The following is a 115343-nucleotide window of genomic DNA, read 5'->3' on the forward strand; positions in this document are numbered from 1 at the left end:
ATTGCGTTAGCTTCTTCAATGTCTTTGATACCGTTTTCATTCAAAGCAGCCAAAATCTGCTTGATACGACGGTCCTGACTTTCAAACTGTACTGGTCTAATCATAATCTGTATCCTCCTTATTATTCTTTACGTGGGTCAATATATTTAACTGCGCCTTGTTCGGGTTTGAAGCGTCCGTAAGTTCCGGTAACAGCTTTCAATGCTTCGTTTGCATCTACACCCTTCTTGATCTGTTCCATGAATTTACCCATGTGAACAAATTCGTAACCGATTACCTGGTTGTCTTTGTCCAAAGCCATACGAGTGATGTAACCCTCAGTCAATTCCAAGTAACGAGTACCTTTTGCTTTTGTACCATACAGAGTACCAGTCTGGCTGCGGAGTCCTTTACCCAAGTCTTCCAAGCCTGCACCAATCATCAAACCGCCTTCAGAGAAAGCTGACTGAGTACGACCGTAAACAATCTGCAGGAACAATTCACGCATTGCGGTGTTGATGGCATCGCAAACCAAGTCTGTATTCAGTGCTTCCAGAATTGTCTTACCCGGCAGAATTTCAGAAGCCATAGCGGCTGAGTGAGTCATACCTGAGCAACCGATTGTTTCTACCAGACATTCTTCGATTACACCTTCTTTGACGTTCAAAGTCAGTTTACAAGCACCCTGCTGTGGAGCACACCATCCCACACCATGAGTTAAACCTGAAATGTCTTTGATTTCTTTTGCTTGAATCCATTTTCCTTCTTCAGGAATTGGGGCCGGACCGTGGTTAGGTCCTTTAGCAACACAACACATGTGTTCAACTTCATGTGAATAAATCATATTCTTTACGTTTTATTGGTAATAAAAAATAAGTATTTCGTAAACCACGAATTATGGAATTTCTTCCTTAATCCGAACGCAAAGTTAGTCGTTTTATTTCGTTCTGCAACGTGCGAAACCAAACTTTTTCTTACATTTTAATGATATTTTTTCCAGTTTGGCCTGTTTTGTAAACTCTGCTTGCCAAAATGTTTTTACTCTTCTGAAAGAATCTTGTATCTTTGCCGCAGATACGATGTGCAAGCCCTGTCGTAGTATATAAATAAAGATAGGTAACAATTATTAGGTATATAAATGGAAGCGAATCAGATTACGGTGTCCGATGCGGATTTGCGCAAAGGAGCGGAAGAGGGAATGGATGCATTCTTGAAAGTGTTTATCGATAAATACCTGGAGGTGACGGGTGGGGTGATTAATGAGAAGACCATGCCGTTGCTGAACGGTTATCAGCATACGCTGCTGGGATATCACTTTTTCCGTGAGGAAGTGATGGAAGGCGGTTTCATACAGCTTATCCAGAATGGATACGGCCCGTATATCTTTGACAATCCGTTTGCTAAGGCGATGCGTCTGTTCGGAGCGAAGGATTTTTCAAAATTGATTTATGAGGCCAAGAAAATTTACGATGCGAACCGGGCCGATTTGGAGAGAGACTGTACCGAAGATGAGTTCATGGCCATGTATGAGCAGTATGAGGCGTTCGACGATCTGGAAGAAAAGTATATGGAAGAGGAAGAGCTGATTACGGCGCAGATTGCTGCTTATGTGGACGAGCATTTGGATTCTTTTGCGGCGGTAAAATAGAATTAGTTTATTTGTGTTAAATTTTATTGGCATCTGTGCAGTTTTTCCTACATTTTTGCATTCATTTGTTGGGTTTGAAAATTGGGAACATAATATATTAAAGAAAAAGAGAATAAAGTATGAAAAAACAAAAATGGGCAGTAGTTTTTGCTGCATTATTGGCAATGGTAGGGTTTAGTTCTTGTTTGAGCTCTGAAGATGATGGCGTGAGAACGTTAGAGGATTATGCTGAAGTGAATTCAAGCAGTTTTGGGGGATTGTCTTTTACTTCTATGTATGGTTGGGTGTGTGTACCCAATAAGACGGTAACATCTACTCCTGAGTCAAAATTGGCTTATATTGCTTATCAGTATAACAATGCAGATATGCAGGCTCTCACTTCTACTTCTACTAATTTACCTGTGACTTTGTTGTATGATCCGGTTTATTTGAAAGATTTGAGTTATCCATCTTCTAATTTACCTTTGAACACTGAGACGGTTTCTATTTATTCATTGGGGGAGAATGCCGGATTTGTGTGGGGAAAAAACAAGTATTTGGTTTTGGCTCCTACTTATCTGTTGAAGACAGGTACAACTACGGACAATTTGAAGACGGAATTGGCCAATCATAGCCTAAGTGTATATTACTTGGCTGAGGATGACGATGTGCAAGCTAAAACTTTGACCTTGCACCTGCGTTATAAGATTGCGGGAGTAGGATATTCTTCTGTAGAAGAAAATTCTGATACGGATGAAAGCTGGGCTGCTGATTATAGCGTACAATACCGATATACAGATGTTTCTTATGTAAGTTTGGATTATTTGCTTTCTCAATATAAGGCGGTTCATGGATCCGATCCTGAAAAGATAGCTGTGGAGTATGAATGCAGCAATAGAAGTACGGCTGTGCCTACAATTGCTAATAAACAACTGAAGACAGTCACTTTCTCTTTGTATAAGGATACGGCTAATCAATAAAATAATAAAAATATATAGTAGACTGCATGGCAGGAAGTCGATAAGAGACAGATTGCCATGCAGTTTTTTTATGTGTCTTGCAAAGCCTTTACGTTCGTTCCAAAACGTCCTTGCGTTTGGATGAAAACGTCAAAGAGTTTTGGATAAAACGTAAGTGCGTTTTGCCTGAAACGCAAGGACGTTTTGGAACGGTCTTCAAAAGTCTTTGAAAATCTTCTTATTTCTTCGTATCTCCTCACCGGAAAAGCTTTTACTTTTTAAGAGTGTCAGACTTTTAAATAGGTTGAAAAGATAACCTCCGCTTTACTTAATCTCATACTTTTTTGTAAATTTGCAATTCGTTTCATCACATAATGAAAGAATTGGGAATGAATTATAAAGAATTGTTCAATAAAATGGCATTTTTGCTTTCCTCCCCCGGTCGTTTCTGGGAGAAAGAAGCCTCCGAAGGGCAAGGAAACCGGATGATGTCGGAATATGTCTATCCGCTGATTGGGTTGTGCGGATTGGCCGAATTTATAGGGACATTCATCGGTCGGGATGTTAGCTCGGAGTTCTTTCAATGGGCGCTGACACGTTGCTGTGCCGTGGCCGTGGCTTTGTTTGGAGGATTTTTCCTGGCTTCCTATCTGCTGGATAAAATTACCTGGAGATGGTTCGACAAGTATGTCCCCAAGGAGAAAATGCAGGTGTTTGTGGGATATTCCATGACGGTCTTGTTTGTGCTCGATGTGGTCAACGGGTTGATTTCCATCGAGATTCTACATTGGATTCTGCAATTGTACACTGTGGTGGTGGTGTTTGAAGGGGCACGTCGTTTTCTGGATATTCCCGAGAGCAGGTTGACTTCTTACACTGTGGTAGCTTCCATTTTGGTATTACTTTCTCCGGTGATGATTGAATTTGTATTTAATAAATTGTCTGTAATTTTGAATTGATGAGACCAGTTGCGAATAATATTAATATCAAGAACAAGCGGGCATCGTTCGATTATGAATTCATCGATACGTACACCGCAGGAATCGTGCTGACCGGTACGGAAATCAAGTCCATCCGGCAAGGGAAGGCGAGTCTGGTAGATACGTTTTGCTTCTTCTCCCGTGGGGAACTGTGGGTGAAGAACATGCACATTGCCGAGTATTTTTACGGTTCGTACAATAACCATACGGCGCGGCGCGACCGTAAGCTGCTGCTGACCAAGAAGGAGCTGCGCAAGTTGCAGCGCACTTCCGAGGAACCGGGTTTTACCATTGTGCCCACCCGCATGTATATCAACGAGCGTGGACTGGCCAAGGTAGTCATTGCGCTGGCCAAGGGTAAGAAACAGTATGACAAACGTCAGACACTGAAAGAGAAAGAAGACCGGCGGATGATGGACCGCATGTTCAAACGCTAAATTAAACGATTAAAGGGTAGACATGCCTATGCAGACAAAGACAATACAACAACTGATACGGGAACGTATCCTGGTGCTCGATGGGGCGATGGGTACGATGATACAGCAATATAATCTCTCGGAAGCGGATTTCCGTGGGGAACGTTTCAAGGAGGCAAAGGGACAGCTGAAAGGAAACAACGACCTGTTGTGCCTCACGCGTCCGGAGGTGATAGAAGACATTCACCGGAAATACCTGGAAGCGGGAGCCGACATAATCGAAACCAATACGTTTAATGCCACTTCGGTGTCGATGGCCGACTATCACGTGGAGGCCTATTGCCGGGAAATCAATCTGGCAGCTGCCCGTCTGGCCCGTCGGATGGCCGATGAGTTTACGGCGATGAATCCGGAGAAGCCTCGTTTTGTGGCGGGTTCTGTGGGGCCGACCAACAAGACGTGTTCCATGAGTCCGGATGTGAACAATCCGGCTTTCCGGGCATTGACCTTCGACGAATTGCAGGAGGCTTATTGCGAGCAGATGGAAGCCTTGCTGGAAGGCGGGGTGGATGCCTTGCTCATTGAAACCATTTTCGATACGCTGAATGCCAAGGCGGCGATTCGGGCGGCGGAACTTTCGATGGAGAAAACGGGTCGGAAGGTGCCTTTGATGCTGTCGGTTACCGTATCGGATGTGGGTGGACGTACCTTGTCAGGGCAGACACTGGATGCGTTTCTGGCTTCAGTGGAACATGCGGATATTTTCTCTATCGGACTGAATTGTTCCTTCGGGGCCCGTCAGTTGAAGCCTTTCCTGGAAAGACTGGCTGCCCGTGCACCTTATTATGTCAGTGCGTATCCGAATGCCGGACTGCCGAACACGCTGGGACAGTATGACCAGACGCCGGAAGACATGGCGGCCGAAGTGAAGGAATATATCGACGAAGGACTGGTCAACATCATTGGTGGATGTTGTGGTACCACGGAAAAATATATAGCCAAATATCAGGATTTGATTCGGGGGGTGCAGCCTCGTGTGCCGGTGCAGCCGCACAAGTATATGTGGCTGTCGGGACTGGAACTGCTGGAAGTGTCACCCGAAATCAATTTCGTGAATGTGGGGGAACGCTGCAACGTGGCAGGTTCGCGGAAATTTCTCCGGCTCATCAACGAGAAGAAATACGAGGAGGCTTTGTCCATCGCCCGCAAGCAGGTGGAAGATGGGGCATTGATTCTCGATGTCAATATGGACGACGGACTGCTGGATGCGGCAGAAGAGATGACTACCTTCCTGAACCTGGTGGCTTCGGAACCGGAAATTGCCCGTGTACCTCTTATGATTGACTCTTCCAAATGGGAAGTGATTCGTGCGGGGCTGAAGTGTGTGCAGGGTAAATGCATTGTCAACTCCATCTCCTTGAAGGAAGGGGAGGATGTGTTTGTGGCACATGCCCGCGAGGTGAAGCAGCTCGGGGCGGCTGTCATTGTCATGGCTTTCGACGAGAAGGGACAGGCTGATACCTTCAGCCGCAAGATTGAGGTCTGCGAACGGGCTTACCGTATTCTGGTGGACAAGGTAGGGTTTAATCCACACGATATTATCTTCGACCCCAACGTGCTGGCCGTGGCCACGGGTATCGAAGAACACAACAATTACGCGGTCGATTTCATTCAGGCTACCGGATGGATACGCAAGCATCTGCCGGGAGCACATGTGAGCGGGGGAGTGAGCAACTTGTCGTTCTCATTCCGCGGCAACAATTATATCCGTGAGGCCATGCATGCGGTGTTCCTCTATCATGCCATTCAGCAGGGTATGGACATGGGCATTGTGAATCCGGCCACTTCCGTGCTTTATACGGACATTCCGCAGGATATTCTGGAACGGATTGAGGATGTGGTGCTGAACCGCCGGCCCGATGCGGCGGAACGGCTGATTGAAACGGCGGAACAATTGAAACGGGAAAAGGAAGGAACGGCTTCGCAGGAAGGACATGAGGCTCAGTTGCTGTGGCGTAAAGATACCACGGTGGAAGAACGGTTGCAGTATGCACTGGTGAAAGGGCTTTCGGACTACCTGGAAGAGGATTTGCAGGAAGCGCTTTCCCGTTATCCGAATGCGGTGAGCATCATTGAAGGTCCGCTGATGGCAGGCATGAACCATGTGGGCGATTTGTTCGGCTCGGGTAAGATGTTCTTGCCGCAGGTGGTCAAGACGGCGCGGACCATGAAGAAGGCCGTAGCCATTCTCCAGCCTTACATCGAGGCGGAAAAGGAAGAAGGGGCCCGAAGCGCCGGAAAGGTACTGGTGGCCACGGTGAAGGGCGACGTACACGATATTGGGAAGAACATTGTGTCGGTGGTCATGGCGTGCAACAACTATGAGATTATCGACTTGGGCGTGATGGTACCGGCAGAAAAAATTGTGGAGACGGCCATCCGGGAAAAAGTGGATATCGTAGGGTTGAGCGGACTGATTACGCCTTCATTGGAGGAAATGGTGCATGTGGTGACGGAACTGCAGCGTGCGGGAGTGGATGTGCCGGTGATGATTGGAGGGGCAACGACCTCGAAATTGCACACGGCTTTGAAGATTGCCCCCGTATATCACGCGCCGGTGGTGTACATGAAGGATGCTTCGCAGAATGCGCTGGTAGCTGCCAGACTGCTGAATCCGGAACAGCGTCCGGCTTTTGTGGAGGCGTTGAACGAGGAGTATCAGGCTTTGCGCGACAAGAACAAGCAGAAAGTGGTGAAGACGGTGTCATTGGAAGAAGCGAAGAGAAACAAGTTGAATCTTTGGGATTAATCATTTAATCAGGATAGTATGAATGTACAGATAGAAGAAGGATGGAAAAAGGCGTTGGCCTCAGAGTTTGAAAAGGATTATTTTGTCCGGCTGACGGATTTTGTCCGCCAGGAATACAAGCAGACCACGGTATATCCTCCCGGACGGCTGATTTTCAATGCGTTCAATCTTTGCCCTTTTGATAAGGTGAAGGTGGTGATTATCGGGCAGGACCCGTATCACGGACCGGGACAGGCGCATGGGCTGTGCTTTTCGGTGAATGATGGCGTACCGTTTCCGCCTTCTTTGCAGAATATATTCAAGGAGATTCATGACGATTTGGGCACTCCGATGCCTGCGAGCGGGAATCTGACCCGGTGGGCAGAGCAGGGGGTACTGCTGTTGAACGCTACCTTGACGGTACGGGCACATCAGGCGGGTTCCCATCAGCGGAAAGGGTGGGAAGAGTTTACGGATGCGGCCATTCGGGTACTGGCCGAGCAAAAAGAACATCTGGTGTTCATCTTGTGGGGTTCTTATGCCCAGAAGAAGGGGGCTTTTATTGACCGTAACAAGCATCTGGTGTTGACTTCCGTACATCCTTCGCCTTTGTCGGCCTACAATGGATTTTTTGGCAACAAGCATTTCAGCCGTACCAACGAGTATCTGGTGGCTCATGGTGAGACGCCCATCAACTGGTAGGGATTGTCCGTACGGCTTTTCCCGAAAAATGAATCCCCTTGCTTCTACTCTCCGTGGAGTGGAAACAAGGGGATGGTTATAATAATGTGTGTTTGTTTCAGATGAGCTGCATGCCCAGTTCCGCGCATTCTTTGCGCATCTCTTCCGGCCAGATGCTGGCTTGGATTTCTCCGATATGGCCTTTCTTCAGGTAGAGCATGCACAGACGTGACTGTCCGATACCTCCTCCGATGGTGAGCGGCAATGTGTCGTTCAGCAAGCGCTGGTGGAAATAAAGTTTGGTGCGTTCCTCTTTTCCGGCCAGTTCCAGCTGCTTAAGCATGGCGGCTTTGTCCACACGGATACCCATGGAAGAAATTTCGAAAGCGCGTTGCAGTACGTCGTTCCATACCAGCAAGTCTCCGTTCAGTCCCGGCAGTCCGGTCTTCGGGTCGATGGTGGTGTAGTCGTCGTAGTCGGGGGCACGCAGGTCGTGCGGTTGTCCGTTGCTCAGCTTGTTGCCGATGCCGATGATGAATACGGCCCCGAAACGTTCGGTAATCAGGTTCTCACGTTCCTTGGCGGTCTTGTCAGGATACATCTGCAGCAAATCTTCCGAGTGGATGAAATGTACGTCGTGTGGCAGGAAGGATTTGATTTGCGGATACATCTCACAAATCATGTATTCCGTGCGTCGCATGGCCGCATAGATGCGGGTCACGATGCTTTTCAGGAAATCTACCGTCCGCTGTTCCGGCGTGATGACCCGTTCCCAGTCCCACTGGTCCACATACAGGGAGTGGATGTTGCCCAGTTCCTCGTCGGCACGAATCGCGTTCATATCGGTATAGATACCGTAACCCGGTTCAATCTGGTAGTCGGCCAGGGTCAGTCGTTTCCATTTGGCCAGTGAATGAACCACTTCCGCCTGCTGGTCGCCCAGGTCCTTTATCGGGAAGGTGACCGGACGTTCCGTACCGTTCAAGTCGTCGTTGATACCCATTCCTTTCAGGACGAACAATGGAGCGGTTACGCGCCGCAAGCGAAGTTCGGAAGAAAGGTTCTGCTGGAAAAATTCTTTAATCTGCTTGATACCCAGTTCGGTTTGCTTCATGTCAAGCAACGGCTTGTAGCCGACAGGTTTTATAAGGTAACTCATTTGTTTATTTCTTTAATTGTTTGTTTTGCTTGCAAAGATAGGTGTATTTCGTAAATATGCAAGCGAAATGTGAAATAACTTATCAAAATGATTTTATTTTATTTGTATGGATAGATAAAATGAAAACAAATGAGTGAAAATAAAAAATGTCATTCTGGAAATTGCTTTCCGGAATGACATTCTATGAAGTGATAGAGAATTTGCTTTTCAGCGATTCTTGTACATGTTGTCGTAGTAATTCTGGTACTCCCCACTGGTGACGTTCTTTACCCATGCCTGGTGGTCGAGATACCATTTGATGGTTTTGACGATACCGTCTTCAAACTTGGTTTCGGGCGCCCATCCCAGTTCGCGGGTAATCTTGGTAGGGTCGATGGCGTAGCGCTGGTCGTGTCCCAACCGGTCCTTGACAAAGGTAATCAGTGAATCGTTGATCCAGTCAATGCTGATTTGTCCGTCGGCAGTCATTTCTTTCTTTTTGAGCACGTTCCGATACTCAGGTTGCTCGGTCATTATCCGATGAATGGTGGCGATGGTCAGTTTGACAATTTCAATGTTCTGCTTCTCGTTGTGTCCGCCTACATTGTAGATTTCTCCGTCCTTACCCTTGTTGATAATCATGTCGATAGCCTTGCAGTGGTCTTCCACGTACAGCCAGTCGCGCACGTTGGTTCCGTTGCCATATACGGGAAGTCTTTTTCCTTCCAGAATGTTTTTGATGATGAGCGGAATCAGTTTCTCCGGGAAGTGATACGGACCATAGTTATTGGAACAGCGGCTGATGGTCACCGGCATCTTGTAGGTATCCCGATATGCCATGACGATTAGGTCGGCACTGGTCTTGGAAGCGCTGTACGGACTGTGCGGGCAAAGAGGCGTTTCTTCGGTGAAATAACCTTCTGCTCCCAAAGAACCATACACCTCATCGGTAGATACCTGGTGGAAGCGGACTCCTTTTCTCCACGTAGGATAGCCGTTTTCGTCTTTCCCGGTCACCCATGCACGGCGGGCGGCATCCAGCAGGTTTTGTGTGCCCAGAATGTTCGTCTGCAGGAAAAGTTGCGGATTTTCGATGCTGCGGTCCACATGGCTCTCGGCGGCGAAGTTCACGATGTAGTCAAATTTGTACTCAGCAAACAGCCGGTCGGCCAGATCGCGGTCACAGATGTTTCCTTTTACGAAGAAGCAGCGTTCGTTGTCGATGTCGGATGAAATGGTTTCCAGGTTTCCAGCGTATGTCAAAGCATCCAGAATGATTACCTTGATGTCATCATGCTTGGCCAGGATATATTTGATATAATTGGCACCGATGAATCCGGCAGCTCCAGTAACTAGATAAGTTTTCATATCGTTTTTCTATTTTGAGTGCAAATTTCGGAAAGATTTTTGAATGCGACAAGACTTTTCAAACTTTAATCATTCAGTTCGATAACCTCCAAATCGGAGAAATTACCGTCGGTTATGGAGAAGCGTACCAAGGTGCGCACCTTATGGAAACCATATTTTCCGGCGGCCCCCGGATTGATGTGCAGCAGGTGCAGGCGAGGGTCATATTTTACCTTCAGGATATGGGAGTGCCCGCTGATAAACAGCTGCGGGGGCTGCGTGGCGAGAATTTGCCGGACGGAAGGGTCATATTTTCCCGGATATCCTCCGATGTGTTTCATCAGTACGTCGGCTCCTTCCAGCTGGAAACGGTTGATTTCCGGAAAACGGAGGCGCATGTCCTGACCGTCGATATTTCCATATACGGCCCGCAGGGGGCGGAAGGCAGCCAGTCGGTCGGCCACTTCTTGTGAGCCGATGTCTCCGGCATGCCATATCTCGTCGCAGGTGTCAAAATATTTCAGATAACGTTCGTCCCAATAACCATGGGTATCGGACAGAAGTCCTATTCTTTTCATTTTTCTGTTGTTTTTCTCCGGCAAAGATAGTACATTTGAGCAAACCTTGAAGGATTCTATGTATGGAAAGCCACTATAAATATTTTAACCGCGACATCAGCTGGCTCGCGTTCAACTATCGTGTATTGCTGGAAGCTGACGATGACAGCCTCCCTTTATATGAAAGAATCAATTTCATTTCGATTTATTCGTCTAATCTGGAAGAGTTTTACCAGGTGCGTGTGGCGGAACACAAGGCGGTAGCCTCCGGAGGAAAGAGTGAAGACATGACGGTAGAAGAGGCGCATGCCCTGATTCGGCGCATCACGGAGGTGGTGAACCGCCAGCTGGAGGACCGTGTGCGCATTTATGAGCAGAAGATACTTCCTGAGTTGCGGAAGAACCATGTCGTCTTTTATCAGAGCAAGAGTGAGGTAGAGGACTTCCACAAGGAGTTTGTGCACCGTTTTTTCATGGAGGAAGTCTTCCCTTATCTTCAGCCGATGAAGATGGAACCGGAAAACGTACGTTTCTTTTTGCGCGACAAGCGGCTGTATCTGGCGGTGAAAGTCCGGAAACTAGGAGCGGAGAAGTCGGACTACTACCTCATCAAGATGCCGTATAGCAAAGTGCCCCGTTTTGTGGAATTGCCTTTCCATGACGGAAATTATTATCTGATGTTTCTGGAGGATATCATCAAGGCGAATTTGCCGGAAATGTTTGTAGGCTATGAGGTGGAGTGTAGCTATTGTTGCAAGATTTCGCGGGATGCCGATGTGTTTGTGGATGATGTACCGGCAGAAAGCATGGTGGAAAAACTGAAGGAGAAAGTGAAGAAACGGAAGATTGGGGCCATCTGTCGCTTTGTGTACGACCGGAAGATGCCGGCGGAGTTTCTGGATGCGCTGGTGGAAGCGCTGGGCATCAACCGGGAGGAACTCGTGCCGGGCGACAAGCATTTGAATCTGGAAAATCTGTCTTTCCTGCCAAACCCGAATCCGGATATTCCACAGATGGTCAAGCCGCAACCGATGTGTTTGCCGGGGATGAACGAAAAGCATTTCATGTATCGGCGGATAGCCAAACGCGACATGCTGCTCTATTACCCGTATCACAGTTTTGAGCATTTCATCCGTTTTCTGTATGAAGCCGTACGTGACCCGTTCTGTCGGGAAATTATGATTACGCAGTATCGGGTGGCAGAACATTCGGAGGTAATCAATGCCTTGATTGCGGCCGCCCGGAACGGGAAGCATGTCACGGTGTTCGTGGAACTGAAGGCCCGTTTTGATGAAGAGAATAATCTGGCGACTGCAGAGCTGATGCGGAAGGCTGGGATTGACATCATTTTCAGTATTCCGGGGTTGAAAGTTCACGCGAAGGTGGCGTTGGTGCTTCGGGAGAACGACAAGGGGGAGCGTTTGCGAAGCTATGCGTATGTCAGTACAGGGAACTTCAACGAGAAGACCGCGAAAATTTATGCGGATATTGCCTTGTACACGTGCAACAAGCAGATTGTGGAAGACATGTATACCTTGTTCCGTGTGTTGAGAAAAGAGGTGAAGGAACCACATTTCAAACGTCTGCTGATTGCCCGCTTCAACTTGTTGCCGGAACTCAAGCAATTGATTCAAAAAGAAATCGATTTGGTGCGTAAAGGAAAGCCGGGACGAATCATTCTGAAGATGAATGCCTTGCAGGATACGACCATGATTGACGAACTGTATCGGGCCAGTGAGGCGGGGGTACAGATTGATTTGATTGTGCGAGGAATTTGTTGTCTGGTGCCCGGAGAGTCGTTCAGTCGGAATATTCGGGTCACCCGCATCGTGGATACGTTTCTGGAGCATGCCCGTGTGTGGTATTTCGGCAACGGGGGCGACCCGAAAATATTTATCGGTTCACCCGACTGGATGCGCCGCAATTTGTATCGCCGCATCGAGGCGGTCACTCCCATTCTGGACGGGAAGCTCCGGCAGGAACTGACCGACATGCTGAACCTGCAGCTTTCGGCCAACCGGAAGGCCTGCTGGGTGGACAATCATTTGCAGAATGTCTTTAAGCGGAAACCCGGGAATGACGACGTGCGGGCACAATATGACTTTTATGAATACTTGAAACACAAGCTGGCTGAGGATTAATCAGCCGGCTTGTGTTTGTTTTCAGAGATGAGCAGCAGTTTGTCTCCCGGTTTCAGTTCCATTTGCCCGTTGGGGATGAGAAACTCACTGCCTCGTTTCACCAGCATCACCAAGGTTCCTTTAGGGAGTTGCATGTCGGCCAGTGTATGTTGCGTGGCCAGCATTTCCGGAGTCAAGGTGAGATCGTTCAGGCGGGTGTCGATTTCGTCCGGAAGTTCCACTCCAAATTCATTGCCTTCCTTGGGAGCCGGCAAGTCCAAGTGCAGCAGCTTGGCGGCCTTTGTAATGGTCATTCCTTGAACCACCAATGACAGGAGGGTGATGAAAAAGACAATGTTGAACAGCTGCTGGGAGCCTTCAATCTGGGCCAGTACGGGGTAGGTGGCAAAAATGATGGGAGTAGCCCCTCTCAGCCCGACCCATGAGACAAACAGCTTGCCTTTGGCGGTGATGTTCCGGAAAGGAAGCAAGCAGAGGAATACGCTGAGCGGACGTGCCACAATAATCATGAAGGCACCAATCAGCAAGGCCACTGCGGCCAGGTCGAGCATTTCGTGCGGGTTGACCAGCAATCCCAAGGTGAGGAACATGATAATCTGGAAGAGCCAGGTCAGTCCGCTCATGAAGGTGTTGATTTCTTTCCGGAAAGCCAGTTTGGTGTTTCCCAGAATCACGCCCATGATGTACACGGCCAGGTAGGCATTTCCCTTCAGCTGGTCGGTAATGGTAAAGGTGATGAAGACCAGACTGAGCAGAAGGATGGAGTAGAGAGAGCTGTTCGACAGGTTGATGCGGTTGATGAGCCATACGCTGAAGCGTCCCATGGCATAGCCGATAACCCCTCCGAAAAAGAACTGTACCAGCAAATCTTTCGTGATAAGCAGAAAGTCGGGATGGCTTCCGCTGGAGATGACTTGTATCAGTACGATGGTCAGCATGTAGGCCATCGGGTCATTACTACCACTTTCCAATTCCAGCATCGGGCGAAGATGCTGTTTCAGGTTCATCCGCTGCGAACGGAGCAGATTGAACACAGATGCCGAGTCGGTAGACGACATGGTGGCAGCCAGCAGCAGAGACGTGAGCAAGGTCAGCTCGATGTTGGTCTGGTTCCAGTCGGAGATATAAAAGATGAATACACCAGTCAGCAAGGTGGTGAGCAGGACGCCGGCGGTCGACAGAACAATTCCCGGAGTGAGTACAGGTTTGATGTCGCTGTATTTCGTGTCCATACCTCCGGAAAAAAGGATGATGCTCAATGCCATCATGCCGATGAACTGTGCATCCGAAGCACTGTTGAACTGCAATCCCAGTCCATCGCTTCCGAAAAGCATTCCCACTACAAGAAAGAGTAAGAGGGTAGGGATTCCAAACCGGTATCCGGTCTTGCTGATAAGAATACTGGAAAAAATAAGGATTGACCCAATCATCAAAATGTTTTCTGCCGTAAAAATCATAATGCCTTAGTGATTAAAAAAAGAATAAAAGTAAAGGTTTGTGTAAATATTAAATGCCCGAAGGTAAGAAAATGTTTTGGGGATAAGGGCTTTTCATGAAAATTTTTGTGCATTTTTTATGAAGTTTCATCCGTCGCATTTTGTCAGATATCCTTGCATAAAAGTGAAAGTTGCCTCATGAATTCTCTGTCCCACACTGTGGGATATAAAAACCACAGTGTGGGATATGTATTTCACAGTGTGAAATATAAAAACCAAACCGTGGGACAGAGAATTTGTGGAGATGTTCAGAAGAATACTTGAGGGAGTTTCAAAGAATGGCTGAAGGAAGAAAAGCGTTCGCTCGGCGGAGGTACGGCCATTCCATGTGACAATTTGCCGGGGCGTTGGTAATTCTTGCATATTGGCTGGTATAATAATTTTGTAGAAATTTATTTTTGTTTTTCAAGAAAACCGTATATTTGCAATGTTTTGTTCCGTTGGGATTTCCGTTCGGCGAAATCACGGATGAAAAGGGAATCGGGTGAAAGTCCCGAACAGTCCCGCTGCTGTGAACTCCAGCGTTTCGACGTTTGTCTACCGACTACAAGGCCACTGTCTTTCAATGAAAGATGGGAAGGCAAGACAAACGGGAGTAAGTCAGAAGACCTGCAAAACGAAGTCATGCTTGCATTCTCGAGGAAAGGATGGCAAGAACGTGCGTAATGTAGAATTACAATTAAAGTTTAAATGAAAAAATGGAATGAACCGGCTTTCAGGGTCGGGTATCGCTTTTTTATACTCGTGTGTCTGTGTGTCCTTGCAGGCGTGGGAAGTGTTTTTGCACAGCAGGCCGATTCGGACAGCATTACGGGAAAAGTGCATCAGATTCCGGATGTGACGGTGAGCGTGCGGAGGTCGACGAACAAGATTTCCTCCGTAGTTCCGGTACAACGTCTGGGAAAAGACATGATGGATGATTTGGGAATCCAGAACATGGCTGATGCGGTTCGTCGTTTTGCCGGTACGGATGTGCGTGATTATGGGGGTACGGGAGGATTGAAAACGGTTTCTGTCCGTAACATGGGAGCGGCTCATACGGCCATCAGCTACGATGGGGTGGCTGTCAGTAACTGTCAGGCGGGACAGATAGATATCGGTCGCTTTTCATTGGATAATGTACAGTCTTTGTCGTTGAGCGTAGGGCAGAATGAAGACATGCTTCAGTCGGCCCGGTTGTATGCGTCGGCTGGTGTATTGAACATAGAGACTTCGCGTCCGGAGTTTCTGGGAGACCGGAAATGGCAGTTGCTGTTTCAGGCAAAGGGAGGCTCTTTCGGGCTGGTCAATCCTTATTTTCGCTATGGACAGCAGTTGGGTGAACGGACGGTGTTGTCGGTCGACGGGGATTATTTACGGTCGGACGGACAGTATCCTTTCCTGTTGAAAAACGGGAAATATACGCAGACAGAAAAAAGAAACAATTCGGAAGTGAATTCCTGGCACACGGAATGGATTCTGTTTCATGACTTTCAGGAGAATCAGAAGCTGAGTGTCAAGGCTTATTATTACCAGTCGGAACGAGGGCTTCCGGGAGCTGTGATTCTCTATAATCCGGTTTCGAATGAACGCTTGTGGGACAAGAATGCGTTTGTGCAGGCCAAGTATCAGGATAAGATTTCCGAGAAGTGGTCGTTGCAGGTGCAGGCGAAATACAATTATGCGTGGAACAAATACCAGGATAAGGGAGCACAGTATGAAGGAGGTGTGTCTACCGACCATTACACCCAGCATGAATATTATGCATCGGGAGCCGTTTTGTATCAGCCCTTCACAGGCTTTTCCTTGTCATTGGCGCAGGACTTGGCGGTGAATACCCTCGATAGTAATTTGCCGGATTGTCCGTTTCCTACCCGTCTGACTTCGCTGACAGCCTTGCATGCCCGTTATCAATGGGGGAGCGTGCAGATGGATGCTTCCCTGGTCAATACCTACCTCAATGAGCATGTAGAGAGTGGGGAAAAACCGGCGGATTTGAAAAAGCTGTCTCCTTCTTTTTCGGTGAATTGGAAGCCTTTCAGCGAGCAGGATTTCTTTTTGCGTGCGATGTATAAAAGTACATTCCGTACGCCGACCTTCAATGACTTGTATTATTATCGGCTGGGGAACCGTTCCCTTCGTCCGGAAAAGGCCAAGGAATATAACGTCGGCGTGACATGGGGGGCGAAAAAGAATGGAATCTGGGATTACCTGACGTTTACGGGCGATGTGTATTTCAATCAGGTGACGGATAAGATTGTGGCTTTTCCTTCCACTTATGTATGGAAGATGGCTAATTATGGGAAAGCTCATGTGTGGGGGGCGGATGTCACTCTTTCGATGGGGATTCCGTTAGGGAGAGCATTCAGAGCCTATGTGTCGGGCAGTTATACCTGGCAGAAAGCCATTGATTTGACAGATCCGGCTTCCAAGAGCTACAAAGACCAGTTGCCTTACACGCCGGAACATAACGGTAATGGTTCCGTGATTCTGGAGACTCCTTGGATAAAACTGGGGTATAGTCTGATTGGAGTAGGGAAAAGATATTATTTCTCACAGAATATTCCGGAAAATGAAATAGAAGGTTATGTGGAGCAGACGTTGACGCTTTCCCGGCAATTTTCATTTGCTAAATGCAGGCTGAGATTGCAGGCCGATTTGATTAATTTCATGGATGAGCAATACGAGGTGATAAAGTATTATCCGATGCCGGGACGTTCATGGAAACTGACAGCTACTATTCATTTTTAATTTTAAATAGTTATGCAATTTAGAAAGTTATTTTTCAGTTTATGCTGCATGATGGCATTGGGAGTGTCATTGGTGGCTTGTAGTGAAGATGAGGAGTTATTCGATGACAGCGGTTCCAAAGTGAGCCTTCCTGCACATCGGGCATTTATTTTGAATGAGGGAACCATGGGAGCGAACAATGCGACCTTGTCTTTTTATGCCCCTGACAAGGATGCGGAATTTATTAGTGATATTTTTTATACTCAGAATCAGGCCAAGCTGGGTGATACAGGGCAGTCATTGATTGAGTATAACAATGATCTCTATGCCATCATTGCGGGCTCAAGATATCTGGTCCGGATGAATACGGCTGGAGTGGTAAAAGAACGTTATGCGATTCCGGAATCGGAAGGAGATCCTCGTTACATGACGGCTGAAGATGGCTATATTTATTTGACACAATATGGTGGACGGGTGACAAAACTAGATGCCAATACTTTGAGCGTAGCTGGTACGTTTAATGGAGGAAACAATCTGGAAGGAATTGCGGAATGTGACGGCAAGCTGTATGTGGCCAATTCCTATTTGAAGAATGATAAGGGTTATCAGTATCTGACAGAATTGTTCGTCATCAATGCGGCTACCATGAAGTTGGAAACCACGTTGACGGTAGATATCAATCCGAATCAGGTGCTGGAAGAAGATGGAAAGATTTTCCTGATTTCTTGGGGAAATTATGCCGACAAGGGATATTCTGTCCAGATGATAGACCCTAAGGACAATTATAAATCCACTTCATTGGGCGTGGCTACCAATATGACAGTAGGCGATGATATGGTCTATTTTGTAAATTCGGAAACCGATTATTCGAACTGGCCTAACACAAGTACCACTAATTCTTTCTTCTCTTATAATGTGAAGACAGCTGCTGTCAATCAGTCTTCTTTCTTGAAAAATGCTCCGGAAGAGCTGGCTTCTTCAAGTATTTATATGATGAGCGTGGATGACAAGAATGGAGATATCTACATTGGCGTGACATTCTATTCGAGTGCAAACGGTACGATGTACCGTTTCGACCGTAATGGAAACTTTATCGAAAAGTTTGACTGCGGTGGCCAGAATCCTAAAACAATGGTTTTCATTGACTGATTTTTATGAAACAAATTTTACTATCTGCCCATATAGTAATCATGGTCTTGCTTCTCTCTGCCTGTGGCGGAGGAGGCAAGGCTTCTTCTGTTCAGGAGGGAGGAGATACCCTGAAAATGAAGTATGCCACAAACTTGTCGGTGGTGAAGTTTCCGGATTATACAATGGTTTCTATCCGTAATCCATGGGATACGCTGAAAACACTGCATACCTACTTGCTGACGGATAAGACGCGGCCGGTACCGGAAAATCTGCCGGAGGGCACCGTCGTGCGTGTGCCTTTGGAGCGGGCGGTGGTGTATTCGGTGGTACATGGAAGTGTGCTGAAAGAGCTGGGCTGCGCAGAGAGTATCAAGGGTGTCTGCAACCTGGAATATTTCAAGATGCCGGAAATACAGGACGGATGCCGGAAGGGTACGGTGGTGGACTGTGGAAACAGTATGAATCCGGATATCGAGAAAATCATTGACTTGCGTCCGGATGCCATCCTGCTTTCTCCGTTTGAGAACAGTGGCGGTTACGGACGGGTAGGTAAGCTGGAGGTCCCCGTGATAGAATGTGCGGACTATATGGAGACTTCTCCGTTGGGCCGTGCCGAATGGCTGCGCTTTTATGGCTTGCTGGTGGGGCAGGCGCAGAAAGGTGATTCTCTTTTTGCACAGATAGAAAAGGAATACTTGGCGGTGAAAGCTTTGGCTGCCAAGGCTACCTCTCATCCTACGGTATTGAGTGACTTGAAATACGGTTCCGCCTGGTATATTGCCGGCGGGCAGAGCACGACGGGACGTTTGTACGCGGATGCCGGGGCAACGTATGTCTTTGCTGCATTGCCGAACAGTGGTTCGGTGCCCATGGCTTTTGAAACGGTGTTCGACAAAGGAGAAAATGCGGATTTCTGGCTGATAAAGTACAACCAGCCGCACGACAAAACTTATCGGGAGTTACAAAAAGACTATTCGTTGTATGCCCGCTTCAGGGCATTTCGTGAACATCGGATTTACGGATGCAACACCTACCGGATTCCGTTTTACGAAGAATCGCCCTTTCATCCCGAGGTCTTGTTGAAAGATATGGTAAAAATCTTTCATCCGGAATTGCTGGAGGGATATGAACCGAAATATTTTAGTAAATTAGCGGAATGATAGTTTCGGACAAAAAGAATTACGTGGTGTTTGTCGGTTTGGCTTTCCTGATTCTACTTTTGGTGGCGGCCAATCTGTTTCTCGGTTCGGTGGATATACCGGCGGAAGATGTGGTGCGTATATTGAAAGGAGATGAGGCTGAAAAAGCGAGCTGGACATTCATTGTGTGGGAGTCGCGTTTTCCGCAGTGTGTGACGGCCTTGCTCTGTGGGGCGGCACTCTCGGCTTCCGGGCTGATGTTGCAGACGGTGTTCAGCAACCCGTTGGCCGATTCCTCCATCTTGGGAATCAGTTCAGGAGCCAGTCTGGGAGTCGCTTTGGTGATGCTGGCCGGAGGAGGTACTGTTGCGACGGGCGTGTTTACGCTTTCCGGTTTTTTTTCTGTCATTTTGGGAGCTTTTCTGGGGGCAGTGGCGGTGTTGCTCCTGATTCTGTTTTTGTCCTCTTTGATTAAAAGTAACATCATGTTGCTCATTGCCGGCATCATGATTGGCTATATTACCTCGTCCCTGATTTCACTGTTGAATTTCTTTGCTACGGCAGAAGGGGTGCAATCGTATATGGTGTGGGGGATGGGAAATTTCGGCGGTGTTTCCTTGGAGCAGCTCCCTGCTTTTTCGCTGCTGACCTTGGCCGGGCTGGTGGTGGCGGTTTTGTTGATTAAGCCGTTGAATGCCCTGCTTTTGGGGCCGCGTTATGCCGAGAATCTGGGCGTAAATATCCGTCGGGTGCGTAATTGGCTGTTGCTCGCCACGGGTTTGTTGACTGCCGTAACCACGTCCTTTTGTGGTCCTGTTGCTTTTATCGGGCTGGCCGTTCCGCACTTGGCACGTCTGATGCTGGGAACTTCCAATCATAACTCCTTAATGCCGGTCACCTTGCTTTCCGGTGGGGCTTTGGCTTTGTTGTGCAATTTGATTTGTGTGCTTCCGGGAGAATCGGGAGTCATTCCTTTGAATGCGGTCACTCCGATTCTGGGGGCTCCAGTCATTATTTATGTTATTATAAACCAACGTCGAATCCAATATTTTAACTGATGAGGCAATCGGAAATTGTAGTAGAGGGAGAAAACCTGACCATTGGGTATCAGGTAGGAAAGAAGCGGACAGAAGTGCATGCCGGGTTGAACTTTCAGCTTTTCCGTGGAGAATTGACTTGTCTGTTAGGAGCCAACGGGGCTGGGAAATCAACCTTGCTCCGCACATTGGCTGCCGCCCAGCCTTCCCTTTCGGGTGGTTTGAGGTTGTTAGGGCGTGATTTGTCGGCGTATTCCGAACGGGAACTGTCGAGAACCATCGGAGTGGTATTGACCGACCGCACACAGGCCGGAGGGCTTACAGTTTATGAACTGGTAGCTTTGGGGCGTCAGCCTTATACGGGATTTTTCGGGTGGTTGGATAAAAAGGACAAACAGCTGGTGGAGTATGCGCTTCAGGCGGTGGAGATTGCGCATAAGGCCCGGTGTTACATGGCGGAGCTTTCGGATGGAGAACGGCAGAAAGTGATGATAGCCAAAGCGCTGGTACAGGAATGTCCGTTGATTTTGTTGGATGAGCCGACGGCCTTTCTGGATGTGGTGAGCCGGATTGAAATCATGAATCTCCTGCATCGGCTGGCTGTAGAAGAAAACAGAGCCATTCTTTTGTCCACGCACGACATTGAGCAGGCCCTTGTACTGGCCGATCGTCTGTGGCTTCTTTCCTCTTCGAGTGGACTGGAGTGTAGCGTGACGGAAGACCTGATATTAAGCAACCGGATGGACACCTTGTTTCGTGAACGTCCGCATATTAAGTTTGACTTGATGCATGGAGGTTTTTCTCCCGAAGTGTCGGGGGAGAAATGCATCGTATTGAGGGCCGCAGATGAGATACTGCGGCATTGGGCACAGAATGCGTTGAACCGGCGCCATTATTTCTGTCTGGATGCATCTCCGGCGGAACAGGAACTCCCCCTGTTGGAGGTTTTTGCTCCCAATCGGCTTTCTTACACAGGAATCAATGGACAAATTGTTTGTTATACTTCCTTTAAGGATTTGTTGGAAAATATATAATTCCCCGGGAGAGATTTTCTGGAAGAATTTTCTATTTTTGCTAAAACTTATTTTAAACTAGGCATCTATGTGGAAGGTAAAAAGAATGGCCGGAACGTCTCAGGAACTGTATAAATGTGTGGCTCCGTTGGTGATGAATCCGGAAATTCTCAAATATAATCATAACTATCCGTTTAAAACCAATGAGTCATTTAGCTGGTTTGTGGCATTTCGGCAAGGAAAGGTGGTAGGTTTCTTTCCGGTAGAGGTGCGGAAAAAGGCAATCGTCATCAATAATTATTATGTGGAAAAAGACGATGAATCGGTGTTTAGGAGGTTATTGGAAGCCGTGATAGACGAATTTAAGGATACGGATAAAACGTTGGAAGCCGTGGTGCAGAAGGTTCATGAATCGTTTTTTTCGGTTCAGAAGTTTGAAGTGGAACGTACGTGGAGTACCTATCTTAAAATGAGGAGAAAGAATGAAAAAGACTGAAAACAAGAAAAATGTGTATGAATTGACTCAGGAACGCTTGTCAGTTTTATTTAAGGAGTTTGATAATGTCTATGTATCATTTTCGGGAGGGAAAGACAGCGGTGTGTTGCTGAATCTGTGTATAGACTATATCCGTAAAAATAACCTGCACATCAAGTTGGGAGTTTTTTTTATGGATTATGAAGTACAATATGTGCATACCATTGAATTCGTAGAAAGAATACTGGAACAGAATAAAGATATCCTTGAGGTATATCGGATTTGTGTACCTTTTAAGGTGAGAACCTGTACGTCCATGTATCAGCATTACTGGCGTCCGTGGGATGAAAGGTTGCGGGATATTTGGATTCGTGAGATGCCCGACGGAGTGATGAAAGCCAGTGATTTTTCTTTTTTTCATGACAAGATGTGGGATTATGAATTCCAGTTACGTTTTGCCGCATGGTTGCATGAAAAGAAAAAGGCAGTACGTACGGCCTGTCTGGTAGGTATCCGCACACAAGAAAGTTATAATCGCTGGCGTACGATTTATGGAGGGATGAAGCAGCAACTTTACCATAAATACCAATGGAGCTCCAAGATTGCGAACGATGTGTATAATCTTTATCCCATTTACGATTGGAAGACCACAGACATCTGGACGGCCAATGGGAAATTCGGGTGGGATTATAACCGTCTGTATGATTTGTATTATTATGCAGGCGTCAGTTTGGAGCGGCAGCGTGTGGCCAGTCCGTTTATCAGTGAGGCGATTGAAAGCCTGAGGCTGTATAAAGCCATTGAACCTGACACTTGGGGCAAGATGATAGGGCGTGTGAATGGAGTAAATTTTTCGGGGCTGTATGGTGGAACAAGAGCTATGGGGCATGGAGGTATCAGGCTGCCGGAAGGACATACGTGGAAGTCGTTTATGGAATTCCTGCTTTCCACTCTTCCGGAAGAGACCCGAAGGGGATATCTGTGCAAGCTTCATACCAGCATCAAGTTCTGGAGAACCAAGGGAGGATGCCTGAGCGATGAAACCATAGCCAAGCTGGAAGAGATGAAGATTCCGATTACAGTGAGAGGCAAAAGTAATTACAAAACAACCAAGCATCCGGTGATGATGGAATACCTCGATGACATTGACATTCCGGAATTCCGGGAGATTCCGACTTACAAACGGATGTGCCTGTGCATCCTCCGCAATGACTATGCGTGCAAATACATGGGGTTTGCTGTGAGCAAGGAGGAAAAGAAAATGAAAGATTATATTTTACAACAATATAAAAAAATATGGACATAAGAGAAGAGAAAAGCCCAGTCTACAACGTGAAAGCTGTACCGGTAGAGAAGGTGTGTGCCAATGATTATAACCCGAACGTAGTGGCACCTCCCGAGATGAAGTTATTGGAATTGTCCATTTGGGAGGATGGGTTTACCATGCCTTGCGTGTGTTATTATGACAAGGAAAACGACAAATACATCATTGTGGACGGTTTTCACCGTTATCTGGTGTTGAAAACGTCCAAGCGTATTTATGAGCGGGAGAAAGGGATGCTGCCGGTGGTGGTAATTGACAAGGACTTGTCCCATCGCATGGGGTCTACCATTCGCCACAACCGGGCAAGAGGAACTCATGATATTGGACTGATGACCCACATTGTGGCAGAGCTGACACGGGCCGGCATGTCGGATAAATGGATTATGAAGAACATTGGAATGGACCGGGATGAACTGACCCGATTGAAACAGATTTCCGGACTGGCCGCTTTGTTTGCCGACCATGATTTTTCCATCCCCACTCCCCAGTCTATATTGCCGGAGAATGAGGAGGATTAAGTGCTAGTATAGGAAATATCCTAGTACACCGCTGCAAACAATCAGTAGAATCGGGTTTATCTTATACCGGTGTGAAGCGACGAAGGCCGCGAGGAAGAGCAGGATACTTACCACAATCTGGTAGGTATCTGTTCCGAAGTTCTCACCGTTCATCAGTACCAGTGCGGCGGCGGCCAGCAGTCCGACTACTCCCGGACGAAGGCCTTTGAATACATTTTCCACAGCCGGATGTCGCTGGTATTTCAGAAAGAAACGGCTGATAAAGACCATTAGGATAAATGAAGGAAGCACCACGGAAAGGGTGGCTACGGTCGAGCCCAGGATACCTATGCTGTGTGAATAACCGGCATTGACCATGGCCGTATAGCCCACATAAGTGGCCGAATTGATTCCGATAGGACCAGGAGTCATCTGACTGATGGCGATGATATCGGTGAAGTCAGAGGAACTGAGCCAGCCGTAGCGTGTCACTACCTCTCCCTGTATCATTGAAATCATGGCGTAGCCGCCTCCAAATCCGAACAAGCCTATCTTGAAAAAGGTATAGAATAGTTTCAGTAATAATAAAGCCATATTGTTTTACTCCTATGTGTTAATTATATTTCTTTTGGTAACGTCCATAAAGATATCCTCCCACTCCGCTGAGAATAATGACGTAGATGGGGGAGAAGCCGATAAGCCATATCAGCAGTGCGGAAACCACCGGAATCCAGATGTTGTATCGGTTGATACGGGCCGATTTGGCCATCTTGAAAGTGGGAGCGGCAATCAGGGCTACCACTGCCGGACGGATTCCTTTGAATACACGTTCCACGGCTTCCACATGTTGGAATTGCCGGAAGAAGAGGGCGATGGCCAGGATGATGAGAAAGGAAGGCAGAATGGTGCCCAATGCCATCCAGAAAGCTCCCCAGAATCCTTTTAGTTTGTAGCCGATGAAGATGGCTATATTGACGGCAAAGATACCCGGTACCGTTTGTGCCAGAGCCATTAAGTCTAGAAAGTCTTCTTTGCTGATCCATTTCCGTTTGTCCACCAAGTCGGCTTCAATCAATGGGACCATGGCATACCCTCCACCGATGGTGAAGACGCCGATACGGAAGAAGATGAGAAATGATCTTACATAAAAATTCATATTGTCTGTCTTTTTTAGTTTTTCTTCATGTATATGCTGGGAGGTACTCCGTAAAACTTCTTGAAGGTGTCGGTAAAGTATTTAGGGTCGGCAAAGCCCATCTTGTCGGATACTTCCGCTACGGTATAGCGCTGGCTTTTCAGCATCAGTGCCGCTTCCTGCATCCGGATGTTCCGGATGAATTCTGCCGGAGCGATGCCTGTCAGTGCCTTGATTTTATTGTAAAAGCTGGTACGGCTCATATTGACGGAAGCGCACAATGTGTCCACATTGAAATTCTTGCCCAGTCCTTCTTTGACCAGCTCGGTTACTTTCTGGATGAACTCATTGTCCAGACTGGTAGGTAGTTCAATGGGTGTACCGGCTTCTTCCGGTAAGGCTGTGGCGGCCGAGCGGAAGCGGTTGCGAATCATTTTCCGGTTTTCAACCAGCGTGTGGATGGTGGCTTTCAGGATATGTACATCAAAGGGTTTCACCAGATACTGGTCGGCCTTGGTTTCCAGTCCTTCCAATATATGCTCCTTGTCTCCCAGTGCGGTGAGCAGGATGATAGGAATATGGCTGGTTTCCATGTTTCCTTTCAGCCGCTGGCACATTTCCCTTCCGTCCATGACGGGCATCATAATGTCCGAAAGAATCAGGTCGGGTTGTCTTTTCTGTATGAAGTCGATGGCTTCTTTACCGTTTTCTACCCCCTCTGTCTGATAAGTATCCGACAGACTTTGCTGGATGAAAGAGCGCAGAGGAGTATTGTCTTCCACCACCAGAATCAACGGCCTGTGTTCATCGTTCTGTGTGGAAGATACCTCAAATTGGGAGATTACGCCACTTCCCGCTGCTTGGGAAGGCTTGACGGGAAGTACTTGTTTTTCCGTGTCAGGATGTACTTTTTTGTATTGGTAATTTTTGCTCCGAATCGGGAAACTCAGCTGGAAACAGGTGCCAACATTCTCTGTGCTGTTGAAGGTGATTTTTCCTTCGTGGTTCTCAATCAGCCGATAAGTCAGCAGCATACCAATGCCACAACCGGTATTGGTCTGGTTGGTGGCATTATGTCCTCGGAACAGGTACTTGAACAGTTTTTTCTGCTCTTCTTTGTTCATGCCGATGCCGGTGTCCGAGATGGTCAGCATCCACGTGTTTTTGTTGGCATCCGCCTTCATGGACACCTTACCTCCCTGTGGGGTATATTTCAGGGCATTCGACAACAGGTTGCGCAGGATGGAGTCCATCTTGCTGACGTCAATCCAAACCTGTAGCGTAGGGAATGTGCTTTCGTAGGATAGCTGGATGTCTTTTTGTTGGGCAAAACTTTCAAACTGGTGTAAGTACGTGCTCAAGTAGTGGTTCAGTTCATGCTCCGTGACAATGGTCTGTGAGGAATACAACTCTTCCTTTTGGAAATTAATCAGGTTGTTGGCCAGTTCTGCCAGGTTCTCCGTACTTTCCATGGCTAGTCTGATATTTTTCTGTCCGTTTTCGCTTAGTTTCTCTTTCTCCATGATTTCACCCAAAGGGGCCTTGATCATGGTCAGCGGTGTACGTATATCATGGGCGGCATGGGTAAAGAAGTTGATTTTCTCTTCCGATGTCTTTCGTTCCCGTTTGATAATCTGGTAGCGCAGAAAAGCATAAGCGGCTCCGATAATCAGCAGGGCATAGAACAGGAAAGCCCAGAACGTCAGCCAAAACGGGCGTTCTACCAGAATTTCAATCTCTCTTTCTTCCAGTACCTGCTGGTTGTCGAGCAGGATGGAACGCACCTTCAGGGTATAGTTTCCCGGCGAGAGGTTGGTATAGCGTATGGTACCATTGCTGGTTGGAGGAGTCCATTGGTCATAGAACCCTTCCAGTTTCCAGCTGTAGAGGATACTCGACGGATTGTCGAAGTTAATGGAAGACACCTCCATGGAGAACGTGTTCTGATTGTATTTCAGCTGGATAAAATTGGTTTCATCCAATATTTTTGTCAGGGGTGAGTGGGGGTCCATCGGATGCACCGGATGGTACATGATTTGCAGGTTGGAGAACACCATGTGACTGGAGAAACTCGAGGGTAGTTCCAGACTGTCGGACAAGATAATCACGCCTTCGTTGCTGCCGAAGATAAGATGCCCGTCGCGTGTATGCAATCCGGCTGTCGAATTGAAATTGGCAGCCTGTAGCCCTTGCTCCCGGGTCCAGTTGGTAAACGTATGGTCTTTCCGGTTATAGAAGGACAGTCCATTCTCTGTGCCAAGGAACAGATTCCCATCTCTGTCGGGTACAATACTGTAGATGTTGTTGGTCTGCAGCCCACTGTTATTAGCCCGGCAGTGGGTGATTTCCTGTGTCCGGTTGTCAATGATGAACAGACCGTTTCCGTATGTGGCGATATACGTCTTTCGTAAATCGGACGTATTGTATATGGCATTCACACAGCCAATTTCCTCCTTTCCTTTATACGGAGAGAGTTGTTTTTTCTCTTTGTCGAACACATACAAGCCATGAATCGTGCCTACCCATAATGAATTCGAATCCCTTTCCAGCAGGAAGGTGATGGGGTAGGAAGAACTGTATTCTTGTTTTTCAAACGTTTGGGTGTTGAATCCTTTCAGGCTGTAAAATCCTCCGCTCCAGATGACCCCCTCCTTGTCTACCATGATTCCACGAATGTATTTGTCGGGAGTTTCTCTTATCTGTGATTTACCTTGCTGGTGGAAAGTGACTTTCCCTGTCTTCTTTTCAATGCGGAAGATTCCCGACATATAACCTCCGGCCAAGATGATTCCCGGCTTGATTTCGCATACCGACAAGAAAATATGATTCTCATAGTTCGGCAGTTTTTCGGTCGTACAATAATTTATCCATTTTTTCTCGCGGGGATTGAAGCAGCTGACCCCGTTACAGGTGGCATACCAGATGTCTCCTTCCGAATCTTCCATGATTCCATTGATGCAATCGTTTGGCAGGGTATTCGGATTATTGGGAGCATGCTTGTACCATTGGTATTGAGGATATCTTTCCGAGTAGATGGTAATGCCGATAGGATAAATCACGTTCCATATCCGGTTGGTACGGTCCATGTATAAATCCTTGATGATGCTTCCGTTCATTTTGTTCAGACTCTCATTGTCCTCTTGCAAGAAATGAGAGAGCTGTTTGTGGGTGAGGTTGAGTTTATAGACACCGTCTCCATCGGTAGCGATGAACACCTCTTCCGAATTTTTCCGGTTGGGGATAATGGTATTTACGCCGATGTCTTTCAGGTGGTCACCCAAGTCCGTCAGTTCACCGGTGGTAGCTGTATAAATAAAAAGTTTGTCGAGCAAGGCATTGATGATAAGTTTCCTTGTCGGTTTGTGATAGTAAATATAGTCAATGATATGAATGGGGGCTATATTTATTTTCTGGATGTTTTCCAGATTGCCGTTATGCAAGGTGGCAGAATAAAGATGCTGTTCGTTGGAAATGAAATATTTGTTGCCGTGCGCTTGCGTGATGCAGGTTATTTTTCCCGGAATCTTTTGGCTTATTTTTTCGGCTCCCTTATGGTGACCATTATAGATGTATTGACCGCTTTCCGTGCAGAACCAGATGTTCTTTTCCTCGTCCATGTATGTACATGTGACGGGGAGACCCTGTGTTTCAGGGAACTGTTTGTGCAGGTCGAATACCAGCTGGAAGGAGTCCCGGGCTTCGTCCAGCGTAAAGACCAGTCCGTCTTTACCAATCTCCCACAGTTTCTGTTCTTTGTCTGTTTTAAGTGTGTTCAGGTTGGGGAAACAGCTGACAGCCACTCCGTTCTTTATGAGTGGATAGTGAGTAAACTGTTTGCCGTTGTAACGGTCTATACCTTTGTGCGTAAGAATCCATATATAATCGTGTTCTCCTTGCTGAAGCGAGAGAACTCTCCGGCTGCTGAGCCCGTCCTCTATACCTATGTATTGGAAAATTTGCGCTTTCATCTGCGTGAAGGTGACAGATAGAAGCAGACAGATGATATATAAATATTTATGCATCATATTTTTCTTGAGTGTCCGCAAATTTCGCAAAAAACAATTTCTTATCAAAATAATACAGAGGCTTTCATAGGAGAAAATAAAAAAGGCATGGCCGTACGAGCCATGCCTTTAAATATATTGTTTAGAAAAACAATCTTTATTTGTCACCGCGGATTGCAGCGATACCCGGAAGAACTTTACCTTCGATAGCTTCCAGCAAAGCACCACCACCAGTTGAGATATAAGAAACCTGGTCGGCCATACCGAACTTGTTGATGCAAGCTACAGAGTCACCACCACCAATCAGTGAGAAGGCACCTTCTTTAGTTGCTTCAGCGATAGCTTCAGCGATTGCTTTAGAGCCACCTGCGAAGTTGTCGAATTCGAATACACCGGCAGGACCGTTCCACAGGATAGTCTTAGCACCCTTGATTGCCTGTTTGAATTCTTCGCGAGTCTTAGGACCTGCATCCAGACCCATCCATCCGTCAGGAATGTTCTTGTCGTCGCAAACCTGAGTGTTGGCGTCGTTAGCGAACTTGTCGGCAGCGATGCAGTCGCAACCCAAAACCAAGTTTACACCTTTTGCTTTAGCTTTTGCGATGATGTCCAAAGCCAAATCCAGTTTGTCATCTTCTACCAATGAGTTACCGATATGACCACCCTGAGCTTTAGCGAAAGTGAATGCCATACCACCGCAGAGAATCAGGTTGTCTACCTTATCCATCAGGTTTTCGATGATACCGATTTTAGTAGATACTTTAGAACCACCCATGATGGCAGTGAACGGACGTTTGATGTCTTTCAATACGTTGTCAACAGCTTTTACTTCTTTTTCCATCAGGTAACCCAGCATCTTGTGGTCTGCATCGAAGTAGTCAGCGATAACAGCTGTAGAAGCGTGTTTACGGTGAGCAGTACCGAATGCATCCATTACGTAGCAGTCAGCGTAAGAAGCCAAAGTCTTGGCGAATTCTTTCTGACGGGCTTTCATTTCTTTCTTTGCATCTTCGTATGCAGGATCTTCTTTTTCGATACCTACAGGTTTTCCTTCTTCTTCAGGATAGAAACGCAGGTTTTCCAGCAACAGCACTTCACCCGGTTTCAGCGCAGCAGCAGCGTCTTGAGCTTTTGCGCAGTCCGGAGCAAATTTCACCGGAGTACCCAGTGCGGCAGCTACAGCGTCTACAATCTGGCTCAAAGAATATTTAGCGTTTACTTTGCCTTTGGGTTTACCCATGTGTGACATGATAATCAAAGCGCCACCGTCTGCCAAGATTTTCTTCAAAGTAGGCAGTGCACCACGGATACGAGTATCGTCAGTAATTTTACCTTCTTCGTTCAAAGGTACATTGAAGTCCACACGAACGATTGCCTTTTTACCGGCAAAGTTGAATTTGTCAATAGTCATCATAATCTCTAATATTTTTTGTTTAAAGTGTTTCTGTTGTTACAGACATCCCCTTGAAAGGATGCACCGCAAAGGTAAGAAAAAAAATAAAAAAGAAAGAATAAGGGGTGGATTTTTGCATACTTAAAGGCTGTTTTGTAGGTCGTTAAAAAACGCAAGTACGTCTTGTGAAAAATGTACTTGCGTTTCAAGGCAAACGTAAGTGCGTTTCAGGTAAAACGTCGAAGCGTTTTCGATTAAACGCACTTGCGTTTTGGGCTGAGTTGTAAATTTCTGATTATTAGCATGTTATTCACTTGTTGTCAAGACTTCTTCCGTTTCGAACCGCAGGGAGTCACCCAGTGCCATGTAGATGGAATCGCTGTCGCTGTAATGCGGGAAATAGTCGTTGCAGTCCCATGAGCGGTCCAGTTTTTCCTTAGGTTGCGGGAACTTTGCCACATAAAGCGGAGCCAGCTTGGGGTCGGCCAGCACTTTTTCCATGAAGTAGCCGAACACCGGAAGTGCCGTGCGGCTGCCCTGTCCCAGTTCTCCCGTGCGGAAATGGATGCTGCGGTATTCTCCACCTACCCAGGCACCTCCCACCAGGTTGGGACTGACGCCTACGAACCAGGCATCGGAGTGGTTCGACGAAGTACCGGTCTTCCCGCCGAATTCCGTCCCTTTGTCAAAGATGCGGAAACGCCAGAGGGCCTGTGAGGTACCTCCCGGACAGGTCAGTCCCCCTCTCAGCATCTGTTGCATGAGGTAAGCACTGGCGTAGGGGATGGCTTGTGTCTTTTCCGGTTCTTCTTCGTAAATGACGTGTCCGTCTTTGTCTTCCACCCGCGTGATGAGTATCGGGCAGATGGCTTCTCCATCGTTGACTACCGTACCGTAGGCCGAAACGAGTTCCAGCAAGGACACATCGGAAGCGCCCAGACTCAGGGCCGGAGTTTCTTCCAGTGGGGTACGGATACCCATGTTGCGGGCGGTGCGGGCTATATTGGAGATGCCGACTTCATGCGCCACATTGGCGGCGATGGTGTTGACAGACTGGGCGAATGCCATTTTCAGGGACATGGTGTCGAGGGTGGCACCTCCGTTGGCATTGTGCGGCATCCAGAGTTTTTTCTCTCCGTTTTCTTCCACTTCCCAGGGAATATTCTCGTCTACCCGTAAATCGCAGGGAGAAAGTCCCTGGTTCATGGCCTCTGTATAGACAAACAGTTTGAAAGTAGACCCTGGCTGACGTTTGGACAGTACCTTGTCGTATTTCCACGACTGGAAGTTGATGTCGCCTACCCAGGCTTTCACTTCTCCGGTATGCGGGGCGATGGCCACGAAACCGCAGTGCATGAAGCGTTCCATGTAGCGGATGGAGTCCATGGTGCTGAAGGTCGTATCCTTTTGTCCCAGTTGGTAGTCGAACACTTTACAGCGGTGAGGCAGGTTCAGGTAATAGGCAATGGAGTCGGTCTGACTGCCGTATTTGTGCGACAGATACTGGTAGGCCGGCGTTTTTTCAGCCAAATCTTCGATAAAGTGAGGAATCTCTTCTCCACTTCGGTCTCGCCAGGGAGCTTGTGTACCCCAGTGTGCATCAAATTTTTTCTGTACTTCCCGCATCTGCCGGTCGACGGCCTCTTCCGCATAGCGTTGCATCCGGCTGTCGATGGTGGTATAGATTTTCAGTCCGTCTCCATATAAGTCGATGTCATTCTCCTTGCACCAGCTTTTCAGTTCGTTAGCTACAGCTTCGCGGAAGTAGAGAGCCAGGCCGGTGTTGTAGCTTTCTTGCCGGAATTTCAAGATTGTGGGCAGCTGCCGGATAGAATCGAGCTGGTGTTTGTTCAGGAAATGGTGTTCGTACAGTTTGCCCAACACCACATTCCGTCGCGAAAGACTGTTTTTCGGATTGATACGGGGGTTGTAGTAGGTAGTGGCTTTCAGCAGCCCAATCAGGGTCGCTGCCTGCTCCACGGTGATTTTGTCGGGCGTGGTATTAAAATAGGTATGGCAGGCCGTTTTGATACCGAAGGCGTTGCTGCCGAAGTCTACGGTATTGAAATACATGGTCAGGATGTCTTCCTTGCTGTACAGCATCTCGATTTTGACGGCAGTGACCCATTCCTTGGCTTTCATAATCAGCAGTTTTACACCGGGGATATAGCCCAGCAGACCTGTGGAATACTGCGAGCGGACTTTAAACAGGTTTTTCACCAGCTGCTGGGTGATGGTGCTGGCACCTCGCGCTTCCCCGTGGGCAATATAGTCTTTTGCGGCTGCGAAGACTCCTTCGAAGTCGATGCCGAAATGCTTGTAGAAACGCTCGTCTTCTGTATAGACCAGTGTTTTGACCAGAATGGGAGAGATATCCTTGTATTCCACCGGTGTACGGTTCTCTGAATAGAATTTTCCAATCAGCTTCCCGTCGGCACTGTAGATTTCCGACGCAATGTGCTGTATCGGTTCCTTGATGTTGAACATGCTGGGTGATTTGCCGAACAGCCACAGGAAATTGAGGTCAATCATAATCAGCAGTACAATCAGCGAACAGATACCTGTCAGGATGGCCATGCCGGTACGTCCATACCACGGCAATTTACGGAAAGTACGTGCATACCATTGGATGGCTTGTTTTCCCGCCTTGAGGATACGGCGGACTGTTTTTCCTAAGAATTGAGTAAGGTAAAGGATGTATTTTTTCATATTTCGTTGTTTAACCATGCATCAATCAGTTTTCGGGCAATGCTCAGTTTCTTGGGTATTTCGGGCAGGTGGTCGCGGCTGTAAAAGTCGCCTGCGCTTAATTCTTCATCTTGCAGCTTGATGGTGCCGCTCTCATATTCCGCATAATAGCCTACCATGATGCCGCTGGGGTAAGGCCAGGGCTGGCTGCCGAAATAGGTCAGGTTCTTGATGCGGATGCCTGTTTCTTCCATCACTTCGCGGCGTACACACTCTTCCAGTGTTTCGCCTGGTTCCAGAAAGCCGGCCACCAGTCCTTTGAATGTACCCCGGAAATTACGGGCGTGAACCAGCAATATGCTGTCTCCTTTCTTAATCAGTACGATGACAGCCGGAGAGATGCGCGGATAGATTTCCAGTCCGCAGTGAGGACAGCGTTTGGTGATGGGGCCTGTCTGTTCCGTGGGCGTACCGCAGGCCGGACAGAAACGGCTTTGCTTGTCCCAGGTCAGTATTTGGGAAGCCTTTCCGGCACACTGGTATTCTTCCAGCGGGAGGATGTCGTAAGATGCCCGCAAGTCGGTCGGAATAAAGGAATCTTCCTTTCCGTTCAGTGCGTCGGGAGAGAGGGCGTACGCCTTGGCCGGGTGTCCCTGGATTTCTCCGATGGCATGTATCGTCGTATCGGCAGTGACTCTTATCGGAGGTTCGGTGGCATAAGGAATGTGAAATTGGTCACCTTCCTTTACGACCAGAAGCTGCTGGCCTTGACGGAAGATGAACCAGCCGCACAGTTCTTTTTTATCTTGTTTCATGTTGTTGTGTACTTATTTGTTTAATCCTTTCATGGTGAGCTGGATACGTTTCCGTTCACGGTCGATGCTCAGCACTTTTACCCGTACATGCTGGTGGATGCGAACCACTTCGGTCGGGTCGCTGACAAAGCGGTCGGCCAGTTGGGAAACATGTACCAGTCCGTTTTCCTTGATACCGATATCGACGAAACAACCGAAGTTGGTGATGTTGGTCACGATGCCGGGCAGTTCCATGCCTTCCTGCAAGTCGTCCAGCGTACGTACATTTTTGTCGAATTCAAATACCTGGATTTTCTGGCGTGGGTCCCGGCCGGGCTTGTCCAGTTCCTGAAGAATATCTGTCAGGGTAGGGAGGCCCACGGTATCGGTGATGTATTTCTTCAAGTCAATTTTGCTGCGCAGCTCCTTGTTCTTCATCAGGTCGTTCACACTGCAATGCAAATCCTTTGCCATTTGTTCCACGATGGGGTAGCTTTCTGGATGTACCGCCGAATTGTCCAGTGGGTTGGGAGCCTGTGGAATGCGGAGGAATCCGGCGCACTGTTCGTAGGCCTTTGCTCCCATTCTCGGAACCTTGAGCAGTTGCTTGCGGGATTCGAACGGGCCGTTTGCCGTGCGGTAGTCTACGATGTTCTGTGCCAGTGTCGGGCCTAAGCCGGACACATACGTCAGCAAGTGCTTGCTGGCCGTATTGACATTCACACCTACCAAATTGACACAGCTTTCCACTGTCTGGTCGAGGGCTGCCTTCAGTTTGTTCTGGTCTACGTCGTGCTGGTACTGTCCCACTCCGATGGATTTGGCATCAATCTTGACCAGTTCGGCCAGTGGGTCCATCAGGCGGCGGCCGATGGAGACGGCACCACGGACTGTGACATCGTAGTCCGGAAATTCTTCGCGGGCTGTTTTCGACGCCGAATAAATGGAAGCTCCGTCTTCACTGACCACGAATACCTGTACTTCCCGGTCGTAGCGCTGACTGGTGACAAACTGTTCCGTTTCGCGGCTGGCCGTACCGTTTCCAATGGCGATGGCTTCAATTTTATATTGTTCCACCAGCTTCACGAGCTTGCGTGCAGCCTGTGCATATTCCGATTTGGGAGGGTGGGGATAAATGGCTTCGTTGTGCAGAAGTGTACCTTGGGCATCCAGACAGACCACTTTGCAGCCGGTACGGAATCCGGGGTCGATGCCCATGACCCGTTTTTGTCCCAACGGAGGAGCCAGCAGCAACTGACGGAGATTTTCTGCAAATACACGAATGGCCTCTTCGTCGGCTTTTTCCTTGCTGAGGGCTGCAAATTCAGTCTCGATGGCAGGTTTCAGCAGCCGTTTATAGGCATCGGATACCGCTTCCTCCACTTGACGGGCACATTCATTGTTCGTCCGTACGAACAGCCTTTGCAGTCGGTCGTGGCAGCTTTCTTCGTCTTCCGGGAAGATGGATACCTTCAACACGCCTTCTGCTTCTCCGCGGCGGAGCGCCAGCAGGCGATGGGAAGAGCATCTTTTGAGCGGTTCACTGAAATCAAAATAGTCACGGTATTTGGCGGAGGCTTCTTCCGATTCTTTTCCTTTCACCACTTTGGCTTGGATAATCGCCTGTCGCTGGAACTGGTTGCGCATCAGGTGGCGCGAGCGCTCGTCTTCACTGACTTGTTCGGCCAGGATGTCGCGGGCCCCTTTCAGGGCGTCTTCCTCATCTTTCACGTCGCCTTTCACAAAAGCACGTACTTTGGTTCCGAGGTTGTTTTCTTTCTGCATCATCAGCAGCAGGGCCAGCGGCTCCAGCCCTTTGGCACGTGCGGCCTCTGCCCTGGTTTTCCGTTTAGGCTTGAAGGGAAGGTAAATGTCCTCCAGTTCGGTAGCGTTCCAGCAGGCGGTGATGCGTGCTTTCAATTCCGGCGTCAGTTTCCCTTGTTCCTCAATGGTGGAAAGTACGGTCTCTTTTCGCTTGGACAGTTCACACAGCTTTTCATATCTTGTTTGAATGTCTCCTATCTGTACTTCATCCAACCCTCCGGTAGCTTCTTTCCGGTAGCGGCTGATAAATGGAATGGTAGCTCCTCCCTGGAGCAGCTTGAGTGTGTGGGCGATACGATGTTCCGGCAGTTTAAGTTCGGCGGCAATCATCCGGCTGAAATCTTCCATGTAAAATGTGGTTGAGTTATATTGGTTGCAAAAGTAGTGAAAAAATGGGAAAATCGTAGTGTGGAACAGCCTTTCGTTTTTTAGTATTTTAGGAAGTATTCTGGTGGAATATCGGGAAGTTCTCGTATCTTTGCAGCTGTTATGACCAATGTCAGATAAAATGAAGACTAGACCAATCTATTTTATTATTAGCCTGATTACTTTGTGGGGCATGAGTCACTTGCAGTTGTGTGCAGCCGACAGTCAGACTGTGACACTCAAGTTTATGGAAACCAGTGATGTACATGGTTGTTATTTCCCTTATAATTTTATCCAGAATAAGCAGATGAAGGGCAGTCTGGCCCGTGTATCTTCGTATGTGAAGGAGCAGCGGGAGAAGTATGGGCAGAATGTTATTTTGATGGACAATGGAGACATCCTTCAGGGACAGCCGGTGGCTTATTACTATAATTATATGGATACGACCTCGGTGCATGTGTGTGCCGCCATGTTGAACTATATGCGCTACGATGTGGGCAACATGGGTAATCACGATGTGGAAACCGGACATGCGGTGTACGACCGTTGGGTGAGACAGTGTGAGTTTCCGGTGTTGGGAGCCAACATTATCGATGTCAAGACGGGACGTCCGTACCTGAAACCATACGAGGTGATGGAACGGGACGGGGTGAAGATTGCTATTCTCGGTATGATTACTCCGGCCATACCCTCTTGGCTGCCTGAGCAATTGTGGAGCGGACTGCGGTTTGAAAGTATGACCGCTTGTGCAGAGAAATGGGTGAAAGAAATCCAGGAAAAGGAACATCCGGACATCTTGATTGGTTTGTTTCATGCGGGACCGGAAGGAAACCGCTTGGACAATGCCATTGAAAACGAATCGGCTGAAGTGGCTAAAAACGTGCCGGGATTCGATGTGATATTTATGGGACACGACCATACGCGTTGGAATGAAAGAGTGGCCAATGTGAAAGGCGATTCTGTGCTGCTGATAGACCCCGCCAATACGGCAAAGGTGGTTTCAGAAGTCACTTTCACCGTGAAAAAACAGGATGGGAAAGTGGTCTCCAAGCAGGTGGAAGGTAAGCTGGTCAATATGGATGACTATGCCGTAGACTCGGATTTCATGAATACATTCCAGAAGCAGTATGAGACTACCTTGAATTTTGTTTCGCGGAAAATCGGACGGATGGAACATACCATTTCTTCGAAGGAGGCCTTCTTTGGTCCTTCTGCCTTTATCGACCTGATTCATCAGTTACAATTGGATATTACCGGGGCCGATATTTCTTTCTGTGCCCCGCTGTCGGCTTATGCGGAAATCAAGGAAGGTGACATTTGTGTGAGCGATATGTTCAACTTGTACAAGTTTGAAAATATGCTTTATACTATGCTGCTTTCTGGAAAAGAGGTGAAGAATTTTCTAGAAATGTCGTACGACCTTTGGGTGAACCAGATGAAATCGGCCGATGACCATTTGTTGCTGTTGAACGAGAAAGACAATGGCTTCGGACGTTTCCGCAACCCCAGCTTCAACTTTGATTCTGCGGCAGGCATTATTTATACGGTGGATGTGACCAAGCCCCGTGGCGAAAGAATTACCATTGAACGTCTGGCCGACGGAAAACCCTTTGAATTGGATAAACAATACAAGGTGGCAGTCAATTCTTATCGTGGAAACGGAGGAGGTGATTTGCTGACTAAAGGTGCAGGTATTCCCAAGGCAGAACTTTCCCAGCGCATTATTTTCTCTACCGACAAGGATTTGCGCTATTACTTGATGAAACGGATTGAGGAAGTCAAGGTGCTGGATCCGAAGCCGCTGAACCAGTGGAAGTTCATTCCGGAAGAGTGGACCGTTCCGGCGGCACAGCGTGATTACAAGCTTTTGTTTGGAAATAATAAATAATTATAGAGACTAGAAAGAAAAGGGAAATGTGTAGAGGTTTTCGTAAGCATCTCCGGGTATGGGCATTTTGTCTGGCAACTTTGTTTGCCTCTTATTATGCTGCTACGGCCTTGTTTGCCCATGTACATGTGGTGAACGGGGTGATGCTTGTACACTCGCATCCCTTTACCAAATCCCATTCTCATAACGACGGCCAGACACTGGCCCTTCATTTTCTTTCCAGTTTTCACTCTTTGGAAGCAGGGCAGACAGACTTGGAACTTCCGAATCTGTATGTGCTTTATTCATTGGTGGAAAAACTGGAAATCTCTCCTGTCGTGTCTTCTTATGCGGCAGGAATTTATCTCCGTGCTCCTCCCATACGATAGTTCTATTGGAGATTTGAAGAACTTAGTATGAATATTTTAGGAGCAATTAATGAAAAAATATATCAATTTGTGGATGGGAGTGGTATGCACTCTCGTCAGCTATGCGTATGCTTACGCAGAAGGTCCCGTCAAAGAGGGCAATGCCATTGTGGGGCATGTGATTGAAAAGGGTTCGGAGGCAGGTTTGCCTTATGCGGCCGTGTTGGTAGTGGAAACCGGTGAAGGTACCGTGACAGACGGAGAAGGTTATTTCCGTTTCAAGAAAGTTCCGGAAGGAGAATATTCCGTGAAGGTGCAGATAATGGGTTATGCCACGCAGATAAAGAAGGTAACGGTCAGCAAGGATTTCGTGGTCGACATGCATTTTGTCATGGAAGAGGAATCCATTATGACGGATGAGGTGGTGGTTTCGGCCAACCGGAATGAAACCAGCCGGAAAGTGGCTCCGGTGGTAGTCAATGTGATGAACAATAAACTGTTTGAGATTGTCAACTCGACCAATCTGGCTAAATCATTGAGCTATCAGTCGGGCTTGCGGGTGGAAAACAACTGTCAGAATTGCGGTTTCCCTCAGGTCCGTATCAATGGGCTGGAGGGACCTTATTCACAGATTCTGATTAACAGCCGTCCGGTGATGAGCGCGTTGTCGGGGGTGTATGGACTGGAACAGATACCGACCAACATGATTGAGCGGGTGGAAGTGGTACGTGGCGGAGGTTCTGCCTTGTTCGGGGCTAATGCCGTGGGAGGTACCATCAACATCATTACCAAAGACCCGGTACGCAATTCGTTTCAGGTGGCTTCTACGATGTCGAACCTGAACGGAAAGGTATGGGAGCAATATATGGGAGCCAATGCCTCACTCGTTTCATCCGATAACTCGTACGGTATTGCATTGTATCAGTCCTACCGTAACCGTAATCCGTATGATGCGGATGGAGACGGGTTCTCTGAATTGGGAAAACTTAATATGAATACTTTCGGGTTGCGGGCTTATTATCGTCCTACTCAGTTCAGCCGCATCAGTCTGGAATATCACACGACGAACGAGTTCCGTCGTGGCGGTAATAAGTTCGATTTGCAGCCGCACGAAACGGACATCACGGAGCAGACCAAACACATCATCAACAGTGGAGGTTTGACGTACGATGTGTTTTTCAACGAATACAAGCATAAACTTTCTATCTATGCTTCGGCTCAGCATATCGACCGCAACAGTTATTATGGGGCAGAGGAGGCTTTGAATGCATACGGAAAAACTAAGGACTTGACTGCCGTGGGAGGAGCCATGTATGTGGGCAATATGGATAACTGTCTGTTCTCTCCAGCTACTTTTACGGGAGGAGTGGAATATCAGTATAATTCCTTGCACGATGTGATGACGGGCTATCAGCGTGACCTGCGGCAGAATGTGAAGATTGCCAGTGGATTTGTGCAGAATGAATGGAAACTGGACTATTTCACGATTCTGGCCGGATTCCGGTTGGACAAGCATAATTTGGTAGACAAGGTGATTTTCAGTCCGCGCGTCAATGCGCTTTGGAAACCTTCCGACAAGCTTCAGGGACGTTTGACTTGGTCGACAGGTTTCCGTGCTCCTCAGGCTTACGATGAAGATTTGCACGTGGCAGCCGTGGGAGGTGAAGCGATGGAAGTCCGGTTGGCCAAAGGCCTGAAGCCTGAACATTCCAACAGCTTCAGCGGATCGATTGACTGGACAGCCAATTTTGGACATTTCCAGTCGAACCTGCTTATAGAAGGGTTTTACACGGCTTTGAATGATGTGTTCTATTTGGAAAGTATAGGGACAGATCCTGTTTCAGGTACTTCCGTGCAGGAACGCCGGAATGGAAACGGTGCCCGGGTGTATGGAGCCAATATTGACTATAAGATTGCGCATGGCAAAGAAGCCCAGTTGCAGTTGGGTTTCACCGTACAGCGCAGCCGCTATACAGAAGCCGTGAGATGGAGTGAGGATGAAGATGTGGCAGCCATCAAGCGTATGCCGCGCACACCGGACTATTACGGATATTTCACCTTCAGTTCCGCACCCTGTAAGAATTTTGATTTCTCTCTTTCGGGCGTCTATACAGGCCGGATGATTGTGCCTCACTTTGCAGGGTATATTGAAAAGGACCGCTTGGAGCACACACCCGATTTCATGGACTTCAATCTGAAGTTGAATTATACGTTTGTGTTGAACGACCATCTGAAGTTGCAGTTGAACGGAGGGGTACAGAATATCTTCAATGCGTTCCAGAAAGATTTGGACAAGGGAGGAAAGCGTGATTCGAAGTATTTCTACGGTCCCACTCAGCCTCGTACCTACTTTATTGGCATCAAGTTCTTCAATTGATGAACGGATAAAATAGTCTTTTTAGCGGTGTCTTCTGTCAAGGCACCGCTTTTTTTGTATGGGAGCTCGCTTTCTTGTTACAAGAATTGTGTGAAATAAGGCAAATCGCTATTTTTGTGGGAAAAATTGAAGATATATGAAAAAGACAGTATGGATTCTCACACTTGGATTGTCACTTTGCGGAAATGCTTTCGCACAGAATTTCGATGATTATTTTATTGATAAAACCCTTCGGTTGGATTATATATTTATGGGGAATGCCGACAAGCAGGATATCTGCCTGGATGAGTTGTCTTCGCTTCCTCAGTGGGCAGGCCGGCATACGCATTTGTCGGAGCTTCCATTGGCGGGAAATGGCGAAATCACCATGAAGGACAAGGCCACGGGAAAGGTTATTTACCGGACTTCCTTTTCCAGTCTGTTTCAGGAATGGCTTGGAGAGCAGGAAGCCAAGGTCGTGACTCGCGGATTTGAGAATACGTTCTTGGTGCCTTATCCCAAACAGCCGGCCGAGATTACCGTGACTTTAAAAGATGCGTATCAGAAACCCAGTGCTACATTGACGCACGAGGTCAATCCAAAGGATATTCTGATTCACCAGCGGGGCACAGGTAATTTGACGCCTCACCGTTATTTGTGGAAGGGAGGTTCCCCGGAGAAGTGCATCGATGTGGCCATTATGGCGGAGGGTTATTCGGCAAAGGATGAAGCACTGTTCTATAAGGATGCCGAGATAGCTTGTGAGTCTTTGTTCGAACATGAACCGTTCAAGAAACTGAAAGACCGGTTTAATATTGTGGCTGTTTTCAGTGAGTCGAAAGACAGCGGGGTCAGCATTCCGCGAAATAATGAGTGGAAGACCACGGCGGTTAGCTCGCATTTTGATACCTTCTATTCCGACCGTTACCTGACAACACGGAGTGTAAAGGCCATTCACAACTGGCTGGCGGGTATTCCTTATGAGCATATCATCATCCTGGCCAATACAGATACGTATGGGGGAGGAGGAATCTATAATTCCTATACATTGACTACGGCACATCATTCCATGTTCCGCCCGGTAGTCGTGCATGAGTTTGGACACAGCTTCGGAGGCTTGGCCGACGAATATGCATACGATGAGGCACCGAGTCCGTTGTATCCTTACAGTGTGGAGCCGTGGGAACCGAATATCACTACACTGGTACACTTTGAGGACAAGTGGAAAGACATGGTAGAACCAGGAACTCCCATTCCGACGAAACCACAGACGGACGAGAAGCTGATTTATACCAAAGTCGGTGTGTATGAAGGAGGCGGTTATACGAAAAAAGGAATTTATCGTCCCACTACGGAATGTCGGATGAAAATCAATGAAGCTCCGGTGTTCTGTCCGGTATGCCAGCGTTCCTTGGAACGTACCATTCGTTTTTACACGGAATAGTCATCTTTAAATTTATAGGTATGCTTCAATTTATTCCTCTTCATACGACGGATCAGTCGTATGAGTTTGTAGAGAATCTGTGGCATGAATCTTTCCCTGAATCGGAGCGGAGAGAGGATGAGCCCCAGCGTGACAATGTAGACCGCAACGATGCATTTACTTGTTATCTGATTGCGGAGGATACGCTTCAGATAGGATTTATTACCGTATGGACATTGGAAGGTTTCTCTTATGTGGAACATCTGGCCACTTCGCCATTGGTGCGCAACAAAGGATATGGCCGGAAGATTATGGAAGAACTCCAGAATCAGTTTCCGGGACTCTTGGTTTTAGAGGTAGAGAAGCCGGTGAACGAAATGAGCCGACGGCGTATCGGTTTTTATCAGCGATGCGGGTTCCGGCTGTGTGAAAAAGACTATGTACAGCCTCCTTATAGAAAAGGCGGTGAAAGTCTGCCCATGTTTCTAATGTACGCGGGCACAGATGATATTACAGAGGGTTTTGCATCCATCAGGGATGAGATATATGAGAAAGTATATGGCATAACATCCGTATGAGTAAAGAAAAATGCGGAAGCTGGGGGTGATGATCCAGTTTCCGCATTTTTTATGTGGTATATATGAGGTTTATTCTTTCCAGCCGCCTCCCAAGGCTTTGTAGAGGTTGACCAGCGTAATCTGTTTGTCACGTACGGCGTTGCTCAGGCTGATCTGTGCGTCCAAGTATCCACGTTGAGCATCCAGCAAATCCATGTAGCCGATGACTCCATTGATGTATTGCAGCTGGGCCAGATCCAGTGTGATTTTGGACGACTGTTCCAGGCGCAGACGGGTTTCGTAGATTTCTTTCACCTTGTTATATTCTGCAATGGCATTGTAGGCATCTTTGAAAGCGTTCAATACGGCTTTTTCGTATGCGTATGCAGCCTGTTCGCACGCTGCTCTCTTGGCTTTCAGGATGGCACGGTTCTTGCCCATGGCAAAAAGAGGCTGGAGGATGGTTCCTGCCAACAGGTAGTGAGGCGACTTGAAGATGTGTGAAAGATCTTCATTCTCAGAACCGTGTGTGGCTGTCAAGGTCAGTTTGGGGAACATGTTGGTCAAGGCGATTCCCACTGCGGCATTGGCCGCAATGACGGCCTGTTCAGCTTGGCGTACATCCGGTCGGCGTTCCAGCAAGGAAGAAGGAAGCCCTACGGGAAGTGAAGCGGAATGAACTACATCTTCCGGCAGGGTGGCCCGCTTGATTTCATGAGGATATTCTCCTGCCAGAAACGTAATCTCATTTTGTTTCAACGTGATTTTCCGTTCCAGGTCGGGGACGAGGGTTGCCGTACGGGCCAATTCCACCTGAGCTTGTCGATAAGCTGTTTCGGAAGTCAATCCGCCTTCGTAGCGGATACGTGCCAGATGCAAGCTTTCCCGGCGGGCATCTACGGTCTTTCTCACGATAGAAAGTTCGTTGTCGAGGGCTACCAGTTCAAAATAAGACTGTGCTACCTGTGCTACCAAGCTCATTCGGAGGGCCCGTTGGTTTTCGATAGAACCCATAAATTCGGCCATACTCTTGTCTTTTGCCCAACGCAGGTTACCCCACAGGTCGATTTCCCATGTGATGCCCAGTTTGATATCGTACTGGTTGTCTTTTTTATAGTTGTTTCCCCCATAGTCTTCCCCTTCTTCTTCCGCATAGAGTTTCAGCCCTAACTGTGGGAACAGGTTGGCATAATCAATCCGCTTCATGGCAGCCAGTTCCTTGACTCTGGCAGCCGCAATCAGCATGTCCTTGTTGTAGTCCAGAGTTTTCTGGATAAGTTGTTGGAGGATGGTATCAGTGTACATCTGTTCCCATGGATAGTCACCGATGGAAGTGGAGTCTACACTGGTACTGTCGAGGGTGGACGGCAGCTCCATCTTGGGGCGGGTATATTGTTTCCCGATTTTGCAGCCCCCCATCAGAAGGGCTGCTACGGAAATGAGTAAAAGGCGATATAATTTGTTAGTCGGTTTCATAAGCTACATCTGTAAGTTTACTTTTTCACTTTCATTTTATGAGTGGCTTTGTAAATCATTACAAAGAAGAACGGCACGAGCAAGATACCTACGGTAACTGCCACAATCATTCCAAAGAAGACACCTGTACCGATGGCTTGTCGGCTGGCAGAACCCGGGCCGGTGGCAAGTACCATCGGAAGCATACCGAGGATAAAGGCCAGTGAGGTCATCAGAATCGGACGGAAACGCAGGCTGGCTGCATGGAGGGCCGATTCTACGATGTCGCGTCCCTTGTCCACCTCGTCTTTGGCGAATTCCACAATCAAGATGGCGTTCTTGGCGGCCAGACCAATCAGCATAACCAGACCAATCTGGAAGTAGGTATCGTTTTCGAGTCCGCAGAGGGTAATACCTGCATAGGCTCCCAACACGGCTACCGGAAGTGAAATCAATACGGCAATGGGGACGGTCCAGCTTTCATAAAGGGCAGCCAGGAACAGGAATACGAACAGGAATACCAGTGCCAGTATAAGTCCGGTTTGTCCGCCTGCCTGTTTTTCCTGATAGGAAAGACCACTCCATTCCACTCCTATGTTCTCGGGGAGCTTTTCGCGGGCAATCTGTTCCAACAGTTCCATCACCTGTCCGGAACTGGCTCCGTTGGCGGTAGTACCTCGGATGACGGAAGTGTTGAACATGTTGAAACGTTTGATGCTTCCCGGTCCGGTCGTATAATCCGTGTTACCCAAAGCTGTCAATGGAATCATGTTGCCGTCTGACCCGCGGACGAAGAACAGGCCAATGTTGTCGCGTTCGCGTCGGTAAGGAGCTTCTGCCTGAATGTACACACGGTAGATACGGTTGAACATGTTGAAGTCGTTCACATATACGGAACCGGTGTATGCCTTCATCGTTGAGAATACGTCTGCCATCGGCACTCCGGATAATTTCACTTTATCACGGTCTACATCGAAGTAGAGTTGAGGAATCTCAGCCTGCAGTGAGGAAGAAAGTCCTGCAATTTCCTTTCGTTGGGAAGCGTAATACATCAGGGTATCGGTGGCTCGTACCAGGTCGTCGTAAGTGGCGTCTCCACGGGCTTCCAGCTGCATTTCGAAACCACCGGCCGTACCCAGACCCGGAATGACCGGAGGCGTAGAAAGATAGACTTTGCTTTCCGGATAAGTCTCCAGCTCTTTCTGTATTCTGTCCATTACTTCGTCGATGGTCGTGTTGTCACGTTCTTTCCATTCTTTCAGGATGACGGTCAGCTGGCTTCTGGCCTGGCTGGTTCCTACACGTGGACTACTACCAGTAACGTTCTGTACGTATTCCACCGCCGGATCCTTCATGATGAAGTCTACGGCCCGGTCGGTCACAGTGCGGGTTCTTTCCAAAGTGGCAGTTTCCGGAAGCTCCAGTTCCACGGTGAAATAACCTTGGTCTTCAACCGGAAGGAAGCTGGTAGGTACTAACCGGTGGAACACATAGATGAAAATCAGAACCATTCCGAAGCCGACCATTACACGGCGCGGATTCTTGATGACGCGCTTGATATAAATGATGTATTTGTTGTTTCCGATGGCCAGCCATTGGTTGATGAAGCGGAACACCCTGTTCTTGGGCTTGTTCGGGTCAACCGGGCGCAGAATCAGTGAACACATCACCGGACTCAACGTCAAGGCTACTACCGTAGAAAGAAGCACTGAAACCACAATGGTGACCGTAAACTGGCGGTACAGCTGTCCGGTGATACCGGAAAGGAAACTAACCGGGACGAATACGGCAGCCAGTACCAGTGAGGTGGCGATGATGGCACCCACCAGTCCCTCCATGGCCTTCTTGGTGGCTTCATACGGACTGAGCTTTTCTTCATCCATAATACGCTCCACGTTTTCCACTACCACGATGGCATCGTCCACCACAATACCGATGGCCAGTACCAATCCCAACAAGGTCAGGATGTTGAGCGAGAAACCGAATATCAGCATGAATCCGAAAGTACCAATCAAGGAAATCGGCACGGCTACGACCGGAATCAGTGTGGCACGCCAGTTCTGCAAAGAAAGGAATACCACCACGATTACCAGAAACAACGCCTCAAATAATGTTTTGTACACCTCGTGGATGGATTCTGAGATATAATTGGTCATATCGAACGGGAAGTTGTACTCCATCCCTTCCGGAAAACTCTTGCTGATTTCTTTCATGGCCTCTTTTACATTCTGAGCCACTTCCATGGCATTGGCTCCCGGAAGCATGTAAATGGCCAGAATAGCTGCATTTCCTCCATTGATACCACTTTCCGTACTATAAGAAGAAGCTTCCAAGGATACACGGGCCACGTCGCGCATACGGATGAGTGAACCGTCCGGATTGGCACGCAACACGATTTCTTCGAACTGGGAAGCCGACGACAGACGTCCTTGTGCTGTGATGGGAATGGTAATGTCTACTCCGTCCACAGGCTGCTGTCCGAGTACACCGGCGGCCGATTCACGGTTCTGGTCCTTCAGGGCATTCTGTACGTCCTGCACGGTAAGCCCGAAGTTGGCCAGTTTGGCGGGGTCTACCCAGATTTGCATGGCATAGTAACGGCTACCGATATTGGAGATACGGCCTACTCCCGGGATACGCCGAAGCAAGTCCTGTACGTTCAAGGTGGCGAAGTTACTCAGGTAGATTTCGTCAAACTTCGGGTCGTTTGAAGTCAAGCAGAGGGTCATCAGTTGGCTTGGAGCCTGCTTTTCAACCGAAATACCGTTCTGAATCACTTCTGCCGGCAGTCGGGATTCCGCCAGTTTGATACGGTTCTGGATTTCCACGGCTGCCAGGTCCGGGTCAGCGGAGATGTCGAAAGTAACCGTGGCAGAAAAACCTCCGGAATTGGAACTGCTGGATTCCATGTAAAGCATGCCCGGTGTTCCGTTGAGTTCCTGTTCGATAGGGGTGGCTACTGCCTGCGATACGGTCACGGCACTGGCTCCCGGGTAGGAAGCGCTGATTTTGACTACGGGGGGAGTAATCTGCGGGTACTGGTCGATAGGCAGCATCATCAGACCGATGATACCTACGATTACAATCAATATGGAGATGACGGCCGAGAATACGGGCCTGTCAATGAAAAAGCTGACTTTCATGCGTAATTTCGTTTAGGTGGATTATTCTTCCTCTTTTTTCGCTTCGTTTTTAAGTTGGGCGGGGTCTTGTACACGGACTTTCATTCCCGGAGCCAGTTTGTGGAAACCTTCGTACACAATCATTTCTCCGGCAGACAATCCACGTTCCACTACCACATCGTTTCCGAATTCAGGGCCCAGCTCGATGAAACGTCTTTCCACAGTTGAGTCTTTTCTCATGACGAAAATATGCGCTCCTCCCTTTTCGATAATCAGGGCTTTTTGGGGGACGACCGTGGCATTTTCACGTACGTCGAGCAACACTTTCACTTTTGTGAACTGTCCCGGCAGCAATACATGGTCCGGGTTGGCCAGTTCAGCACGTACGGAGAAAGTTCCTGTTTTCGGGTTTACCTGAGGAGCGGCAAAGTCTACCAGACCTTTGTGCTCATAGACGCTGTTGTCCGGTAAGGTGATGGTGACGGTAGGCTGCCAGGAACGGGTAGAATCTTTCTGTCCGAAAGTCACGTTTCTTTCCTTGCTTTTCAGGTAATCAAGTGCGGTCATGCTGAAGTCTACAAGGATGGTATCACTCTTTACGATGGTAGCCAACAGGGATTTTCCACTGCTGCCGACCAAGGTTCCCAAATCGACGTGACGTTCACTGATTTCCCCTGAAATCGGGGAACGTACCACCGTGTAGCCCAGTTCCTGTTCGGCCTGTTCCAAGTCGGCTTTACTCATTCCCACACTGGCAACGGCTGTCTCATACGCTGCTACTGCATTGTCCAAGTCCAGCTGGCTGGCTGCGTTCTGTTCGTAAAGCGGGCGAATACGTTCCAAATCACGCTTGGCTTTCTGGGCCTGTGCTTCATCTTTCTTTAATTGCGCACGCACTTTGTCGGCTTTGGCACGATATTGGTCTTGGTTGATGACGAATAATACTTGGTTTCGCTTGACTGAGGTACCCTCTTCAAACAGCATCTGTTCCAGAAATCCTTCTACGCGGGCACGCACTTCTACAAACTGCTGTGCACGGACCCGTCCCACATATTCACCGAATATTTGCACATTTTGCCGGCTGGCGGGCATGACGGAGACAACTGGAATTTCAGCTACGGGTTTCTTTTCTCGGGTAAAAATAAAATAGAGGGATAAAATGACTGCGATGCCAATAACCATGTAAATCATTTCCTTTCTTTTTACCTTTAATTCTTTCCTAGTCAAAAAGCGTTTCATAAGTTCAATTTTTTTATAGTTTTAGATGCCATTATCTCTAAAATGGCCAACAAGATTCGTGCCAAAGATACAAAAATGTTTTATATGCTGAAAATCAGATGACTTCCTTCCTGGTCCGATAAGGAAGTATTGGGGAATTTTACGGATTATTGTGGAAAAAATCCACACTTTATGTGTGGTCATCGTTCTCTCCACAGATGTTTGAGGGTCCAGATAGGGTAATGCCACAGCATGCGTGGGCCTGCATATCGCATGACTTCTTTTATTCTCTGTTTCATTTCCGGACGGTAGCAGTGAACCGGACATTGACGGCAGGTTTTTTTCTGTTCCCCGAAAGGGCAATGTGCCAGCCGTTGATGTGCGTAGTCCAACAGTTCTTTGCAGTTCTTGCAAAGCGTGGAGTTCCCTTCTTTGTGCCGGCAGTAAAACCGGATCATTTGTTCTACGGTCTGTTTCTCTTCTTCTCTACGTGAAAGTTTATTCATATAATATATGTAACTTCGGTTTACAAAGGTACGAATAGAATTGATATTTTTCGTAACTTTGCGCCCGAAATAATCTGTAAATAAAATGATATTAGAGGAACATTTAGAGACGACTGTAAAGGCTCACGATCAGTTGCTGCATCGTAGAGTGGATTTATTGTTGCGTACGGGGAAATTATTGGTAGAGAGTCTGGCCGATACGAACCGTATTGTAAGAAACATGAAACGTACGGCTGCTTACCTTGGCATCCCTGAAGAGAAGCTCCATATCAATGTCAGTTTTACGATGCTGATGGTGAATGTGAGTGACGGCGATTATTCTTTCACTAAGTTTCAGCGAATCGAGGGTCACGGTGTGAACATGACGGCTATTTCGGAGGTGAGCAAGCTTTCATGGCGTGCCATTGAGCAGGATTACACTTTGGACCAGTATGAAGAAGAACTGGAGAACATCCGTAAGAAGAAACGCAATTACACTCCCTGGCAGGTGGCTGTAGGGGCTGGATTTGCGTGTGGCGGATTCTGTATTCAGTTCGGTTGCGACTGGATGGCGTTCTTGTATGCTTCCATCGCGGCTATATTGGGTATGCGCCTTCGTCAGATTTGCAATGAATCGGGTTTGAACCACTATATGGGTATTGCCATTTCTGCATTTGTGGCTACTATCATTGCCTGGGCTTCCACTTTGTTGCCGGCTGAATGGACGTCTACTCCCTGGCATCCGTTGCTGGCTTGTGCTCTGTTTATCGTGCCGGGTGTTCCTTTGATTAATTTTGTGGACGATATGCTCGACAATTACATTCAGGTAGGTATTGTGCGGGCGGTGAACACCCTTTTGATGGTAGCAGCCATGGCGTTCGGTATCGCGTTTGCAGTGAAGCTCTGCCACATCGATAATTTCTTCCCTACCATCAGTATGGTTCCTCATCATAAATATTGGGAATATGCTATTGCAGCGGCTATTTCAGCCATGGGCTTCTCGATGATATTTAACATCCAGCGTCGCCTGTTGTGGGTGGTAGCCATTGGAGGTATCATTGCGGTTTGTACCCGAAATTTCGTGAATCTGGGACCGAGTACCAATAATATCGGTTTGGACATGGGACTCGTTATCGGTTCCTTCTCCGGTTCCGTACTTGTCAGTCTGATTGCCATCAAGGCTGTACATTGGTTTCATGTGCCGAATCACGTGCTGACCATCCCGTCGGTTATTCCGATGATTCCGGGGGTACTGATGTATCGTATGCTATTTGGACTGATTAATATGAATGTACAATCCATCGACCAGGTCACTCCGTTGATGAAGGCCATTGAGAGTGGGGTAAACTCCGGACTGGTCATTATGTGCATTGCCTTGGGAGTTGCCATTCCTAACATTTTTGGCCGTCGTTTTATTGCGGCATCCAAGAACAAGCGTCTGGCTGCGATATTGAAAGAACGTCGCGCACGCGGTAAGTTTGTGGAGTGGTAATCTGAAAAGTTCGTTCATCTTATTCTATAAAAAGCCGGAAGGCTTCATACAAAAAAATCCCACCTGATTCTTTTCGAATGAGGTGGGTTTTTTTTGTATGAAGTTCTGTAGAACAGTGCTTAGAATTCAAACTTTTCCAGTTTCATGGCAGCTAGTCCTTGGATTTTAGGAACCAGAGTGGTGAAGTGAGCGCTCTGTTCGTGGGCAGTCAGTGAGGCTGCATCCTTCCATGTCTCGCAAATCATCAGGACATCCTTGCGGGTGCTGCTCTGAAACAAATCGTATGCTACACAGCCGTTGTCTTTCAGGGATGCGGCTACCAGTTCTTTTGCTGCAGTGACTACTTGGTCGTAGTTCTTTTCTTCTGCTTGGATAAATACGTTTAGTCTGATCATTGTTTCTTGTTTTTAAGTTTAAAAATTACGGTGTAAAGATACCATAAAAAAAGGGATTACACATACGTGCAATCCCTTTTTGATATTTATTCAGAAAGATTATTTCTTACCTTCCAGCTGTTCCTTCAATGCAGCCAGTGCATCGATGTCACCCAAAGTGGTAGAAGCAGCCTGGTTCTGAATCATCGGAGTTTCTTCTTTCTTAGAAGACTTCTTGGAAGCTTTCTTTTCTGCCTTTTCTTCTGCCTTTGCAGCATCTTCGAAGATACGGCTGTGAGAAACGATGATACGTTTTGCATCTTTGTTGAATTCGATTACCTTGAACGGCAGTTTTTCATCCAGCTGAGCCTGAGAACCGTCTTCTTTTACCAGGTGTTTCGGAGTAGCGAAACCTTCTACACCGTAAGGCAATGCAACGACAGCACCCTTATCCAGCATTTCGATGATAGTACCTTCGTGGATAGAACCTACAGTGAATACTGTTTCGAATACATCCCAAGGATTGTCTTCCAGCTGCTTGTGACCCAAGCTCAGACGACGGTTTTCCTTGTCGATTTCCAGTACTACTACGTCGATGTCTGCACCGATCTGAGTGAATTCAGAAGGATGTTTGATTTTCTTTGTCCAAGACAGGTCAGAGATGTGGATCAATCCGTCTACACCTTCTTCGATTTCTACGAATACACCGAAGTTAGTGAAGTTGCGAACCTTAGCCACGTGCTTAGAACCTACAGGATATTTTTCTTCGATAGTTTCCCATGGATCCGGTTTCAGCTGTTTGATACCCAAAGACATCTTGCGTTCTTCGCGGTCCAGAGTCAGGATGACAGCTTCTACTTCGTCGCCCACTTTCATGAAGTCCTGAGCAGAACGCAGGTGCTGTGACCAAGACATTTCTGATACGTGAATCAAACCTTCAACGCCCGGAGCGATTTCGATGAATGCACCGTAGTCAGCCATAACGACTACTTTACCTTTCACGTGGTCGCCTACCTTCAAGTTAGGATCCAGTGCATCCCATGGGTGCGGAGTCAACTGCTTCAAACCAAGAGCGATACGTTTCTTTTCGTCGTCGAAGTCCAAGATAACTACGTTCAGTTTCTGATCCAGCTGAACCACTTCGCGAGGATCGCTTACACGGCCCCAAGACAAGTCGGTGATGTGAATCAAACCGTCTACGCCGCCCAAGTCGATGAATACACCGTAAGATGTGATATTCTTGACAGTACCTTCCAGTACCTGACCTTTTTCCAGTTTGCTGATGATTTCTTTCTTCTGCTGTTCCAGTTCAGCCTCAATAAGAGCCTTGTGAGAAACAACCACATTCTTGAATTCCTGGTTGATTTTAACCACCTTGAATTCCATAGTCTTGCCTACGAATACATCGTAGTCACGGATAGGTTTCACATCAATCTGAGAACCCGGCAAGAATGCTTCAATGCCGAATACGTCTACAATCATACCACCCTTCGTGCGGCACTTGATGTAACCCTTGATAATTTCTTCGTTTTCAAGCGCAGCGTTTACGCGGTCCCAAGAACGAGTAGCGCGAGCTTTCTTGTGAGACAAGATCAACTGACCTTTTTTGTCTTCCTGGTTTTCGATGTACACTTCTACAGTGTCACCTACTTTCAAATCCGGATTGTAACGGAATTCGCTCAACGGAATGATACCGTCTGATTTGTAACCGATGTTTACAACCACTTCGCGTTTGTTCATTGCGATGACAGTACCGTCTACAACCTCACGGTCGTTTACTTTGTTCAGGGTGCTGTCGTAAGCTTTTTCAAGTTCTTCCTTGCTTACGTTGGTTGTTGCATCACCGTTTTCATACGCATCCCAGTTGAAATCTTCAATAGGAGCAATGTTCTTTAAGTTTTCCATTAAATAAAAAAATTGTTTTTAAATAACTAATTGTGTTAGACTTTATATTGTTTATATAAATCGGCTGCAAAGGTATAATAAAATACTGAATATTAAAATACTTCGTTCTTTTTTTTCGGGAGAAAGGAAAACAGAAAATCCGGAGAACGGCTCTGTGGTGGTTTCGTTCTCCGGATTTTGGATTTTTTTAGTTTTCAAGAGAGTAGTCGATGGTCGTGACTACACGTATTTTCTTGATGTACGGTGTATTAGGGTCGCGGTCGGTGATGCTGAACTGTCCTTGGTTGGCCTGCCGGATTTTTCCAAGACTGCTGCCGGAGTCTTTGGCAAATTTTTCAGCAGCCTCACGGGCGTTTTTGGTAGCTTCTTCAATCATCTGCGGCTTTACTTTGTTCAGGTCGGTGTATTCATACTGCACCCTGTACTGGTATTCGCCGGAAGTGATGGCGATACCCCGTTTCAGCAATTCTCCTTGTTCGCTGATGAGTCCACGGATGAGGTCGACCTTGTCGGAAGTGACTGTGATGACGGTTGTCACGTTGTAGCGGTTGGCCGGGTTCTGGTTGTTGCCGTAGCGTTCGGCAGCCAGGTCGATGATTTCGGGAGCATTCACGCTGATTTCCTGCTCTGTCAGTCCTTTCTCTTTCAGAAAGCTGATAATGGTCTGGTTGGAACGCTTGATGTCGTCGTATAGCTGTCCCAGATTATTTCCGAGGCTTTTGTAAACCAGCGGCCAGGTGACTTTATTGGCCGGAACTTCGATTTCCGCCAGCCCTTTTACGGTGACGCAACGGTCTTTTTCTGCAAATTTGTTGAATCCCTTTTCAATGAAGACTCCTAGCAGCAAGAGTCCGACAGCCAGGATGAGGGCCTCGATTCTGAAATTTTTCATGATGATTTGATTATAGTTAGATGTTAGGAATAATAACGCAAGGTATTGAAAATTATTGAATTTCCCAAGGGTTTTAAAACGTCTTTACGTTTGTTTGAAAACGCACTTGCGTTTTACTTCAAACGCAAGGACGTTTTGATCAAAACGCAAGTGCGTTTAAGGGAAAACGTCAAAGCGTTTTTTCAGGCAGGTGAAAATGCCTCAGTTCCAGTATGGGAGACTGTATGAAAACGCCCGTGTGGAGGTGGAGCTGCTGTGCGGCTTCTTCTATTTCCTGACGGAAAAACCAGGCTATGGAGCCGGTGAAGGCTACAGGAATTTCATGGCATCCGGGATACGTGAGTACATTCCGTTGCAGGAAGTCGGTGAAACAGGTTGTCAGAAAATGATGTACTTCCGGTTGTGTTTTGTGCTTATATATATAAGGTGTAAGACTTGCCAGGAAACGATTGGCCAAGGGTTGTCTGTAGACCCTTTCCAGGATGTCCGGCAGGGTCAGCTGGTATTCTTTCAGCAGCCCCTTCAGCAGTCCGCCTGGAAGCTGCTGTTTGATACAGTCGCCCAGAAAGCGTTTGCCCAGATAGGCTCCACTTCCTTCATCTCCCAGAATGTATCCCAACGGAGGGGTGTTTTGTGTGATTTTCTCTCCGTCGTACAGGCAGGAGTTGGCTCCCGTGCCCAGAATACAGGCTATTCCCGCCCGATGCTGGCATAAAGCACGTGCGGCTCCCAGCAGGTCACTGTGTACTTCCACCGCAGCATGCGGAAACAGCCGGGTGAAAAGGGAGGTCAGCTTTTCTATTTTGTCGGGGGTGCAGCCGGCGCCATAGAAGAATACGGCTTGTATGTCGGAAGAAGGGCAGGGAAGTTGGGGGAATAGTCCGTTGCGGAGTATCTCATTTATTTTGTTCGCATCTTGATGAAAGGGGTTGATGCCTTCTGTCTGGACAATCTGGCTATGGTGAAGGGTGGTACCGAAACACCAGTCGGTTTTGGTGGCTCCACTGTCGGCAATAAGAATCATAGGGAAATAAGATTAAAACGGGTGGAAAATAAAAAGAAGACGGTGTGTCCCGTCTTCTTCGTATGGTAATTATGGATTTTCTCAGGATTAGTGGCAATGTCCGCAACCTCCGCCGCAGCATCCGTCGTCTTCATGCTCGTGGTCGCCGCATCCGCCTCCGCAACCTTCGCATCCGCCTCCACAGCCTTCACCGCTCATCAGTTTGATGATGCTTTCCATTTCTTTATTGGTGGCATCGCGCATTTCCATAACGGTTCCTTCAAAATAAAGGTCTTTTCCAGCGTGAGGATGATTCAGGTCGAGCACCACTTTGTCGTCTGTAATTTCACCCACGTTGGCATAGAACTGGTGTCCTTCGGAGTCGTTCAGCATGATGATGTTTCCTTCGAAAATATTGTCACTGTCGAATTTTCCGTCCGGTCCGCAGAACATTGATTTAGGTACCTGACGTACGTTGTCTTCGTCTCTCTCTCCGTATGCTTCTGCACAAGGAATGGTGAAACTGAAGTTATCTCCTTTTTGAAGGGCCAGAATTTCTTTTTCAAAGCGGTCCAGTGTATATCCTATTCCGGAAATGAACTGAAACGGGTGGGCAGCCGGAGCTTCTTCACGCAATTCTTTTTTTCCGTCTTCCACTGCATACAGTTTATATGCTACCGTAATGTATTTATTTTCCATGTTTAAAAATTAAATATGCATTAATAATCGGTGGCAAAGATAGGAAATATCGCGAGAATAAGCGAATAAAAAAGAAAGAATGAAACGGAAGACCGTTTTTTGTCGGAAGGCTTTCCTATCTTTGCAGGGAGTTAGGACCTGAAAATTGTGTGATGAAACAAGATAAAATCATAGAATTGTATCGTGGAGAGCTGTGGGAATGTCAGCTGCTGGAAACGGTATTGAAAGATGAAGGCATCGACTGTTTTCTGACCAATAGTGTCCGTAGTGGTTATGGCCCCATCATTGCATTTGCCCAGCAAATACAGGTGATGATAAAGGAAAGTGATGCGGAAAAGGGACTGGCAGTGCTCGATGCATTTAAGAAAGGGAAAGCAGTAATTTCATGATAAAAAATAGATGAGGAGTATATGAAAGGAAAATTAGTCTTTATTACAGGTGCCACAAGTGGCATTGGTGAAGGTTGCGCACGGAAATTTGCAGCCATGGGAAGCAACCTGATATTGAACGGAAGAAATGTGGAAAAACTGGAAAGTCTGAAAAAAGAACTTACGGCACAGGGCGTGGAAGTGCTGACGCTGCCGTTTGATGTGCGCGACCGGCAGGCCATGCGTCAGGCGGTAGATTCCTTGCAAGATAAATGGCGGCACATTGATGTGCTGATTAACAATGCCGGACTGGTGATTGGAATGGATAAAGAATATGAAGGTTCGTTGGAGGAATGGGACGTGGTGATTGATACCAATGTCAAGGCACTGCTGGCCATGACGCGGATGATTGTACCGGGGATGGTGGAACGTGGATGCGGGCATGTCATCAATATCGGTTCTGTGGCCGGAGATGCGGCTTATGCGGGCGGCAGTGTGTATTGTGCGACGAAGGCAGCCGTGAAAGCGCTGTCAGACGGGTTGCGTATCGACCTGGTGGATACTCCGCTGCGGGTGACGAACATCAAGCCGGGGCTGGTGGAGACAAACTTCTCAGTCGTCCGTTTCCGGGGCGACAAGGGAAAAGCCGATGCCGTGTACGAAGGAATTCGTCCGCTGACGGGAGATGACATTGCCGAGGTGGTGTATTATGCTGCTTCCGCCCCTGCACACATTCAGATAGCAGAGGTATTGGTAATGCCGACTTTTCAGGCAACGGGGACGGTTTGTTATCGGAAAAAATAGTGCTTTCAGTTTAAGGTGCCATGGTCTGGAACTTCTGATAGGAGAAGAAACAGGCCGGGCACCGGTAGCATGGTGAAAAGATTCTTTTTGTGTTTTGTGAAAAAAATAGAAAAAAGCCGCGTTTCAATGTGAGGTTCTGAACAATCTTCTTGTTTGATTGTAAATATTCATAACACAGAAACGAACCTGGATTGATGATGCAGATGAACCGATTGTTTATTGCTCTTTTGGGCAGCATGTTATTCTTGATGTCGTGCGACCGCACGGAGGATATTTCTTTATCGAACAATGAAGACTTTACATTGGAGTGTGCCAAATCTGCCTGGTCGCAGGACAGCCGTGCGGTAGTGGATGACGACGGTATCGGTCATTTTGAGGAAGGCGATCGTATTGATGTGTGGACGAAAGTAGGAGAAGAAACTTCCAGTGTCTGGTTGCAGTATGAAGGTGGAAGATGGACTCCTTCCTTGAAACGGGTAAATAACGGACAAGGAACGTGGGCTTTGTCGGCCTTGTTTCCGGTATTGTCACAGCCTGTAGGGGATGCGACACGTCGGATTCTTAATTTGCCGCTGAACCAGAGCATTGTAGAAAACAAGCAGGAAGCGGATATCCTTTTTGCCCAAACCACTGTAGGGGCGGAAGAGACTTCTGCCAAGTTATTGTTCAAACATGCCTTGCATCAGATTACGATTCATCTGAAAGGAACTGTTCCGGAGGATGTGAAAGTTCAGATTCGAAGCTGTACGAACGGTGAGATTTCCGTGGTGGATGGGAGTGTGTATTTGCCAAAGAAAAATTATTATTGGATTACGCCTCTGCAAACAGCGGACCATACGTACTCAGCTATTATTCTTCCGCAAGATGCTTCTGATTATCAGAGGGGAGCCGGGTTGCTTCGTTTGACGTATGGCGAGAAGGAAATTTCTTATTCGCTTGATGCAGAAGTGCAGTCGTTCAAACCGGGAATGCAGACAACGTTGAATTTGACCCTGAAGTCGGCGGAGACTGGTGATGAGGTGGTAGATACGGAATTTGCCAATCAGACCCACTGGGTATACGGTATTACTTCGCCGGTTTGTCCAACCCTGGATGAGATTCAAACTTATCATGTTTGGGAATCAAATATTCCAGATGGAGTATGGTTCCGATATTTATATAATGGCTTGCTGGATAATGTAAACTATCTTACCTGGAAGGAAGGATGCGGCTGGTATGATTGCAATAAGACTTTTGAGTATAAAGGAGGAGATGGCAACATGTGTTGGGCTGCCACGGCTTCCAATTTGCTGCATTGGTGGCTGAACCATAATAGTAAGTATGTGCAGGCATACGAAGCCAGGTATCCGGGGAATCCCTGCCCCAAGGTATATCATCAGATGACAGAAAGCAAGCAGGACCACAGTGAGATCTTTAATTTCTTCAAGAACTCTTTTCCCAATTTAGGGAGTTGGGAAACTGGAGGGGTCAATTGGTTCATTAACGGTGACGGCAGGAATCTGAATGCGAATTATAATAAGGATTTCAAGGGTTTCTTTTGTGAGGTGTTTGCAAAAGATAATGCCGTGGCTACGGAAACCCATAACATGTCGAAGGAAAACTTTAACCGTTGGATAAAAGAAGCTTTCCGCACGCATAAGGCGATAGGTTTTTCTGTATTCGGTTTTGCCAATGCGGGTAGTGGTATGCATGCCATGACAATCTGGGGAGCCGAATTCGATGCGGATGGTAATGTGGCATATTTGTATTTCTGTGATAATAACCAGTCAGAACAGGATCCTAACTATGGGGCTGTCAAACGTTTTAAGGTGACATATAAACTTGGAGAAACAGCGATAGATAAGACCAGGGAAACTTTCCTTTCTCCATTAGATAAGCTGGATGGAACCCCATCGAAAGCTGTATCAACAATATGTAGTCTGACGTTGGTCGACTTGCGTCAGGATATCTGGCAGAAAGCTTTTCCTAATATAAAATGATAAATAATTGAAATAGAAAGATAAAATGAAAAAAAACTGTTTTTATGTGTTTGTAGCTGCCGCATGGATGGCAGCATCTTGTACCACCAATGAGTTTCCCACTCAGTCATCTTCCAATCAGGCCATTACGATTGTAGCCAATGTTTCTTCCCAGTCAAGAGCTCCTCAATTGAAAGAGGATGGTAGTGGCAGTTTTAGCAAAGGGGATGTAATGACATTATGTGTGACAAAAGCAGATGCCAATAAAACTTCTCTGGATTACGCATATCAGAAGGATGAAATAACATGGGGCGGATTGAATTTACCGGAAAGTACCAGTCAGGTGCAGATGGCGGCTTGTTATCCGAAGCAGACCGTTACAGAGGGTGGTACTTTTGAATTTGATGTGCTGAAGGCTACTGACAAAGACTTGCTTCTGGCTCCTGTCGAAACGGTGAATGTGGGTACTTCGGAGGCAGTAAACTTGAATTTTGTGCATGCGTTGCATCGCTTGGATGTGACCTTTACTCCGGGAGATGGTTATTCGGCAGATGCTTTGAAGAATTTATCGCTTTTGGTGAAAGCTCATACGCAGTGTACAGTAGATGCTTTTCAAGGAAAAATAAAAGAAGTGAAGTCTGATAAAGGTCAGTACACTTCTACCGGTGCATCTGCTTCATTTTATGTGATTCCTCAAGCTACTACAGAAATTACTTTGGATGTAACGGTGGGTGGACAGCATAAGTCTTTTACACTGAGTGAATTGTTTACCCAGTTGAGTAAGCCCCAAACGGACTTGAAAGGTGGTGCCAAATGTACCATTACCTTGAAAGTGGGCCGTGAAGGCATCGTGGTAGAAAGCGGCTCCATCGGTGCGTGGGAAAATCAGGTGACTGTAGACGGTGAACTGACGATAGGTTAAACTGAATCTATTTATCTTATAGAAAACTCCCCTTATTCAGCTTGTGATTGCAAAGGCTGAATAAGGGGAGTTTTTCTTGGGGTGGTTCCATCTCCTATTTTAGGAGGAAGCATTTCTTTCTATTTCCATGGTTTGCATCTGCTGTTTGGAGGTGCCGAACCGTTTCCCGTAGCGAGTCCAGTAAATCTCGGCTGCCATGCGGAACAGAGTCTTGGACAAAGGCATTGTGCCGCTCAGGGTGCGGTAGCGACCTGAAGCGATGGACTGGGCCAGTTGGCGGATTTTGCGGGTGGCAATGTACTTGAAAGGTGTGTCCAGAATGGCTTCTCCACTTCCCAGCATGAGAATAGACCCCATGGAGTATCCGTTTCGTCGGCAGAACAGCTGTATCATGCGGATGGCCACTTCGTTCTGTTCATGTTCCAGAAAGCCACAGTTTATCAGGATAGAGATAAGGGGTTTACGGGCTGGCGGATAAGCTTCCAAGGTCTTGAGAAATTGAAGAAAACCGCTTGGAAGGGCATCTGCATACAGCGGGAAGACGAACAAGACCCGTGTATAGTCATCTATCTCCTTACAAAGGCTGAGGTGATTTCTGGGAGTAACAGAGCGGTAAACCGCTTCGTGCGGATAATGCTTCATAAAAATCTCCGCATAACGCTTTGAATTTGATTTAGGAGCTCGTGGGCTGCCGTTCAGTATCAGTATTTTTTCCATTTTTCCAGTGTCTTTTTTACCGTGTCGTTTACCATGGCTTCGGTGGTGAATATAATCTCGTGCTGGGCAAAACTCATGTTGCAGGCATTGCGGGCCACTAATTGCCGGAAAATGTCACGTTCTTCTTCGTCCGTATCGCCGTAGGCAATAATGATGGCCCGTTTGAGTTTCACGTCGCGTTGCACATGGTGTGTTTCGCCTTGATGGATGCGTATGAAGGCCTGTTGCACAGGGATGGCTCGTTCGAGCATGGTTTTCATGGGAGTGTCGTAGCCTCCATAGGCTAGACGGCTCACATACAGTACGGCATCACTTTGGGCAATGCAGGGATAAATTTGAGTGGCTTCGTCGCGGATGACACATCGTCCCGGAGTTTTCGTCCAACATCCGAAACATCCCATGCAATTCGCAATTTTCAAGGAAGATACATCGAAATAGCGGATGTCTTCCTTGGGCTGGAGAATAATGTCCAGTGGTCTGTCGCTCATTATCAGTTTCATGTAATCATTTCATTTTTAGGAACAGAACATTTTCTGGATAGGAAATGTTTGATGAAATTTCTTACTTTTGTAGTGTATAAGAAAAATTGGGAATTATACAGAAAAATGTAAAGACTAAAAGAATGTACGTTTTATGAATCGGGTGATAGTCGTGACAGGCGGTGCCGGGGGCATCGGCCGTTGTATTGTGGAATATTTTGCTTCTCAAGACGATAAAGTGTATTTTGTGGATTGTGACCGGGAAGCGATGTTGGCTGAAGTGGAAAAAATGCGTAGGCTAGGAAAAAATGTGGCGGGTTTTGCCGGTGATATCGCTGAGAAGGAAGTGTTGGAAGAATTTGCGAGTTGGGTACTTCGGGAACAGCCGGAAGGTATCCATTGCTTGATTAACAATGCGTGTCTGATGCATGGAGGAATTCTGGAAGGATGCGATTATGAGGATTTTCTATATGTGCAGCGTGTGGGGGTAGCTGCTCCTTACATGCTGTCCAAATTGTTTAAGGAGCATTTCCGGGGACTGGGTTCCATCGTGAACCTTTCCTCTACCCGTGCTTTCCAGTCGCAGCCGAATACCGAGAGCTATACGGCGGCCAAAGGAGGCATTACGGCGTTGACACATGCCTTGGCTGTAAGTCTGTCGGGCGTGGCACGTGTCAATTCGATTGCTCCCGGATGGATTGACACGGGGGCTTACCATAAAGAGGAGGCGTATCAACCGGTGTATAGTCAAGGTGACTTGAAACAGCATCCTTCGGGTAGAGTGGGAGAGCCTATGGACATTGTGCGGGTGGTGGCTTTCCTTTGTGATGAACGTAACTCTTTCATCAACGGAGAGAATATCACGGTGGATGGAGGGATGAGTCGGCTGATGATATACCACAATGATTGTGGCTGGAGTTACAATCCTTGAGATGTTTGAATTCCGCTTTTGTCTTCTTTGCCTTTTCTTTCTTTCCGCATCCGGAACTTCAGCGGGGAGAGTCCGGTTCTCCGGATGAAGAATTTGCCGAATACCGACTGGTCGGAGAATCCCAGGTAATCGGCAATTTCCTTGATATCCATGTCGGTACATTCCAGCAGTTTCCGGGCGTCTGCACACAGGAGTTCCGACACATGGAAGCAGACGGTATGCCCTGTCAGCTCTTTGACGATACGGGAAAGATAGGTGGTTGAGATATGGAGCTGGTCGGCATAGAACTGGATGGTGTGCTCTTCCCGGTAATGGTGTACCAGCAGTTTCTTGAAATTGCGGAAAATCTCGTTGGAACGTTTTACACAGACCGGAGTATTCCGGTTTTCCTGGCAGAGGGCATCCGTGATTTGCAGGAGGAGGAAGCTGCACAGATGGCGGATGATTCCGTCCTGATACAGCTGCATGGTTTTCAGGTGCTCGGAAAAGAGTGACATCGTTTTTTGCATGTATTCAGCGGGTGCATCTTGAAGGCGGAAAATGGGCAGCTGGTAGTTGCCTAGGTAGCGGGCCACTTGATTGTACACGGGTTGTCCGTCGGGCAGGCTGTCAAAATAATCGGGATTGATGTACAGAGCCGACATGGAGAAATCGGGGCTGGCATCGGACAGCACACTCTCGGTACTGGGGGTAAGTACCAGCAGCTGGTTGGCGGAAAGCGTATAGCGATGGAAGGCATCGGTGATGGCCGTTGTTCCGTTTGTGACGAGCAGGAAGAAGAATCCTTGTTTTATGACGATGGAGTTTGTCCGAAAAGGAGGATACTTTATTTGGGCAAACAAGGTGTTTCCAGCCTTTTGGCCCGATTCTTTCATAATATCTGTCAGCAACCTGTTCATCTTACGTATTTTTTCTACAAAAGTAAGTTTTGTTTCGTTTTCGACCAAAATTGGTTGCTCTTTTATGATTGAGAAGCGGAAAAATAGACAGAAATTTGCGGCGTTTATAAAAGCAGATGATATATGAATGTATTTCTTTTTAGACGCTACCTGTTGTTTTGCGTTTCTTTGTTTGTGAACGCGCTTGGAATCGCCTTCATTACCAAGGCTTTGCTGGGTACGTCTCCGATTACGAGTGTGACGTACGTATTGAGTATGTTTACTCCTTTGACCATCGGACAGTGGACTATCTTGTTGAACCTTCTGTTTGTGGTGCTGGAGCCGTTTCTGATGTCACGCCAGGAATTGAAAGCTGATTTGCGGATGTACCTTCTGCAGATTCCCATTTCTTTCTGTTTCGGTACGTTTATTGATATTTGTATGCACTATGTGTTGTTCTGGCTTCACCCGGAAACCTATGTATATATGATTATTGCCCTGCTGATAGGTTGTGTGATTCTGGCCGTAGGTATCGCACTCGAGGTAAAGGCAAATGCAGCCATGATGGCCGGGGAATATTTTGTGAACGTCATCACAAAAAGGTTCCGTGGAGAGTTTGGCTATGTGAAGCTGGGATTTGATGTGACGCTGGTTGTCCTTGCCTGCTTGTTGTCCTTGATATTCATGTCGGGAATCTATGGGGTACGTGAAGGAACCGTGATTTCGGCGTTGGTGGTAGGTCCGATTGTACATTTTGTGAGCCCGTACTATCAGTTTTTGGATAAATGGATTACAGATCCTTCTGTGCGGGAAAAAGCCGCTATGGCCCAAGGACAGCATATTGTAATTACCATTGCGCGTGAGTATGGAAGTGGGGGGCATCTGCTGGGTGAGATGCTCTCTAAGGAACTCGGTCTTAAGCTGTATGACAAGGAGTTTATCCAGCTGGCTGCCCAGCGTAGCGGAATGGATGAGCAGTACATTGTGAAGAATGAGCAGTCTATCCCTTCTTTCTGGTTGAAATGCATTCTTTCGAAGAACAGTGAACGGCCGCTGGAGTCCAGCCTTTCATCGGATGATGTGTTGTTCGTGTCCGAGAGTAAGATTATTCAGGAATTGGCCGCCAAAGAATCCTGTATCATCGTGGGGCGTTGTGCGGATTTCGTATTGAAGGATTATCCGAAAGTGTTGAAAGTGTTCTGTTATTCCGATGTGGAAAGCGCGGTGAACCGTTGTGTGGAAGAATATGGCATTGCCCGGGAAAATGCGGAAGCTGAAATCAGGCGGGTAAACCGTAACCGGGTTCATCACTATGAGTATTATACGGGTATGAAATGGGGTGAACCGCATCATTACAATCTGATGCTGAATACCGGAACGATTGATTTGAGAACGGCCTGTCAGCTCGTGAAAGGTGTTTATCAGGGTTTGGAGAAGGCCTGATAAACCATTTAAAAGGACTGACTTGCTTTTGGCAAATCAATCCCTTATTTTTTTCTGCTTTATGAGGTACTCTCATATTTAGAAGTAGAACACGTAATTTCTTAGGTAGTTGATAATAGCCCATAATGCCATAAAAAAGGCTATGATAACCAGTAAGCAGAGACCCAATATCCATGCTATCCAGTGTTGGGAATGGTCATCACTATACTCTTTATGACCATCTGAATATGTAGTGATGGTACGTATGGTTTGTGCTCCAGCTATCATGCCAAAGATACCAGCAATCATGCCATTGTGTATGTTGCCTCCTCCTCGTTTGCTCCGTTTGTCTATAAGAAATGCAGGTGTACGGCTTGCTAATATATAGCATCCTGTAGAAATAAGTGTAAGTGCGGCTATTCCTGGTCCCATGATGAACCCGAATAAGACACCTACAATGACTCCAAGCCAAACCAATGCTTTTGAACCATCAAAATATCGTTTTTCGTTTGAATTGATTACTTCTGTCAATTCATTTATTCTGTCAATGATGTCTTGTTCTGTGGGTTGCAAGGCTATAGCTTGGTCTATTAGGGCAGCGGATGATTTTATTTGTTTCATTTTTTTCGGTTTCCTGATTTCATCTCCATCTTCTGTTTGTCCGTCTAAACTCCAGGTATTAAAGGCTGATTCTAGAAAATTGACACATTGGTTGTATTCATCTTCAGACATTGAAGAGGGTTTTCCTTGTTCCGTTCTGAGCGATGTCATTTCTGCAATTGTAAATTGTTTTTTGTATCTGTCTCCTTTGAAAAAGATATATACCATGTGAGCTATGATTCCCAGATATACCAATATGAGCAAAATGGATTGAATGTAAGTTGATATGTCGGTTGTTTTTTCTACTTTGGCCGTTTGGGAGGAAAATGTGACTGTATCAAAAAGAATTTCATCCCCATTATTTTGTATGACCTTAAATTGTAGTTTTCCATTGTTAATAGTGGCTTCACATGTTCCATCGGCAGCATCAACTCCTTCTCTTCCCCCATTATATCTGAATGTCAGTATATTATTACGATTGTTTTCCAAATGAAGTTCATAGGTTGATAGAACAGATTGGCTTTTGTTGGGTTCAGTGATATAGATAGTTACAAATCCATTGCATAACGAATTGGTGTTATATGGATTGAGATTCTTTTGCTCGTCTATATTTAAAACCAGATTAATATTCATATCACCTTCCGGATTGCTTCCATTTCATTCGCCGTTCCATGGAATATTTGATTTTTCTCCGTATATATTGCCTATGCATGTGATTAAGAATAATGCTATAATAGTAAATTTGTTTATGGTAGTATTCATAATTTGTAGATTTAATGATAACTATAATTAAGTTTGATATGTTACTTGTGAAACATGAATTCTATACTTATTCATCCATCAATCTGTCTGTTCCGAACATTTGAATTTTCCACTCTCCTGTATCATCTTTTGTCAGATAGAAATCAGAAATGTTCTCTGTACCATCAGCGCTGGTGAGCTTGTAGGTGATGCGAACCCATTTTCCTGTCTTACTCTGTTCTTCATTTAGGATTTCGTAGCTTTTTACTTTTTCATCTTCGTCCTCCGAGTTACGTTGTACTATTTCGATTAAATCCTGAATATCTTTTTCAACCTTTTCAGGATTTGATTGGTCTTCCACATAGAGGCTTCTTACATACGTTTCATAATCACCGTCAATGAGTGCATCGAAGGCCTTTTCTACCGTTTTTGTGGGTGTGTTCGATGAACAAGCACCGAGCAGCATGCAGCATGCTGCCATTAGCACTACAGTTAGTTTTTTCATACTGAATAGATATTATATTAAACAATAAAGATTATTCTGATAAGATTTGTTTCAGTTTTTTGTGTCTGATTTCAAGGTATGAGCGTTCGGCTTTTATTTTGTGAAGTCCTCCCCATTTTCCAGTGATGGCATACTGTGTAACTAATTCTGTTGGAAGAACCCCTGATAGAGTTCTTCGTACTACGGAACAAATCTCGTAAATTCGGTTGTTACCAGGTGAAACGAGGTTTTCTAAACTTCTTTTTATTTTTCTGGCTTCGATATTCTTTTCTTCAGAAACAATTTGGTAAATCTGATACAATTCTTTTAAGTAGTGGTCTAGGTTTTTGAATTCAACACCTGTATGGTGGAGCAAGAAGAAAATATAGACCGTTTTAGGTAGGTATGACATTTTCACTTCTTTGTCGCTGTACATGGGAAAGAATAAACGGCATTGTGTATCTATAATGATAGGAGTGTTTATGGATAAACATCTGTCTTCTTTTTTATTGTTCTGTAACGCCATATCTTTCAGCATCACTTTTATTTCTTCATCTTCCAGCAATTTGCTATTCGTAAGTAATTCTATCAACATCTCTTTTGCTGTGTAATATGAAATAGTCAATTTCCGGTCCATGGCTTTAATATTTAATATTGCAAATTAAATTAAAAAAAATCTCCACTTTAACTCAAAACAAGATTCTTGCTGCATGATGAAAACCTTGTTTATAGAAAAAGATATTTTGAGTAGGGATATTCAAAACATCTTTTTTATCTTTATCCCTCAAAGAGCTAAAAGGTAAATGGATAATTGATTTTTTTTTGCGTATGTTGTTTTTCCGTTGTTTTTTTATGCTATTTATGTGGATAGTTATGAGTGGGAGTCATGCAGATGCTCGTACGGGGAGAGCGTTGGTGGTGGCTATTGGCAAATATCCGATGGATAGTGGATGGGAAAATATTCATGGCGACAACGATGGTATATTAATTTCTGATTTGTTGAAAAGAAATCATTATCAGCAAATTATATTGTTGAAGAATGAAAAGGCCACCAAGGAGAATATTAATCTGTCATTGCAAAAGTTATATGAGGATGTGAAGACTGGCGACTATTTGTTTTTACATTTTTCTTGCCACGGACAGCAGATGATGGATTTGAATGAAGATGAAGAAGACGGGTTGGATGAAGCCTTGGTCCCTTATGATGCATTGTTCTGGTATCTTCCTGGTATTTATGAGGGAGAAAAGCATTTCAGTGATGATGAATTGGGAGAATGGATTGACAGGTTTCGTCACAAACTGGGAAAATCCGGACAGATTTTTGTGACTTTGGATGCATGTCATAGTGGGACAGCCAATCGTTATGCGGGCAACATTTATGTTCGTGGTGTCAATAAAATTTTTGCTCCGGATAATTACCGACCGTTACCCGGAAGGTATTTGAATCGTAGTATGAGATTGAAGTCTTTGGCTAATCTGGCTCCTACGATGGTATTGAGTGCATGTAGGCCGGAGGAGACAAATTATGAATATTATAGTCGGAAGAGCAAATGTCATTATGGGAAACTGACTTATAGTTTCGTACAGGTGGCAGAACGGCAATTAGCTGGATTTACGGCTGAAGGTTGGTGCAAGGTTGTAAATGAGACCATGCGACAGTTACCTTCCAGTCCGTTGTTGAAATTACAACATCCATATATGGAGTGTAGTGATAAAGAGAAGCTGTTTATATTGTCTGTGATTCATTAAAGTGGAAGTTATGCATTTTGTGTTTGACTGGAAAAGACGGGGAGAACATCAGGATGTTCGAGGAGATATCCTTTCCAAGGACGGAATAGAGGAGCTTTATAGGTTGTACCGGGCACGATTTATGGGATATATGCAGAAAAGATATCAATTGGGAGAAGAGGAAATATCAGATATTTATCATGATAGTTTCTTGTTGATGATTGATAATATTCGTACTGGGAAATACCAGCAGCAGGATGCTTCTCTTTTCACTTATCTTTTGGGGATTGGGAAGAATCGGGTTTTGAAGAAGTTTCAGAAAGAAACCGAACGTCCTCTTGTGGCTGGATGGATAAGTGAATTATTACCGGATACCGACTGGAAGAATGCATTGGAAGAGGCGTCTCGTCTGGTGAACGAAGGAGAATCTGTGTGTAATCAAATATTGCAGCTGTTCTATTGGGAACGCTTGAGTATGAGTGCGATTGCTGAGCGGATGGGCTATCAATCGGCGAGTGTGGCTAAAAGTAAGAAAAATTCGTGTATGCGCCGTTTTTCTTTTGAGCTGAAACGCAGGCTGGAGGGAATGGGCATTTATTATAAACTGAAGAAGTAAGTTTATGGATAGAAATGAGGAAAACAGGATGCTGGATGAGATAGACCGGTTCCTGAATTATGAGATGACTCCGGAAGAAGAATCGGATTTCATCGCTCGAATGGAAAAGGATGAGGTTCTCAGGGAACAAGTCTTTCTCAGGCAACTGGTTGTAGAGGCCGAGAGAAAGAAGGCAGAAGCAAGAATCCTGTACCAGAAAAAGCCGGAAAGGAAAAAATTGTCAGTAAGGGTTCAGGTCCGTTTGGTAGCAGCCTGTTTATGCGTGCTGATGGTACTTGGTTACTTTTACGGGAGAATGTATCGTTTCAGTACTCAGGACGTTTTGCATGAAGTCTATAATCCGCCTGTGTGGGAAACTTTGCGCTCAGAAGGTTTTTCTACTCCTGAAACAGCTAGAATAAACCGGCATATCGAGGAATGGTATTCAGAGGGAAAAAGTGATAGCCTGGTCCTTTATTATCAGCAGCTGTCGGAGGAAAATAAGCTGGCTTGCATTACGGAAAAGAGCAAAATGTATCTGGGGATAGCTTTTTTACGTCAGGATAATATCGGGCAGGCGTATTTATTGGCTGAGGAACTTCAGAAAAGTGTGAATAAAGAAGTGGGAGACTGGTTGATGTTGGGATGCTTGCTACACGATGGGAAGAGAGAGGAAGCGGTTGATTGGGCTTTATATATCAGCCAACAGAAGAACTCTTATAGTGAAGAAGCCCTGCAAATTTATGATGCATTAAATCAACGGCGATGGTTTTAAGGTACTTGCTCTTTGTTGTGGTATGGCTGGGATGTATGTTGAAGGTAACGGCTTTATATGCGTATCATTCTCCGAACCGACAGCTGGAAACATATTGGGAACCGTTCACTGGAGATAGTCTGGAATATGCCTGGGAACTTTATCAGCAAAGTCTGGATTGCCTGGAAAGGAAATGCCCTTCATTCTTTGAGGAATTGTCGGAAGAAGCTGAGAAGATATTTGGTCGGGAACTGGATAAAAACGTTTTTTCGTGGAAGCACCTGGAACTTGTACGAAGAAATTTGGAAATCAGTTTTAGCAGGAACAAAACACTTATTGATAAAGATGAGGACAGCAGTCTAGGAATAGCCTATATGTTTGATTTGTTAAAAGTGAGTACGAATTTGGTTCGTGCCAGAACGATTTTGGAACAGCATGATGGACAACCGGACAGTATTTATTCCTTTTATGAAGCCTGGTTTCAAAGATGTAAGGTACGCTATCTGGCAGATTGCAGTCTGTATAAAATCAAGCAAGGAAAGCTGCAGGAAGCCTTGACCAGTTGTGAAGAGGCATTGACTTTAAGTCTGCAATATGAGCCTGTTTCTTTTCACAGACTATCCAAGCACAAGGACGCCATTCAGTATCTTATGCAGTTACATCCTGATGAAGCAGGGAAAATGGTGGAAGGATTGAAACAAATCGCTTCTCCAGTTTTTACGAAGGAAGAAATCTTTCAAAATGGCACTTTGCCTTTATTCAATTTATATACCATCCAAATGGCCTGTATATGCGAACGACAAGGATATCTGGAGCAAGCTGCTGGAGTCTATCGTTGTCTGCTGGCTGAAATCCGAAAATATTTAAGTGCGGATTTATCTTATTTTCTGCCAGAGGAACGAGACGAACTCGGTAATCTCTTGCGATATTATCTGGACATGATACAGCGTTTTTCTCTCCGCCATGTCCGGCATGAATCTGTGGCTGAGCTACTTCTGGAGCACAGCCTGTTGAAAGAAAATTTATTGGCTGTCAGTCCTTCGCCCGTCACTCGAATTAAGGAAGATTCCCGTCCTATAGCCCTCGATTTACAGAAATCGATAGATTCACTTTATTATACTCCTGATTATTATCTGTTGCCCGGAAATCCTCGCTATTTCAGTAAGTTTGAGATGTGGGTCAAGCTGATTGGATTGAAGCGGAGACAAGTTTCTTTGTTGGGAAGATTTTCGCCTTCAGAGAGTAATCCGGCGCAGTTAAAGGATTGGAAAAGCTTGAAAAAGTGGCTTGCTCCCGATGAAACGCTTATCAAAATAATCGATTTACCGATTAATTTCTATGACCGGCAATATGTAGCCTTGGTTATGAGGGCAGATTTGCCATGTCCAAGGGTTGTGGTGTTACCGAAGAAAAGGGAGCTTTTTCGCCTTCGTGTGGAAAATCGGGAGGCTGACGAGATATGGAAGCCTATCAGCCGGTTTATTGGTTCTCCAACTAAGTTGTTTCTTTGTTTGGAAGGTGATATGATGGAGGTATATTGGGGGAATATTCTGTATAGGAAGAAAAGATTACTTGAAACGTACGATTTACATTATTTATTGAGTATCAAAGATTTTCTTCGATTAAAAATGGAGAAAGAGGATTGTGAAGAGGCTGAATATACATTGTATGGGTTTGGCGGGGCTTACTTTTCGCAACTCCCTTCATTGAAAGGAGTGCGGGGACAGGGAGTCCAGTATTTGCCGGGAAGCAGGGAGGAATTGTGTCGCATTGATACGATGCTTTCAGGGAGATGGAAATCCCATTTGTTTTTAGGGCGCGAGGCAAATAAGGCCAATTTTCTGAGTTTGTCTTTTCGGGTTGCTCCACATAGTATCATTCATGTGGCAACTCATGGCTTTTCTTTGTTGTATGATAAAACCATTCCGGATGGGAGGATTGTGTCTTTTGAAGAAAATCCGTTGGTGGGTTGCAGTGCGTATAAGAATCCGATGCTGCGGAATGGATTTTTGCTTACGGGAGCCAACCGTTATTGGAATAAACCGATACCTTATGATGCCATGGATTCCGGCATAGTGACGGCATACGATGTTTCTCAAATGAATTTGAATGGAACTGATTTGGTGGTCTTGTCGGCCTGCCGTTCTGCTTCCGGCGAGATGAAAGACGGAGAGGGATTGTTTGGATTGATAAGGGCTTTTAAAGTGGCAGGTGCCAAGGCTGTATTGGCCAATTTGAATAATATATCGGACACAAAGACGGTGCTTTTCATTACGACTTTTTATCGTTATTGGATCAATGGATGTAGTATGTTCGAAGCGTTTGCCAGGACGCAGCGTGAGCTGATAAACAGCCAGCCGGAAGATGAGCTTCTGTGGAGCGGCTTTGTTTTGTTTGAATAATGTGTATTGTTCTGGTTTATTGGGTAAAAACACGAGCTGTAACAAGAAACGCTACAGCTCGTGTTGGTATAATAATCCTTTAGTTATTTCAGTTATTGTTTGGCATCATAAATTTGTTTGATTTCCTTGTCTGACAGACAACGGGTATTATATACCCGGAAATTGTCGATCGTCATGTTTGTGCCATTTACAGTTTTTCTTTCTATAGTGACATTACCTCCCATAATGAATTTAATACCTGTGCCATAGGATGCTTGAGAATGAGTTCCTTCTTCAAATGGATTAACGTACTCTGTGATAGTATCTACAAGAACTCCATCAACGTAAAGTGAAGTCGTTGTGGTGGCATATTCGATGTTATTGAAATCAGATACCAGTGCAATATGATGCCATTTGCCGTCTGTTATAGTAGGGTGTGTGAAGGCGGGTCTGTTGCTATATTGATATTCATTGTTATAGCGTGTCGTTACAAACTTAAGACTTCCTTGGCTCATTGTAAATGTGAACATGGAAGCGTTGTTGTTGGATGAGACTAGATAAAAAATATTGCCGTCGCTAAAGTCTTTTCCCCAAAAACTGACCGTCAGTGTACGACTGTCGGTGATTGCTTTAGGAACGATGAATGAACTGTTGTCTGTAAGACTAAACTTGACAGCTTGTAAACCCTCGGTAATTCCTTCTACGAAAGAGGGAGAATTATTCCCGAATCCATTGATTGCATTTTCTGTCATATCATTGAAGTCACCGTCAAATTTATAATATGCATAAAGTCCTTGGCCGACTACAAGGCTGGGAGAGTTGTTTTTTTGACCTGTAATTTGGATTGTCTTGTGTGTTTTTCCATCTGAAACGGTCAGCGTTGCATTGAGTTCTTCCGGCATTTTGTCTCGGTCCAGTTGCACATTTACAGTTTGACTGCTTCCTGCAGTAATTTTTCCTTCAGTGGGAGTTACTGTCAGGCTGTTTTCTTTGATTTCCTCTACGTTCCAGCTTAATTCTCCCTTTCCGGTGTTGCTTATGGTAAATGAAGCTTCATTGATATCTTTCCCAAAATCAAGTATATCAGGTTCAATATTCATGATACCGGTTTGAGATTCACTTCCAGAGACAACTTGTATGGCCTGCTCTTTGATTCCGTCTGATAAAACTAAAGTAGTGTTTATGTTTACAGCTCCATTGTTGCGGTTTAGGAAGACTTTTACTACTTTAGAACCTTTTGCTGTAATGGAACCACTGTTTTCGGATAGAGTAATAGCTGGTTCTGATGGACTGGTAATAGACCAGTTTAATGTGGAGTTTCCTGTATTTTTGATGGTAAGGGGTAATTCTTGCACATCGTTGCCAAAGTCAAGAATTTCGGGTTCTACACTCATGTAAGATTGTGCATTTTTCGGAGCACACGACACGTTGATAGGGAAAGAATTGCCGAATGCGGATAACTTGATGATTACAGTCTGTGCCTCAGTCAGTTTATCACGGTCTACGGTGAAAATGATGCTTTGTTGCTTGTTTGCTTCTATTTGTCCAGCTATTGGGTTGGCAATTATCCAGGTATGGCTTCCTAAATCTAAGCTCCAGTCGGTGCTTGTGTTGCCGTTGTTTTGGATTTTTACAGACAGCTCGTTTTGGGTTGTCCCAAAATTCAAGGTAGAAGGGGTTATTTGTATAAGCGCATCTTGCATAACAGCAGTAAGTTGGATATCTGCATTTGAAACTTGTCCTGGTACAACCGTTACGCTTTTGGTATTGGTTTCATACCCTTCTTTCATAAATTGAATTTTGTACTCTCCAGCTTTTAGCTGAGGAAAGCTGAATTTCCCATCACTTCCTGTACTGGTGCTGGCTCCATTCGGAAGTATGCTTACTTGTACGCCACTTAGGGGCTGTGTCCCATTGACAGCATCTGTTACTACTCCTACGATGTCCCCTTGTGTAATTTCTTCTTCTTCGGTGCATGATGATAGTGACAATGCACCAAGGATTAGCCAGAATAAAAGAATGAATTTTTTCATGCTTACTACGTTTTTTAAGAATAGATATTTTGACATAGCAAAGTAAGCTTAAAAAAATGTGCTTGTTTGTTGGAAACAAGTATTTGATGGAGAGGAAAAAACTTGTTTTCAGCTGTTTGTAGGGGATAAAAAAAGGATATTCCCAAAAGAGAATATCCTTTTTCAAATTTCGTTTTCAGTAGATTATGCTTCAGCGCAAGGAATTACAGAAACATAGCTTCTGTCTTCGCGACCTTTCTTGAAACATACAGTACCGTCTACCAATGCGTAAAGAGTGTGGTCACTACCCATACCTACGTTTTCACCCGGGTTGTGAACTGTTCCTCTTTGACGAACAATGATGTTACCAGCTTTGCAAGCTGAACCACCGAATATCTTTACGCCTAATCTCTTACTAGCTGACTCACGGCCGTTCTTAGAACTACCTACACCTTTCTTATGTGCCATTTTCTTCTACGTTTTAAATGATTAAGCAATAACTTGTTTGATTGTCAATTCAGTAAACTGCTGGCGATGACCGTTCAGTTTTCTGTAACCTTTTCTTCTCTTTTTGTGGAATACCAATACCTTGTCACCTTTTACCAAGTGAGAAGCTACTTCGCAAACCACTTTTGCACCGTCTACAGTAGGAGCACCTACAGTTACAGTACCGTTGTTGTCAACCAACAAGACTTTGTCAAATTCAACAGTTGCACCGTTTTCAGCGTTCTGGATGTGCTGAACAAACAGTTTCTTGCCTTCTTCTGCTTTGAACTGCTGACCGTTAATTTCTACGATTACGTACATTTTAAATAAATATTAAACGGGTTTCCTCCGCAAGGTGAACCGTTCTCTCCGGCTACTTTTTTACCTCCACGGACTAAAATCGGCTGCAAATTTACGGCTTTAAATTTACATAACCAACTATTTATCTGAAAAAAACAACCGATGGACTCGTTTTTTTATTTGAGCGGAGTCAGGTCGGGCAGGATGGCTACATGCGGATAAGCTGCCAGCTCCTCGCGGGTGGTCATGCCGTGCAAGACGCCGGCAAAATCGACTCCGGCATTTTGGGCTGTTTCCGCATCCACCGTGCTGTCGCCCAGGTACAGCACTTGTCCTTTGGGACATTGCAGACGGGAGATGGCCAACAGCAGTCCTTCGGGAGAGGGCTTGGCTTCTTTCACGTCTTCACCTCCTATGATAATGTCAATGAATGCTTCCGGAAATTTCTTCCCCAGCAGTTCCATGATGCGGTAGCGGTATTTGGTAGAGATGATGCCGATGCGGGCACCGCGTGCTTTCAGTGCGTGCAGCACCTCTTCCGTCTCGGGGAAAAGCAGGGTGTTGGCTGTCATGTGCTGGTCGGCTTCTTTCACGTATTCTTTCCGATAGATTTCCAGGGTATCGGCATCCGTCACTCCGCTCAGGATGGAAAAGGAGTCTACCAGCGTTTTTCCGATGGTGCGTTTGATGGCGTGATCGTCCACCTGGTGAAATCCGTGACGTTCGAGCACGTTACGGTAGCACATCACGATGCCGCGGGAAGAGTCGGCCAGGGTATAGTCAAAGTCAAATAAATAAACTGCGTACGGTTTCATGTAATTACTCTATATAATAAGGTATATGTTCAATCTGCAGCAAGGCAAGTTTACGTTCTGTTCCTCCGGCATATCCGGTCAGGCTGCCGTTTGTTCCCACCACCCGATGGCAGGGGATAAGGATACTGATGGGGTTGTGTCCGATGGCGTTTCCTACTGCCTGGGCAGCCATGTGAGGACGTCCGAGCCTACGGGCGGTTTCTGTGGCCATTTCTTTGTAAGTCTGGGTTTTTCCGTAGGGGATACTGGACAGGATGTTCCAGACGGTTTGTTGGAAAGGGGTACCATCAAGACGAAGCGGGGGAAGGAAGCCGGGCTCTTTTCCGGAAAAATAAATGTCGAGCCACTGTCGGGTCTGACACAAGACGGGAATTTCTTTTTCTTCGGTTTCTTCCCGAAGGGTACTGCCGAAATACTTCTGTCCGTCAAACCACAATCCGCAGAGCCTGTCGTTCGTGGCGGCAAGGGTGATGCCTCCCAAGGGAGAGTCGTAGTGGCTGATATAAGTCATGCGATGGAATTGTAAATATCTGGGAATTAGTTGGTTGTGTACTGTAAAAAAACGTACTTGCGTTTTGCTTAAAACGTAAGTGCGTTTCACTTAAAACGCAAGTACGTTTTGGTTGAAACGCAAAGGCGTTTTCATTGAAACGTCCTTGCGTTTTTTCAGGTCCTTTTAATCCATGGGTTGATAGTTCTTGGCGAGGCCTCCTTCGCTGGTTTCCTTGTATAGGGAAGGGAGGTCGTGCCCTGTCTGTTTCATGACTTCGACTACCTTGTCGAATGACACCCGATGGTGTCCGTCGGTAAAGGCCGAATAGATGTTGGCATCGAGGGCGCGGGCGGCGGCATACGCGTTGCGTTCGATACAAGGAATCTGTACCAGTCCGCATACAGGGTCGCAGGTCATGCCCAGATGATGTTCCAGTCCCATTTCTGCCGCATATTCAATCTGTGCCGGGCTGCCGCCAAACAGTTGGCTGGCGGCGGCTGAAGCCATGGAGCAGGCTACTCCCACTTCGGCCTGGCATCCGGCTTCGGCACCGGAAATAGAGGCGTTGTGTTTCACGATGTTACCTACCAGACCGGCAGTGGCCAGTGCACGGAGGATACGTGCGTCACTGAATTCACGGCTTTTCTGCAAGTGATACAGAACCGCCGGAACCACTCCGCAGGCACCGCAGGTGGGTGCCGTCACGATTTTTCCTCCCGAAGCGTTCTCTTCGCTGACGGCCAGGGCGTAGGCAAAGACCAGTCCCCGGGAACGGAGAGAATCTTTGTATCCTTTCGACCGGATGTAATAAGAAGAGGCTTTACGGCGCAGGTTCAGCGGACCGGGCAGTACCCCTTCGGCATCCAGTCCCCGATGGATGGCTGCCTTCATGGTCTCCCATACCTCTGCCAGAAAATCCCAGATTTCCTTGCCTTCACACTGTTCCACGTATTCCCAGTAACTTCTACCCGTGTGTTCACACCAGTAGAGTATCTGGCTCATGGTGTTCATGCTGTAGATGTCGTCGGTAGCCGTGCGGTCGTGTCCTTCTTCCGCCAGTGCGCCTCCTCCCACGCTGAACACCGTCCATTCGTCCAGTTTCTTCTTTTGGGCGTCGAATGCCTTGAAGGTCATTCCGTTGGGGTGGAAAGGAAAGAATACATGAGGCTTCCAGATGATTTCCACGGGAGCGTGAGGCTGCAGGGTATCCAGAATGGCCACGTCGGTCATGTGACCGCGTCCGGTGGCAGCCAGGCTTCCGTACAGCGTGACTTCAAAAGAGGCGGCCTGCGGATTCCGTGCGAGGAATTGTTCGGCTGCCTTGCGGGGGCCCATGGTGTGACTGCTGGATGGGCCCGTTCCGATGCGATATAGTTCTCTGATTGATTTCATCTCAAAATAGGTGTGAGTTTTCTGCAAAGATACGCAATAATCGTATATGCTTGTCGTATATGTTTGTAAAATCCCTTCGGGCTATTTTAAATCGACCACGGTGATGCCGGCTCCTCCGAATTGTACGTGCTCGTCCTGAAAATGAGCAACCCCCGGTACGGTGGCCAGGTACTGGCGGATGAGGGTACGCAGAATGCCGCTTCCGGTACCGTGAAGGATACGTACACGGCTGACTCCCACCAGAATGGCGTCGTCGATGAAATAAGTGACGGCCTGTATGGCTTCGTCACCCCTCATTCCCCTGACGTCGAGGTCCTGCTTGAAGTTCAGTTTCTTTTCGTACATCCGGTCTTGCGTCTCGCTGCTCACAAAGGTCGTCTTGTTGGAAAGGGGAGCGGCTTTCGGGGCATCGGTCCGTTCCAGTCGTTCGGTTTTGACATTGGTTTTCATCAGGCCGAACATGACTACGGCATTCTTTCCGTTGACGTCCATCACCTGTCCCACACTGGTCTGTCCCTTGATGCGGACATAGTCGCCGGCTTCTATCGGGCGGACTTTAGGTACAGGCTGAGGCTCGGAGGCTTTCTGCTGCTGTCGGGCCTTCTTGTCTTTTTTCCGTTCCTGCTTTTCACGGAGCTGCTCCATCTTGCGGGCGATTTTTTCTTCCATGGCCGCTTTGTCAAGTTTCTCCACCTGCTCTTTAAAGTCCGTCAATTCCTGGCGAGCAGTGCGGGTGCGTTCTTTCTCGGCCTGTGCTTCCTTGATGGTGCGGATGGTATTTTCAATCTTGGCGTTCGATTCCTGGAGCAAGCGTTCGGCTTCTTCCTTCGCCTTGTTCAGGATTTCCTTCCGGCTCCGTTCCAGTTCGGCTATTTCCTGCTCATAGCGGGCAATGGTGTCTTCCATCTGTTTTTCCCGCTTGCGGATGTTCTGACGTTTGGTTTCCCAGTAACGCTTGTCGCGTACGATGTCTTGCAGGTATTTGTCGCTCTGGATGTATTCGCTTCCCACAATTTCCGAGGCATCGGCGATGACTTCTTCCGGAAGTCCGATTTTCCGGGCAATTTCCACGGCGAATGAGCTTCCGGGATTCCCAATCTGCAACTGGAAGAGGGCACGCATTTCGTGGCGGTCGTAGAGCATGGCTCCGTTCACCACGCCTTCGTGGTCTTCGGCAAAATGTTTCAGGTTCTGGTAGTGGGTGGTGATAACTCCAAAGGTACCTTTCTGGTTGAAACGCTTCAAGACGGCTTCGGCAATGGCCCCGCCAATCTGCGGTTCCGTTCCTCCTCCGAACTCATCAATCAGGATGAGGCTCTGGCCGTTGCACGATTTCAGCATCACCTTCATGTTGGTCAGGTGGGAAGAGTAGGTACTCAGGTCGTCTTCAATACTCTGCTCGTCGCCGATGTCAATGAAGATGTGGCTGAAGATGCCGGCATGGCTTCGTTCGTGCATGGACACCAGCATGCCGCACTGAAGCATGTATTGCAGCAGTCCGACGGTTTTCAGGCAGACGGACTTACCTCCGGCGTTCGGACCGGAAATCAGCAGGATGCGTTTCTCTCGGGTGAGGATAATGTCCAAGGGAACCACTTTCTTGCCGTGCTTGGCCAGCGACATTTGCAGCAGGGGATGTACCGCCTGGAACCAGTCGACAATCTGCTGGTTTTCGAACGAGGGTTTCAGGCCTTTTATCTCGATGCCGAACAGTGCTTTGGCACGGATAAAGTCAATCTCGGCCAGGAATTCATAGGACTGCAGGATGGCGGGTATCTGCGGACGGACCGTTGCCGAGAAATCGGTCAGGATACGGATAATCTCCCGCCGCTCTTCTCCCTCCAGTTCCCGGATGCGGTTGTTGGCTTCCACCACTTCCGCCGGTTCGATGAACACCGTCTTTCCGGTGGCCGACTCGTCGTGTACGATACCTTTGATTTTTCGTTTCATGCCGGGAGCTACCGGAATGACCAGACGGCCGTCGCGCATGGTGGGGGTTACATCTTTGTCGACGTATCCTTCCGACTGTGCGGCCCGGAGGATGTTGTTCAGGCTGCGCGAGATACTTCCGGTGGTAGCTGAAAGTTCTCGTCGGATGCGTAACAGTTCTGTGGAGGCATTGTCCTTTATTTTTCCGAACTTGTCGAGAATGCTGTCAATGCGGGCAATCAGTTGTGGAAAGGTCAGGATATCTCCTGCCAGTTCATGTAGTGCCGGATAAGGGGAAGTGGCCGTATCGTCTGCTTCGTCTCCATCAGTCTGCTGGAGAAAGCGTACGATGTCGCGGATGGTTTCCAGCGAGCGGCGCAGGTCGAAGAGTTCCTGCTCGTCCATGTACATACCTTCCACTCGGATACGTTTCAGCGAGGGGCGGACATCGAAGAAGTACTGTGCGGGAAAATCTTCCTCTTCCTGGGTAATCCGTACAAACTCCATCACCTGTTCCAGTCGGCGGTTGATTTCCTGGTAGTCGTCCGAGAAAGCCATTTCGTCTACACGTTCTTCTCCCAAAGTGCTTAAACAGCGTGCTTTCAGCAACTGTCGGATTTGGTCGAATCCAATCTTTTGTTCGAAATTATGAGGATATATCATGATTCGTCTGTTTCGTTTTTCTTGGCTGCAAAGGTACGACAATGAAAAAAAATAATCAAAAAAGGCGGTAAATATTTGCGGATTCCAAAATAATGCCTACCTTTGCATCGCCTTTGAAAAACAAGGCAACTCTCAATCGGAGTTTTGGAGAGGTGGCAGAGTGGTCGATTGCGGCGGTCTTGAAAACCGTTGTACTGCGAGGTACCCGGGGTTCGAATCCCTGTCTCTCCGCTGAAGTTTTACTAATCCTCGTAAAATCAAGGTTTTACGAGGATTTTTTTTGCCCGTTGAAAGCATCGGCTGGAGAAATGTTTTTTCTTATTTGCTTTTTAACGTGGAAATGGTTAACTTTAAAAACATTTGAAAATCCTTATAAAACAATCAACAGATGAAATCCTTGTTATTCCTTTATTTCTTTGTGGCGATGGCGTTTTCGGCCGTGGCTTCTTCTGTATCGGAGAGTTATGTCATTCCTAACCCTCAGCAGATGGCGGTGGGTGATGGTCATTTTGTTCTTCAGAAAAATGCTTCTTTCTCATGCAACCTGAAAGGGGCAGATAAGGAAGATTTTGTAAAGTATGTCGGTCAGTCTCCTTTTGCATTGACTTATAAAAAGAGGGGGAAGACGGATATTGTGTTTAAATTGCTCAGTCCGAAACAGTCGCAGATGAAGGAGGAAGCCTATCGGTTGGAAGTGACGAAAAAGGGAATTCAAGTGGAGGCCACTTCTGCTTCCGGCTTGTTCTATGCTTTTCAGTCGATAAATCAGTTGGTACAGCCGGCGGGAAACAATACTTTCCTGTTGCCGGAAGTGACCATCGAGGATACACCGCGTTTCGCATACCGGGGCATGCACTTGGATGTGTCACGTCATTTTTATACCAAAGAATTTGTCAAGAAACAGCTGGATGCATTGGCTCGTTACAAACTGAACCGCTTCCACTGGCACCTGACTGATGGGGCCGGATGGCGGATTGAAATCAAGAAATATCCGGAACTGACGCGCGAAACGGCTTATCGTCCTTTCCCGGACTGGAAAAGCTGGTGGAAAGGCGGACGGACGTATTGCCGGCAGGATGCTCCGGGGGCTTCCGGAGGATACTACACGCAGGAAGATGTGAAAGAGATTGTGGAATATGCCCGTCAGCTTCATATTACGGTGATTCCGGAGATTGAGATGCCGGCTCACTCGGAGGAAGTCTTGGCTGCCCTTCCGCAGCTGGCCTGCGGGGGTGATTTAAAGCCCGGGGGCGAGTTTTGCCCTGGAAAAGAATTGACTTACACTTTCCTGACCGATGTGTTGAAGGAAGTGATGGCGCTTTTCCCGTCGGAATACATTCATATCGGAGGGGATGAGGCCAGCACGAACCACTGGAAACAATGTCCTGACTGTCAGGCACGGATGAAGGAAGAAGGAATGAAAGAAGAAGGCGAACTGCAGGAGTATCTTGTTTCAAGAATTGAAAAGTTCTTGCGGGAGAACGGTCGCAAGATGATTGGTTGGGACGAAATACTGACCGGCGAGTTGGATGAAACTTCGGCTGTGACCGTGTGGCGCGGAGAAGATAAGGGAGCCGAGTCAGTGAAAAGAGGGCTGCGCACGATTCTGTCGCCGGGTGCCTATTGCTATTTTGACAGTTATCAGGATGCGCCGCGCACACAGCCTGAAGCCATTGGAGGGTATCTTCCGTTGGAAAAGGTATATTCTTATGAGCCTGTAACCCCGGCTTTCCCGGCAGATAAGCTGGATTGTGTGTGGGGAGTTCAAGGAAATGTATGGACGGAATATTTGTCTACGCCGGAACATACGGAATACATGATTTATCCTCGTTTGCTGGCATTGGCCGAGGTGGCTTGGACCAACCCGGAGCGGAAGGACTGGAAGCGTTTCCATGCGGAGGCTTTGCAGGAAGTGGAAGTGTTGGATTCATTGGGATACCATACTTTTGACTTGAAGAATGAAGTGGGTAACCGTCCGGAGGCACTGAGTGTCGACAACCATCTGGCAAAAGGCAAGAAGGTAGAGTATCTGCGCCCTTATGCGGCAGATTCTTATCCGGCGGGAGGAGACGGAGCTTTGACCAACGGCATCCATGGGGGATGGGTCTATACCGATTTGCGCTGGCAGGGATTCCTTGGAAAGGGAATGGATGCGGTGGTGGATTTGGAAAAATCACAGCCTATCCGCCAGCTTTCCATCGACTTCATGCAGTTGATAGGTCCGGGTGTGTTCCTGCCGCAGAAGGTCAGCTTCCTGGTTTCGGACGACGGAAAGGAATATACGCTGTTGAAGACGATTACGACGACGCTGCCTATTACGGATGAAAAGCTGACTATCCAGAATTATGCATGGGAGGGCACTTGCGAGGCTCGTTACGTGCGGGTACAGGCTGACATCAATCCTGAAGCCGGTGGATTCTTGTTTACCGACGAGATTGTAGTGAAATAATTCTATATTCAGAGGGCCGGAAGCACGTATCCGAAGCGCAACAGGCCAATCAGGTAGTGTGCTTCCGGCTGATGAATCAGATGCAAGGTGGGCTGTATGAACCCTTTGCCCAGGCAGGGAATCTTCCAAGTGAATTCACTGGCCCATTCGTGTGAATGGGAGAAACGGGCGTAATCGGTGAATAGTCCGCCTTCTGTTTTTCCACATTGCCATACAAGGCCTGCTCCGGAATAGTGTTTGCATCCTTGGCTGGCGTGCCATTGGGCAGAAACCTGTAAGAGCACTTGCAGGCGGGGAGTGATTGACTGTTCTGCATATCCCCAGATTATTTTCCGGATTTCTTTCTTTTCTTTTTTTGATGCTTGTTCCGTATCTCCTTCTGCATAATTCCGATACATCCCGCTATGTAAAGCAAAGCCCATGTGATAATTGCTGTCATGATGCTGGTAGTTGAATGAGGTGAGACAGAGTATCCCGTCGTGCTTCGGGCAGAAACGGAATACATTTTCTTTTCCTGTAAAGCGATAGGAGCCTTTCCCGTTATATAAGGAGGCTTGCAGACTCCATTGAGCCTGTTGCAGCTCATAGTGTACCCCCATGGAAGACACCGGATAGTTGGCTATGGGATAATCGGCCGACAAGGTGGGAAAGATGCCGCATGAGCTGTTGGTGAACAGGGCTGTGGCCGGCGAAGTGAAATAGTCTTCGTTTAGGTTACGGATGCCGATGAACAGGCTGGAGTTTCCCATTGGCTGCCGGATGCCCAGTATGGCCACGGCCAGCGGATGATTGTCTTCTTCGATGTTGGAAAAGGTCTGCATATCGTTGGCCAAAGACTCGGCTCGGGTTTTGGCCGTGCTGAGGGTGGCTGCTTCAAGGGTGGCAGACTGGCCTAGCGGGGCGGAAAAATCCAACCGTAACAAATTCACCCAGTTGGTTCCTTTCTTGAAATCGCTCTGTAGTTCGGTGGTATAATTTATCAGGAGTTTCTGGGCAAAGCAACGGCAGGGGGATACCGTTGCAATGACCAGTATGTATTTGATAAGTTTTGTCATAACCATTTGGTGAAACGATGGATGTACCAGTTCTTAATCAGTTGTGTCAGTACGCAGTAGGAAAGCAGGATGCCGAACAGCCAGGGGAAATAGCTTGCAGGCAAAGCTTCCAGACCAATGGAGGTCCCAAACGGGATGAAGGGAATCAGGATGCCAGTAACCATGATGAGCAGGGTCAGTCCGGTTACCTGCCAGGAGGCACGGCTTTGTATGAACGGCACTTTCCGCGTACGTATCATGTGTACAATCAGTGTTTGCGACAGCAGGCCTTCGATGAACCATCCGGACTGGAAGAGGGTCTGATGCTCCATGCTCTGACAGCCGAAGGCGAACCACATCACCAGATAGGTGATGATGTCGAAGATGGAACTGATGGGACCGATGAAAATCATGAAGCGGCTCAGGTCGGAGGCGTCCCATTTCCGGGGTTTCCGGAGGTATTCCGCATCCATCCGGTCGAAGGGGATGGTGGTCTGCGAAATATCATACAGCAGGTTCTGAATCAGCAGATGAATGGGAAGCATGGGCAGGAAGGGCAGGAAGGCACTGGCTGCCATGACACTGAACATGTTGCCGAAATTGGAACTGGCGGTCATCTTGATGTATTTGGTGATGTTGCCGAAGGTCTTTCTTCCTTCCAGTACCCCGTCTTCCAATACCATCAGGCTCTTTTCCAGCAGAATGATGTCGGCACTTTCCTTGGCAATGTCTACGGCTGAGTCGACCGAGATTCCGATGTCCGACTGGCGGAGGGCTGCCGCATCGTTGATACCGTCACCTAGGAAGCCGACGGTATTTTGCTGTGCTTGGAGGAGGGTGATGATTTCCGTTTTCTGCACGGGAGTCAGTTTGGAGAAGACGGTCGTCTCGCGTACTGCTTTCATCTTTTCCTCCTCATTCAAGTCGGCCAGTTGAGGGCCGCTGAGTGCGTTGGTAGTGTTGATACCCACTTGCCGGGCGATGGTACGCACCACAGCATCGTTGTCTCCAGACAAGATTTTGACCTCAATCCCGTGTTCATGCAATTGCTGTATGGCCTTGGCTGCCGATTGCTTGGGTGGGTCCAGAAAGGCCAGATAGCCAATCAGTACCATCTCTTTTTCATCTTCCACACAGAAGTCGCACGCTTTGTCGAGGTAGCTTTTCTGCGCTACGGCAATGACCCGCATGCCTTGCTTGTTCATCTGTTCGATGATACGATGTGCCTTATGTTTCAGGGCTTCCGTCATGGGATGTACCTCTCCGTCGAATTCGGCATGTGAGCAGATGGCCAGCATCTCTTCTACGGCACCTTTGGTGATAATCTGTCGTTTTCCTTGTCGGTCTTCCACCACGACCGACATTCTCCGCCGGGTGAAATCAAACGGTATTTCGTCCACCTTGACATAGTTGTCTTTCAGGTATTCCAATGACAGTTCCTTGACGTGCGACAGGATGGCCTTGTCCATCAGGTTTTTCAATCCGGTCTGGAAGAAGCTGTTGAAATAGGCATGACGCAGAATACGGCGGCTTTCATCGCTGCTCCCGTCGGCATTGATGTATTTTTCCAATACAATCTGGTCGCAGGTGAGGGTACCGGTTTTGTCGGTACAGAGAATGTTCATGGCCCCGAAGTTCTGAATGGCATTCAAGTCTTTTACGATGGTTTTTTTCTTGGACATGGCTACGGCTCCTTTGGCAAGGTTGGCCGTCACAATCATCGGAAGCATTTCCGGCGTGAGGCCCACGGCTACCGATACGGCAAAGATAAAAGCTTCCAACCAGTCGCCTTTGGTCACTCCGTTGACCAGAAACACGAAGGGAATCATGATGAGCATGAAGCGTATGAGCAGGAAGCTGACTTTGCTGATTCCTTTGTCGAAAGCGGTGGCGGCACGGTGTCCGGCAATGCTGCGGGCGATGGTGCCCAGGTAAGTGTCGTTTCCGGTGGCAATGACAATGCCGGTGGCCGAACCGCTGACTACGTTGGAGCCCATGAAACAGATGTTTTCAAGTTCTATGACACTGCCTTTGCGGTGTTTGTTCGCATTTGTTTCCGGGCGCTTTTCAATCGGGTCCGATTCCCCTGTCAAGGATGACTGGCTGACAAACAGGTCTTTTGCTTCGATAATACGGAGGTCGGCTGGTATCATGTCGCCAGCGGCAATCATGACGATATCCCCCGGTACCAGTTCTGTGATGTTGATTTCTTCATCGTGCTGGCCGGCACGTCTCACGTAGCAGGTGTTCGTGACCATCTTGAGCAAAGCTTCGCTCGAAGCGTTGGCTTTCCATTCCTGGCAGAAGCGGAGGATGGTACTGGCAATCACCATCGTCAGAATAATGAAGATGGCCGTCCAATCCTGTTCTCCGGGGTTGGCCAGCAGGACATCGAGTACGAAAGAAATGACCACCAGCACGGTCAGTACGCCGATGAAAGGGTTGATGAAGGCCTTGATGAAGGTGGAAACCGGATTCTTCTTCTGTTCGTGTGCTACCTCATTCGTTCCATAGATGGATTGCCGGTTCTCGATTTCTTCGGATGTCAGTCCGTTTTTGCTGGTCTGGAAATAATTGCATACGGTGTTGAGAGGCTGGGTAGCTGCCAAAAATACCTTTTCAGCATTGAATGTGCTTGTTTCCTTACTTTTTCTTCTTTTCCACATAATACCTGAATTCATAGGGTGATTACTCTGTTTCCTTTTCGCACGGCAAAAGTAAGCGATACTGCTGGCAGGGCCTGTTAGAGGATAATTAGAGTGGTATTAGAAAACTATTAGAATCCTGCCGGTTGTTTCCGGCCGTCTTTCTGATAGTGTGGTGTGGAAGCTGAATAAGAAACTTTTAGATATGAGGTAGCTCAATGGTGAAGGTTGTGCCTTCTCCTTGCTTGGAATGTACAGCAAGATGTCCTTGGTGAAGCCCGATAATCTTTTGGGCAAGTGCCATGCCGATGCCGTGTCCTTCTGTCTGCTTGTCTTGTTCCCCTCGGTAGAATAAGGTGAAAATCTGCTCTTTTTCTTTGTCCGATATGCCAATCCCATTGTCGGACAAGCGGATAATCGCCCATTTGTCCCAATAGGAGATTTGGACGAAGGAGGATTTGTTTTCCGAATACTTGCAGTTGTTTTCAATCAGGTTGGCAAAGGCGATGTTCAGCAGGTAGGAGTTGCCCATGACGGTAATCATCCGGTCGTCTTCGGCATCTTCCTGTTCGAAAATCAGTTCGATATGGTATTCCGGGTGGGCCCGCAGGAGCAGTTCCCGGGTGTCCAGCAGCAGTTCGTCGAGCCGGATTTCGTGCATCTTGATTTGCTCTTTCTGGTAATCCGCCTTGGCCAGATTGAGGAGTCCGTCAATCAGTTTGGTCATGCGTCGTGCATCCTGTAATACGTTTTGCATGGCTTGGCGGTATTGCGCTTCTGTCCGTTCCTTTTGCAAGGCTAAATCCAGTTCGGCTATCAGGGCAGCCAACGGTGTTCTCATCTCGTGGGATACGTTGCTGACAAACATTTTCTGTGAATTGAATGAAATTTCCAGGCGTTCCAGCAAGTCATTAAAGGCCAGACTCAGTTCTCCGAGTTCGTCTTTCTCGTTTCTCACCGGTAATCGCCGGTCAATATGGGAAGCCGTGATATTCTCCACTTCCCTTACGATTTCCCGAATGGGCTTCAAAGAAGCCCGTACCAGAAAATAACAGGTCACGAACAAGAGCAGCAGTCCGAAGAGAAACAGAATGATTAAGGTCTTCTGAAGTTCCAGCAGGTTGGTATGGCCGTAACCGTCGTAAGCTGCGGCGGTCACAATGTAATCCTTTCCTTGAAAGGGATAGACCATCCCGATGGCCTGGTACTTTCCGATGTGGAATTCTATTTCTTTTTCGTGAAGAATACGAGTGAGCATTTCCGGACTTTCCTTGATAATGTCATTCTCGACGGCATCGTGGTAAAGCATGCGGAAGTCGGGGGTATAGACTGCCACTTCCACTTCATTGATAAACTCTTTGTTGTTCAGATAGATGGACTGCATGATGCGGGCATCTACCTGGTCTTGCAGGAAAAGGTGTGCTTTGGTCACAGCCTCACTTTTCAGGTTGTGGAAGAAAGTGTTGCTCCGGATGTGTTCGCTGACCAGGTAAATCAGGCTCATGCACAACAGAAATACCACGGCTATGACTCCGGTATTTTTGAGTGTCAGGGTGGTCTTTATCTTCATGGCTTTTCGTCGGTAAGAATAAATCCGATTCCGGGTTTGGTGTGAATCAGTTTGGTGTCGAAGTCTTTGTCTATTTTCTTGCGCAGGTAATTGATATATACATCAATAAAATTGGTACCGGTATCAAAGTGGGTATTCCATACCTTTTCGGCTATTTCCACCCGGCTGATTACTCTTTCCGGATGCTGTACCATATAGGTCAGCAGGTTATATTCTTTAGGGGAGAGACGGATAGGAATACCTTGGCGGGTAACTTCCCTGCGGCTGGTGTCCACTTGCAAATCCTTGTAATTCAGTTTGTCGGGAGGAGAAACCGGATTCTCCGCTTCATTTTTCCGCTTCAGCAGAACTTTTATGCGGGCATTCAGTTCCCTGAAATCAAAAGGTTTGACCATGTAATCATCTGCTCCGGCATCGAATCCGTCCAGCTTGTCATCCGTGGAGCCGAGGGCCGTCAGCATGAGGATGGGAATCTGTGCGTTGAGCTTGCGTATTTCCTTGCAAAGCTCGAATCCGTTCAGTTTGGGGAGGATGATATCCGAAATGACCAGTTGGAAAGCATGTGACTGAAAAAGTCGAAGTCCCATGGCACCGTCGTATGCCACGAAGGTGGTATAACCGTTTTCTTCCAATCCGGTTTTCAGAAGGTCGGCCACCCTTTTATCGTCTTCTATGATTAAAATGCTGTACATAATAATGTGTGGATGAATAAGGGAGCAAGGTTTGTTTATAGATTATCAGGGAAAGCTCCCACGGGGTGGGAAAAGAAAAGTGGAGCATACAGGACTCGAACCTGCCACCTTTTGACTGCCAGTCAAACGCTCTAGCCAGATGAGCTAATGCCCCATTATTGCTTGAAAGCGTGGCAAAGGTACAATAATATTTTAAAAAAACAAGCATATTCGCCCGGAAAACGAAAGAAAACATTAGTTTTGTGTCGATTTATGTCGAAAAAAGGAGATTTATGGATTTGCAAATACGCAAGGCCTCACTGGCAGACTTGGATCGTTTGATGGAAATATTTGAAGAAGCCCGTCGTTTTATGTGTCGTACGGGAAACCCGAATCAGTGGATTAACGGTTATCCGCAGCGTGAACTGATACAGAAAGAAATAGAGGACGCTCATTGTTACGTGTGTGTCACCAAGGAGGGGAAGACGGTGGCCACTTTCTGTTTCATTCAAGGTCCCGACCCTACGTATGCTCATATTGAGAAAGGGGAATGGAAAGACGATTCTCCTTATTATGTGATTCATCGCTTGGCCTCCGACGGTTCTTGTCACGGTATCGGGAAACTGTGTATCGACTGGTGTTTCAGCCAATGGCCTTGCTTGCGGGTGGATACACATGCTGATAACAGGGTGATGCAGAACCTAGTGCAATCAATGGGATTTGTGTATTGCGGTATTATCTATGTAAGCAACGGTACTCCTCGCTTGGCTTACCAGAAACTGGCGTGAGAATTTTCCTACATTCTCTTAATAATCCTTAATTGAAAAATATTTTCCATTGGAAATTTATTCTTTTCTCGATTATTTCTTTTCTTTGCAAATAGTTTCCAATAGAAAATAATAACAAAGAAAAGAAATAGCTATGAAGTACGTCATTGTAGGTGGGGTAGCAGGTGGAGCCACTGCAGCTGCCCGTATTCGGAGAAACACGGAAAAGGCCGAAATTATTTTGTTTGAACGCGGGGAATACATCTCTTATGCCAATTGTGGTTTGCCTTATTATATAGGTGGGGTGATTCAAGACCGTAACCGTTTGTTTGTGCAGACTCCTGAAGCCTTTTCCGCACGTTTTCATATCGATGTGCGGGTACGTTCGGAAGTGATGGCTATCGATACGGCCCGCAAGGAAGTGAAAGTGCGCACTTCGGAAGGGAAGGAGTACACAGAAACCTATGATAAACTGTTGCTTTCTCCGGGGGCTTCTCCGGTTCGTCCTCCTTTGCCCGGAATTGATAGTGAAGGAATCTTTACTCTGCGAAATGTGGCAGATACCGACCGTATCAAGAACTACATGCAGGGCCATGAGGTGAAGAAAGCCGTCATCGTAGGAGGTGGTTTCATCGGACTGGAGATGGCCGAGAACTTGCATCATGCAGGGATAGAGGTAGCCGTGGTGGAGATGGCCGACCAGGTGATGGGACCGGTGGATTTCTCCATGGCGGCTTTGGTACACACTCATCTGCAGCAGAAAGGTGTCAAACTGTACTTGAAGCAGGCGGTAGAAGCCTTTGAAAAAACAGCGTCCGGGTTGAAGGTGAAGTTCCAGTCGGGTTTGCAGGCTGAGGCACAGCTGGTGATTCTTTCCATCGGTGTACGGGCAGAGACTCGTCTGGCCGTGGAAGCCGGATTGAAGTTGGGCGAAATGAAGGGTATCTACGTGAATGAATACTTGCAGACTTCCGATGAGTCTGTCTATGCCGTAGGCGATGCCATTGAATATCCGCATCCGATTACGGGCAAGCCTTGGCTGAATTTTCTGGCAGGGCCGGCCAACCGTCAGGCACGTATCGTAGCCGATAACATGACGTTTGGCAATAAAGTGAAATACGAGGGCTCCATTGGTACGGCCATTGCCAAGGTGTTCGATTTGACTGTGGCTTCTACCGGACTTCCCGCCAAACGTTTGAAGGCGTTCGGCATTCCGTACTTGTCGGCTACCATCCACTCCGGTTCCCATGCCGGATACTATCCGGGAGCTTTGCAGATGGATATCAAGATCACCTTCTCTCCGGAAGACGGACGGTTGTACGGGGCACAGATTGTGGGATACAATGGTGTGGACAAACGCATTGATGAATATGCGCTGGTCATCAAGCAGAAAGGTACGGTCTATGACTTGATGCAACTGGAACATGCCTATGCACCTCCTTTCTCTTCTGCCAAAGATCCGGTAGCCGTGTCGGGCTATGTGGCCGGAAATATCTTGAGCGGCAAGATGACTCCGCTCTACTGGAGAGAATTGCAACAGGCCGATTTGACGAAGGTGACCTTGGTCGATGTCCGCACGAAAGACGAGTATGAACTGGGACACATTGCCGGAGCGGTCAATGTACCTTTGGATGAGATGCGTCAGCGGATGAAGGAAATCCCGTCGGACAAGCCGGTGTTCCTGTATTGTGGCGTGGGACTGCGGGGGTATCTGGCATCCAATATTCTGAAAGATAATGGTTACAAGGATGTGCGTAACCTGATTGGCGGTATCAAGACCTACAATGCGGCAGTTACTCCGGTCTGTCAGCCGGATGAGGCATGCGAGGTGGTCTGCACTTGTGACACGGCCGAAGGAACCACGGATTGCAAGAAGGTACATGTGGTAGATGCTTGCGGCATCCAGTGTCCGGGCCCGATTTTGCGGTTGAAGAAGGGGATGGAGGAACTGAAAGCCGGGGAGCAGATGGAAATTCATACCACGGATGCAGGTTTTCCGCGCGATGCCGAGGCGTGGTGCCGTACCACCGGGAATCGTTTCCTGTCTTCTAAGTCGGAAGGAGGAATCTATAAAGTGCTGGTAGAGAAGGCCACGGCCTGTGCCATGGAGGCTGTCCGCCGGGCACCGGAAGAGAAGGGAAAAACTTTCATTCTTTTCAGCGATGACCTTGACAAAACTTTGGCTACCTTTGTGCTGGCTAACGGCGCGGCGGCTACCGGAAAGAAAGTGACCATTTTCTTTACCTTCTGGGGACTGAATGCCATCAAGAAGGAACGGAAGCCGGCAGTGCAGAAAGACATTTTTGGAAAAATGTTCGGCATGATGCTTCCCTCCAGTTCACGGAAACTGAAGCTTTCGAAGATGAACATGGGCGGTATGGGTTCGAAGATGATGCGTTACATCATGCAGAAGAAAGGCATCGATTCCTTGGAATCGCTTCGTCAGCAGGCCATTGACAACGGAGTAGAGTTTATTGCCTGCCAGATGTCGATGGACGTGATGGGCGTCAAGAAAGAAGAGCTGCGGGACAACGTGACCATTGGTGGGGTAGCCACTTATATGGACCGTGCCGAAGAAGCCAATGTCAATCTGTTTATTTAACGTATGGAAAAAATAAAATGTATCTGTGTGATGAGAGAGCTCTTCCGGGCTCTCTCTGATCTTGAATCGCACTTGCTGCAGGCGCATGGGGTGTCTTTGAACGAGGCCATGGTGCTGTGTGCCATCGGTAAGGAGCAGGTGGCAGCCCGCACGATTGTAGAACGTACCGGACTGACCCCTTCGCATGCTTCAAAGGTAATTCGGGCGGTGGAAGAACGTAACCTGCTGGTGCGTACCCTGGGTGAGAAGGACAAGAGGGAGATGTATTTTTCGTTGACCGATGAGGCGTTCTGTTGCCTGAAAGGCATACGCGACGAAGGAGTGGAGGTGCCGGAAATCCTGCAACCGTTGTTTGCGGCCTATACGGATGAATCGTCTGAATCGTGTGCATAAAAAGGGAGGAAGCGATGAAAAAGAAAAAATTTGAACTGGAGGTGCCCGGTGGGGCAGATAAGGTGTTGCTACACACTTGCTGTGCACCTTGTTCATCGGCCATTATTGAATGCCTGATGCAGCATGGGGTGCGTCCTACCATTTATTATTGCAATCCGAACATCTATCCGCTGGAGGAATATATCATCCGCAAGGACGAATGTACCCGTTATGCCCAGTCGCTGGGGCTGGAGATTGTGGATGCGGACTATGACCACGAAGCCTGGCGCTGTACGGTGGCCGGACTGGAAAATGAGCCAGAGCGTGGAGGCCGCTGTCTGAAATGTTTCAAGATGCGTTTGGCCGATACGGCCCGTTATGCCCATGAACACGGCTTTTCGGTGATAACCACTACGCTGGCTTCCTCGCGCTGGAAAAGTCTGGACCAGATAAACGAAGCCGGACGTTGGGCTGTGGCTTCCTATCCGGATGTCACGTGGTGGGAACAGAATTGGCGCAAAGGAGGACTCAGTGAGCGCCGCATCGCCATTATCAAGGAATATAATTTCTACAACCAGCAGTATTGCGGTTGTGAGTTCAGCATGCGCAAGCCCGATGAATCGTCTGCTACTCCTTCTTGTTCTCTTCCTCTCCCTTCTTCGTCTCAATAGGCATGGTGTTTTCCTTGTAGGCGGAGAAGCCTTTCACTTTCACGCGCTCCTTCTTTTCCTCCTCATTGATGGCAGCCTGCCCCAGCTGGTTCATGTTGTCCTTGATTACATTGTGCATGTCGAAAAAATAGTCGAGCAGCATTTTCATGTGTTCTTCCAGCTCTCCTTCGTTGGGCGAGAAGAAGGTGTGGCAACGGGAATGCAGTCCGATGGTCTTTTCGTCCTCGTCGGCCATATATACTGTAGTGACCAGTGAGTTTACGTTGGCCAGGTTGATGATTTCTTTCAGATAAGGCAGGGCTTCATTGTCGGCATTGATGGAGCCCCACCAAGGATTCCATATCATGATGAAGCGGTTTTCTTCTTCGGCGGCGATGTAGAAATCGTCTCCTTGGTATTGGAAGGTGATGTGATTTTCCTCATTTACTTTCGGCTGGCAGCCAATTTTCTTCAGTACGCTAATGACGAGATCTTTTGTGGTGATTTCGTCCAGTTCGTCCTTCGTCATTCTTTCGATATGTTCCAGCTGTTTGCGACGTTCGCGCCAGAAACGCAAGATGAACAGCACGATGGGCCAGAGGGCCAATGCAATGACAGCAATCAATAGGGTAATTTCGCTGATGTGTGTCATAGTTCTTTTTTTTAAGGTTGGCTGATATATTATTCCTTTATATATTCTAAAGATAATAATTTTATTTGAAAATCGGGAAATACGTTATACTTTTTTAAACAGGTTTTGTGCAGCAAACAGGCGATATGTTTGTTTATTAGATGTAAACTTTTAAAGTAACAGACTTATGAAAAAAATGGTATCTATTTTGATATGTGCTCTGGCCTTAATGGCTGGACATATCCAGGCTCAGGAAGTTGAATTGACAAAGGCTGAAAAGAAAGCGCTTCAGGAAAAAATGGACAGTATCCAGCATGCGGAGGCAGTGGAGGCTGTCAATGCAAAGAAATTCACTCTTGAAGCAGACCGGGTGGTATTCAAGTACGGGCAGACGGCTTACGTGACTTCGAACACCAACTTTGTATCGGTAGATGGAGAGAATGCCGTGGTACAGGTGGCTTTCAACATTCCGGCTGCAGGTCCTAACGGACTGGGAGGTGTGACGGTCGATGGAACGGTGTCTTCCTATGAGGTGAAAACCGATAAGAAAGGAACGACCTATCTGTCCATGAACGTGATGGGAACGGGAATTTCGGCTCGCCTGGACATCAGCATGCCCAAAGGAACGAACAGTGCCACTGTGACTATCTCGCCGAATTTTAATTCGAACCGCCTGACTTTGACCGGGGTTATACTTCCGTCTTTCAGGAGTTCGGTTTTTAAAGGACGTTCACTCTAAAAATTGGAAATGAATTATGAGGAAAATCTTATTTTTTGCGTGCCTGTTATTGGGATTGTCGGCATGTGAGAAAGATCCTGATATGAACAAGCTCGACGCGAATCTGGTGGTGTATACCGATTATGACAAAGATGCCGACTTTGGTAGTTACAAGACTTATTTCTTGCCCGACAGTATCCTGGAAGCAGGAGGCCATCGTGCCACTTACTGGAAGGATGAAAATGCGAAGGCCATCATTAATGAGGTGGCTGAAGAAATGAACAGCCGGGGATACACTCGTATCCTTGACCCGGAGAAAAAGGATGAAGCCAGTGTAGGCGTACAGCTTTCTTACGTGGCTCAGACCACGCAGGTGATTTCCGGCGGCTACTGGGGAGGCTGGTGGGACTATGGTTTCTGGGGGCCTTGGTCTGGCTGGTACTATCCTTATCCGGTGTCCTATTCCTATAATACGAATACCTTGGTGATGGAAATGGTGAACCTTTCTGCCGGAGCAGACGGAACGGCGAAGAATCTTCCGGTAGTATGGTATGCCAGTGCTTCCGGATTCCAATATAGCGGACAGTTCAATCAGAGGATGTTGCTGAATGCCGTGGTTCAGGCGTTTGAGCAGTCACCTTATATTAAATCGGTCAATTAACTACGAGAGGAGGAATTTCAAATGAAGATGAATGCATGGAAAAGAATCGCGATGGTGGCTCTCATGTGTCTGGGAGTTGCCGTAAAAGGATTTTCGCAATACGATGTCAGTAAGACGACCTTGAAGGTTGACTGGCAGATGAACGCTCCTTTCTCTACGGATTTTGCCGATAAGCTGAGTGGATGGGGAATGAATTTTGAGCTGGGATATGAGCTGACTCCGCGTTGGGAGGTGGGATTGTTTGCTTCTTATCATACCAATCACCAGTACGTGGGGCGTCAGACCTTGTCGTTGTCGCCTACGGAGTCATTGACTACCGACCAGCAGCGTTCGGCTTTTCAGATACCGTTTGGAGTGATGGGTGCATACAACCTTTCAACCAATCGCTATGTGAAGCCGTATATCGGGCTGAAGATGGGTACCATGTTTGCCCGTAATACCACGTATTTCGGCAGTGGGGGAGTGTACGACAAGTCTTGGGGGTTCTACGTGTCTCCTGAAATTGGTGTGAAGATTTATCCTACAGGAAAGAAGTGGGGATTCCATATAGCTGCCTATTACAGTTATGCGACGAACAAGACTCAGACGCTGACTTGCGATGTGGAAGGACAGAATCAGGTGGGCTTCCGTCTGGGTGTCATCTTCTGACGAAGACTTGCGATGTGACATAAGAATAATTTCATTTACCAATCGGGAAGAGAGGTGCTTGAAGTCGGTCGTGGCTTTGGGTACCTCTCTTTTTTGTGTGCATAAAAAAAGCCGTCTCAACGATGAGACAGCTTTCCGCTGTAGCCCGTGGGGGAATCGAACCCCCCTTTCAAGAATGAAAATCTTGCGTCCTAACCGATAGACGAACGGGCCATCCTTCTGCACCGGAATACCGTGTGCGTTATTTCTTTTTCAGTAGCCCGTGGGGGAATCGAACCCCCCTTTCAAGAATGAAAATCTTGCGTCCTAACCGATAGACGAACGGGCCATCCTGGCTTTGTGTTGAAGTGTTTTTCAATCACGGGTGCAAAGGTACGCATTATTTTTGAATATGCAAGCGTTTTGCGAAAAAAAAGATGCATAATGATGCAAAAAAGTGAAATAGAGACTTTATGTAGGGGGTTGGCAGGGGCATAAAAAAAACGCAAGTGCGTTTTAGGGAAAACACAAGTGCGTTTGAATCAAAACGTAAGTACGTTTCAGGAAAAACGCAAGTGCGTTTTATGGCAAACGTCCTTGCGTTTTTTGAGGGAAATTCTTTTGTGTGGAATATGCTGTAAATCAGCTGAAATCAACTTCCTTTTTCTTTGATGATGCCATTCTGGTAGGCCACCAGCAGTTTCTTCAGGTCTTCAATCTGTACCATCAGTTCGCGTCCCTTGTCGGTGTCCTTCACCATCATGCGCTTGCTGCTCAGTTCTACGATTTGCGTGGTCGACTTGATGTCGAGTCCTTCCTCTATCGCTTTCTGGGTGGAAGTGAACGGTTCATGCTGCACGAGCTGGAAACCACGGGAGTGGTACACCAGTGTATAGCCTGCGATACCCGTTTCCGGCTGATAGGCTTTGGAGAATCCTCCGTCGATGACCATCAGTTTGCCGTTGGCCTTGATAGGTTTCTCTCCTTTCACGGCTTTCACGGGTACATGTCCGTTGATGATGTGGCGGTGCTCGCCTTCCACTCCAAACTCATCCAGAATCATGTCGCAGATATCTTCCCGGTCACGCAGGGTATAATAGTATCCTTTCACCTCCTTGTGTGTTTCCTTGTCGGTCAGGAAATAACGTTCGAAGGTTGCCATTTTGCTCTTGTCGAAAGCTGGGGAATCTTTTCCGCACCACAGGTACCAGATGAAATCCTTGGCAAAAGCTTTTTCCGGATGGTCGTCTTCTGCAAAATAGGCCGTACGAATCAGTTGTCCTACCCGTTTCAGCAGAGCTTCACCCTTGTATTTGCTGCCCAGTATTTCCACTTCTTTCAAGGTTCCGTCGGCGTTCATCGGCATGGAAGCATGGAAAAGCAGGTTGGAGTTGCATACATTGTACATGCATCCGTAGCGGAAGATGCATTTCATGTGCTTGCGCAGTTTCTCACTGCCCGTAAAGGAATTGTGCAGTTTCAGCACGATTTCCTGTTCCTCTTCCGTCAGCTGGTACGGGTTTTCCGGGTCGATGGTGGGGAACAGGCAGTCGCGCATTTCATAGTCCTTCCCGTCGAGCTGGAATACTTTCCGCTTGAAGTCAATGTGATGCAGGAGCAGTCGGCTGTTCATGTCAAACTCCGGATGGCGGAGAATGGCGGCTGCTTCCAGTTTGAACTGTATGATGGTGATGGCCTTGTGCATCTGTGCGATGAGCCGTAAGGTCTTGTCGTTGTACGTACTGCTTTCCGGCGCGATTTTAGGGGCAAAATATTGGCACGGGTCGTTAGCGTAGGCTTCCATGGCGAAGGTGGCCAGCGGAAGCAGGTTGATTCCGTAACCGTCTTCCAGCGCCGAGAGATTTCCGTAGCGCATGGCCAGACGGAGCACGTTGGCTATGCAGCAGTCGTTGCCGGAGGCGGCTCCCATCCAAAGAATGTCGTGATTGCCCCATTGGATGTCGAAGTTATGATAGTCGCAAAGCGTATCCATGATGATGTGCGGACCGGGACCGCGGTCGAAGATGTCGCCTAGAATGTGCAGGGAGTCAATGGTCAGCCGTTGGATGAGGTTGCACAGGGCAATGATGAAATCGTCGGCACGCCGTGTGTCAATGATGGTACGGATGATGACATTGATGTAGGCCTGTTTGTTGGGGTCCATGGTGCTTTCGTGAAGCAATTCCTGAATGATGTAGGAAAATTCTTCGGGCAGCGCCTTGCGGACCTTCGAACGGGTGTATTTGGAGGAAACGTTCTGGCAGACCTTGACCAGTTGGTTCAGGGTGATGACATACCAGTCGACTAGGTCTTTTTCCACCTCCTTGACCAGTTGCAGCTTTTGTTCGGGATAGTAAATCAACGTACAAAGTTCCTTTTTCTCCATTTCCCGGAGGTTGTTGCCGAAAATCTCGTTGACTTTCCGCTTGATGGCTCCCGAGGCATTTCGGAGCACATGCTGAAAGGCCTCATATTCTCCGTGCAGGTCGGCCAGGAAATGCTCTGTGCCTTTGGGCAAGTTGAGAATGGCTTCCAAATTGATGATTTCCGTACTGGCGGCTGCCAGGCTGGGGAAATCGTGGGAGAGGAGTTCCAGATAGCGGATATCCTCCTGTATCATTTCCGATGTGATTTGTTTGTAGGTTTCCATGATATCGGGTAAAATTTTTAAGTTTTATAAGAATAGCATCAGTACCAGCTGGGCAATGATGACGCGTGTGAACATGCCGAGGGGATACACGGTGGCATAGCTTACGGAAGGTTCGTCGCCAGGTATGATGTCGTTGGCATAGTTCAGTGCCATCGGGTTTGCCATGCTTCCGCACAGCATGCCGCAGGTATTTCCAAAATCCATTTTACACAGACGGAGGGCTATCAGGGCCATGATGACTACCGGGATGAAGGTGATAAGGAATCCGATTCCTACCCATAGGGCACCTTCCGGCCGCATGACGGTTTCGAAGAAGTGGGCACCGGCATCCAGCCCGAGGCAAGCCAGATAAAGTGATAGGCCGATTCCTCTCAGCATGAGGTTGGCACTGCGGGTAGTATAAGTCACCAAGTGCAGACGAGGACCGTAGGCTCCAATCAGGATTCCCATGATGATGGGGCCTCCCGCCAGTCCCAGTTTCACCGGCGAACTGATGCCTGGTATGGCAATGGGGATAGCTCCGACCACCAGTCCCAGTACGATGCCGATAAAGATGGAAGCCAGGTTAGGGTCTTTCAAGGTCTTGACCGTGTTTCCCAGTACCTTTTCCACGTTTTGGATGGCAGCTGCCTCACCGACTACGGTCAGGCGGTCGCCCAGTTGCAGCACCAGTCCCGGGGTAGCCAGCAGTTGCACGCCGCTTCGGAGCACCCGGCTGATGTTGATGCCATACGTGTTTCGCAAACGGAGTGATCCCAGCTTTTTCCCGTTGATTTCGGGACGTGACACGACAATGTGCTTGGAAATCAGCTTGCTGTCAATGGCATTCCAGTCGATGTCTTCCTTGTTCCAGTCACGCTTTTCCTGTTCGCCGAAAAGAATGGTCAGGGTGGGGGCATCCTTTTCGGTCGTGATGACCAGGATACGGTCGTTCTCTTTCAGAATCTTTTCGGAGGTCGGGATACTGACGGTGCCTTCCCGCCAAAGACGGGAGATGACGAACTTAGGATACCCGGCCTGTGCGATGTCTTGTATGCTTTTATTGAAAATGGCAGGATTATGTACCTGGAAAGTAGCGATGTAGGTGTGGTTCGGGTCATCATGTTCCCGTTCATTCATATCGGAAGGGCGTACAAAGAATTTTTTGACAACCAGAATTGCAAAAATCACTCCCACTACTCCCAATGGATAGGTCACCGCACAGCTGAGGGCGGCTCCACTGGTGGGTTCTCCCAGTTGTTTCAAAGTCTGCTGGGCGGCACCGAGCGCGGGTGTGTTGGTCGTGGCACCGCATAGGATACCTACCATGTCGGGGAGGCCTATTTCTGTCGTAAAGCTAAGGATGATGGCCATGAGTGTGCCCAGGAAGATGACTCCCAGTCCCAGCATGTTCAGGCGGAATCCGCCCCGTTGAAAGGAACTGAAGAAACCGGGACCCACTTGCAGGCCCAAGGCATAGACAAACAAAACCAGACCGAAGCTTTCGGCGTAACTCAGCATCTGGGGATCGATGGTAAAGCCGAGATGTCCTGCCAGAATACCGGTGAAGAAAACAAATGTCACTCCGAGAGAAATTCCGAAAACATGAATCTTTCCCAGTCCTAACCCGATGGCTGTAATGAGGGAAAGTATGATGACCGCCTGCAGAGCGGATTGTTCCACAAATAAATTAATTAACCATTCCATGCTGCAAAGATATATACTTTGTGGAAAATAAATCTTTTGTATCGGACAAAATGTTAGAAAAGTGCGTCAATAACAAATCCCCGAAGGGCTTTCCGGCAGAAAATCGCCTTTGAAAAGCCTTCGGGGATGGATAAAACTAAGGATGTGGGGAACAATCCGGATTATCGTACGAACAGCAGTTCGCGGTATTTCGGAAGGGTCCACATCTGGTCGTCTACAATCAGTTCCAGCTTGTCGATGTGGTAGCGGATTTGTTCCAGCATCGGAGCTACCGTGTCATGGTAGGCGATGGCTTTTTCACGTTCACTGGCAATGCGGTTGGCCACTTTGCGTGCTTCCACCATTTCGTCCACATGTTTCTTGATGAAAGAGGTATGTTCGGAAATTGCCTTGATGATGGCCAGGTTCTCGGCCGACAGTGTATGGGCTTCTTCTTCCGGGAACAATGATTTCATCTTGTAGGCATTGTCAATCAGCTTGGTCTGGTATTCGATGGCTACCGGAACTACGTGGTTCATCACCAAGTCGCCCAGAACGCGGGCTTCAATCTGGATTTTTTTGGTGTACATTTCCCATTTCACTTCGTTGCGGGCTTCCAGTTCCTTGCGGTTCATCACACCGGTGAATTCGAACATGCGGATGCTTTCCGGTTTCAGGTAGTTGTCGAAGATGACCGGACAGCTGGTTTCGCAGTCCAGCCCCCGGCGGGCAGCTTCTTCCTTCCATTCTTCGCTGTAACCGTTGCCGTCGAAGCGGATAGGTTTGCATTCTTTGATGCATTTGCGGATAATCTGGATGATGGCCGAAATTTTCGGTTCACCTTTCTCAATCAGTTCGTCTACTTCTTTTTTGAATTCAATGAGCTGCTCAGCCACAGCTGCGTTCAGGGCAATCATGGCACTGGCACAGTTGGCTTCAGAACCTGGGGCACGGAATTCGAAACGGTTGCCGGTGAAAGCGAACGGAGAAGTACGGTTACGGTCGGTGTTGTCAATCAACAGTTCCGGAATCTGCGGAATGTCGAGTTTCATGCCTTGTTTTCCGCCTAAGGAAACCAAGTCATCGTTGGTACTTTCTTCCAGATGGTCGAGCACCTTGCTCAGCTGGGTGCCCAGGAAAGAAGAGATGATGGCGGGAGGTGCTTCGTTGGCTCCCAGACGGTGTGCGTTGGTGGCACTCATGATAGAGGCTTTCAAAAGTCCGTTGTGGCGGTACACAGCCATCAGTGTATTGACCACGAACGTGATGAAACGCAGGTTGTCTTCCGAGGTCTTGCCGGGAGCCATCAATAAAGTACCGGTATCTGTACCCAGTGACCAGTTGTTGTGCTTGCCGGAACCGTTGACACCTTTGAACGGTTTTTCGTGTAACAGTACGCGGAATCCATGGTTACGGGCCACTTTGCGCATCAAAGACATAATCAGCATGTTATGGTCTACGGCCAGGTTGCACTCTTCGTAAATCGGGGCCAGCTCAAACTGGTTAGGAGCCACCTCATTATGGCGTGTCTTGACCGGAATACCCAGTTCGAGTGCCTGGATTTCGAGGTCTTTCATGAAAGCGGCCACACGGGTAGGAATGGCGCCGAAATAGTGGTCTTCCAGCTGCTGGTTCTTGGACGCTTCGTGTCCCATCAGCGTGCGTCCTGTGAGCAACAGGTCTGGACGTGCGGCATACAGGCCTTCATCTACCAGGAAGTATTCCTGTTCCCATCCCAGATAAGAAACAATTTTCTTTACAGAAGGGTCGAAATAGTGCATTACGTCGAGTGCCGCCTTGTTGACTGCGCGCAAAGCTTTCAGCAGCGGAGCCTTGTAGTCGAGTGATTCGCCGGTATAGGCGATGAAGACCGTCGGGATGCACAAGGTGTCATCTACCACAAATACGGGCGATGAGGGGTCCCATGCGCTGTAGCCACGTGCTTCGAATGTATTGCGTATACCTCCGTTGGGGAAAGAAGAGCCGTCTGATTCCTGCTGTACCAGCAGCTTGCCGGAAAATTCTTCCAGCATACCGCCTTTTCCGTCATGTTCCACGAAAGCATCATGCTTTTCGGCGGTACCTTCTGTCAGGGGCTGGAACCAGTGTGTGTAGTGAGTCACTCCCAATTCAATGGCCCATTTTTTCATTCCTTCGGCTACGGCATTGGCGATGCTGCGGTCGAGGGAAGCTCCGTTGTCGATTACGTCAATCAGTTTGGCATAGACATTGCTCGGCAGATATTTAAACATTTTTTCTCGGTTGAACACGTATTTCGCAAAATACTCACTAGGGCGTTCAGCCGGTGACGGTACTTCTACCGGTTTCTTGTGGAATGCCTTTTCCACAACTCTGAATCTTAACTTAGACATACTACCTTTATTTCTTATTTAAGTTGTTTGGTTTTTATATTTGATGTATTGGCTTGTTTGCTAAATAAACGTTTACAGGCACTGGCAGATTCTTCGGATACCTTCTTCGCACTGGTGCCGGTCTCCGAATGAAGTCAGTCGCACATACCCTTCGCCGCTGGGGCCGAATCCGACACCGGGCGTACTTACCACATGTGCCTCATACAGCAGCTTGTCGAAAAACTTCCATGCCGTCTGGTTGCCCGGTGCCTTTACCCATAAGTAGGGCGCATTGTCTCCTCCAAAGAATTGGATTCCGGTTTTCGCCAACATCTTTTTCATGATTCTGGCATTGTCCATGTAATATTTCACCATGGTTTTTACTTGTTCTTTTCCTTCTGGTGTATAGATGGCTTCGGCTCCTCGTTGGGTGATGTATGATACTCCATTGAATTTGGTCGATTGCCGTCTGAGCCATAGTTTGTTCAGCTGGATGCGTTCGCCTTCCAGGGTTGCCGCTGTCACTTCCTTTGGAATGACCATGTAGCCGCAGCGCACACCGGTAAATCCGGCTGTTTTTGAGAAACTGCGGAATTCGATGGCCACTTTTTTGGCTCCCTTTATTTCATAAATGGAATGAGGAATGTCTGGGTCTTGAATATACGCCTCGTAGGCAGCATCGAAAATGATGAGTGCATCATTCTCAATGGCATAGTTCACCCACTTCTTAAGTTCGCTTTTCGTCAGCACGGCTCCCGTAGGATTGTTGGGGTAACATAAATAAATAATGTCGATGCGCTGTTTCGGGATTTCAGGGATGAAATTGTTTTCAATACGGCAGGGCATGTAGACTACATTGCTCCATTTCCCGTCTTTTTCCAACACTCCCGCTCTTCCGCAGGAAACATTGGAATCGATGTAAGCCGGATAAATAGGGTCGGTAACCCCGATGCTGTTATCATGTCGCAGGATGTCGCCGATGTTTCCCGTGTCCGATTTCGAACCATCGCTGATGAATATTTCGTTGCTGTCAAAATTAATCCCATGGGCAGCATAATCATGTTTCAGAATGGCTTCAATTAAAAAATCGTAGCCTTGTTCGGGGCCATATCCTCTGAATGTTTCTGCATTGCCTAATTCTCCGGCGGCTTTTTGCATGGCTTCCACACATGCTTTGGGGATAGGTAGGGTCACATCGCCGATTCCCAGATGAATGATGCGGGCCTGGGGATGTGTCACTTTAAATGAATTTACTCTTTTCACTATATCGGTAAACAAGTAGTTTTCCGGTAATTTGAGCAGGTGTTCGTTGACTAATGCCATTTATTCTCCTATTTGGCGGCAAAATTACGAAAATCATGTCATTTTTAAAAATATGCCCTTGCTTTATTTTCTTATTTTTTGAAATTGATATAAGTCAATTGTGTGGAATTTTTTTTACTTTTGCATCCGAAATTTTTAAAGAAAATCAAAGAGATGAATCCAGCTTTACCTGCTACTAGAAAGCAGAAATTATTGAGAGAAACCAAGGATTATTTAATGATTGCTTTGGGGATGATTATGTATGGTATCGGATGGACCGTGTTCTTATTGCCTAGCGACATACCTTCGGGGGCAGTTCCTGGCATTGCTTCCATCGTTTATTGGGGAACAGGCTTTCCGGTGCAATACACTTATCTGATTATAAACTTCTTGTTGCTTTTGCTTGCCCTCAAGATTTTGGGACTTAGGTTTTGTCTGAAAACTATTTTTGCGGTTTTCACATTGACCTTTATCTTGAGTGTCATTCAAAAATTCGTATCGGGTCCGTTGATTCATGACCAGCCTTTCATGTCGTGTGTGCTGGGAGCTTCTTTCTGTGGGGCCGGCATCGGAGTGGCATTTTCGGCCAATGGAAGTACAGGAGGAACAGATATCATTGCGGCTATCGTAAACAAATATCGTGATATTACTTTGGGAAGAGTCATCTTGATTTGTGATATAATCATTATCTCTTCCAGTTATCTGGTTTTGCATAACTGGGAAAAAGTCGTATATGGATATGTCGTTTTGTTTATTTCCAGCTTTGTTCTTGACCAGGTGGTAAACAGTTCCCGTCAGTCGGTACAGTTCTTCATTATTTCGAATAAATACGAGGAAATCGGAGCCCGTATCAACAAGGATTTGCACCGTGGAGTAACCTTTATTGACGGGGTGGGATGTTACACCCACAATGGAGTAAAAATGATGTTTGTGTTGGCCAAGAAAAGTGAGTCGAGCACGATTTTTCGTCTGATTAAGGATATAGACCCCAAGGCATTTGTGTCACAGAGTGCGGTAATCGGTGTGTTTGGGGAAGGTTTCGACCGTATCAAAGTCAAATAAAGTTAGAATAAGAGTGAATAGTATGATGACAAATGTAGAAGCAGCCAGACTGATGGTGTCCGGGATGAAATGTCTTCTTAACCGGGAACAGCTTCACGAACTGGCTGAGATACTCACTTGTAAGAAATACAAGAAGGGTGAGAGGATATTGGATGAAGGTGATGTTTGCCGTTCCATGCTTTATATTGAGAAAGGACTGACTCGTCAATTTTATTTTAAATATGACAAAGATTTGACGGAACACATAGCCTATGAAGGGGGCGTGGTAATCTGTCTGGAAAGTTATTTGAAAGAAGAGCCTACACGTTTGATGATTGAAACCCTGGAGCCTACCGTTGTGTGGGAGATTCCCAAAGATAGATTGGAAATGCTGGCTCAGGAAGATGCGTCAATAGGGGCATGGTATCGCCGGATTTTTGAACTTTCTTTGATTGAATCGCAGGTGAAGGCAGATACTTTGCGGTTTGAACCTGCCCATGAACGTTATAACAAACTGCTTCAGCTGCACCCGGAAATTTTGAGACGTGCTCCGTTGGTTTACATCGCTTCTTTGCTGCAGATGACTCCCGAGACATTGAGTCGGGTACGTTCTGCCAGTCTGAACAGCTGATTTTGAAAAAATAAGGAATGGTCTGTTTAGAACAGTACCATTCCTGCTTCGATTACCATTTTCTTATCGAAGGCTTGATTACCCTTATAGGTGTGTGTCCATCCGTATCCGCCGGATACGAAAAGGCCGAATTTCTTTGTCAGACTGTATTCCAGGCTGATGCGAGGTTCCAAGGCATACAGACGGGCCGGAAATCCTTGGTTCTTATTGTCGAGTGATTCAATGTGGTAATATCCGATGTCGGCACTGAGGTCGAGTTTCTTTGTCAGGCTGTGATATACACCTGCACGGTAAAATCCACTCACGGAAAGTTTATTGTCTGTACCCAGGTAATAGGCGCCCGCACCAATCTGTGTATAGGTAAATTTATTCTTGAAGCGAATAGATACACTTCCTTTGTTGGCATTACCTCCTGATACAATCATCTGTACTCTCGTTGCCGGTTTCAGGTTGATACATCCTATCTGATGTGCTGTACTGTCTGTACTTATGTTAATCAGTCCAATCTGATATCCTCGTGAGTTACTCTTTGTATTGACGTTTCCTATTCCTAACTGTACACCTTTATTTTCTACACTGTAGTTCAGCAGGGCACTTTGTACACCTTTGTTTTCCACGCTGACATTTCCCAAAGCTGCCAGTTGCCATCCTTCGTTGGATTTTCCGGCCACATTTAATAAAGAGGTCAGCTGTACCCCTCTGGAAGAATTGCCAGACACATTCATCAGTCCGCCGACAATCAATCCGGCTTGCACATCTTTGCTGACATTGGCCAATCCGGAGATAGCCATTCCTCGCACATCCTCACTGACGTTGACCAGTCCGGCTATAGCCAGACCTTTTATGTCTCCTCCAGAGATATTGCCCAATCCGGCAATTGATAGTCCGTAGGCTGAAGTTCCCGTGACGTTGGTCAGACCGGAAAAGATAAATCCGCAGGCTCTTTTCCCCGTGACATTGGCAATGCCGGAAATCTGGACGCCCGTAGATTTTAATCCGGCCACATTGACCAATCCGGATACCTGCATACCGTATGAATTATAGTGCTGCAAGCTTGAGATTACATTGATTCCTAGTCCATTCAGACAAGGATAATTGCTGAATAGTCCCAAATTCAGATATGTTCTTTGAGGAAATTTCTTTTTGTTGGTGATGTTCAGTGACACATTAGGCCCTTTTTTCAGTACGCTTTTCTGTTCCTTCTGTTGGGCGGATACAGGTGTTCCCGCCAGGAGGCTTCCCAGCAGGAACACGGATATGAACTTTAATCTCATTGTTGTTATTTGACTTCTTGGTAAAGGAAACGTTTGATGCTCTTCTTCGGCGTTTTTTCAAACTCCTCGGGATAGATTTTGACACGTGCAATCTGTGAATAGGCCGGAAGTTCTGCATTGACAGCCACCCGGTTTTCTTCCATGATTTTTTCGATGTCTTCTTTGGTCAGTCCTTGTTTGAATGCCTCGTCGAAGTCCGGATAAATCAGAGCGGCCAGCTTGTTGTCGCTTTGCTGGATGACAATGTTTTCGCATACATAAGGAAGATTGCTTATCTTTTCTTCGATTTCTTCCGGATAGATGTTCTGGCCGGAAGGTCCGAGCAGCATGTTTTTGCTTCGTCCTTTGATGGTGAGATTGCCCTCCTTGTCCATCACTCCCAAGTCTCCTGTATGCAGCCAGCCTTCGGCATCAATGGCCTGGGCGGTTGATTCCGGGTTCTTGTAGTATCCCAGCATGACATTTTCTCCTCTTGTGAGAATTTCTCCTACCACGTTTTGTGGGTCGGGACTGTCAATCTTGATTTCCATACGGGGAGCCGCTTTCCCACATGAACCGGGTTTGTAGCGACGCCAGTCTTCATAACTGATAATAGGGCCACATTCTGTCATTCCGTAACCTACCGTATAAGGGAAATCCAGACTTCTCAACAGACGTTCCACATCCTGGTTGAAAGCCGCCCCTCCGATGATGACTTCATAGAAGTTGCCGCCAAAAGCCTGTACCATGTGTTCGCGTACGGCTTCCTTGATTTTATCATTGATGAGCGGAACCCTCAGCAGAATCTTCATTTTCAGTGTTTCCAGTTTGGGCAATACGTTCTTCTTGATAATCTTTTCGATGATAAGCGGAACAGAAATCACAATGTGGGGTTTCACCTCCGTAAAGGCTTGGAATATGATTTTCGGACTAGGCATACGGGTGAGGAAATAGACGTGACATCCCGCACAGACTTCATAGATGAACTCAAAGGCCAGTCCGTACATGTGGGCCATGGGAAGGATGGAGATTACTTTGTTTCCCGGCTGCAAATGCAAAACCTCGAAGGCAAACTGGGTATTGGACCACAGGCTGCGATAGGGCAGCATGACGCCTTTGGAAAAACTGGTTGTCCCGGAAGTATAGTTAATCAAGGCCAGTTCTTCAGGAGTATCTCTCCGGTAGCTGACGTGTTCTTTCCGGAAATTGCGGGGGAACTTCTTTCCGAACATTTCATTCAAGTGTTCCCGGGCATATTCCAGCTGCTTGCTGCGGCAAACCAGCAGGGTAAAGTCTGTCATCAGAATGATGCCTTCCAGATTGGGCATTTCGCTTTCGTTCAACGACTCCCATACCACGTCGCCCACAAAAAGCAGGCGGGCATCGGAATGGTTCACGATATTGTGAATGTTGTCTGCCTTGAATTCATGCAGAATCGGAACGGCTACAGCTCCGTAGGTCAGAATGGCCAGAAAGGCGACTCCCCAGTGCGAACTGTTACGTCCGCACAAGGCCACTTTGTCGCCCGGCTTGATACCGCTTTCTTCCAGCAGGATATGTAGTTTTTCTATTTTACGTGCTACGTCCTTGTATTGCAGGGTGGCGCCTTTATAATCGGTCAAGGCATCCATGTCCCAATTTGTTTTGATACTGTCCTCAATAAAGGCCAGAAAACTTTTTTCCATATACTCGTATTTATTGTTTGCACAAAGTTAGCTCATTTGTGCAAAGATACCTTTTTGTTTCAAGTTTCCAAACAAAATAACTCAAAACTATGCGGTCGGGTATGCATTTAGCAAGGAAATGAGTTATTTTACTTTTAATTTCAGAATCTTTCCTCCGTAGGCCGGAAGTTCCGTGCAGACCGGACTGTCCGGAGAGAAGCAGATGGTTTCCTGTTTCCCAGAGAGCAGGTCCTTGCATCTGCATTTCGGGGAGGGAGTCATTTTCAGGTAATCAAAAGCATGCGGAGGGATGTTGACCCTAATCTGTGCGGGAACATCTCCGAAGTTTACCATAATCAGCAATACTTCGTTGGCAAATTTCCGTAAGAAGGCATACTGCTTGTGTTCGTTCATCTGCCATCCGTTCAGGTTGACATACATCAAATCGAAAAAGTCACCGTCACTGATGGCCGGTTCATTCTGGCAGATGTGCAACACGGTTTCGTAGAAATGCCGCAATTCCTTTTCTCTTTCATTCAGCAGATGTGTGTTCCAGCGTCCGTGGTTGTTCCAGCGGAAAATACTGTCCACGCACCAATAGTCGAAAATAGTAGTCCGTCCGTCGCGTCCGCTGAATCCTTCACAGTCCATGCCTTTTTCGCCCAGTTCCTGACCGAAATAGACCATGACCGGATTTTTCCGCAGACAGGCCGAAACGATGAAAGCCGGGACAGCCTTGAACGGGTCTTCGGCAAAGAAGCCGGAAGCGATACGTTGTTCGTCGTGGTTTTCCAGGAAATTCAGCATGTGGTCCTGAATGTCGTCCACGCTCTGCCAGCAATGCGTAATGCCGGTGGCTGAGGCATAGCCGCAGGTGATGTTTCTCAGCGTGTCATAAAGGCCCACTTTGTCGTACAAGTAATCAAAGTGTCCATTGTGGATATAGTTCCGGTATTCGTTCGGATTATATACCTCGGCAATAAAGATAATATGCGGGTAAGCAGCTTTGATGCGCGGGATGACCCATCCCCAGAATTCGCAGGGTACCATCTCTGCCATATCACAGCGGAAACCGTCGATTCCTTTTTCGGCCCAGTAGCTCAGTATCTGCTCCATTTTATGCCAGGTGTCGGGAATCGGGTCGAAGTGTCCTCCCGTATGGTTGATGTAATCCACTCCATAGTTCAGTTTGACCGTCTCGTACCAGTCGTTCCGGTTAGGCCATGGGTCAAAACGGTCGTTTCCGGTAGCCTTTGCCGGCATTTCCTCGTATGTCCCCATTTCCGGATTGTGGAAATCTATTTCTCCTCCTAGTTTCTGTCCGGGAATATAGTAGAAATTGTTTTGCGGGTTGAAAGCCTGTGTGCAGTCGTCTTCTTCTCCCAGGTCTTTGACTCCCTGTGGCTTGGCGATGGAATGATACTGGCGTGCCACGTGGTTGGGCACGAAATCGATAATCATTTTCAGCCCACATTCATGAGTACGTTTCACCAGCTCCTCGAATTCTTCCATCCGTTTGTCTACATGTTCGGCCAGGTCGGGGTCTACATCATAGTAATCGCGGATAGCGTAGGGAGAACCTGCTTTTCCTTTTACGATGGAAGGATGATTTTTCGGGATACCGTATGCGGTATAATCTGTTTGGGAGGCGTGGGCCAGCAGTCCGGTGTACCAGATATGGGTAGCCCCCAGTTTCTTGATTTCATGCAAAGCCTGTTTGGTGAAATCTTTCATTTTCCCGCATCCGTTTGTGGCCAAATCCCCATCGGGCTGGCAAGTCTTGTTTTGGTTGCCGAACAGTCGGGTAAATACCTGATAGATAATGATTTTTTTTGTCGTTTCCATAATGAGTCCTTTCTTTGTGGTTGATAAAAAGAAAAAGCACGAATTATACGCTTCAGCACGGATGTATGAAAAGGATCCGCCGGTTTCGTATAATTCGTGCCTGTGTCAGACTGATTGTCTGATTATGCAATTCCGTGTGCGTTGACTTCTTTGTTGATTTTCTTGATTAATCCTTGCAGTACGGCGCCCGGACCACATTCTGTAAAGTCGTCCGCTCCGTCGGCAATCATCTGCTGTACGGTCTGTGTCCAGCGTACAGAAGCAGTAAGCTGTGCTACCAGGTTCTTCTTGATTTCAGCAGGGTCTGTATGAGGAAGAGCGTCTACATTCTGGTAAATCGGGCATTTCGGGGTGTGGAACTCCGTGGCGTTGATGGCAGCTTCCAGTTCTACCTTGGCAGGGTCCATGAGTGGAGAGTGGAAAGCACCGCCCACTTTCAACGGAAGGGCACGTTTGGCACCGGCGGCTTTCATCAGTTCACAAGCCTTGTTGATGCCTTCGATGCTTCCTGAAATGACAATCTGTCCCGGGCAGTTGTAGTTGGCTGCCACGCAAACTTCTCCTTCTGCCGCAACCGAAGCGCAGATTTCTTCTACCTTTTCATCCGGCAAAGCAATGATGGCCGCCATGGTAGAAGGCTGGGCTTCGCAGGCTTTCTGCATGGCCATGGCACGAGCATACACCAGTTTCAGTCCGTCTTCGAATGACAAGGCTCCGGCAGCTACCAGGGCAGAGAATTCACCCAAGGAGTGTCCGGCGGTCATTTCCGGCTGGAAGGCGTCTCCCATGCACAAGGCAGAGATGACAGAGTGAAGGAATACGGCGGGCTGGGTTACCTTTGTCTGACGCAAATCTTCGTCGGTACCTTCGAACATGATGTCGGTGATGCGGTAACCCAAAATATCATTGGCTTTCTCAAATAATTCTTTGGCAAGTGGAGACGTTTCGTACAGGTCTTTTCCCATACCTACGAACTGGGCTCCTTGTCCGGGAAATACAAATGCTTTCATATTTTCTTCGTTGTTTAAGTTATTGTCTGCAAAGGTAATGATTCTTTTGACATATTACTCATTTTTGTCGAAAATGTGCATAGGCACAGGCGAATAGAAGTGGTTCAACGGGCCGTGTCCGTGTCCGATGCAGACGTCCTTTCCAGATTCGATGCCTAAATAGACATATTGTTTGGCTTTTTCTACTGCACAGGCAACAGACTCACCCAGAGCCAGATATGTGGCGATGGCCGAGGATAGTGTACAGCCCGTGCCGTGGGTGTTACGGCTTTCTACCTTCGGGGCAGTGAACAGGTGTGGAACGTTTTCATCGGTTGTCTGAAGTACATCGCACATTTCTCCACCGTCCAGATGTCCTCCCTTGATGAGTACGCCTTTGCAACCCAGTTCCAGCATTTTTTTAGCCTGTCGTTTCATGTCTTCGACGGTATTGATTTTTTGTCCGGCCAGTATTTCGGCCTCGCTCAGGTTCGGCGTGATGAGGGTGGCCAAAGGGATTAACCGGGTCGTGATGGCTTCTATGGCTTCGTCTTCCATCAGTTTGCATCCGCTGGTCGATACCATGACGGGGTCGAATACCACGAACCGCGGGCGGTATTTCTGGAGTGATTCTGCAATGACCTCTACAATTTCCGTGTCGTTAATCATCCCAATCTTGATGGCTTGCGGGCGGATGTCCTCCATGACGGCCTCGATTTGTCCTTTCACGTAGGCAGGAGGTACGGGATGGATGCCCGTCACTCCGCAGGTGTTTTGTACGGTAATGGCCGTGATGGCACTGGCCGCGTAGGCGCCCAGTGCAGAAATGGCTTTGATGTCGGCTTGGATGCCCGCTCCACCGCTACAGTCGGAACCGGCGATGGTCAGTATACAGGGGTAAGTTCTCATTTTCAGTAGATAATTTTTCACAAAGATAGGAAATATTCAAAATTAATCACTTAACTTTGCGTAGTTACCAAGAAAAGTTTGTTATGAATCCGACGAATAATCATGTGGTCATTATGGCTGGAGGCATAGGCAGTCGCTTTTGGCCGATGAGCAGCCCGGAAATGCCCAAGCAGTTTATCGATGTGCTGGGTTGTGGGCGTACGCTCATCCAACTGACCGTAGATCGTTTTAAAGATGTCTGCCTGCCTGAGAATATATGGGTTGTCACTTCAGCCAAATATGCGGAAATCGTCAAGGAGCAGTTGCCCGAAGTGTCCCAGGAACATATCTTGCTTGAACCTTGCCGCCGGAATACGGCTCCCTGCATTGCCTATGTGAGCTGGAAAATCAAGGCCCGTAATCCCAAGGCAAATATCGTAGTGACCCCCAGTGATCATATTGTGATGAACGTGCGCGAGTTTGACCGCGTCGTGACTTCGGCCATGAAGTTTACGGCCGACTCAGACGCCATTGTGACATTGGGAATGAAGGCTACCCGTCCGGAAACAGGTTACGGGTACATTGAGGCCGATTTGTCGATGGCCTGCCCTTCGAACAAGGAAATTTACCGCGTGGATGCTTTTCGGGAAAAGCCGGATTTGGCTACAGCCGAACGCTACTTGCAGCGGAACAACTATTTCTGGAATGCAGGTATCTTTGTATGGAATGTCAACACGATTGTCAATGCCATCCGGGTGTATCAGCCGGTAATGGCCAAGATATTCGAACGTCTGTTCCCGTATTTCTATACCGACAAGGAGCAGGAAATGGTGGACGAACTGTTTCCTACCTGTGAGAATATCTCCGTGGACTACGCCATTATGGAGAAAGCGGACGAGATTTATGTCTTCCCGGCCTCTTTCGGCTGGAGTGATTTAGGCACGTGGGGTTCGCTTCATGAAAACTCCAAGCGCGATGCCCATAACAACGTGTGCATCGGTCCGGACATCCGTATGTACGAATCACGCAACTGCGTGGTACATGCCACTCAGGAAAAGAGAGTGGTGGTACAAGGACTCGACGGATATATTGTGGCTGAAAAGAACAACACCTTGCTGGTCTGCCGTTTGTCGGAAGAACAACGTATCAAGGAATTCTCCGCTGAATAATAATATAAGATAAGGATAAAAAAAGGGACACCCGTAACGAGTTGTCCCTTTTTCTTTTATATAATTCCTTATTTTTATTTGAGGGCAGCCAGTGCTGCTTCATAGTCGGGTTCTTCCACGATTTCCGGAACCAGCTGGGTATAGATTACCTTTCCTTCCGGATTCAGGATAACCACGGCGCGGGCCAGCAGTCCGCACAACGGGCCGTCGGTCATCAGCACCCCGTAGTCTTTACCGAAAGTAGAAGTGTAACGGTAGTCCGACAGCGGAATGACACGTTCAATACCCTCAGCCGTGCAGAAACGTCCTTGCGCAAACGGCAGGTCCTTGGAAATAGCCAGCACCAGTGTGTTTTCCATACCGGCAGCCAGCTGGTTGAACTTGCGGACAGAGGCTGCACATACCCCCGTATCCATGCTCGGGAAAATGTTCAGCACCACGAACTTGCCTTTGGCATCAGCCAAGGTGAACGAACTCAGGTCGCCTTTGACCAGTGAAAAATCGGGAGCCTGTGCCCCTTTCTGTATAAATTCTCCAGCCAGTGTGACGGGAGTTCCTTGAAATAAAGTTGTAGCCATAATCAATCTGTTTTTAAATAATCGTCATAAATATAACAATAAAAACCATAAAATGTTTTCCTGAATGGCGGTGGAGCAATTTTTTTTCGTTTACTTTGCATCCGCTAACTATTTACAGATAAAATTGATGGAACGAAAACTGAAAGATTATGCAGTTCTGATGTTAAAAGGTATGGGGATGGGAGCTGCCGATGTGGTGCCCGGTGTGTCGGGAGGAACCATTGCCTTTATTGTTGGCATCTATGACGAACTGATCAATTCGATTAAAAGCATCAATCTGGAAAGCCTGAAACTATTCTTTACCGGGAAATGGGGGGCTTTCTGGAAAAAAATCAACGGAAACTTCTTGTTTTTCCTGCTGGCGGGCATCGGAATCAGTGTGTTTTCGCTGGCCAAGCTGATAACCTGGTTGCTGGTGGATCATCCGATATTGGTGTGGTCATTCTTTTTCGGGCTGGTGCTGGCTTCCACCTGGTTTGTGTCGAAAGACATTAAGGAGTGGAAAAGCTGGAAAACTTGGGTGGCGTTTGTGATAGGAGTTGTGGTGGCCTTTTACATCACGGTGGCCACTCCGGCCGAAACACCTTCGAACTTGTTGTTTATCTTCCTGTGCGGGGCCATTGCCATCTGTGCCATGATTCTTCCAGGCATTTCCGGCAGCTTCATACTGGTGTTGCTGGGGAAATATTTCTTCATTATGGATGCGGTCAAGACACTGGATGTGGTGGTGATGGGAGTTTTTGCGGCTGGAGCCTGCATCGGAATCACCTCTTTTTCCAGAATACTCTCGTATGCGCTGGCACATTTCCGTAACATCACGCTGGCGGTATTGACGGGATTCATGTTGGGTTCATTGAATAAGGTATGGCCTTGGAAGGAGGTGGTAGAGACTTTTGTGGACAGTCACGGGGAAGTGAAGCCGTTGATTGAGCATAATGTGCTGCCGAACGCGTATATCCCCGAAGCGGTGGTGCTGATGATAGTGGGATTCTTCCTGGTATATTTTTTGGAAAAACTTTCGGCCAAGACCTCGGTTCGCTGATTCGGATAAAGAGCTATATTGGATGCCGCTGGATGTATGTCCGGCGGTTTTTTTGTGCGGTATTTTTGTCTCTTTTTGCATGCGGAAAAACGCACTTGCGTTTTATCCAAAACGTCGAAGCGTTTGAAGTAAAACGCCCTTGCGTTTTAGTCCAAACACAAGGGCGTTTTTTCAGGGGCTTCAAAAGCCTTCCAAAATCTTCGGAAACCTTCGGAAATCTACACTTTCCCAGGGTTTCAGAGGACTGCTTTTATTTGTTGATCTTGCTCCATGTATCTTTTAATGATACGGTACGGTTGAACACCAAGTGTTCCGGAGTAGAATCTTTATCTACGTTGAAGTAACCGATACGCTGGAACTGCAGGTAGTCGAGCGGTTTGGCATCGGCCAGGAATTTCTCGACGTAACATTCGTGCAGTACCTTCAATGAATCCGGATTGATCATTTCCTGCATTGCTTCCAGTGCGGAGCATCCTTTGGCTTCGCGGATGGCAGCCATTTCGTCGCGTGGATTTTCTACCTTCCACAAGCGGTCGTACAAACGTACTTCTGCTTTCAGGCAGTGGTTGCAGCTTACCCAGTGGAGGGTTCCTTTCACCTTGCGGTTGGCTTCCGGCATACCGCTCTTCGTGTTCGGGTCGTATTCTGCATAGACTTCCACCACGTTTCCGTTTTCGTCTTTCTTGCAGCCCGTACATTTTACGATGTAGGCGTTTTTCAGGCGGACTTCCTGTCCCGGGGTCATACGGAAATATTTTTTCGGCGCATTTTCCATGAAGTCGTCACGTTCCATCCAAAGTTCACGGCTGAATTCAATGGTATGCGTACCGGCATTCAGGTCTTCCGGATTGTTGATGGCTTCCATTTCTTCCACCTTTCCTTCCGGATAGTTGGTTAGAATCAGTTTCACTGGATTCAGCACGGCAGATACACGGGTGGAGCGTACGTTCAGGTCTTCACGTACGGCACTTTCCAGCAGGGCAAAATCGTTCAGCGCGTCGTAAGTGGTATAACCGATTTTGTCGATGAATTTGCGGATGGATTCCGGAGAATAACCGCGGCGGCGGAATGCGCAGATGGTCGGCATTCGGGGGTCATCCCACCCGTCTACCAGTCCCTCTTTCACCAGCGTCAGCAGGTTACGCTTGCTCATCAGCGTATAGCTCAGGTTCAGTTTGTTGAACTCATACTGGTGCGGGCGGTTGTCGTTCAGGTCTTTGCCCTCTTTTACCCAGTCGACGAACAGGTCGTACAGCGGACGGTGTACCACGAATTCCAGTGTACACAGTGAGTGGGTCACACCTTCAAAATAGTCGCTCTGTCCGTGTGCGAAGTCGTACATCGGATAAGCCTTCCATTTGTCACCCGTACGGTGGTGTGGCGTTTTTACCACACGGTAGATAATCGGGTCGCGGAAGTGCATGTTCGGGTTGGCCATGTCAATCTTGGCACGCAACACCATCTTGCCCTCTTCAATTTCTCCGGCATTCATTTTCTGGAACAGTTCCAGGCTTTCTTCTATGGGGCGGTTACGGTAAGGGCTTTCCGTTCCAGGTTGGGTAGGAGTACCTTTCTGGGCGGCGATTTCTTCTGAAGTCTGCTCGTCCACGTATGCTTTTCCTTCCTTAATCAGTCGGATGGCGAAGTCCCAAAGCTGTTGGAAATAGTCGGATGCATAATATTCGTGTCCCCACTGGAATCCGAGCCACTGGATGTCTTCCTTGATGGCTTCTACGTATTCCACATCTTCCTTGGTGGGGTTGGTGTCATCAAAACGCAGGTTGCACACGCCGCCGTAGCGCTGGGCAATTCCGAAGTCCAGGCAAATGGCCTTTGCATGTCCGATGTGCAGGTATCCGTTGGGTTCAGGCGGAAAACGGGTCTGTATTCTTCCGCCGTTTTTACCTTCCTGTAAGTCTTTCTCTACAATTTGTTCAATGAAATTCAGACTCTTCTTTTCTGAATTTTCAGTCGTATTTATCTCTGTCATACGGAAACTTTTTATTTTTTCTTTTATGGTTGCAAAAATAGTAAAAATAATCTCCGTGTGAATAAATGGGGAAAATATTTCTGCAAATGGATGCGTTTTACTTAATTTTGCTTATCTTTGTAAGAGCACACGGATGTATGTTGTTAATAATGGCAAATGAAAGAAAATGAAAAAAAACGCAG

Annotated in this window: 94 protein-coding genes, 4 tRNA genes and 1 riboswitch (1 of these 99 running past the window's edge); of the genes, 44 read left to right on the top strand and 54 right to left on the bottom strand. The window is 47.3% G+C overall.

Annotation, left to right across the window (positions count from 1 at the left end; translation table 11 throughout):
- Positions 1-104: the 5' portion of a GGGtGRT protein gene (locus BQ7480_RS04085; RefSeq protein ID WP_072541826.1), read on the bottom strand. Its footprint begins 907 nt before the window's first position; the window shows 104 of its 1011 coding nt (coding positions 1-104); it begins with the start codon at positions 102-104; its stop codon lies beyond the left edge, outside the window.
- 17 nt (positions 105-121) lie between these two features.
- Positions 122-823 carry an iron-sulfur cluster assembly scaffold protein gene (locus BQ7480_RS04090; protein WP_022354280.1) on the bottom strand — a complete coding sequence of 234 codons (702 nt, stop codon included), beginning with the start codon at positions 821-823 and terminating at the stop codon, positions 122-124.
- Positions 824-1117: 294 nt separating this feature from the next.
- Between BQ7480_RS04090 and BQ7480_RS04095 the strand changes: the two genes are divergently transcribed.
- From BQ7480_RS04095 to ung, 6 genes are all read left to right on the top strand, one after another.
- The gene (locus tag BQ7480_RS04095; RefSeq protein WP_072541827.1) at positions 1118-1627 is read left to right on the top strand and encodes a DMP19 family protein; all 510 of its coding nucleotides are present in this window, start codon (positions 1118-1120) and stop codon (positions 1625-1627) included.
- A 119-nt stretch (positions 1628-1746) separates the two neighbouring features.
- Entirely contained in the window at positions 1747-2586 is an 840-nt protein-coding gene (locus BQ7480_RS04100) for a hypothetical protein (RefSeq protein WP_139255706.1), read from the top strand.
- Between the two features lie 368 nt (positions 2587-2954).
- Positions 2955-3524, top strand: a complete 570-nt coding sequence (locus BQ7480_RS04105) for a Yip1 family protein (protein ID WP_072543890.1) — start codon at positions 2955-2957, stop codon at positions 3522-3524.
- Positions 3524-3982 (top strand): SsrA-binding protein, encoded by a 459-nt coding sequence (gene smpB / locus BQ7480_RS04110; protein ID WP_022354222.1) that lies wholly within the window; start codon positions 3524-3526, stop codon positions 3980-3982. Before BQ7480_RS04105 ends, smpB begins: the two co-directional genes overlap by 1 nt.
- Before the next feature lie 28 nt (positions 3983-4010).
- Positions 4011-6770 carry a methionine synthase gene (gene metH, locus BQ7480_RS04115; protein ID WP_072541829.1) on the top strand — a complete coding sequence of 920 codons (2760 nt, stop codon included), beginning with the start codon at positions 4011-4013 and terminating at the stop codon, positions 6768-6770.
- 18 nt (positions 6771-6788) lie between these two features.
- Positions 6789-7451 (top strand): uracil-DNA glycosylase, encoded by a 663-nt coding sequence (gene ung, locus BQ7480_RS04120; protein ID WP_072541830.1) that lies wholly within the window; start codon positions 6789-6791, stop codon positions 7449-7451.
- A gap of 97 nt (positions 7452-7548) precedes the next feature.
- Here ung and asnA read toward each other — a convergent pair whose 3' ends face one another.
- The 3 genes from asnA to BQ7480_RS04135 form a co-directional block, all read right to left on the bottom strand.
- Entirely contained in the window at positions 7549-8589 is a 1041-nt protein-coding gene (asnA, locus tag BQ7480_RS04125; RefSeq protein WP_072541831.1) for an aspartate--ammonia ligase, read from the bottom strand.
- Positions 8590-8796: 207 nt separating this feature from the next.
- Complete coding sequence (gene rfbB, locus BQ7480_RS04130) at positions 8797-9936, bottom strand: dTDP-glucose 4,6-dehydratase (protein WP_072541832.1); 1140 nt, start codon at positions 9934-9936, stop codon at positions 8797-8799.
- 65 nt (positions 9937-10001) lie between these two features.
- Positions 10002-10493, bottom strand: coding sequence for a metallophosphoesterase family protein (locus BQ7480_RS04135; RefSeq protein WP_072543891.1), 492 nt, complete (start codon positions 10491-10493; stop codon positions 10002-10004).
- A 62-nt stretch (positions 10494-10555) separates the two neighbouring features.
- On the opposite strand from BQ7480_RS04135, the gene BQ7480_RS04140 reads away from it, so the two are divergent.
- Positions 10556-12613, top strand: coding sequence for an RNA degradosome polyphosphate kinase (locus tag BQ7480_RS04140; protein ID WP_072541833.1), 2058 nt, complete (start codon positions 10556-10558; stop codon positions 12611-12613).
- Here BQ7480_RS04140 and BQ7480_RS04145 read toward each other — a convergent pair.
- Positions 12610-14070 carry a potassium/proton antiporter gene (locus BQ7480_RS04145; protein WP_072541834.1) on the bottom strand — a complete coding sequence of 487 codons (1461 nt, stop codon included), beginning with the start codon at positions 14068-14070 and terminating at the stop codon, positions 12610-12612. The genes BQ7480_RS04140 and BQ7480_RS04145 overlap by 4 nt on opposite strands.
- A 456-nt stretch (positions 14071-14526) precedes the next feature.
- A riboswitch (cobalamin riboswitch) is annotated at positions 14527-14740 on the top strand.
- 59 nt (positions 14741-14799) lie between these two features.
- Between BQ7480_RS04145 and BQ7480_RS04150 the strand changes: the two genes are divergently transcribed.
- The 8 genes from BQ7480_RS04150 (at position 14800) to BQ7480_RS04185 (ending at position 23455) form a co-directional block, all read left to right on the top strand.
- Complete coding sequence (locus BQ7480_RS04150) at positions 14800-16839, top strand: TonB-dependent receptor plug domain-containing protein (RefSeq protein WP_083581750.1); 2040 nt, start codon at positions 14800-14802, stop codon at positions 16837-16839.
- Positions 16840-16851: 12 nt separating this feature from the next.
- Complete coding sequence (locus BQ7480_RS04155) at positions 16852-17967, top strand: YncE family protein (protein WP_072541835.1); 1116 nt, start codon at positions 16852-16854, stop codon at positions 17965-17967.
- 5 nt (positions 17968-17972) lie between these two features.
- The gene (locus BQ7480_RS04160; protein ID WP_072541836.1) at positions 17973-19109 is read left to right on the top strand and encodes an ABC transporter substrate-binding protein; all 1137 of its coding nucleotides are present in this window, start codon (positions 17973-17975) and stop codon (positions 19107-19109) included.
- Positions 19106-20146, top strand: a complete 1041-nt coding sequence (locus tag BQ7480_RS04165) for an iron ABC transporter permease (protein WP_072541837.1) — start codon at positions 19106-19108, stop codon at positions 20144-20146. Before BQ7480_RS04160 ends, BQ7480_RS04165 begins: the two co-directional genes overlap by 4 nt.
- Positions 20146-21159: an ABC transporter ATP-binding protein gene (locus BQ7480_RS04170; protein WP_072541838.1), complete on the top strand. Its 1014-nt coding sequence runs from the start codon at positions 20146-20148 to the stop codon at positions 21157-21159. Before BQ7480_RS04165 ends, BQ7480_RS04170 begins: the two co-directional genes overlap by 1 nt.
- Before the next feature lie 67 nt (positions 21160-21226).
- Positions 21227-21634 (top strand): hypothetical protein, encoded by a 408-nt coding sequence (locus BQ7480_RS04175; protein WP_072541839.1) that lies wholly within the window; start codon positions 21227-21229, stop codon positions 21632-21634.
- Positions 21621-22919: a DUF3440 domain-containing protein gene (locus BQ7480_RS04180; protein WP_072541840.1), complete on the top strand. Its 1299-nt coding sequence runs from the start codon at positions 21621-21623 to the stop codon at positions 22917-22919. Before BQ7480_RS04175 ends, BQ7480_RS04180 begins: the two co-directional genes overlap by 14 nt.
- On the top strand, positions 22916-23455 hold the full coding sequence (locus BQ7480_RS04185; protein WP_161946449.1) for an IbrB-like domain-containing protein: 540 nt from the start codon (positions 22916-22918) through the stop codon (positions 23453-23455). The genes BQ7480_RS04180 and BQ7480_RS04185 overlap by 4 nt, the downstream gene beginning before the upstream one ends.
- Before the next feature lie 3 nt (positions 23456-23458).
- On the opposite strand, the gene BQ7480_RS04190 is transcribed toward BQ7480_RS04185, so the two are convergent.
- The 7 genes from BQ7480_RS04190 to BQ7480_RS04220 all read right to left on the bottom strand — a co-directional run bounded on the left by BQ7480_RS04190 (position 23459) and on the right by BQ7480_RS04220 (position 35620).
- Positions 23459-24028 carry a chromate transporter gene (locus tag BQ7480_RS04190; RefSeq protein ID WP_072541842.1) on the bottom strand — a complete coding sequence of 190 codons (570 nt, stop codon included), beginning with the start codon at positions 24026-24028 and terminating at the stop codon, positions 23459-23461.
- Positions 24029-24047: 19 nt separating this feature from the next.
- Positions 24048-24590 (bottom strand): chromate transporter, encoded by a 543-nt coding sequence (locus BQ7480_RS04195; RefSeq protein WP_072541843.1) that lies wholly within the window; start codon positions 24588-24590, stop codon positions 24048-24050.
- Positions 24591-24604: 14 nt separating this feature from the next.
- On the bottom strand, positions 24605-28594 hold the full coding sequence (locus BQ7480_RS04200) for a hybrid sensor histidine kinase/response regulator transcription factor (RefSeq protein ID WP_235816633.1): 3990 nt from the start codon (positions 28592-28594) through the stop codon (positions 24605-24607).
- A 136-nt stretch (positions 28595-28730) separates the two neighbouring features.
- Positions 28731-29987, bottom strand: coding sequence for a phosphoglycerate kinase (locus tag BQ7480_RS04205; RefSeq protein ID WP_022354201.1), 1257 nt, complete (start codon positions 29985-29987; stop codon positions 28731-28733).
- Between the two features lie 285 nt (positions 29988-30272).
- Entirely contained in the window at positions 30273-32675 is a 2403-nt protein-coding gene (locus BQ7480_RS04210) for a transglycosylase domain-containing protein (RefSeq protein ID WP_139255708.1), read from the bottom strand.
- A complete protein-coding gene (nudC, locus tag BQ7480_RS04215) occupies positions 32672-33469 on the bottom strand; it encodes an NAD(+) diphosphatase (RefSeq protein WP_072541846.1) in 798 nt (265 codons plus the stop codon). Before nudC ends, BQ7480_RS04210 begins: the two co-directional genes overlap by 4 nt.
- Positions 33470-33481: 12 nt before the next feature.
- On the bottom strand, positions 33482-35620 hold the full coding sequence (locus tag BQ7480_RS04220; RefSeq protein ID WP_072541847.1) for a Tex family protein: 2139 nt from the start codon (positions 35618-35620) through the stop codon (positions 33482-33484).
- Between the two features lie 211 nt (positions 35621-35831).
- On the opposite strand from BQ7480_RS04220, the gene BQ7480_RS04225 reads away from it, so the two are divergent.
- From BQ7480_RS04225 to BQ7480_RS04245, 5 genes are all read left to right on the top strand, one after another.
- Positions 35832-37526, top strand: coding sequence for a bifunctional metallophosphatase/5'-nucleotidase (locus BQ7480_RS04225; protein WP_235816720.1), 1695 nt, complete (start codon positions 35832-35834; stop codon positions 37524-37526).
- 26 nt (positions 37527-37552) lie between these two features.
- On the top strand, positions 37553-37894 hold the full coding sequence (locus BQ7480_RS04230) for a hypothetical protein (protein WP_022353983.1): 342 nt from the start codon (positions 37553-37555) through the stop codon (positions 37892-37894).
- A gap of 49 nt (positions 37895-37943) precedes the next feature.
- Positions 37944-40250, top strand: coding sequence for a TonB-dependent receptor (locus tag BQ7480_RS04235; RefSeq protein WP_072541849.1), 2307 nt, complete (start codon positions 37944-37946; stop codon positions 40248-40250).
- 136 nt (positions 40251-40386) lie between these two features.
- Positions 40387-41673 carry a M64 family metallopeptidase gene (locus tag BQ7480_RS04240; RefSeq protein WP_072541850.1) on the top strand — a complete coding sequence of 429 codons (1287 nt, stop codon included), beginning with the start codon at positions 40387-40389 and terminating at the stop codon, positions 41671-41673.
- Positions 41674-41693: 20 nt separating this feature from the next.
- Entirely contained in the window at positions 41694-42230 is a 537-nt protein-coding gene (locus tag BQ7480_RS04245; RefSeq protein WP_072541851.1) for a GNAT family N-acetyltransferase, read from the top strand.
- A gap of 69 nt (positions 42231-42299) precedes the next feature.
- Here the strand turns inward: BQ7480_RS04245 and BQ7480_RS04250 are convergent, their stop codons facing one another.
- From BQ7480_RS04250 to BQ7480_RS04265, 4 genes are all read right to left on the bottom strand, one after another.
- On the bottom strand, positions 42300-43685 hold the full coding sequence (locus tag BQ7480_RS04250) for an efflux transporter outer membrane subunit (protein WP_072541852.1): 1386 nt from the start codon (positions 43683-43685) through the stop codon (positions 42300-42302).
- A gap of 17 nt (positions 43686-43702) precedes the next feature.
- Positions 43703-46807 (bottom strand): efflux RND transporter permease subunit, encoded by a 3105-nt coding sequence (locus BQ7480_RS04255; RefSeq protein WP_072541853.1) that lies wholly within the window; start codon positions 46805-46807, stop codon positions 43703-43705.
- Positions 46808-46828: 21 nt separating this feature from the next.
- Positions 46829-48025, bottom strand: coding sequence for an efflux RND transporter periplasmic adaptor subunit (locus tag BQ7480_RS04260; protein ID WP_072541854.1), 1197 nt, complete (start codon positions 48023-48025; stop codon positions 46829-46831).
- A 179-nt stretch (positions 48026-48204) separates the two neighbouring features.
- A complete protein-coding gene (locus tag BQ7480_RS04265; RefSeq protein WP_072541855.1) occupies positions 48205-48510 on the bottom strand; it encodes a nitrous oxide-stimulated promoter family protein in 306 nt (101 codons plus the stop codon).
- 85 nt (positions 48511-48595) lie between these two features.
- Between BQ7480_RS04265 and BQ7480_RS04270 the strand changes: the two genes are divergently transcribed.
- The gene (locus tag BQ7480_RS04270) at positions 48596-49981 is read left to right on the top strand and encodes a threonine/serine exporter family protein (RefSeq protein ID WP_072541856.1); all 1386 of its coding nucleotides are present in this window, start codon (positions 48596-48598) and stop codon (positions 49979-49981) included.
- Between the two features lie 119 nt (positions 49982-50100).
- Here the strand turns inward: BQ7480_RS04270 and BQ7480_RS04275 are convergent, their stop codons facing one another.
- From BQ7480_RS04275 to BQ7480_RS04295, 5 genes are all read right to left on the bottom strand, one after another.
- Positions 50101-50376, bottom strand: coding sequence for a putative quinol monooxygenase (locus tag BQ7480_RS04275; RefSeq protein WP_022353991.1), 276 nt, complete (start codon positions 50374-50376; stop codon positions 50101-50103).
- A 99-nt stretch (positions 50377-50475) separates the two neighbouring features.
- Positions 50476-52260 (bottom strand): 30S ribosomal protein S1, encoded by a 1785-nt coding sequence (rpsA, locus tag BQ7480_RS04280; RefSeq protein WP_072541857.1) that lies wholly within the window; start codon positions 52258-52260, stop codon positions 50476-50478.
- Positions 52261-52447: 187 nt separating this feature from the next.
- Complete coding sequence (locus BQ7480_RS04285; protein WP_072541858.1) at positions 52448-53152, bottom strand: SIMPL domain-containing protein; 705 nt, start codon at positions 53150-53152, stop codon at positions 52448-52450.
- A 169-nt stretch (positions 53153-53321) separates the two neighbouring features.
- Positions 53322-54176: an ATPase gene (locus tag BQ7480_RS04290; RefSeq protein WP_072541859.1), complete on the bottom strand. Its 855-nt coding sequence runs from the start codon at positions 54174-54176 to the stop codon at positions 53322-53324.
- An 87-nt stretch (positions 54177-54263) separates the two neighbouring features.
- Positions 54264-54854 carry an FKBP-type peptidyl-prolyl cis-trans isomerase gene (locus tag BQ7480_RS04295; RefSeq protein WP_072541860.1) on the bottom strand — a complete coding sequence of 197 codons (591 nt, stop codon included), beginning with the start codon at positions 54852-54854 and terminating at the stop codon, positions 54264-54266.
- Positions 54855-55006: 152 nt separating this feature from the next.
- Here BQ7480_RS04295 and BQ7480_RS04300 point away from each other — a divergent pair, with 152 nt between their 5' ends.
- The 4 genes from BQ7480_RS04300 (at position 55007) to BQ7480_RS04315 (ending at position 58906) form a co-directional block, all read left to right on the top strand.
- The gene (locus BQ7480_RS04300) at positions 55007-55243 is read left to right on the top strand and encodes a putative signal transducing protein (protein WP_072541861.1); all 237 of its coding nucleotides are present in this window, start codon (positions 55007-55009) and stop codon (positions 55241-55243) included.
- A gap of 21 nt (positions 55244-55264) precedes the next feature.
- Positions 55265-56026 carry an SDR family NAD(P)-dependent oxidoreductase gene (locus BQ7480_RS04305; RefSeq protein WP_072541862.1) on the top strand — a complete coding sequence of 254 codons (762 nt, stop codon included), beginning with the start codon at positions 55265-55267 and terminating at the stop codon, positions 56024-56026.
- A gap of 194 nt (positions 56027-56220) precedes the next feature.
- Positions 56221-58005, top strand: coding sequence for a fimbrillin family protein (locus BQ7480_RS04310; protein WP_235816634.1), 1785 nt, complete (start codon positions 56221-56223; stop codon positions 58003-58005).
- Positions 58006-58030: 25 nt separating this feature from the next.
- Positions 58031-58906 carry a fimbrillin family protein gene (locus tag BQ7480_RS04315; protein WP_072541863.1) on the top strand — a complete coding sequence of 292 codons (876 nt, stop codon included), beginning with the start codon at positions 58031-58033 and terminating at the stop codon, positions 58904-58906.
- A gap of 99 nt (positions 58907-59005) precedes the next feature.
- Here BQ7480_RS04315 and BQ7480_RS04320 read toward each other — a convergent pair whose 3' ends face one another.
- Positions 59006-59623, bottom strand: a complete 618-nt coding sequence (locus BQ7480_RS04320) for an NADPH-dependent FMN reductase family protein (RefSeq protein WP_072541864.1) — start codon at positions 59621-59623, stop codon at positions 59006-59008.
- On the bottom strand, positions 59608-60123 hold the full coding sequence (locus BQ7480_RS04325; RefSeq protein WP_072541865.1) for a flavodoxin family protein: 516 nt from the start codon (positions 60121-60123) through the stop codon (positions 59608-59610). Before BQ7480_RS04325 ends, BQ7480_RS04320 begins: the two co-directional genes overlap by 16 nt.
- Before the next feature lie 133 nt (positions 60124-60256).
- Here BQ7480_RS04325 and BQ7480_RS04330 point away from each other — a divergent pair, with 133 nt between their 5' ends.
- Positions 60257-61033, top strand: a complete 777-nt coding sequence (locus BQ7480_RS04330; RefSeq protein WP_072541866.1) for an SDR family oxidoreductase — start codon at positions 60257-60259, stop codon at positions 61031-61033.
- Here the strand turns inward: BQ7480_RS04330 and BQ7480_RS04335 are convergent.
- The gene (locus BQ7480_RS04335) at positions 61021-61932 is read right to left on the bottom strand and encodes a helix-turn-helix domain-containing protein (protein WP_072543894.1); all 912 of its coding nucleotides are present in this window, start codon (positions 61930-61932) and stop codon (positions 61021-61023) included. The two genes, BQ7480_RS04330 and BQ7480_RS04335, sit on opposite strands and share 13 nt — an antisense overlap.
- A 123-nt stretch (positions 61933-62055) precedes the next feature.
- Between BQ7480_RS04335 and BQ7480_RS04340 the strand changes: the two genes are divergently transcribed.
- Positions 62056-63354, top strand: a complete 1299-nt coding sequence (locus BQ7480_RS04340) for a cytidylate kinase family protein (protein WP_072541867.1) — start codon at positions 62056-62058, stop codon at positions 63352-63354.
- Positions 63355-63432: 78 nt separating this feature from the next.
- Here the strand turns inward: BQ7480_RS04340 and BQ7480_RS04345 are convergent, their stop codons facing one another.
- The 3 genes from BQ7480_RS04345 to BQ7480_RS04355 form a co-directional block, all read right to left on the bottom strand.
- Positions 63433-64566 carry a hypothetical protein gene (locus tag BQ7480_RS04345; protein ID WP_083581753.1) on the bottom strand — a complete coding sequence of 378 codons (1134 nt, stop codon included), beginning with the start codon at positions 64564-64566 and terminating at the stop codon, positions 63433-63435.
- Positions 64567-64762: 196 nt separating this feature from the next.
- Positions 64763-65179 (bottom strand): DUF4878 domain-containing protein, encoded by a 417-nt coding sequence (locus tag BQ7480_RS04350; RefSeq protein ID WP_083581754.1) that lies wholly within the window; start codon positions 65177-65179, stop codon positions 64763-64765.
- A 31-nt stretch (positions 65180-65210) separates the two neighbouring features.
- Positions 65211-65795, bottom strand: a complete 585-nt coding sequence (locus tag BQ7480_RS04355) for a hypothetical protein (protein WP_072541869.1) — start codon at positions 65793-65795, stop codon at positions 65211-65213.
- 236 nt (positions 65796-66031) lie between these two features.
- On the opposite strand from BQ7480_RS04355, the gene BQ7480_RS04360 reads away from it, so the two are divergent.
- From BQ7480_RS04360 to BQ7480_RS04375, 4 genes are read left to right on the top strand one after another with little or no spacing between them, the layout of a single operon-like run.
- Positions 66032-66907: a caspase family protein gene (locus BQ7480_RS04360; protein WP_083581872.1), complete on the top strand. Its 876-nt coding sequence runs from the start codon at positions 66032-66034 to the stop codon at positions 66905-66907.
- A 10-nt stretch (positions 66908-66917) separates the two neighbouring features.
- Positions 66918-67502: an RNA polymerase sigma factor gene (locus tag BQ7480_RS04365; RefSeq protein WP_022352651.1), complete on the top strand. Its 585-nt coding sequence runs from the start codon at positions 66918-66920 to the stop codon at positions 67500-67502.
- A gap of 4 nt (positions 67503-67506) precedes the next feature.
- Positions 67507-68256, top strand: coding sequence for a hypothetical protein (locus tag BQ7480_RS04370; RefSeq protein WP_072541871.1), 750 nt, complete (start codon positions 67507-67509; stop codon positions 68254-68256).
- Positions 68247-70637 (top strand): CHAT domain-containing protein, encoded by a 2391-nt coding sequence (locus BQ7480_RS04375; RefSeq protein ID WP_072541872.1) that lies wholly within the window; start codon positions 68247-68249, stop codon positions 70635-70637. The genes BQ7480_RS04370 and BQ7480_RS04375 overlap by 10 nt, the downstream gene beginning before the upstream one ends.
- A 92-nt stretch (positions 70638-70729) precedes the next feature.
- Here BQ7480_RS04375 and BQ7480_RS04380 read toward each other — a convergent pair whose 3' ends face one another.
- The 7 genes from BQ7480_RS04380 to BQ7480_RS04410 form a co-directional block, all read right to left on the bottom strand.
- Positions 70730-72649, bottom strand: coding sequence for a BACON domain-containing protein (locus BQ7480_RS04380; RefSeq protein ID WP_072543895.1), 1920 nt, complete (start codon positions 72647-72649; stop codon positions 70730-70732).
- Positions 72650-72832: 183 nt separating this feature from the next.
- Positions 72833-73096 carry a 50S ribosomal protein L27 gene (gene rpmA / locus BQ7480_RS04385; protein WP_007562978.1) on the bottom strand — a complete coding sequence of 88 codons (264 nt, stop codon included), beginning with the start codon at positions 73094-73096 and terminating at the stop codon, positions 72833-72835.
- A gap of 21 nt (positions 73097-73117) precedes the next feature.
- The gene (gene rplU / locus BQ7480_RS04390) at positions 73118-73435 is read right to left on the bottom strand and encodes a 50S ribosomal protein L21 (RefSeq protein ID WP_072541873.1); all 318 of its coding nucleotides are present in this window, start codon (positions 73433-73435) and stop codon (positions 73118-73120) included.
- A gap of 155 nt (positions 73436-73590) precedes the next feature.
- Positions 73591-74229, bottom strand: coding sequence for an HAD family hydrolase (locus BQ7480_RS04395; protein WP_072541874.1), 639 nt, complete (start codon positions 74227-74229; stop codon positions 73591-73593).
- Between the two features lie 4 nt (positions 74230-74233).
- Positions 74234-74740, bottom strand: coding sequence for a methylated-DNA--[protein]-cysteine S-methyltransferase (locus tag BQ7480_RS04400; RefSeq protein ID WP_072541875.1), 507 nt, complete (start codon positions 74738-74740; stop codon positions 74234-74236).
- A 165-nt stretch (positions 74741-74905) separates the two neighbouring features.
- A complete protein-coding gene (locus BQ7480_RS04405; RefSeq protein WP_022353045.1) occupies positions 74906-76114 on the bottom strand; it encodes an L-serine ammonia-lyase in 1209 nt (402 codons plus the stop codon).
- An 81-nt stretch (positions 76115-76195) separates the two neighbouring features.
- Positions 76196-78706, bottom strand: coding sequence for an endonuclease MutS2 (locus BQ7480_RS04410; protein WP_072541876.1), 2511 nt, complete (start codon positions 78704-78706; stop codon positions 76196-76198).
- Positions 78707-78852: 146 nt separating this feature from the next.
- Here BQ7480_RS04410 and BQ7480_RS04415 point away from each other — a divergent pair.
- A tRNA-Ser gene (locus BQ7480_RS04415) sits at positions 78853-78937 on the top strand.
- A gap of 157 nt (positions 78938-79094) precedes the next feature.
- Positions 79095-81155 carry a beta-N-acetylhexosaminidase gene (locus BQ7480_RS04420; protein ID WP_072541877.1) on the top strand — a complete coding sequence of 687 codons (2061 nt, stop codon included), beginning with the start codon at positions 79095-79097 and terminating at the stop codon, positions 81153-81155.
- Between the two features lie 8 nt (positions 81156-81163).
- Here BQ7480_RS04420 and BQ7480_RS04425 read toward each other — a convergent pair whose 3' ends face one another.
- The 5 genes from BQ7480_RS04425 to BQ7480_RS04445 form a co-directional block, all read right to left on the bottom strand.
- On the bottom strand, positions 81164-82210 hold the full coding sequence (locus BQ7480_RS04425; protein WP_235816635.1) for a carbohydrate porin: 1047 nt from the start codon (positions 82208-82210) through the stop codon (positions 81164-81166).
- On the bottom strand, positions 82207-84855 hold the full coding sequence (gene mgtA / locus BQ7480_RS04430; protein ID WP_394332615.1) for a magnesium-translocating P-type ATPase: 2649 nt from the start codon (positions 84853-84855) through the stop codon (positions 82207-82209). The genes BQ7480_RS04425 and mgtA overlap by 4 nt, the downstream gene beginning before the upstream one ends.
- A 178-nt stretch (positions 84856-85033) precedes the next feature.
- Positions 85034-86404, bottom strand: coding sequence for a HAMP domain-containing sensor histidine kinase (locus BQ7480_RS04435; RefSeq protein ID WP_072541879.1), 1371 nt, complete (start codon positions 86402-86404; stop codon positions 85034-85036).
- Positions 86401-87096 (bottom strand): response regulator transcription factor, encoded by a 696-nt coding sequence (locus BQ7480_RS04440; RefSeq protein WP_022352731.1) that lies wholly within the window; start codon positions 87094-87096, stop codon positions 86401-86403. The genes BQ7480_RS04435 and BQ7480_RS04440 overlap by 4 nt, the downstream gene beginning before the upstream one ends.
- Positions 87097-87176: 80 nt before the next feature.
- Positions 87177-87250 (bottom strand) — tRNA-Ala (locus BQ7480_RS04445).
- Positions 87251-87368: 118 nt separating this feature from the next.
- Here BQ7480_RS04445 and BQ7480_RS04450 point away from each other — a divergent pair.
- The 4 genes from BQ7480_RS04450 (at position 87369) to BQ7480_RS04465 (ending at position 91487) form a co-directional block, all read left to right on the top strand.
- Positions 87369-87863, top strand: a complete 495-nt coding sequence (locus BQ7480_RS04450) for a GNAT family N-acetyltransferase (RefSeq protein WP_083581755.1) — start codon at positions 87369-87371, stop codon at positions 87861-87863.
- A gap of 133 nt (positions 87864-87996) precedes the next feature.
- The gene (locus BQ7480_RS04455; RefSeq protein ID WP_072541880.1) at positions 87997-90444 is read left to right on the top strand and encodes an FAD-dependent oxidoreductase; all 2448 of its coding nucleotides are present in this window, start codon (positions 87997-87999) and stop codon (positions 90442-90444) included.
- A gap of 3 nt (positions 90445-90447) precedes the next feature.
- Positions 90448-90837 carry a MarR family winged helix-turn-helix transcriptional regulator gene (locus BQ7480_RS04460; protein WP_072541881.1) on the top strand — a complete coding sequence of 130 codons (390 nt, stop codon included), beginning with the start codon at positions 90448-90450 and terminating at the stop codon, positions 90835-90837.
- Between the two features lie 14 nt (positions 90838-90851).
- Complete coding sequence (locus BQ7480_RS04465) at positions 90852-91487, top strand: epoxyqueuosine reductase QueH (protein ID WP_072543898.1); 636 nt, start codon at positions 90852-90854, stop codon at positions 91485-91487.
- On the opposite strand, the gene BQ7480_RS04470 is transcribed toward BQ7480_RS04465, so the two are convergent.
- Positions 91444-92109 carry a hypothetical protein gene (locus tag BQ7480_RS04470; protein WP_072543899.1) on the bottom strand — a complete coding sequence of 222 codons (666 nt, stop codon included), beginning with the start codon at positions 92107-92109 and terminating at the stop codon, positions 91444-91446. The two genes, BQ7480_RS04465 and BQ7480_RS04470, sit on opposite strands and share 44 nt — an antisense overlap.
- 175 nt (positions 92110-92284) lie before the next feature.
- Here BQ7480_RS04470 and BQ7480_RS04475 point away from each other — a divergent pair, with 175 nt between their 5' ends.
- From BQ7480_RS04475 to BQ7480_RS04485, 3 genes are read left to right on the top strand one after another with little or no spacing between them, the layout of a single operon-like run.
- Positions 92285-92836, top strand: coding sequence for a DUF4251 domain-containing protein (locus BQ7480_RS04475; RefSeq protein ID WP_072541882.1), 552 nt, complete (start codon positions 92285-92287; stop codon positions 92834-92836).
- Between the two features lie 16 nt (positions 92837-92852).
- Positions 92853-93476, top strand: coding sequence for a DUF4136 domain-containing protein (locus tag BQ7480_RS04480; RefSeq protein WP_072541883.1), 624 nt, complete (start codon positions 92853-92855; stop codon positions 93474-93476).
- 27 nt (positions 93477-93503) lie between these two features.
- On the top strand, positions 93504-94124 hold the full coding sequence (locus tag BQ7480_RS04485; protein ID WP_394332616.1) for an outer membrane beta-barrel protein: 621 nt from the start codon (positions 93504-93506) through the stop codon (positions 94122-94124).
- Between the two features lie 141 nt (positions 94125-94265).
- Here BQ7480_RS04485 and BQ7480_RS04490 read toward each other — a convergent pair.
- From BQ7480_RS04490 to BQ7480_RS04515, 6 genes are all read right to left on the bottom strand, one after another.
- A tRNA-Glu gene (locus tag BQ7480_RS04490) sits at positions 94266-94337 on the bottom strand.
- 43 nt (positions 94338-94380) lie between these two features.
- Positions 94381-94452: transfer RNA gene (locus BQ7480_RS04495), tRNA-Glu, on the bottom strand.
- A gap of 303 nt (positions 94453-94755) precedes the next feature.
- Positions 94756-96753, bottom strand: coding sequence for a fructose-1,6-bisphosphatase (locus tag BQ7480_RS04500; protein ID WP_072541885.1), 1998 nt, complete (start codon positions 96751-96753; stop codon positions 94756-94758).
- 24 nt (positions 96754-96777) lie between these two features.
- Entirely contained in the window at positions 96778-98439 is a 1662-nt protein-coding gene (locus BQ7480_RS04505; protein WP_072541886.1) for a putative transporter, read from the bottom strand.
- A 161-nt stretch (positions 98440-98600) separates the two neighbouring features.
- On the bottom strand, positions 98601-100790 hold the full coding sequence (locus BQ7480_RS04510; RefSeq protein ID WP_072541887.1) for a glutamine synthetase III family protein: 2190 nt from the start codon (positions 100788-100790) through the stop codon (positions 98601-98603).
- Between the two features lie 72 nt (positions 100791-100862).
- Complete coding sequence (locus BQ7480_RS04515; RefSeq protein ID WP_072541888.1) at positions 100863-102092, bottom strand: LL-diaminopimelate aminotransferase; 1230 nt, start codon at positions 102090-102092, stop codon at positions 100863-100865.
- A gap of 153 nt (positions 102093-102245) precedes the next feature.
- Between BQ7480_RS04515 and BQ7480_RS04520 the strand changes: the two genes are divergently transcribed.
- Both BQ7480_RS04520 and BQ7480_RS04525 read left to right on the top strand, forming a co-directional pair.
- Positions 102246-103133, top strand: a complete 888-nt coding sequence (locus tag BQ7480_RS04520) for a YitT family protein (protein ID WP_072541889.1) — start codon at positions 102246-102248, stop codon at positions 103131-103133.
- A gap of 22 nt (positions 103134-103155) precedes the next feature.
- The gene (locus BQ7480_RS04525) at positions 103156-103743 is read left to right on the top strand and encodes a Crp/Fnr family transcriptional regulator (RefSeq protein ID WP_072541890.1); all 588 of its coding nucleotides are present in this window, start codon (positions 103156-103158) and stop codon (positions 103741-103743) included.
- A 26-nt stretch (positions 103744-103769) separates the two neighbouring features.
- On the opposite strand, the gene BQ7480_RS04530 is transcribed toward BQ7480_RS04525, so the two are convergent.
- The 5 genes from BQ7480_RS04530 to thiD all read right to left on the bottom strand — a co-directional run bounded on the left by BQ7480_RS04530 (position 103770) and on the right by thiD (position 110403).
- A complete protein-coding gene (locus BQ7480_RS04530; protein WP_072541891.1) occupies positions 103770-105017 on the bottom strand; it encodes a hypothetical protein in 1248 nt (415 codons plus the stop codon).
- Positions 105018-105022: 5 nt separating this feature from the next.
- Complete coding sequence (locus tag BQ7480_RS04535) at positions 105023-106681, bottom strand: AMP-binding protein (protein WP_072541892.1); 1659 nt, start codon at positions 106679-106681, stop codon at positions 105023-105025.
- A gap of 123 nt (positions 106682-106804) precedes the next feature.
- A complete protein-coding gene (locus BQ7480_RS04540; protein WP_072541893.1) occupies positions 106805-108505 on the bottom strand; it encodes an alpha-amylase family glycosyl hydrolase in 1701 nt (566 codons plus the stop codon).
- Between the two features lie 122 nt (positions 108506-108627).
- Complete coding sequence (gene fabD, locus BQ7480_RS04545; protein WP_072541894.1) at positions 108628-109515, bottom strand: ACP S-malonyltransferase; 888 nt, start codon at positions 109513-109515, stop codon at positions 108628-108630.
- Positions 109516-109569: 54 nt separating this feature from the next.
- Positions 109570-110403 (bottom strand): bifunctional hydroxymethylpyrimidine kinase/phosphomethylpyrimidine kinase, encoded by an 834-nt coding sequence (thiD, locus tag BQ7480_RS04550; protein WP_072541895.1) that lies wholly within the window; start codon positions 110401-110403, stop codon positions 109570-109572.
- Between the two features lie 83 nt (positions 110404-110486).
- Between thiD and BQ7480_RS04555 the strand changes: the two genes are divergently transcribed.
- Positions 110487-111551 (top strand): mannose-1-phosphate guanylyltransferase, encoded by a 1065-nt coding sequence (locus BQ7480_RS04555; RefSeq protein WP_072541896.1) that lies wholly within the window; start codon positions 110487-110489, stop codon positions 111549-111551.
- 74 nt (positions 111552-111625) lie between these two features.
- Here BQ7480_RS04555 and tpx read toward each other — a convergent pair whose 3' ends face one another.
- The gene (gene tpx / locus BQ7480_RS04560) at positions 111626-112129 is read right to left on the bottom strand and encodes a thiol peroxidase (protein ID WP_072541897.1); all 504 of its coding nucleotides are present in this window, start codon (positions 112127-112129) and stop codon (positions 111626-111628) included.
- 127 nt (positions 112130-112256) lie between these two features.
- Between tpx and BQ7480_RS04565 the strand changes: the two genes are divergently transcribed.
- A complete protein-coding gene (locus BQ7480_RS04565) occupies positions 112257-113171 on the top strand; it encodes a DUF368 domain-containing protein (RefSeq protein WP_072541898.1) in 915 nt (304 codons plus the stop codon).
- A 250-nt stretch (positions 113172-113421) separates the two neighbouring features.
- Here BQ7480_RS04565 and BQ7480_RS04570 read toward each other — a convergent pair whose 3' ends face one another.
- Positions 113422-115161 carry a glutamine--tRNA ligase/YqeY domain fusion protein gene (locus tag BQ7480_RS04570; protein WP_072541899.1) on the bottom strand — a complete coding sequence of 580 codons (1740 nt, stop codon included), beginning with the start codon at positions 115159-115161 and terminating at the stop codon, positions 113422-113424.
- Positions 115162-115343 lie beyond the last annotated feature (182 nt).

This window comes from Bacteroides mediterraneensis (assembly GCF_900128455.1).
GTDB classification, from domain to species: Bacteria; Bacteroidota; Bacteroidia; order Bacteroidales; family Bacteroidaceae; genus Phocaeicola; species Phocaeicola mediterraneensis.

Coding starts and splice junctions, on each gene's coding strand:
- rpsA (WP_072541857.1), bottom strand. CDS start 52,260: ATGGAAAACTTAAAGAACATTGCTCCTATTGAAGATTTCAACTGGGAT.
- BQ7480_RS04105 (WP_072543890.1), top strand. CDS start 2,955: ATGAATTATAAAGAATTGTTCAATAAAATGGCATTTTTGCTTTCCTCC.
- thiD (WP_072541895.1), bottom strand. CDS start 110,403: ATGAGAACTTACCCCTGTATACTGACCATCGCCGGTTCCGACTGTAGC.
- BQ7480_RS04270 (WP_072541856.1), top strand. CDS start 48,596: ATGATATTAGAGGAACATTTAGAGACGACTGTAAAGGCTCACGATCAG.
- BQ7480_RS04180 (WP_072541840.1), top strand. CDS start 21,621: ATGAAAAAGACTGAAAACAAGAAAAATGTGTATGAATTGACTCAGGAA.
- BQ7480_RS04465 (WP_072543898.1), top strand. CDS start 90,852: ATGAAAAAGAAAAAATTTGAACTGGAGGTGCCCGGTGGGGCAGATAAG.
- metH (WP_072541829.1), top strand. CDS start 4,011: ATGCAGACAAAGACAATACAACAACTGATACGGGAACGTATCCTGGTG.
- BQ7480_RS04520 (WP_072541889.1), top strand. CDS start 102,246: ATGAATCCAGCTTTACCTGCTACTAGAAAGCAGAAATTATTGAGAGAA.
- BQ7480_RS04505 (WP_072541886.1), bottom strand. CDS start 98,439: ATGGAATGGTTAATTAATTTATTTGTGGAACAATCCGCTCTGCAGGCG.
- BQ7480_RS04400 (WP_072541875.1), bottom strand. CDS start 74,740: ATGACTTATATCAGCCACTACGACTCTCCCTTGGGAGGCATCACCCTT.
- BQ7480_RS04540 (WP_072541893.1), bottom strand. CDS start 108,505: ATGGAAACGACAAAAAAAATCATTATCTATCAGGTATTTACCCGACTG.
- nudC (WP_072541846.1), bottom strand. CDS start 33,469: ATGAAACAAGATAAAAAAGAACTGTGCGGCTGGTTCATCTTCCGTCAA.
- BQ7480_RS04150 (WP_083581750.1), top strand. CDS start 14,800: ATGAAAAAATGGAATGAACCGGCTTTCAGGGTCGGGTATCGCTTTTTT.
- BQ7480_RS04210 (WP_139255708.1), bottom strand. CDS start 32,675: ATGAAAAAATACATCCTTTACCTTACTCAATTCTTAGGAAAAACAGTC.
- BQ7480_RS04485 (WP_394332616.1), top strand. CDS start 93,504: ATGAATGCATGGAAAAGAATCGCGATGGTGGCTCTCATGTGTCTGGGA.
- BQ7480_RS04500 (WP_072541885.1), bottom strand. CDS start 96,753: ATGGAAACCTACAAACAAATCACATCGGAAATGATACAGGAGGATATC.
- BQ7480_RS04240 (WP_072541850.1), top strand. CDS start 40,387: ATGAAAAAGACAGTATGGATTCTCACACTTGGATTGTCACTTTGCGGA.
- BQ7480_RS04230 (WP_022353983.1), top strand. CDS start 37,553: ATGTGTAGAGGTTTTCGTAAGCATCTCCGGGTATGGGCATTTTGTCTG.
- BQ7480_RS04220 (WP_072541847.1), bottom strand. CDS start 35,620: ATGGAAGATTTCAGCCGGATGATTGCCGCCGAACTTAAACTGCCGGAA.
- BQ7480_RS04195 (WP_072541843.1), bottom strand. CDS start 24,590: ATGAATTTTTATGTAAGATCATTTCTCATCTTCTTCCGTATCGGCGTC.
- BQ7480_RS04260 (WP_072541854.1), bottom strand. CDS start 48,025: ATGAAACGCTTTTTGACTAGGAAAGAATTAAAGGTAAAAAGAAAGGAA.
- BQ7480_RS04460 (WP_072541881.1), top strand. CDS start 90,448: ATGGAAAAAATAAAATGTATCTGTGTGATGAGAGAGCTCTTCCGGGCT.
- BQ7480_RS04375 (WP_072541872.1), top strand. CDS start 68,247: ATGGTTTTAAGGTACTTGCTCTTTGTTGTGGTATGGCTGGGATGTATG.
- BQ7480_RS04380 (WP_072543895.1), bottom strand. CDS start 72,649: ATGAAAAAATTCATTCTTTTATTCTGGCTAATCCTTGGTGCATTGTCA.
- BQ7480_RS04425 (WP_235816635.1), bottom strand. CDS start 82,210: ATGACAAAACTTATCAAATACATACTGGTCATTGCAACGGTATCCCCC.
- BQ7480_RS04315 (WP_072541863.1), top strand. CDS start 58,031: ATGAAAAAAAACTGTTTTTATGTGTTTGTAGCTGCCGCATGGATGGCA.
- BQ7480_RS04475 (WP_072541882.1), top strand. CDS start 92,285: ATGAAAAAAATGGTATCTATTTTGATATGTGCTCTGGCCTTAATGGCT.
- BQ7480_RS04245 (WP_072541851.1), top strand. CDS start 41,694: ATGCTTCAATTTATTCCTCTTCATACGACGGATCAGTCGTATGAGTTT.
- BQ7480_RS04135 (WP_072543891.1), bottom strand. CDS start 10,493: ATGAAAAGAATAGGACTTCTGTCCGATACCCATGGTTATTGGGACGAA.
- BQ7480_RS04350 (WP_083581754.1), bottom strand. CDS start 65,179: ATGAAAAAACTAACTGTAGTGCTAATGGCAGCATGCTGCATGCTGCTC.
- BQ7480_RS04285 (WP_072541858.1), bottom strand. CDS start 53,152: ATGAAAAATTTCAGAATCGAGGCCCTCATCCTGGCTGTCGGACTCTTG.
- BQ7480_RS04435 (WP_072541879.1), bottom strand. CDS start 86,404: ATGAAGATAAAGACCACCCTGACACTCAAAAATACCGGAGTCATAGCC.
- BQ7480_RS04330 (WP_072541866.1), top strand. CDS start 60,257: ATGAATCGGGTGATAGTCGTGACAGGCGGTGCCGGGGGCATCGGCCGT.
- BQ7480_RS04565 (WP_072541898.1), top strand. CDS start 112,257: ATGGAACGAAAACTGAAAGATTATGCAGTTCTGATGTTAAAAGGTATG.
- BQ7480_RS04405 (WP_022353045.1), bottom strand. CDS start 76,114: ATGAAATCAATCAGAGAACTATATCGCATCGGAACGGGCCCATCCAGC.
- BQ7480_RS04355 (WP_072541869.1), bottom strand. CDS start 65,795: ATGGACCGGAAATTGACTATTTCATATTACACAGCAAAAGAGATGTTG.
- BQ7480_RS04200 (WP_235816633.1), bottom strand. CDS start 28,594: ATGATGCATAAATATTTATATATCATCTGTCTGCTTCTATCTGTCACC.
- BQ7480_RS04090 (WP_022354280.1), bottom strand. CDS start 823: ATGATTTATTCACATGAAGTTGAACACATGTGTTGTGTTGCTAAAGGA.
- BQ7480_RS04170 (WP_072541838.1), top strand. CDS start 20,146: ATGAGGCAATCGGAAATTGTAGTAGAGGGAGAAAACCTGACCATTGGG.
- BQ7480_RS04360 (WP_083581872.1), top strand. CDS start 66,032: ATGAGTGGGAGTCATGCAGATGCTCGTACGGGGAGAGCGTTGGTGGTG.
- BQ7480_RS04365 (WP_022352651.1), top strand. CDS start 66,918: ATGCATTTTGTGTTTGACTGGAAAAGACGGGGAGAACATCAGGATGTT.
- smpB (WP_022354222.1), top strand. CDS start 3,524: ATGAGACCAGTTGCGAATAATATTAATATCAAGAACAAGCGGGCATCG.
- BQ7480_RS04255 (WP_072541853.1), bottom strand. CDS start 46,807: ATGAAAGTCAGCTTTTTCATTGACAGGCCCGTATTCTCGGCCGTCATC.
- BQ7480_RS04420 (WP_072541877.1), top strand. CDS start 79,095: ATGAAATCCTTGTTATTCCTTTATTTCTTTGTGGCGATGGCGTTTTCG.
- BQ7480_RS04205 (WP_022354201.1), bottom strand. CDS start 29,987: ATGATGACTATTGACAAATTCAACTTTGCCGGTAAAAAGGCAATCGTT.
- mgtA (WP_394332615.1), bottom strand. CDS start 84,855: ATGTGGAAAAGAAGAAAAAGTAAGGAAACAAGCACATTCAATGCTGAA.
- BQ7480_RS04530 (WP_072541891.1), bottom strand. CDS start 105,017: ATGAGATTAAAGTTCATATCCGTGTTCCTGCTGGGAAGCCTCCTGGCG.
- BQ7480_RS04250 (WP_072541852.1), bottom strand. CDS start 43,685: ATGAAACCGACTAACAAATTATATCGCCTTTTACTCATTTCCGTAGCA.
- BQ7480_RS04480 (WP_072541883.1), top strand. CDS start 92,853: ATGAGGAAAATCTTATTTTTTGCGTGCCTGTTATTGGGATTGTCGGCA.
- rplU (WP_072541873.1), bottom strand. CDS start 73,435: ATGTACGTAATCGTAGAAATTAACGGTCAGCAGTTCAAAGCAGAAGAA.
- BQ7480_RS04310 (WP_235816634.1), top strand. CDS start 56,221: ATGATGCAGATGAACCGATTGTTTATTGCTCTTTTGGGCAGCATGTTA.
- BQ7480_RS04155 (WP_072541835.1), top strand. CDS start 16,852: ATGCAATTTAGAAAGTTATTTTTCAGTTTATGCTGCATGATGGCATTG.
- BQ7480_RS04290 (WP_072541859.1), bottom strand. CDS start 54,176: ATGATTCTTATTGCCGACAGTGGAGCCACCAAAACCGACTGGTGTTTC.
- BQ7480_RS04395 (WP_072541874.1), bottom strand. CDS start 74,229: ATGAAACCGTACGCAGTTTATTTATTTGACTTTGACTATACCCTGGCC.
- BQ7480_RS04320 (WP_072541864.1), bottom strand. CDS start 59,623: ATGGAAAAAATACTGATACTGAACGGCAGCCCACGAGCTCCTAAATCA.
- BQ7480_RS04515 (WP_072541888.1), bottom strand. CDS start 102,092: ATGGCATTAGTCAACGAACACCTGCTCAAATTACCGGAAAACTACTTG.
- BQ7480_RS04100 (WP_139255706.1), top strand. CDS start 1,747: ATGAAAAAACAAAAATGGGCAGTAGTTTTTGCTGCATTATTGGCAATG.
- BQ7480_RS04510 (WP_072541887.1), bottom strand. CDS start 100,790: ATGTCTAAGTTAAGATTCAGAGTTGTGGAAAAGGCATTCCACAAGAAA.
- rpmA (WP_007562978.1), bottom strand. CDS start 73,096: ATGGCACATAAGAAAGGTGTAGGTAGTTCTAAGAACGGCCGTGAGTCA.
- BQ7480_RS04455 (WP_072541880.1), top strand. CDS start 87,997: ATGAAGTACGTCATTGTAGGTGGGGTAGCAGGTGGAGCCACTGCAGCT.
- BQ7480_RS04295 (WP_072541860.1), bottom strand. CDS start 54,854: ATGGAAAATAAATACATTACGGTAGCATATAAACTGTATGCAGTGGAA.
- BQ7480_RS04370 (WP_072541871.1), top strand. CDS start 67,507: ATGGATAGAAATGAGGAAAACAGGATGCTGGATGAGATAGACCGGTTC.
- BQ7480_RS04225 (WP_235816720.1), top strand. CDS start 35,832: ATGAGTCACTTGCAGTTGTGTGCAGCCGACAGTCAGACTGTGACACTC.
- BQ7480_RS04410 (WP_072541876.1), bottom strand. CDS start 78,706: ATGATATATCCTCATAATTTCGAACAAAAGATTGGATTCGACCAAATC.
- asnA (WP_072541831.1), bottom strand. CDS start 8,589: ATGAGTTACCTTATAAAACCTGTCGGCTACAAGCCGTTGCTTGACATG.
- BQ7480_RS04140 (WP_072541833.1), top strand. CDS start 10,556: ATGGAAAGCCACTATAAATATTTTAACCGCGACATCAGCTGGCTCGCG.
- BQ7480_RS04305 (WP_072541862.1), top strand. CDS start 55,265: ATGAAAGGAAAATTAGTCTTTATTACAGGTGCCACAAGTGGCATTGGT.
- BQ7480_RS04335 (WP_072543894.1), bottom strand. CDS start 61,932: ATGAACAGGTTGCTGACAGATATTATGAAAGAATCGGGCCAAAAGGCT.
- BQ7480_RS04265 (WP_072541855.1), bottom strand. CDS start 48,510: ATGAATAAACTTTCACGTAGAGAAGAAGAGAAACAGACCGTAGAACAA.
- fabD (WP_072541894.1), bottom strand. CDS start 109,515: ATGAAAGCATTTGTATTTCCCGGACAAGGAGCCCAGTTCGTAGGTATG.
- BQ7480_RS04345 (WP_083581753.1), bottom strand. CDS start 64,566: ATGAATATTAATCTGGTTTTAAATATAGACGAGCAAAAGAATCTCAAT.
- BQ7480_RS04440 (WP_022352731.1), bottom strand. CDS start 87,096: ATGTACAGCATTTTAATCATAGAAGACGATAAAAGGGTGGCCGACCTT.
- BQ7480_RS04160 (WP_072541836.1), top strand. CDS start 17,973: ATGAAACAAATTTTACTATCTGCCCATATAGTAATCATGGTCTTGCTT.
- tpx (WP_072541897.1), bottom strand. CDS start 112,129: ATGGCTACAACTTTATTTCAAGGAACTCCCGTCACACTGGCTGGAGAA.
- BQ7480_RS04300 (WP_072541861.1), top strand. CDS start 55,007: ATGAAACAAGATAAAATCATAGAATTGTATCGTGGAGAGCTGTGGGAA.
- BQ7480_RS04570 (WP_072541899.1), bottom strand. CDS start 115,161: ATGACAGAGATAAATACGACTGAAAATTCAGAAAAGAAGAGTCTGAAT.
- BQ7480_RS04235 (WP_072541849.1), top strand. CDS start 37,944: ATGAAAAAATATATCAATTTGTGGATGGGAGTGGTATGCACTCTCGTC.
- BQ7480_RS04175 (WP_072541839.1), top strand. CDS start 21,227: ATGTGGAAGGTAAAAAGAATGGCCGGAACGTCTCAGGAACTGTATAAA.
- BQ7480_RS04275 (WP_022353991.1), bottom strand. CDS start 50,376: ATGATCAGACTAAACGTATTTATCCAAGCAGAAGAAAAGAACTACGAC.
- BQ7480_RS04555 (WP_072541896.1), top strand. CDS start 110,487: ATGAATCCGACGAATAATCATGTGGTCATTATGGCTGGAGGCATAGGC.
- BQ7480_RS04340 (WP_072541867.1), top strand. CDS start 62,056: ATGAATGTATTTCTTTTTAGACGCTACCTGTTGTTTTGCGTTTCTTTG.
- rfbB (WP_072541832.1), bottom strand. CDS start 9,936: ATGAAAACTTATCTAGTTACTGGAGCTGCCGGATTCATCGGTGCCAAT.
- ung (WP_072541830.1), top strand. CDS start 6,789: ATGAATGTACAGATAGAAGAAGGATGGAAAAAGGCGTTGGCCTCAGAG.
- BQ7480_RS04190 (WP_072541842.1), bottom strand. CDS start 24,028: ATGGCTTTATTATTACTGAAACTATTCTATACCTTTTTCAAGATAGGC.
- BQ7480_RS04525 (WP_072541890.1), top strand. CDS start 103,156: ATGATGACAAATGTAGAAGCAGCCAGACTGATGGTGTCCGGGATGAAA.
- BQ7480_RS04145 (WP_072541834.1), bottom strand. CDS start 14,070: ATGATTTTTACGGCAGAAAACATTTTGATGATTGGGTCAATCCTTATT.
- BQ7480_RS04095 (WP_072541827.1), top strand. CDS start 1,118: ATGGAAGCGAATCAGATTACGGTGTCCGATGCGGATTTGCGCAAAGGA.
- BQ7480_RS04325 (WP_072541865.1), bottom strand. CDS start 60,123: ATGAAACTGATAATGAGCGACAGACCACTGGACATTATTCTCCAGCCC.
- BQ7480_RS04535 (WP_072541892.1), bottom strand. CDS start 106,681: ATGGAAAAAAGTTTTCTGGCCTTTATTGAGGACAGTATCAAAACAAAT.
- BQ7480_RS04450 (WP_083581755.1), top strand. CDS start 87,369: ATGGATTTGCAAATACGCAAGGCCTCACTGGCAGACTTGGATCGTTTG.
- BQ7480_RS04165 (WP_072541837.1), top strand. CDS start 19,106: ATGATAGTTTCGGACAAAAAGAATTACGTGGTGTTTGTCGGTTTGGCT.